Annotated in this window: 114 protein-coding genes and 3 tRNA genes (2 of these 117 only partly in view); 74 read left to right on the plus strand and 43 right to left on the minus strand. The window is 33.0% G+C overall.

All coding sequences use genetic code 11. From position 1 onward, the window contains the following. Window positions 1-197, minus strand: partial view of a GyrI-like domain-containing protein gene (locus tag ASJ80_RS01075; RefSeq protein WP_069583453.1) — the beginning only. Its footprint begins 340 nt before the window's first position; the window shows 197 of its 537 coding nt (coding positions 1-197); the start codon lies at window positions 195-197; its stop codon lies off the left edge, out of view. A gap of 78 nt (window positions 198-275) precedes the next feature. Next, window positions 276-1220 carry a TrmO family methyltransferase domain-containing protein gene (locus tag ASJ80_RS17275; RefSeq protein WP_218105048.1) on the minus strand — a complete coding sequence of 315 codons (945 nt, stop codon included), beginning with the start codon at window positions 1218-1220 and terminating at the stop codon, window positions 276-278. Between the two features lie 173 nt (window positions 1221-1393). Here ASJ80_RS17275 and ASJ80_RS01085 point away from each other — a divergent pair, with 173 nt between their 5' ends. Beyond that, on the plus strand, window positions 1394-1780 hold the full coding sequence (locus ASJ80_RS01085) for an ArsR/SmtB family transcription factor (RefSeq protein WP_069583454.1): 387 nt from the start codon (window positions 1394-1396) through the stop codon (window positions 1778-1780). A gap of 60 nt (window positions 1781-1840) precedes the next feature. Beyond that, window positions 1841-2818 carry a DegT/DnrJ/EryC1/StrS family aminotransferase gene (locus tag ASJ80_RS01090; RefSeq protein ID WP_069583455.1) on the plus strand — a complete coding sequence of 326 codons (978 nt, stop codon included), beginning with the start codon at window positions 1841-1843 and terminating at the stop codon, window positions 2816-2818. 168 nt (window positions 2819-2986) lie between these two features. On the opposite strand, the gene cgi121 is transcribed toward ASJ80_RS01090, so the two are convergent. Then, window positions 2987-3481, minus strand: a complete 495-nt coding sequence (cgi121, locus tag ASJ80_RS01095) for a KEOPS complex subunit Cgi121 (RefSeq protein ID WP_069583456.1) — start codon at window positions 3479-3481, stop codon at window positions 2987-2989. Between the two features lie 158 nt (window positions 3482-3639). After that, window positions 3640-4056, minus strand: a complete 417-nt coding sequence (locus ASJ80_RS01100; RefSeq protein WP_141705174.1) for a hypothetical protein — start codon at window positions 4054-4056, stop codon at window positions 3640-3642. A gap of 311 nt (window positions 4057-4367) precedes the next feature. Between ASJ80_RS01100 and ASJ80_RS01105 the strand changes: the two genes are divergently transcribed. Beyond that, window positions 4368-4736 carry a hypothetical protein gene (locus tag ASJ80_RS01105; RefSeq protein ID WP_069583624.1) on the plus strand — a complete coding sequence of 123 codons (369 nt, stop codon included), beginning with the start codon at window positions 4368-4370 and terminating at the stop codon, window positions 4734-4736. 64 nt (window positions 4737-4800) lie between these two features. Here the strand turns inward: ASJ80_RS01105 and ASJ80_RS01110 are convergent, their stop codons facing one another. The 4 genes from ASJ80_RS01110 to ASJ80_RS01125 form a co-directional block, all read right to left on the minus strand. Beyond that, a complete protein-coding gene (locus ASJ80_RS01110) occupies window positions 4801-6306 on the minus strand; it encodes a (R)-citramalate synthase (protein ID WP_069583458.1) in 1506 nt (501 codons plus the stop codon). 34 nt (window positions 6307-6340) lie between these two features. Then, the gene (locus ASJ80_RS01115; protein WP_069583459.1) at window positions 6341-7471 is read right to left on the minus strand and encodes a DNA methyltransferase; all 1131 of its coding nucleotides are present in this window, start codon (window positions 7469-7471) and stop codon (window positions 6341-6343) included. A 173-nt stretch (window positions 7472-7644) separates the two neighbouring features. After that, window positions 7645-8811 (minus strand): geranylgeranyl reductase family protein, encoded by a 1167-nt coding sequence (locus tag ASJ80_RS01120; RefSeq protein WP_069583460.1) that lies wholly within the window; start codon window positions 8809-8811, stop codon window positions 7645-7647. 163 nt (window positions 8812-8974) lie between these two features. After that, complete coding sequence (locus tag ASJ80_RS01125; RefSeq protein ID WP_069583461.1) at window positions 8975-9577, minus strand: PH domain-containing protein; 603 nt, start codon at window positions 9575-9577, stop codon at window positions 8975-8977. A gap of 124 nt (window positions 9578-9701) precedes the next feature. Here ASJ80_RS01125 and ASJ80_RS01130 point away from each other — a divergent pair, with 124 nt between their 5' ends. Further along, window positions 9702-10430 (plus strand): UPF0280 family protein, encoded by a 729-nt coding sequence (locus ASJ80_RS01130; RefSeq protein ID WP_069583462.1) that lies wholly within the window; start codon window positions 9702-9704, stop codon window positions 10428-10430. A gap of 53 nt (window positions 10431-10483) precedes the next feature. Here the strand turns inward: ASJ80_RS01130 and ASJ80_RS01135 are convergent, their stop codons facing one another. Beyond that, window positions 10484-10942 carry a multiprotein bridging factor aMBF1 gene (locus ASJ80_RS01135; protein ID WP_069583463.1) on the minus strand — a complete coding sequence of 153 codons (459 nt, stop codon included), beginning with the start codon at window positions 10940-10942 and terminating at the stop codon, window positions 10484-10486. Window positions 10943-11311: 369 nt separating this feature from the next. Between ASJ80_RS01135 and ASJ80_RS01140 the strand changes: the two genes are divergently transcribed. The 3 genes from ASJ80_RS01140 to ASJ80_RS01150 all read left to right on the plus strand — a co-directional run bounded on the left by ASJ80_RS01140 (window position 11312) and on the right by ASJ80_RS01150 (window position 14501). Then, window positions 11312-12544 carry a proteasome-activating nucleotidase gene (locus ASJ80_RS01140; protein ID WP_069583464.1) on the plus strand — a complete coding sequence of 411 codons (1233 nt, stop codon included), beginning with the start codon at window positions 11312-11314 and terminating at the stop codon, window positions 12542-12544. 542 nt (window positions 12545-13086) lie between these two features. After that, window positions 13087-13752, plus strand: a complete 666-nt coding sequence (locus ASJ80_RS01145; RefSeq protein ID WP_069583465.1) for a TVP38/TMEM64 family protein — start codon at window positions 13087-13089, stop codon at window positions 13750-13752. An 86-nt stretch (window positions 13753-13838) separates the two neighbouring features. Then, window positions 13839-14501: a DUF5518 domain-containing protein gene (locus ASJ80_RS01150; protein WP_069583466.1), complete on the plus strand. Its 663-nt coding sequence runs from the start codon at window positions 13839-13841 to the stop codon at window positions 14499-14501. A 23-nt stretch (window positions 14502-14524) separates the two neighbouring features. Here the strand turns inward: ASJ80_RS01150 and ASJ80_RS01155 are convergent, their stop codons facing one another. Beyond that, window positions 14525-14887, minus strand: a complete 363-nt coding sequence (locus ASJ80_RS01155) for a DUF356 domain-containing protein (protein WP_069583467.1) — start codon at window positions 14885-14887, stop codon at window positions 14525-14527. A 738-nt stretch (window positions 14888-15625) separates the two neighbouring features. Between ASJ80_RS01155 and ASJ80_RS01160 the strand changes: the two genes are divergently transcribed. The 4 genes from ASJ80_RS01160 (at window position 15626) to ASJ80_RS16755 (ending at window position 17254) form a co-directional block, all read left to right on the plus strand. After that, window positions 15626-16150: a DUF308 domain-containing protein gene (locus tag ASJ80_RS01160; RefSeq protein ID WP_069583468.1), complete on the plus strand. Its 525-nt coding sequence runs from the start codon at window positions 15626-15628 to the stop codon at window positions 16148-16150. Window positions 16151-16212: 62 nt separating this feature from the next. Next, entirely contained in the window at window positions 16213-16419 is a 207-nt protein-coding gene (locus ASJ80_RS01165; RefSeq protein ID WP_069583469.1) for a hypothetical protein, read from the plus strand. A 68-nt stretch (window positions 16420-16487) separates the two neighbouring features. Further along, the gene (locus tag ASJ80_RS01170; protein ID WP_069583470.1) at window positions 16488-16862 is read left to right on the plus strand and encodes a hypothetical protein; all 375 of its coding nucleotides are present in this window, start codon (window positions 16488-16490) and stop codon (window positions 16860-16862) included. A gap of 182 nt (window positions 16863-17044) precedes the next feature. Then, window positions 17045-17254, plus strand: coding sequence for a hypothetical protein (locus ASJ80_RS16755; RefSeq protein ID WP_176720228.1), 210 nt, complete (start codon window positions 17045-17047; stop codon window positions 17252-17254). Window positions 17255-17539: 285 nt separating this feature from the next. Here the strand turns inward: ASJ80_RS16755 and ASJ80_RS01175 are convergent, their stop codons facing one another. From ASJ80_RS01175 to ASJ80_RS01205, 7 genes are all read right to left on the minus strand, one after another. Beyond that, the gene (locus tag ASJ80_RS01175; RefSeq protein ID WP_069583471.1) at window positions 17540-17749 is read right to left on the minus strand and encodes a hypothetical protein; all 210 of its coding nucleotides are present in this window, start codon (window positions 17747-17749) and stop codon (window positions 17540-17542) included. Between the two features lie 16 nt (window positions 17750-17765). Next, window positions 17766-19352: an MFS transporter gene (locus ASJ80_RS01180; protein WP_069583472.1), complete on the minus strand. Its 1587-nt coding sequence runs from the start codon at window positions 19350-19352 to the stop codon at window positions 17766-17768. Between the two features lie 537 nt (window positions 19353-19889). Beyond that, window positions 19890-21104 carry a hypothetical protein gene (locus tag ASJ80_RS01185; RefSeq protein ID WP_069583625.1) on the minus strand — a complete coding sequence of 405 codons (1215 nt, stop codon included), beginning with the start codon at window positions 21102-21104 and terminating at the stop codon, window positions 19890-19892. A gap of 73 nt (window positions 21105-21177) precedes the next feature. Beyond that, a complete protein-coding gene (locus ASJ80_RS01190) occupies window positions 21178-21636 on the minus strand; it encodes a hypothetical protein (protein ID WP_069583473.1) in 459 nt (152 codons plus the stop codon). A 76-nt stretch (window positions 21637-21712) separates the two neighbouring features. Next, entirely contained in the window at window positions 21713-23119 is a 1407-nt protein-coding gene (locus ASJ80_RS01195) for a Mur ligase family protein (protein ID WP_369802123.1), read from the minus strand. Window positions 23120-23315: 196 nt separating this feature from the next. After that, window positions 23316-24395 (minus strand): glycosyltransferase family 4 protein, encoded by a 1080-nt coding sequence (locus ASJ80_RS01200; RefSeq protein ID WP_069583475.1) that lies wholly within the window; start codon window positions 24393-24395, stop codon window positions 23316-23318. 177 nt (window positions 24396-24572) lie between these two features. Next, window positions 24573-25700, minus strand: a complete 1128-nt coding sequence (locus tag ASJ80_RS01205; protein ID WP_069583476.1) for an ATP-grasp domain-containing protein — start codon at window positions 25698-25700, stop codon at window positions 24573-24575. Window positions 25701-25922: 222 nt separating this feature from the next. Here ASJ80_RS01205 and ASJ80_RS01210 point away from each other — a divergent pair, with 222 nt between their 5' ends. Then, window positions 25923-26285, plus strand: coding sequence for a carboxymuconolactone decarboxylase family protein (locus tag ASJ80_RS01210; protein WP_069583477.1), 363 nt, complete (start codon window positions 25923-25925; stop codon window positions 26283-26285). Window positions 26286-26367: 82 nt separating this feature from the next. On the opposite strand, the gene hycI is transcribed toward ASJ80_RS01210, so the two are convergent. The 3 genes from hycI to nikR all read right to left on the minus strand — a co-directional run bounded on the left by hycI (window position 26368) and on the right by nikR (window position 28205). Next, window positions 26368-26844 carry a hydrogenase maturation peptidase HycI gene (gene hycI / locus ASJ80_RS01215; RefSeq protein ID WP_069583478.1) on the minus strand — a complete coding sequence of 159 codons (477 nt, stop codon included), beginning with the start codon at window positions 26842-26844 and terminating at the stop codon, window positions 26368-26370. Further along, window positions 26828-27649 carry a 50S ribosomal protein L11 methyltransferase gene (locus tag ASJ80_RS01220; protein ID WP_255360681.1) on the minus strand — a complete coding sequence of 274 codons (822 nt, stop codon included), beginning with the start codon at window positions 27647-27649 and terminating at the stop codon, window positions 26828-26830. The genes hycI and ASJ80_RS01220 overlap by 17 nt, the downstream gene beginning before the upstream one ends. 109 nt (window positions 27650-27758) lie before the next feature. Then, window positions 27759-28205: a nickel-responsive transcriptional regulator NikR gene (gene nikR / locus ASJ80_RS01225; RefSeq protein ID WP_176720239.1), complete on the minus strand. Its 447-nt coding sequence runs from the start codon at window positions 28203-28205 to the stop codon at window positions 27759-27761. A gap of 344 nt (window positions 28206-28549) precedes the next feature. Between nikR and ASJ80_RS01230 the strand changes: the two genes are divergently transcribed. After that, window positions 28550-28954 (plus strand): CBS domain-containing protein, encoded by a 405-nt coding sequence (locus tag ASJ80_RS01230; protein ID WP_069583480.1) that lies wholly within the window; start codon window positions 28550-28552, stop codon window positions 28952-28954. 237 nt (window positions 28955-29191) lie between these two features. Here the strand turns inward: ASJ80_RS01230 and ASJ80_RS01235 are convergent. From ASJ80_RS01235 to corA, 3 genes are all read right to left on the minus strand, one after another. Continuing rightward, window positions 29192-29265 (minus strand) — tRNA-Gly (locus ASJ80_RS01235). A 2-nt stretch (window positions 29266-29267) separates the two neighbouring features. Continuing rightward, window positions 29268-29341 (minus strand) — tRNA-Gly (locus tag ASJ80_RS01240). 125 nt (window positions 29342-29466) lie between these two features. Next, window positions 29467-30513, minus strand: coding sequence for a magnesium/cobalt transporter CorA (gene corA, locus ASJ80_RS01245; protein ID WP_069583481.1), 1047 nt, complete (start codon window positions 30511-30513; stop codon window positions 29467-29469). Between the two features lie 467 nt (window positions 30514-30980). Here corA and ASJ80_RS01250 point away from each other — a divergent pair, with 467 nt between their 5' ends. From ASJ80_RS01250 to ASJ80_RS01260, 3 genes are all read left to right on the plus strand, one after another. Then, a complete protein-coding gene (locus tag ASJ80_RS01250) occupies window positions 30981-31376 on the plus strand; it encodes a hypothetical protein (RefSeq protein ID WP_245837423.1) in 396 nt (131 codons plus the stop codon). Window positions 31377-31474: 98 nt separating this feature from the next. After that, window positions 31475-32473, plus strand: coding sequence for a calcium/sodium antiporter (locus tag ASJ80_RS01255; protein WP_069583483.1), 999 nt, complete (start codon window positions 31475-31477; stop codon window positions 32471-32473). Window positions 32474-32477: 4 nt separating this feature from the next. Continuing rightward, window positions 32478-32924: a universal stress protein gene (locus tag ASJ80_RS01260; RefSeq protein WP_069583484.1), complete on the plus strand. Its 447-nt coding sequence runs from the start codon at window positions 32478-32480 to the stop codon at window positions 32922-32924. Between the two features lie 37 nt (window positions 32925-32961). Here the strand turns inward: ASJ80_RS01260 and cobQ are convergent, their stop codons facing one another. Then, entirely contained in the window at window positions 32962-34464 is a 1503-nt protein-coding gene (gene cobQ / locus ASJ80_RS01265) for a cobyric acid synthase CobQ (RefSeq protein WP_069583627.1), read from the minus strand. 237 nt (window positions 34465-34701) lie between these two features. On the opposite strand from cobQ, the gene ASJ80_RS01270 reads away from it, so the two are divergent. The 3 genes from ASJ80_RS01270 (at window position 34702) to ASJ80_RS01280 (ending at window position 39138) form a co-directional block, all read left to right on the plus strand. After that, a complete protein-coding gene (locus ASJ80_RS01270) occupies window positions 34702-34956 on the plus strand; it encodes a hypothetical protein (RefSeq protein ID WP_069583485.1) in 255 nt (84 codons plus the stop codon). 507 nt (window positions 34957-35463) lie between these two features. After that, window positions 35464-37368, plus strand: a complete 1905-nt coding sequence (gene lonB, locus ASJ80_RS01275; RefSeq protein ID WP_069583486.1) for an ATP-dependent protease LonB — start codon at window positions 35464-35466, stop codon at window positions 37366-37368. Between the two features lie 189 nt (window positions 37369-37557). After that, window positions 37558-39138, plus strand: a complete 1581-nt coding sequence (locus ASJ80_RS01280; protein WP_069583487.1) for a DEAD/DEAH box helicase — start codon at window positions 37558-37560, stop codon at window positions 39136-39138. An 80-nt stretch (window positions 39139-39218) separates the two neighbouring features. On the opposite strand, the gene ASJ80_RS16760 is transcribed toward ASJ80_RS01280, so the two are convergent. Further along, window positions 39219-39938, minus strand: coding sequence for a DUF5518 domain-containing protein (locus ASJ80_RS16760; protein WP_176720229.1), 720 nt, complete (start codon window positions 39936-39938; stop codon window positions 39219-39221). Between the two features lie 238 nt (window positions 39939-40176). Here ASJ80_RS16760 and ASJ80_RS01290 point away from each other — a divergent pair, with 238 nt between their 5' ends. Beyond that, window positions 40177-40986: a hypothetical protein gene (locus ASJ80_RS01290; protein WP_069583488.1), complete on the plus strand. Its 810-nt coding sequence runs from the start codon at window positions 40177-40179 to the stop codon at window positions 40984-40986. A gap of 61 nt (window positions 40987-41047) precedes the next feature. Here the strand turns inward: ASJ80_RS01290 and ASJ80_RS01295 are convergent, their stop codons facing one another. Further along, complete coding sequence (locus ASJ80_RS01295) at window positions 41048-41905, minus strand: ribose-phosphate diphosphokinase (protein ID WP_069583489.1); 858 nt, start codon at window positions 41903-41905, stop codon at window positions 41048-41050. 704 nt (window positions 41906-42609) lie between these two features. On the opposite strand from ASJ80_RS01295, the gene hypA reads away from it, so the two are divergent. Genes hypA through ASJ80_RS01310 form a run of 3 tightly spaced genes read left to right on the plus strand, consistent with a single transcriptional unit; the run spans window position 42610 to window position 44689 of the window. Then, a complete protein-coding gene (gene hypA, locus ASJ80_RS01300; protein ID WP_069583490.1) occupies window positions 42610-42990 on the plus strand; it encodes a hydrogenase maturation nickel metallochaperone HypA in 381 nt (126 codons plus the stop codon). Further along, a complete protein-coding gene (hypB, locus tag ASJ80_RS01305) occupies window positions 42983-43639 on the plus strand; it encodes a hydrogenase nickel incorporation protein HypB (RefSeq protein WP_069583491.1) in 657 nt (218 codons plus the stop codon). The genes hypA and hypB overlap by 8 nt, the downstream gene beginning before the upstream one ends. A 24-nt stretch (window positions 43640-43663) precedes the next feature. Beyond that, on the plus strand, window positions 43664-44689 hold the full coding sequence (locus ASJ80_RS01310; protein WP_069583629.1) for a DUF354 domain-containing protein: 1026 nt from the start codon (window positions 43664-43666) through the stop codon (window positions 44687-44689). A 282-nt stretch (window positions 44690-44971) separates the two neighbouring features. Here the strand turns inward: ASJ80_RS01310 and ASJ80_RS01315 are convergent. After that, window positions 44972-45044: transfer RNA gene (locus tag ASJ80_RS01315), tRNA-Ala, on the minus strand. Window positions 45045-45286: 242 nt separating this feature from the next. On the opposite strand from ASJ80_RS01315, the gene ASJ80_RS01320 reads away from it, so the two are divergent. The 8 genes from ASJ80_RS01320 to ASJ80_RS01350 all read left to right on the plus strand — a co-directional run bounded on the left by ASJ80_RS01320 (window position 45287) and on the right by ASJ80_RS01350 (window position 51454). Then, window positions 45287-45778 carry a GNAT family N-acetyltransferase gene (locus ASJ80_RS01320; protein WP_176720230.1) on the plus strand — a complete coding sequence of 164 codons (492 nt, stop codon included), beginning with the start codon at window positions 45287-45289 and terminating at the stop codon, window positions 45776-45778. A gap of 165 nt (window positions 45779-45943) precedes the next feature. Further along, window positions 45944-47023 carry a hypothetical protein gene (locus ASJ80_RS01325; RefSeq protein WP_069583492.1) on the plus strand — a complete coding sequence of 360 codons (1080 nt, stop codon included), beginning with the start codon at window positions 45944-45946 and terminating at the stop codon, window positions 47021-47023. 482 nt (window positions 47024-47505) lie between these two features. Continuing rightward, window positions 47506-48588 carry a hypothetical protein gene (locus tag ASJ80_RS01330; protein ID WP_069583493.1) on the plus strand — a complete coding sequence of 361 codons (1083 nt, stop codon included), beginning with the start codon at window positions 47506-47508 and terminating at the stop codon, window positions 48586-48588. Window positions 48589-48616: 28 nt separating this feature from the next. Beyond that, window positions 48617-49090 (plus strand): DUF1890 domain-containing protein, encoded by a 474-nt coding sequence (locus tag ASJ80_RS01335; RefSeq protein WP_069583494.1) that lies wholly within the window; start codon window positions 48617-48619, stop codon window positions 49088-49090. A gap of 42 nt (window positions 49091-49132) precedes the next feature. Continuing rightward, entirely contained in the window at window positions 49133-49435 is a 303-nt protein-coding gene (locus ASJ80_RS01340) for a DUF1894 domain-containing protein (RefSeq protein ID WP_048080812.1), read from the plus strand. 364 nt (window positions 49436-49799) lie between these two features. Continuing rightward, window positions 49800-50297 carry an L-2-amino-thiazoline-4-carboxylic acid hydrolase gene (locus tag ASJ80_RS01345; RefSeq protein ID WP_069583495.1) on the plus strand — a complete coding sequence of 166 codons (498 nt, stop codon included), beginning with the start codon at window positions 49800-49802 and terminating at the stop codon, window positions 50295-50297. Between the two features lie 430 nt (window positions 50298-50727). After that, a complete protein-coding gene (locus tag ASJ80_RS16765; RefSeq protein ID WP_179288723.1) occupies window positions 50728-50895 on the plus strand; it encodes a hypothetical protein in 168 nt (55 codons plus the stop codon). Between the two features lie 67 nt (window positions 50896-50962). Further along, window positions 50963-51454, plus strand: coding sequence for a hypothetical protein (locus tag ASJ80_RS01350; protein WP_069583496.1), 492 nt, complete (start codon window positions 50963-50965; stop codon window positions 51452-51454). Window positions 51455-51459: 5 nt separating this feature from the next. Here ASJ80_RS01350 and ASJ80_RS01355 read toward each other — a convergent pair whose 3' ends face one another. Both ASJ80_RS01355 and ASJ80_RS01360 read right to left on the minus strand, forming a co-directional pair. After that, window positions 51460-51852 (minus strand): hypothetical protein, encoded by a 393-nt coding sequence (locus tag ASJ80_RS01355; RefSeq protein WP_069583497.1) that lies wholly within the window; start codon window positions 51850-51852, stop codon window positions 51460-51462. 12 nt (window positions 51853-51864) lie between these two features. Then, window positions 51865-52167 carry a carboxymuconolactone decarboxylase family protein gene (locus ASJ80_RS01360; RefSeq protein ID WP_069583498.1) on the minus strand — a complete coding sequence of 101 codons (303 nt, stop codon included), beginning with the start codon at window positions 52165-52167 and terminating at the stop codon, window positions 51865-51867. A gap of 339 nt (window positions 52168-52506) precedes the next feature. On the opposite strand from ASJ80_RS01360, the gene ASJ80_RS01365 reads away from it, so the two are divergent. The 12 genes from ASJ80_RS01365 to ASJ80_RS01420 all read left to right on the plus strand — a co-directional run bounded on the left by ASJ80_RS01365 (window position 52507) and on the right by ASJ80_RS01420 (window position 63545). After that, window positions 52507-52932, plus strand: coding sequence for a pyridoxamine 5'-phosphate oxidase family protein (locus tag ASJ80_RS01365; RefSeq protein ID WP_069583499.1), 426 nt, complete (start codon window positions 52507-52509; stop codon window positions 52930-52932). A 56-nt stretch (window positions 52933-52988) separates the two neighbouring features. Beyond that, window positions 52989-53627: a class I SAM-dependent methyltransferase gene (locus ASJ80_RS01370; RefSeq protein WP_069583500.1), complete on the plus strand. Its 639-nt coding sequence runs from the start codon at window positions 52989-52991 to the stop codon at window positions 53625-53627. Window positions 53628-53709: 82 nt separating this feature from the next. Beyond that, window positions 53710-54552 carry an MBL fold metallo-hydrolase gene (locus tag ASJ80_RS01375; RefSeq protein WP_069583501.1) on the plus strand — a complete coding sequence of 281 codons (843 nt, stop codon included), beginning with the start codon at window positions 53710-53712 and terminating at the stop codon, window positions 54550-54552. 45 nt (window positions 54553-54597) lie between these two features. After that, a complete protein-coding gene (locus ASJ80_RS01380; RefSeq protein ID WP_069583502.1) occupies window positions 54598-55392 on the plus strand; it encodes a TetR/AcrR family transcriptional regulator in 795 nt (264 codons plus the stop codon). 353 nt (window positions 55393-55745) lie between these two features. Then, entirely contained in the window at window positions 55746-56642 is an 897-nt protein-coding gene (locus tag ASJ80_RS01385; RefSeq protein ID WP_069583503.1) for a class I SAM-dependent methyltransferase, read from the plus strand. A 139-nt stretch (window positions 56643-56781) separates the two neighbouring features. Next, window positions 56782-57678: an SAM-dependent methyltransferase gene (locus ASJ80_RS01390; RefSeq protein WP_069583504.1), complete on the plus strand. Its 897-nt coding sequence runs from the start codon at window positions 56782-56784 to the stop codon at window positions 57676-57678. A 38-nt stretch (window positions 57679-57716) separates the two neighbouring features. After that, a complete protein-coding gene (locus ASJ80_RS01395; protein ID WP_069583505.1) occupies window positions 57717-58595 on the plus strand; it encodes an alpha/beta fold hydrolase in 879 nt (292 codons plus the stop codon). 257 nt (window positions 58596-58852) lie between these two features. After that, window positions 58853-59542 (plus strand): DUF1847 domain-containing protein, encoded by a 690-nt coding sequence (locus tag ASJ80_RS01400; RefSeq protein ID WP_069583506.1) that lies wholly within the window; start codon window positions 58853-58855, stop codon window positions 59540-59542. Window positions 59543-59784: 242 nt separating this feature from the next. Continuing rightward, window positions 59785-60483, plus strand: a complete 699-nt coding sequence (locus ASJ80_RS01405; RefSeq protein ID WP_069583507.1) for a TetR/AcrR family transcriptional regulator — start codon at window positions 59785-59787, stop codon at window positions 60481-60483. 177 nt (window positions 60484-60660) lie between these two features. Next, window positions 60661-61617 carry a methionine synthase gene (locus ASJ80_RS01410; RefSeq protein WP_069583508.1) on the plus strand — a complete coding sequence of 319 codons (957 nt, stop codon included), beginning with the start codon at window positions 60661-60663 and terminating at the stop codon, window positions 61615-61617. Window positions 61618-61883: 266 nt separating this feature from the next. Beyond that, window positions 61884-62570, plus strand: a complete 687-nt coding sequence (locus ASJ80_RS01415) for a thymidylate synthase (RefSeq protein ID WP_069583509.1) — start codon at window positions 61884-61886, stop codon at window positions 62568-62570. Window positions 62571-62615: 45 nt separating this feature from the next. Continuing rightward, window positions 62616-63545 carry a TDT family transporter gene (locus tag ASJ80_RS01420; protein WP_069583510.1) on the plus strand — a complete coding sequence of 310 codons (930 nt, stop codon included), beginning with the start codon at window positions 62616-62618 and terminating at the stop codon, window positions 63543-63545. 54 nt (window positions 63546-63599) lie between these two features. Here the strand turns inward: ASJ80_RS01420 and ASJ80_RS01425 are convergent, their stop codons facing one another. Both ASJ80_RS01425 and ASJ80_RS01430 read right to left on the minus strand, forming a co-directional pair. Continuing rightward, entirely contained in the window at window positions 63600-63815 is a 216-nt protein-coding gene (locus ASJ80_RS01425; protein WP_069583511.1) for a helix-turn-helix domain-containing protein, read from the minus strand. A 10-nt stretch (window positions 63816-63825) separates the two neighbouring features. Next, on the minus strand, window positions 63826-64308 hold the full coding sequence (locus ASJ80_RS01430; RefSeq protein ID WP_069583512.1) for a DUF2975 domain-containing protein: 483 nt from the start codon (window positions 64306-64308) through the stop codon (window positions 63826-63828). Between the two features lie 263 nt (window positions 64309-64571). Here ASJ80_RS01430 and mch point away from each other — a divergent pair, with 263 nt between their 5' ends. Next, window positions 64572-65534, plus strand: a complete 963-nt coding sequence (mch, locus tag ASJ80_RS01435) for a methenyltetrahydromethanopterin cyclohydrolase (RefSeq protein WP_069583513.1) — start codon at window positions 64572-64574, stop codon at window positions 65532-65534. 483 nt (window positions 65535-66017) lie between these two features. Further along, window positions 66018-66383 carry a DUF5518 domain-containing protein gene (locus tag ASJ80_RS01440; protein WP_176720231.1) on the plus strand — a complete coding sequence of 122 codons (366 nt, stop codon included), beginning with the start codon at window positions 66018-66020 and terminating at the stop codon, window positions 66381-66383. Window positions 66384-66664: 281 nt separating this feature from the next. Here ASJ80_RS01440 and ASJ80_RS01445 read toward each other — a convergent pair whose 3' ends face one another. After that, entirely contained in the window at window positions 66665-67051 is a 387-nt protein-coding gene (locus tag ASJ80_RS01445; protein WP_069583515.1) for an NIL domain-containing protein, read from the minus strand. Continuing rightward, entirely contained in the window at window positions 67048-68598 is a 1551-nt protein-coding gene (locus ASJ80_RS01450) for a homocysteine biosynthesis protein (protein WP_069583516.1), read from the minus strand. The genes ASJ80_RS01445 and ASJ80_RS01450 overlap by 4 nt, the downstream gene beginning before the upstream one ends. Before the next feature lie 542 nt (window positions 68599-69140). Between ASJ80_RS01450 and ASJ80_RS01455 the strand changes: the two genes are divergently transcribed. Next, entirely contained in the window at window positions 69141-70514 is a 1374-nt protein-coding gene (locus ASJ80_RS01455) for a TldD/PmbA family protein (protein ID WP_069583517.1), read from the plus strand. Window positions 70515-70560: 46 nt separating this feature from the next. After that, on the plus strand, window positions 70561-71121 hold the full coding sequence (locus ASJ80_RS01460; protein WP_069583518.1) for a TIGR00296 family protein: 561 nt from the start codon (window positions 70561-70563) through the stop codon (window positions 71119-71121). Window positions 71122-71483: 362 nt separating this feature from the next. Here ASJ80_RS01460 and ASJ80_RS01465 read toward each other — a convergent pair whose 3' ends face one another. Beyond that, window positions 71484-71912: a hemerythrin domain-containing protein gene (locus tag ASJ80_RS01465; protein WP_069583519.1), complete on the minus strand. Its 429-nt coding sequence runs from the start codon at window positions 71910-71912 to the stop codon at window positions 71484-71486. Window positions 71913-72444: 532 nt separating this feature from the next. Between ASJ80_RS01465 and ASJ80_RS01470 the strand changes: the two genes are divergently transcribed. The 3 genes from ASJ80_RS01470 (at window position 72445) to ASJ80_RS01480 (ending at window position 74602) form a co-directional block, all read left to right on the plus strand. Beyond that, a complete protein-coding gene (locus tag ASJ80_RS01470; protein WP_069583520.1) occupies window positions 72445-73446 on the plus strand; it encodes an NOG1 family protein in 1002 nt (333 codons plus the stop codon). Continuing rightward, window positions 73418-74038, plus strand: coding sequence for an Hsp20/alpha crystallin family protein (locus ASJ80_RS17415; RefSeq protein WP_245837424.1), 621 nt, complete (start codon window positions 73418-73420; stop codon window positions 74036-74038). Before ASJ80_RS01470 ends, ASJ80_RS17415 begins: the two co-directional genes overlap by 29 nt. A 129-nt stretch (window positions 74039-74167) precedes the next feature. Next, on the plus strand, window positions 74168-74602 hold the full coding sequence (locus ASJ80_RS01480) for an Hsp20/alpha crystallin family protein (RefSeq protein WP_069583521.1): 435 nt from the start codon (window positions 74168-74170) through the stop codon (window positions 74600-74602). A gap of 182 nt (window positions 74603-74784) precedes the next feature. Here the strand turns inward: ASJ80_RS01480 and ASJ80_RS01485 are convergent, their stop codons facing one another. Both ASJ80_RS01485 and ASJ80_RS01490 read right to left on the minus strand, forming a co-directional pair. After that, window positions 74785-75807 carry an SIS domain-containing protein gene (locus tag ASJ80_RS01485; protein WP_069583522.1) on the minus strand — a complete coding sequence of 341 codons (1023 nt, stop codon included), beginning with the start codon at window positions 75805-75807 and terminating at the stop codon, window positions 74785-74787. Window positions 75808-76043: 236 nt separating this feature from the next. Then, window positions 76044-77084: a thiamine-phosphate synthase family protein gene (locus tag ASJ80_RS01490; RefSeq protein ID WP_069583523.1), complete on the minus strand. Its 1041-nt coding sequence runs from the start codon at window positions 77082-77084 to the stop codon at window positions 76044-76046. Between the two features lie 402 nt (window positions 77085-77486). Here ASJ80_RS01490 and ASJ80_RS01495 point away from each other — a divergent pair, with 402 nt between their 5' ends. The 4 genes from ASJ80_RS01495 (at window position 77487) to ASJ80_RS01510 (ending at window position 86374) form a co-directional block, all read left to right on the plus strand. Continuing rightward, window positions 77487-78665 carry a glycoside hydrolase family 10 protein gene (locus ASJ80_RS01495; protein WP_141705175.1) on the plus strand — a complete coding sequence of 393 codons (1179 nt, stop codon included), beginning with the start codon at window positions 77487-77489 and terminating at the stop codon, window positions 78663-78665. A 417-nt stretch (window positions 78666-79082) separates the two neighbouring features. Next, window positions 79083-81302, plus strand: coding sequence for a transglutaminase domain-containing protein (locus tag ASJ80_RS01500; RefSeq protein ID WP_069583525.1), 2220 nt, complete (start codon window positions 79083-79085; stop codon window positions 81300-81302). A gap of 751 nt (window positions 81303-82053) precedes the next feature. Then, window positions 82054-82998 carry a transglutaminase-like domain-containing protein gene (locus ASJ80_RS01505; protein ID WP_141705176.1) on the plus strand — a complete coding sequence of 315 codons (945 nt, stop codon included), beginning with the start codon at window positions 82054-82056 and terminating at the stop codon, window positions 82996-82998. A gap of 757 nt (window positions 82999-83755) precedes the next feature. Continuing rightward, entirely contained in the window at window positions 83756-86374 is a 2619-nt protein-coding gene (locus tag ASJ80_RS01510) for a pseudomurein-binding repeat-containing protein (RefSeq protein ID WP_141705177.1), read from the plus strand. A gap of 247 nt (window positions 86375-86621) precedes the next feature. Here the strand turns inward: ASJ80_RS01510 and ASJ80_RS01515 are convergent, their stop codons facing one another. Continuing rightward, the gene (locus ASJ80_RS01515; RefSeq protein WP_176720232.1) at window positions 86622-87080 is read right to left on the minus strand and encodes an adenylyltransferase/cytidyltransferase family protein; all 459 of its coding nucleotides are present in this window, start codon (window positions 87078-87080) and stop codon (window positions 86622-86624) included. A 130-nt stretch (window positions 87081-87210) separates the two neighbouring features. Here ASJ80_RS01515 and ASJ80_RS01520 point away from each other — a divergent pair, with 130 nt between their 5' ends. Continuing rightward, entirely contained in the window at window positions 87211-88449 is a 1239-nt protein-coding gene (locus tag ASJ80_RS01520) for a putative PEP-binding protein (RefSeq protein ID WP_069583528.1), read from the plus strand. 405 nt (window positions 88450-88854) lie between these two features. On the opposite strand, the gene hisA is transcribed toward ASJ80_RS01520, so the two are convergent. Then, window positions 88855-89574, minus strand: coding sequence for a 1-(5-phosphoribosyl)-5-[(5-phosphoribosylamino)methylideneamino]imidazole-4-carboxamide isomerase (gene hisA / locus ASJ80_RS01525; protein ID WP_069583529.1), 720 nt, complete (start codon window positions 89572-89574; stop codon window positions 88855-88857). A 223-nt stretch (window positions 89575-89797) separates the two neighbouring features. Beyond that, window positions 89798-90028 (minus strand): hypothetical protein, encoded by a 231-nt coding sequence (locus tag ASJ80_RS01530; RefSeq protein ID WP_141705178.1) that lies wholly within the window; start codon window positions 90026-90028, stop codon window positions 89798-89800. A 465-nt stretch (window positions 90029-90493) separates the two neighbouring features. Here ASJ80_RS01530 and ASJ80_RS01535 point away from each other — a divergent pair, with 465 nt between their 5' ends. The 7 genes from ASJ80_RS01535 (at window position 90494) to ASJ80_RS01565 (ending at window position 98572) form a co-directional block, all read left to right on the plus strand. Beyond that, window positions 90494-90913, plus strand: a complete 420-nt coding sequence (locus ASJ80_RS01535; RefSeq protein ID WP_069583633.1) for a hypothetical protein — start codon at window positions 90494-90496, stop codon at window positions 90911-90913. Window positions 90914-91203: 290 nt separating this feature from the next. Next, window positions 91204-92010 carry a tRNA pseudouridine(38-40) synthase TruA gene (gene truA, locus ASJ80_RS01540; protein WP_069583531.1) on the plus strand — a complete coding sequence of 269 codons (807 nt, stop codon included), beginning with the start codon at window positions 91204-91206 and terminating at the stop codon, window positions 92008-92010. A gap of 317 nt (window positions 92011-92327) precedes the next feature. Further along, window positions 92328-93497, plus strand: coding sequence for a nucleotidyltransferase family protein (locus ASJ80_RS01545; protein ID WP_083240930.1), 1170 nt, complete (start codon window positions 92328-92330; stop codon window positions 93495-93497). Between the two features lie 128 nt (window positions 93498-93625). Then, window positions 93626-94921: a phosphomannomutase gene (locus ASJ80_RS01550; RefSeq protein WP_176720233.1), complete on the plus strand. Its 1296-nt coding sequence runs from the start codon at window positions 93626-93628 to the stop codon at window positions 94919-94921. Between the two features lie 41 nt (window positions 94922-94962). Then, a complete protein-coding gene (locus ASJ80_RS01555; protein ID WP_069583534.1) occupies window positions 94963-95292 on the plus strand; it encodes a Rieske (2Fe-2S) protein in 330 nt (109 codons plus the stop codon). Between the two features lie 188 nt (window positions 95293-95480). Next, entirely contained in the window at window positions 95481-96863 is a 1383-nt protein-coding gene (locus tag ASJ80_RS01560) for a hypothetical protein (RefSeq protein WP_069583535.1), read from the plus strand. A gap of 596 nt (window positions 96864-97459) precedes the next feature. Then, a complete protein-coding gene (locus tag ASJ80_RS01565) occupies window positions 97460-98572 on the plus strand; it encodes a M20/M25/M40 family metallo-hydrolase (RefSeq protein ID WP_083240933.1) in 1113 nt (370 codons plus the stop codon). Between the two features lie 238 nt (window positions 98573-98810). Here ASJ80_RS01565 and rsgA read toward each other — a convergent pair whose 3' ends face one another. Further along, on the minus strand, window positions 98811-99866 hold the full coding sequence (gene rsgA, locus ASJ80_RS01570) for a ribosome small subunit-dependent GTPase A (RefSeq protein ID WP_069583536.1): 1056 nt from the start codon (window positions 99864-99866) through the stop codon (window positions 98811-98813). Between the two features lie 531 nt (window positions 99867-100397). Here rsgA and ASJ80_RS01575 point away from each other — a divergent pair. The 8 genes from ASJ80_RS01575 to ASJ80_RS01610 all read left to right on the plus strand — a co-directional run bounded on the left by ASJ80_RS01575 (window position 100398) and on the right by ASJ80_RS01610 (window position 109710). Then, a complete protein-coding gene (locus ASJ80_RS01575) occupies window positions 100398-101762 on the plus strand; it encodes a DUF460 domain-containing protein (RefSeq protein ID WP_083240934.1) in 1365 nt (454 codons plus the stop codon). A gap of 278 nt (window positions 101763-102040) precedes the next feature. Further along, on the plus strand, window positions 102041-103351 hold the full coding sequence (gene wecB / locus ASJ80_RS01580) for a non-hydrolyzing UDP-N-acetylglucosamine 2-epimerase (protein ID WP_069583538.1): 1311 nt from the start codon (window positions 102041-102043) through the stop codon (window positions 103349-103351). Window positions 103352-103626: 275 nt separating this feature from the next. Further along, window positions 103627-104928 carry a nucleotide sugar dehydrogenase gene (locus tag ASJ80_RS01585; protein ID WP_069583539.1) on the plus strand — a complete coding sequence of 434 codons (1302 nt, stop codon included), beginning with the start codon at window positions 103627-103629 and terminating at the stop codon, window positions 104926-104928. Between the two features lie 21 nt (window positions 104929-104949). Next, a complete protein-coding gene (locus ASJ80_RS01590; RefSeq protein ID WP_069583540.1) occupies window positions 104950-105951 on the plus strand; it encodes an ATP-grasp domain-containing protein in 1002 nt (333 codons plus the stop codon). A gap of 143 nt (window positions 105952-106094) precedes the next feature. Continuing rightward, a complete protein-coding gene (locus tag ASJ80_RS01595; protein WP_069583541.1) occupies window positions 106095-107117 on the plus strand; it encodes a hydantoinase/oxoprolinase family protein in 1023 nt (340 codons plus the stop codon). Between the two features lie 125 nt (window positions 107118-107242). Continuing rightward, on the plus strand, window positions 107243-107923 hold the full coding sequence (locus ASJ80_RS01600) for a hypothetical protein (RefSeq protein ID WP_083240935.1): 681 nt from the start codon (window positions 107243-107245) through the stop codon (window positions 107921-107923). A gap of 61 nt (window positions 107924-107984) precedes the next feature. Continuing rightward, a complete protein-coding gene (locus ASJ80_RS01605) occupies window positions 107985-108671 on the plus strand; it encodes a hypothetical protein (protein WP_069583636.1) in 687 nt (228 codons plus the stop codon). A 310-nt stretch (window positions 108672-108981) separates the two neighbouring features. Continuing rightward, window positions 108982-109710 (plus strand): hypothetical protein, encoded by a 729-nt coding sequence (locus tag ASJ80_RS01610; RefSeq protein WP_083240936.1) that lies wholly within the window; start codon window positions 108982-108984, stop codon window positions 109708-109710. Between the two features lie 94 nt (window positions 109711-109804). Here ASJ80_RS01610 and ASJ80_RS01615 read toward each other — a convergent pair whose 3' ends face one another. After that, window positions 109805-110044 carry a hypothetical protein gene (locus ASJ80_RS01615; RefSeq protein WP_069583542.1) on the minus strand — a complete coding sequence of 80 codons (240 nt, stop codon included), beginning with the start codon at window positions 110042-110044 and terminating at the stop codon, window positions 109805-109807. 85 nt (window positions 110045-110129) lie between these two features. Here ASJ80_RS01615 and ASJ80_RS01620 point away from each other — a divergent pair, with 85 nt between their 5' ends. After that, window positions 110130-110639, plus strand: coding sequence for a CcdC protein domain-containing protein (locus tag ASJ80_RS01620; RefSeq protein WP_069583543.1), 510 nt, complete (start codon window positions 110130-110132; stop codon window positions 110637-110639). A gap of 15 nt (window positions 110640-110654) precedes the next feature. Here the strand turns inward: ASJ80_RS01620 and ASJ80_RS01625 are convergent, their stop codons facing one another. Next, complete coding sequence (locus ASJ80_RS01625; protein ID WP_069583544.1) at window positions 110655-111134, minus strand: response regulator; 480 nt, start codon at window positions 111132-111134, stop codon at window positions 110655-110657. Between the two features lie 310 nt (window positions 111135-111444). Then, window positions 111445-112026 (minus strand): CDP-2,3-bis-(O-geranylgeranyl)-sn-glycerol synthase, encoded by a 582-nt coding sequence (locus ASJ80_RS01630; protein ID WP_069583545.1) that lies wholly within the window; start codon window positions 112024-112026, stop codon window positions 111445-111447. Window positions 112027-112092: 66 nt separating this feature from the next. On the opposite strand from ASJ80_RS01630, the gene tes reads away from it, so the two are divergent. The 3 genes from tes to hacB all read left to right on the plus strand — a co-directional run. Further along, window positions 112093-113625 (plus strand): tetraether lipid synthase Tes, encoded by a 1533-nt coding sequence (gene tes, locus ASJ80_RS01635; protein ID WP_069583546.1) that lies wholly within the window; start codon window positions 112093-112095, stop codon window positions 113623-113625. A gap of 204 nt (window positions 113626-113829) precedes the next feature. Continuing rightward, window positions 113830-114828, plus strand: coding sequence for a beta-ribofuranosylaminobenzene 5'-phosphate synthase (locus tag ASJ80_RS01640; RefSeq protein WP_069583547.1), 999 nt, complete (start codon window positions 113830-113832; stop codon window positions 114826-114828). Between the two features lie 168 nt (window positions 114829-114996). Next, on the plus strand, window positions 114997-115343 hold the 5' portion of the coding sequence (hacB, locus tag ASJ80_RS01645; protein ID WP_069583548.1) for a homoaconitase small subunit. Its footprint extends 145 nt past the window's final position; the window shows 347 of its 492 coding nt (coding positions 1-347); its start codon is at window positions 114997-114999; the stop codon falls past the right edge of the window.

Consider the following 115343-nt stretch of genomic DNA (forward strand, 5'->3'; position numbering starts at 1 on the left):
ATTTTTTTTGGGAGTATATCTCCATACTTCTCACATAACTTATAGAAACGATTCCAGAGCAATCCTATTTCATTTTCTACACTCCATTCTTCATTAGAATGAAATGGATCACCATAATAAACGCACCCCATTAATTTAAGTATTTTTGAATCGATAATTTCTATTTTTAAAGGTTTTAAAGATTTATTTGAGGCCATATTGATACTTCCGGAAAAAATATTTAATAATATCTTTAGGATGACCTCCTATTAATTATTGATGTCTCGGCTGACTGTTTAATGCACCCATTCTGGCCACAGAAAAGAAAGCCACTTGGGAATTTCTGGTTCTTTAACCCGATCAAATGGGGGCATATATGGCTTCAAATCTATAATTGGAGTTCCATCAACCGCATCAAGGTTTGCTACCCTAATAATACCTTTTTCTTCATCAATATCCAGTATTTTACATGTAGTTACTGCTATGGGGTTTGGTCGATACTCTGCACGGGTTGCAAAAACTCCTGTAAGCGTATTCATTGAATAGGGGGGATACATTTGCAGCATATTTCTATTTTCTATTTTATCAGCTAACCAAAGTACCATCACGTGGCTGAAATTATCTAGTTCTTTTAATCCAGGGATATATTTGCCATCAATTTCCAAAAATGCATCTATACCCTCTCTTTTTGCATATCCTATTGGTGAAATTGTATATGAATTTGCTATTGTTATCTCTGGATTCTCTGCTATATTGGCATTTTCAGCAGGATTCTCGCAGTCTTCTAAATCTATGACAGGGAATATAACTTCGGTTAGAAGTTCATTTTCTGGAACTTCCTCTGGGTTGTTGAGATAAGCTTCCCTTGGGGCTCCAATCATTTCATATTTCCCTTCCATGATGTGTTGCATTATTTCAGCATAAACAGGGCCTATTTCTTGGTATGGACCTTTAAATATGGTGGAGATGGATTTGTGCTTTGGCATTATTTTTATTTTCACCTTTGCATCTCCATCTGTATTTCCTTTGAATGGTATTCCCACTTCATATTCCATTTTTTCAGGGGAAACTTCCATAGGGCTTGTATAGTAGACTACAAACGGTGGCTGTGTAATTTGAAGCCCTTTTTGCATTATCCATCCTGTTAGTTCACTTATTAACTCCCCCATTTCTTCTACTGGCCCTACATGTGAAATGCTGGCTACTTGATTTTCTTCTACGGTTTTTAATTCAATTTTCATTTTGAATTCTCCTTTAAATCTACAGTTGTGAATTGAATTTTCTTATATTAAAAGTTTACTATAATATGGAATATTACTCCACAATTTTGTGAACTTTAGTGGGGGGAATGGGTAAAATACAAAAGTTAATTTAAAGAAAAGATTTTTATCTAACTTCTAAAAAAAACTAGCATATGGATAAAAAAAGTAATTTAAACCCTTCACAAGAATTTCTTTTAAATTCATCTGATGAAATTGTTTCTATTTTAAAAACAATTGCTCATCCCAATAGATTTAAAATTCTTATCCTGCTTTTAGAAGGGCATTTAACCTTCCAGACACTGCTTGAAGAAACTGATTTGAAAAAATCTGCATTAGCTAACCATTTGAATGACTTAAAAGATAAATTTCTTGTGGAAAAAGTTCAGCATGGGACTTATATAATTACTGAAGATGGAAAAAATTATGTTAAATCAATTGAAACCACTTACAAAGAAAATATGGCCATGAAAAGAAAAGTTAAAGAAAGAAAGCAAAGAATGGAGCTTGCAAAATCATTTTTGGAAAGAAATAAAGATTGATATTATTTAATGTTATTGAAATTAACTATTTTTTTAAGTTAAGTTTATGGGATGATTTAAGTGGAACTACATTTTAAAAAACCTTCAAAAGAAACTAGAAACGCGATGTGTGAAACTGCGATGACGATTGATTATGCATCAAACAGGGGATTTGATGAAATCAAACTTGCACAGGATAAAATAAGCGAAATAACAGGACATAATCATGTAAAAACTGTAAATAGTGGAAATTCTGCAATTCTGGCAGCTATGAATTCATTTAAAGATAAAATATTGATTCCAGATCAGGGTGGATGGACTGGATTTAGAAACATGGCTGAGTTTAGGGGTATTGAAGTTGTCGAAGTACCTACCGACATTGGAATTATCAGCCCTGAAACTCTTGAAGAAACCATTAATAAACACAAACCTGAAGCTCTTTTTATAACAAGTTTTGCAGGGTATATTGCAGAACAGCCTGTAAAAGAGCTGTTTGAAATATGTGATGATAAAGGAGTAATGCTGGTTGAAGATGCTTCTGGAGGAGTAGGAGATAAAGAAAAAAAATTGGGGAACGGCGAACATGCACATGTAATTGTGGCTTCGACAGGCTCTCCTAAAATAGTAAACGTTGGAAACGGAGGATTTATCTCAACAAACTACAATGAACTCTTTAAAGAATCTAAAGTCCTTTTGAAAACATTAAAAGCAAGTCCTGTAACTTGTGCAGGAATATCTGCAGAAATTAAAAATGCTTCACAGATACTGTCAAAGACAACTGAAGCATGTGATATTCTTAAAAAAGAATTTGAATCTGCACTTCACCCTGATAAAAGAGGGATAAGCGTTGCTTTAAAGACAGATGATCCTAAAAAAACAGGGTATTTACTCAGACAAAAATTAAAAGCTGATGGAAGGGGTATAATAACTATCTGTCCTAGATATGAACGAGTGATGATGGATGCTGTATGTATTGAGGTTAAGAATCTTGATATGCAGTCTCTGGAAAATGGTAGTTTAAAAGAAGTAGTTCAATTTGTTAAAGGAATAATTGGTTAGGTTATTTCTAAGAATTTAATGTTTTAAAGGAATTGGATATAATCACAGCTTAAGTTTTTAGTATAATAGATTTAAGAAATTGTTCCAAGTTAAAAGTGTAATTGATTGAGTTAATTAAAATTCAAGTTAATATTTGAAAAGGAAATTGATGGAGCATAAAATTGTAGTTTAAGTTTCCAGTATCAGCAGTGTGGTTTTTTCAATCATCAAATTGGATATTCCTCCCGCAGTTTTTATTTCCCCTTCTGAAATATTGTAAATGCCTTTTAAAAGTGTTTTATCTGGATTTAAGATGTTATCATCTCTTTTATCCAGTACAGTTTCCAGTTCTTCCATAATATTTTTGCTACAGTCTACAACTACTGCACAGATATTCATTTTACCTTCTTTTAGCCCTAAAATTGAAAGTGCTTTGGATATTTGCCTTTGAGCAGATGCACGCACGCATATTTCAAGTCCAAGGTCTTTTGCAATGTTTTCATTCCTCTCAAATGCTTTAATTGCATGAACTGCTGCATGGAGGATATGCTCACGGCCGGCGATTCCATCAGCATTTAAAAGCTGAACAGTACAGTTTTTGCTTATTTTGTTAATATTACTCATTAATTTTCCGAAATCTTCGATATTTGAACTGAAACCAGCTATCTGGATATTGTATTCCATAGTGTACTCCTCAAAGATAATTTTAAACTTGTTATAGCTTTAATACGTGCTATTTATTCTATTAATCCATTTTATTATTTTGTATTGTAAAAATATGGGCTGTTTGACAGCCAACTATTAGTTAAGACAGCAGGTCTTTTAAATTTTTTTGTTGATGCTTATTTGGATTGGGGGTGGTGTTCAATGTAAATTTCAATATAGTCAAATAGCCCTATTAAAACCACAGCAAGTGTTCCAACCACATACCAGTGGTAATCTTTTGGTTCCTGATTTTCTAATGATTTTATTTCATTTCCCATTTCATTGACCACTTTTACAGCAGTTTTTAGACGTGAATTTATTTCGTTAACTTTTTCTTCACTGGCTTCAAACTCTAGATCTTGAAGTCTGTTGTCTAAAAATTCAGATATCCTTGTCAGTGATTCTCCTATTTTCTCTAGATTTCCTTCTTTTATAACCTGGGGATCTGTAACCCCTTTAATAAAAAGACCGCTGTAAGAGTCCTTAAAATCTTTAATAATTTCTAAAAATGATTCTTCAATATTAACTTGATATGATTCATTTTCGGTTTCCATATCATTTAATATATAAAAACTATTATTTAATTTTCTAAATATATAGATCATCTGGTAAAATTAAGCCTCATCACTGCTAATTAAAATATTTAAAAACTAAGTTAAAGACTTGATTATTTATACATACTTAAATGGAAAATATGGCCGATAAAAAGATTTTATTTAGTATTTGTGTGTATAATGCAGGTGTTGTGTTTATTTAATTAAGTTAAAGTATATTTTTTATTTTTTAAAGAGAATAAACACTGCCTGTAATTTAAGAAATGTTTATTAAGGTTCAATTTACTTTTAAAGCAATGGGGGATAATTTCTTGAGGAAAGGTAAGAAAGATGCAGTTAGTAATGAGAAAAAATTAGCAGCAGATCTTGAAAAAAAATTATCTCCAGCTAGAACAGTATTTAGAATTATTCTGGGGACTTTTGGTTTGTTACTATGGATTTTAATAGGTGTTAACCCCACAATTTTCTTTTCATCGACTATACAACAGTTTATGGGAGTTACATCATTTTTTTATAGAAATCCCATTGTTTTTTTAATGGTGGCATTGATCAATATCTTTTTAGGGATAATGGTTTATTTCATTGGAATTATCTGGTGGTCTGGATTTCACATTATATTGTCCATAAGATGGTTTTATGGTTATGCGAAATATCGCAATGTAAAGAGAGCTCCAAATTAGGTTGTTATAACCATAAAAAGAATCTAAATTAAAAAAAAAGTATTTTAAAAGAGAAAAACCTGTTTTAGAGGTCCCCTTCTTTTATTTTTTTGATATCTTTTTTATCGCTCAATATTTTATTAATTCCGCTTAAATAAGCCTCTACACTTGCATTTATGATATCTGGTTGTGTACTTCTTGCAGTCACAATCTGGTCTTCATGTTTGAGCTTGACAATTACATCAATCAGTGCGTCGGTACCTCCAGTTATAGCATCTACGTGGTACTGCTCAAGTTCTATATCTGCAAAATCAGCTATGCTCTTTTTAACCGCAACTATGGCTGCGTCTACTGGACCTATACCTATTCCAGCTTCAAGAACTTCATTGTTGTTAATATTAAGTCTTACTGATGCAGTTGGAGTAATTTTATTTCCTGAAACTATGGTAAGCTCTTCCAGCTCGACCACTTTTTCAGCCACTATTCCAAGTACATCTTCTGCTATCGCCTGTAAATCTACATCTGTAACGCATTTGCCTTTATCTCCAAGGGCTTTTACCCTTGTAAATATCTGGTTGAGTTTTTCATCATCTACACGCAGCCCCATTTCTTCAAGCCGTTTTTTAAGCAGGCCTGACCCTATATGTTTGCCCATCACAAATCTGCGCTTGTGTCCCACAAGTTCGGGGGTTATAGGTTCGTATGTTTCGGCTTTTTTAATTACACCGTCTGCATGTATTCCTGACTCGTGGGCAAATGCATTTTCCCCTACAATGGCTTTATTTGGTTGTAATGGCACATTGGTTAACCTTGAGGCCATTTTAGAGATTTCGTATAACATTCCTATTTTTATATTTGTCTTTACGCCGTAAAGTGAGTATAGTGAAACTACTAACTCTTCTAAAGAAGCATTTCCTGCCCTTTCGCCTATTCCATTTACTGTGACATGGGCTTGACTTGCGCCAGCTCTTAAACCTGAAAGTGAATTTGCAACTGCAAGTCCAAAGTCGTTATGGCAGTGAACACTTAAAGGTGCATCCAGTTTTGATAAATGCCCATAAAATTCGTAGGCTTTTTCAGGAGTGAGCATTCCAACGGTATCGCATGCACATATCCTTTTTGCACCAGCATCTATCCCTTCTTTGAATACCTGTGTGAGGTAATCAATGTCACTTCTTGTTGAGTCCTCTGCAGAAAGCTCTACCAGCAGCCCGTGGTCGACAGCATACTGCGTGCTTTCGATTGCAAGGTCTTTAACTGTTTCCCTTGTTTTTTTTAATTTATATTTTATATGAAGATCAGATGTTGGAATAACCAGATGAACACTATCCACGTCGCATTCCAATGCGGCGTCTACATCAACTTTAACAGCCCTTGCAAAACTGCATATTTCAGTAGAAAGCCCTTCACTGGTAATTTTTTTAATTCCTTCCCTTTCACCAATTGATGTAATGGCAGATCCTGCCTCAATAACATCTACACCAAGTTCGTCAAGTTTTAGGGCCATTCGCAGCTTCTCATCAGGAGTTAAAGAAACTCCAGGGGTCTGTTCGCCGTCTCTAAGTGTTGTATCTAATATTCTAGCGTTCAAAGGAATTCCTCTTTTTATTTTAACTTTATAAACTTTATTTTTTTGTAAGTACAGAGATAACTCTGGTTAAACTTTTATGCATTCTTATCTTGTATTGTTCTATTATTTTAAATTTAGTATGACTCACAAGTTCATGGATGTCCAGGTAGTGGGGAGTTGCCATACAGATATATCCGTCTTCTTTTAATAGTCCCTGCATGGATGCAAGGGATTCTTCATAAATCTTTTTACTGTCTATACCTGCTGTTGAAGCTGAAATACCATAGGGAGGATCAGTTACAATAGCATCGACTTTTTCCTCAAGTGTAATATACCTTGCATCTCCCTGAAAAATAGTATAATCCTTAATGTTGCAGTATTCAAGATTTTTTTTAGTTCCTTCAACCATTTTCTCGTCTATATCAGTTCCAATTACTCTAGCCCCTACTATTCCTGCTTCTATTAAAATACCACCTGTTCCACAGAATGGGTCTAGAACTGTGCTTCCTTTTTTGGCCCGTGCTAGATTAACCATTCCCCTTGCAAGTTTGGGGCTCATGGATCCTGGATAGAAGAATGGTCTTTTATGAGGTTTTAAGTCATTGTAGTGTTTTTTACTTCTTTTAATCAGTTGTTCACTGACTAAAACATTCGAAAGCTTTGCTTTCGATGTTTGCGGAGCACAGCTTCGCAACCGCGAAAATTTGATATTTTCGCATGTGCCGAATGTTTTATGTTCGGGGGCTGAGTTATCAAGTACGATTGTTCTTAAAAAAGTATCGGGATTCTCAAGATTTACTATGGCTTCATCTCCCAACTCTTTTTTAATAATACCTCCAAGCTCGATTTCCATGGCTTGGGAGTTAAAATCAGGGTCAATACCTACTCTTTTAACCCTTACTGCATAATCTTGACTAATAATATCTTTCCAGGGGTATTTTTGGATATCATCGTTTAAATGAGGAATACTGGTTTTAAACAGTAATTTACATATCTCATGGGTATAGGCAACTTTTTTACCTATTACCTCAATAACTGCAGAGTCTTCATCTGCAATTTCAATGATTAAAATTCCGTTTTGATGATATTTTATATTAAAGGAGACATTTTCAGTCTCTAAACTCGCTGTTACTTCTGCTTTTGGTAAAGTTTCGTTTTCACCGGATAAAATGAAGATTATTTCCATAGATTAGACACCTTTAAGAGTTGAGTGGTATTTATTTTTTTATATTTCATAGATTAACTGATAGTTGGGGTTTTCACCTTTAATAAATTACTTGATTACGATTCAAATTAAACAAAATAATTTTTCATTTGAACTAACTATTTTCAAAATAAGTAATGAAAAGTATGTTAATTTTATAAACCAAATATTTTACGTGACAGCAGTTTAGGAAGAACTGAGAAAATTACTCCGTTTTTTATTAATTTTATCATGAGCGGTGATTGGGAATCCAGATCTCCATATTCAGAAACTATTTTTCCTACTTCTTTTTCTTTAAGTTTTAAAATTACAGAGTCAAGATTTTCATCATCCAGGGATTTATAGGTATCCTGTACTTTGAGCTGCATTTTAAGTTCTGTATTATACATTTTTTTATATCTTTTTTGATATTTCTTTAAAATATCAATGTTTTGAGAACTAATTGCTTCATATACGACTTCTGAAGCGATTTTTGCGCAATTAAACCCTATTATAAGTCCGCCGCTTGTAGTTGGTTTAACCTGGGAAGCTGCGTCCCCTATAAGTATGGCCCTGTTTTTTACTATGTCTTTTTTAGGGTCATATATGGGAATTTTACCGTGATATTTTTTCAAAATTTTTGCATTTCTTAAAGTTTCATTGTTTTTTAAAAAATCATTTAAAATCTCACTTAAATCATTATAATCAAAATCACCAAATAGACCTACCCTTGCAGTGTATTCTGAAATTGGAATAACCCATAAAAACCCAGGGGATATTTTTGAATTAACATATACCTGAAAATAATCTTCTTTAAATGCATTTTCTCCAGCGTCGATTAAATACTGGCTTGCATGTACATATTTGGATGCGTTGTTAAAAGTTTCAGATACTATAGATGCATGGCCGTCAGCACCTACAATGATTTCAGCAGATATTTTTTTATCTTTGAAGTATATCTCTCCAGTTTCTATGTCTATTTTTTCTGCTCGATGGTTTAAAAAAAGTTCTACTCCTTTATCTACTGCTAATTGTGCTAGATATTTGTCATATGCAACTCTATCTAAAACATAGGCTAAAGGCTCTTCTTTTTTACGCATAGAAATCATAGTACTGGATGGGGAATGTAAACATGCCCCATATATTTCATTAAGTATAACTTCATCAGGTAGAACATTCACATCTTTTATTTTGTTACCTAGAAGTCCAGCACACTGCAGAGGTACTCCTATTTCTTTTTTTTTCTCGAATATTGCTACTTTAAGCCCTTTTTCTGCCGCGTATCTTGCAAATGTTGAGCCTACCGGTCCGGCTCCGACTATAGCCACATCATAATTTTTCATGTTATCTTATCCGTTTAACAATGCTATTTCATCTCATTCAATGTAAAACCACGAAAACATGTTTTCGGGGACTGTAAAAAACAGGAAATACCTGTGATATATGTTAAATTAGTATTAGAAGAGTACATTTGAAGTTTGTAACTACAACTATTTAAGATTTTAATTAATATTTCTTAAATTTTTTGTCATACCTGTCCATTACAGAATCTTTAATCTTTTTGGGGCCAGATGGTTTTTCAACTATGTAGTCTCCTTCAATCATCTGGTTTATTCTATCTTCTACTTTTTTAGGATCTGGAATATCATTGAGTATTATTCTGGTATTTTCATGACCTCCATATACAGATATATCTCCACTGGTGGTCAGGCGTTCTATTAATCCCTGCGAAACGTTAACGTCTTGAATTTTATCATAATGCATATATGATTTGTTTTTACGGATTATCCCTTTTTCCAGGATAACTCTGTAATTTGTAAGGGTATAGGTTGTGTATTCCCATGAAAGTATGTCCCATATGATCCAGAGAATCAAAATAAGCATTAAAAAGAACATGATTATGGTGGTAGCTTCTACAAGTGGAACCTGGATATATTTTATGATATAATTTTGTATTCTTGCAACTACAGATACTACGGGCTCAAAAATAAATATAATTACAAGTAATGCAATGAATTTAATTACAGCTGATTTTAAATACATAAAAAAGCGAGGCTTGGTCTCAAATAAAATTCTTTCTCCTGAACGAATATCTTTTGTGTGTCTCATAAAATCACCACTTTCCACTACTTTAATGGATAAACTAAATTTAATTATGATCCTTTCTGTGTTTTATCTATGCATAATTTAGAATTAGTAATCTAAATATTTTATGTAAGACAAACTAACCACGATGATCACAGAAAGAATTAGGCTTGATGAAACTAACATTTTACTTAAGACAGATTTAATAAATCATAAACTTTCTAATTTTATTTTAAGACAGCGTATGGAGCTTATAAATTATACTAGGGATAATAAAGAGTTTTTAATATCTTTTGAACCAGTAAATGCGGAAGATGCTCCTTTTATAGCAAAAGTAATGGTAAAAGCAGGTAAAATTGCAGAAGTAGGCCCGATGGCGGCTGTTGCAGGGACAATATCAGAACTCTCAATGAATTTCTTAATAAAAAACGGTGCAAAATATGCAATTGTAGAAAACGGTGGAGATATAGCCATTAAAACTAATAAAGACGTGGTAATGGGCCTTTATGCCGGAACTTCATCACTTTCGGGACAGATTGGTTTTAAAATAAAATACGGGAAAACTCCAATGGGAATATGCACCTCTTCTGGAACTGTTGGGCATTCTATAAGTTTGGGAAGGGCAGATTCTGTAACTGTATTTGCAGACCATGCCAGCATTGCCGACGCGCTTGCTACAAGCATTGCAAATGAAGCTAAAGGTGATTTAGAACAAGATGCTGTGCAGAACTGCCTGGCAAGAGCTGAAGATTTTAAACCTTATTTTAGGGGTGTTATGATCGTGGTCGGTGAATCTGCCGGAACAGTTGGAAAAATCCCTAAATTGATTAAAACTGATAAAAAAGTTGTTTTAGGAGATCTTTTTGATATTTATTAAAAAATAAAAAGAAGTTGAAAAAAATATATTTCTAATATTTTTTCAAATTGGATTTAGTTCCTCTTAATTCGAGCTATATCTCCTATTGTAGCTCCTCTTCTGGCTCGTGGGCCTAAATCTTCCTGTTTTCCATCGTCAGTTTTTTCAATGAGTGTTACGTCCAGTATTTTTTCTAATTTTTTTGCAAGTTTAATATCTGGAACCATCTTTCCAGATTCAACCCTGTTAACCACAGAGGCTTTTTCATATACTTTCTCAGCCAGTACTTCACGGGTCCATCCTTTTCTTTCCCTGCCTTTTCGTATAATATCTTTGAAATCTTCGATAACTTCTTCTGAAGGCTCCCTGAATTTAGGACTTCTTCTTACTGGCCTTGGTTTCCTTGCTTTTGGTGGTTCTCTCTGTACTTTTCCGAATTTAGAACATTCATTACATGTAACCATAATTGAGCTTTCAATTTTTGTTTTCACTGGTTCTCCAACTATTTTCTTTCCACATATCTCGCATCTCATGCTGATCACTTTGTATTTTCATGTAAGTGTAATATATAATATTGATAATGCAATAAAACGAACAGTTGTTCTTGTTTAAGTATTTATACTTTTCTTATTCTTCTTTATAATATTTATGTCTGTTTTATACATCTTAAATTATGTTTTATAAAAAATATATGATTTTGTAAATTTTGAAAACATAATTTTTTAATTTTCAGTGGCCTCGAAAAACTTTAATTTGCATTGGCTTTTAAAAAAAACGTTAAATTATACTTTTCTATTATATTGTGTACCCTCAATATTTAAATATTATTAAAACAAAAATATGACTGAATTAATTAATAAATATTTTCAATTTAATAAAAATTTCAGGAGTGAATAAGGATCATGGAAGACATGTCCCGAAATATAATGAAAAAAACTGAAGATCTTAAGAAGGAAATTAAACTCCTAAAGGAGGAGAATACTAAAACTAAAAGGAATTTAATGTGGAAAGTTAGAAAGCTTGAAAAAGACAAAGTTTTAGTTGAAAATGAAAAGATGAGGCTCGACAGAGAAGTAAAATCTCTAAGAGGCGAAATTGAAAGGTTTAGGTCCCCTCCTCTTGTAGTGGCTACTATAACTGAAGTTTTAGAAGATGGAAAACTTGTAGTAAAAAGCAGCACAGGACCTCATTTCGTTATAAATTATTCACGTTTATTAGATAAGAAATCATTAGAACCCGGCTCAAGGGTTGCTTTAAATCAGCAAACATTTAGTATTGTAAATGTACTGCCATCTGAGAAAGATCCTTTAATCAGCGGTATGGAAGTAGAAGAAAAGCCAGAAGTAAGTTATGAGCAAATTGGTGGACTTGAAGAACAAGTCGTTGAAATTAAGGAAACAGTAGAATTACCACTTAAAAAACCAGAATTATTTGCAAATATTGGAATTGAACCTCCAAAAGGAGTACTTTTATACGGTCCTCCAGGAACAGGTAAGACCCTTCTTGCAAAAGCAGTTGCAAATGAGACCAATGCAACATTCATAAAAATTGTTGCATCTGAATTTGTAAAAAAATACATTGGTGAAGGTGCAAGATTAGTCAGAGGTGTATTCGAACTTGCAAAAGAGAAAGCACCAAGTATTATCTTCATTGATGAAATAGATGCAATTGCAGCTAAGAGGCTCAAAAGTTCAACAAGTGGTGACAGAGAAGTTCAAAGGACACTCATGCAGCTACTTGCAGAAATGGATGGATTCGAAGCAAGAGGAGATGTTGGAATCGTTGCAGCGACCAACAGGCCGGATATATTAGACCCTGCACTTTTACGTCCTGGAAGATTTGACAGGTTCATAGAAGTTCCAATTCCAAATGAAGACGGTAGAATGGAGATCTTGAAAATCCACACCAGAAATATGTCCTTAGAAGAAGAAGTGGATATAAGACTTGTTGCATCATTAACTGAAGGTGCTTCTGGTGCCGACCTTAAAGCTATCTGTACAGAAGCAGGTATGTTCGCAATAAGGGAAGAAAGATCCAGCGTTACAATGAACGATTTCATGGATGCAATTGATAAAATTGTAGGTCTTGAGAAAGAAGAAGAAGTTAGAAGAGAAGCAGGTGTAATGTACGGTTAACACTCAAACACAGGGTGTTTGGTGCATCACAATCTTTGATTGTGATAGCACTCGAAAATTCGTAGAATTTTCGGTGTTTACGGAGCACAGCTCCGTAACCGTAAAAACCGAAGCTTACAAAACCTACGGTTTTGTGCGTTCAAAATTCTACGAATTTTGAAAGGTTTTTACATGCCCCAAACACTTCGTGTTTGAGGGTTTTTCAATTCTTTTTTATTTTTGAGTGTCCACAAACTATTTATCTTATAATTTAAAATCTAATTTTAAGCCAGTGATGAACCCTATGAGCTCTGATACGTGATGAATGATGGGCGATCTGAGGCTTATTATTACTATTATTAAATTCGACTTTTAATTCAATTTTTTTTAATTTAATTCAGTATTCTACAGGTTTGAACTAGTATTCTAATTGAATTTAAATTAATTAAGCAGTGAATTTACAATGTTTTGTAGAATTTCAATAAAATTATTTATTTTAGATTACATATATTAATAATACTTTTTATATGGAATATATTATTGATAATTGCGGAAGTTAAATCTTGCAAAATAAAATAAATTTAGAAACTCCTATTGGAATTAAATGGATATTATTAACAGCTGCAATTTTTATTCTTCTTTTAATTCCTTTTGTCTTATTTGGAGATTCTTTAGATAACTGGACTAATAGTTTTTTTCAATCTGAACCTTCTAAACTAATTACAAGCTTAGTTATTGGATTTTTATTATCTATGGATATTATAGCTCCAGTTCCATCTAGTATATTAAGTACGGCAGGCGGATATTTTCTTGGATTTATAGGTGGAACTCTTATTTCTTTAGTGGGCATGACAATCAGCTGTTTAATAGGATACTGGATTGGAGCTAAATTCGGACGTCCCGCAGCTCTTCGATTCGTAGATACAAAAGAAATTTCTGGATTTGAATCTCTTCAAAAGAAGTATGGGGATTGGATAATTATTGTTTCACGTTCAGTCCCGATACTTGCTGAAACTTCAGTTCTATTTGCAGGAATTGGCCGTATGAAAATCAGCCGTTTTATTTCTATGATTACAATATCCAATTTGAGTATATCCATGGTTTATGCAGCTGTTGGTGCTTATTCTGCCCATATTAATTCATTTTTACTTGCTTTTGCAGCTGCTATAATATTCCCTGGTGTTATGATTGTCATTTTGAAAAATAAAAAGATACTTAATTCTGATTAAGGTCATTGTTTATTTTACAATATTAATAATTTATTAATCATGCAAAACAAATAATAATAGTAGATTATCTCAGTTGATGTGTTTAAATGTCTTATCTTATCTGCGAGAAATGTGGTGGCTATTACAAGCTTAAAGAAGGAGAAAAGCCGGATGAATTTGAGGCATGTGAGTGCGGAGGTTCCTTGAGATTTGTCCAAAATTTTAATGCACATTTCGACGAAGAATTAGATCCTATAAATGAATTTAATATTTGTCCTGACTGTGGAATTGAGAATTCTGCAGGTGAGAAATACTGTAAATCTTGTGGTAAAATGATAAAAGATACCAAAAATGAAGAAAATAGCTCTGCTGATGCTAATAAAAATGTGCTAAAATTTACATCTAATAAATGGATATTGAGGGTGCTGGCAATTATTGTAGGCGTTTTAATTGTAGTGATCCCTACTTTCATATTTGTAGATTCGAATTATGCTTTATTATTGCTTTTAATTGGAGGAATAGTTGCATCTTTAATTGCTGGAGGAAAAAGTGAAGATGGAGCTATAAATGGAATTATAGTTGGTGTAATAGCTGCACTCTTAATTTTAAGTTTTAGAGGTAATTTTTTATTTATTGATGATATCCTCTTTAATATAGAAATATTCATTTTTGAAATGAGCGGTGCCATATTAATCCTTACCCTTTTTGGCCTTATTGGAGGAGTAATAGGTACTTCAATACGTGAATTCTTAATTAAAGCTGAAAAATAAGATTAGTGCTTAACTAAAAAATTTTAATTTGAAGGAACTGATTTGTGTGAATAATAACCTTTAAGTACAGGTAATATATTAAACATCTTTTTTATTTCTTCAAATTCTTTATATTCCTCGCTTATAACAACAATATGTGCTGGCGGGTGTATTTTTTTAATATGCATTATGCTTTTTGTTGTGTCGTCTAAAACTTTTATGAGAGTTGCTATTTCACATTTTGATCTTAAATTCTGCTTAAGAATCCCTTTAGCCAGTTTGTCTGCAATTTGAGGTTCAATTATCTTTGGTTTTCCTGATATTTTTAAATTAGCATGCCTTTCAATGTCTGCAATGGCATTCAATAGTTTTCCTTGACTGTTTGCACGTATTAAAATTAGAGTCATTTTTTCACCGGTATAATTTTTTGATATGATTAATCAAATAGAACTTGATTTTTAAAAAATTATTTCTATGGATATACATTTCTATGGATATATGAGTATTGTAGATGATTTCTAATTAAATATTCTTTATTTTTTAAAAATATAAAATTAGTATTAAAGATTCAATTAATGGTATAAGGGTTATTATATCTAAAATTACTGTATTTAAATTTATCTTATGTAACTGTATAATTAATGGGACTGTATAAAAGGTAAAATATTTCTTTTCTATATTTTCAAATTTTTCTCCATTGATCACTCCAGAATCAAGCAATCCATTGTTTTTAAGTTTGTCTATTATCTACTAATTTTGAATTGATTAGCATGTTTTTGTACTGTTTTAAATTGATTATGAAAGCATCTTCTTGATTTTTAAGATATGAATATACATTTTCAGATAAAGACATCTGTTAAATTTTGTACTGGCTATTTGGTTCTTTTAATAAATTATTTCATGTTATTTTCTACTGATAGTTCTCATTTTTAAAGTTTAACACCTCTTCAATTTTTATTTAATTATATCTCATTTAGAGTATCCAGTAGCTGTAATTATCATGTTTTTAATTCTGTTGTTAATTTTCCTTAAATTAATTCAAGGTATATGAACTGCCAGATATTAGTAATAAATAATTATTTATATTTATTAATATAATAATTTATTAGGGCTTGCTTGAAAAAAAATAAAAGGGGGTATGTTATATGGCTGAAGGTAACAACATGTTGTTAGGTATTTTAGCTGTAATTTTAGGTATTTTGGTCATTGCTTTCCCATTGTTAAGTATTTTCACAGCCAGTGTCCTAGCAGGACTGGCTGTAGTGTTTTTAGGAATTTGGTTATTAGCACAGAGTTTTGGGACATGGGGAGCAAGCAAAGCTGCAAGTATTGCCTTTTTAATACTTGGACTCGTAGCAGTAATTTGTGGAATAGGTTTATTTGGACATATACTTGCATTTAGCTTCTTAGCAAGTATAGCTCTCTTCTTTGCAGGCTTTTTCCTGATAATTTCAGGTATAATGTCACTATTTGCTAAAGAAGGAACAGCAGCTAAAGGATCTGGAGTTATTGGTGTCATATTAGGTATATTATATATAATACTGGCTTCATTTGCATGGGATCCATATTATCTAGCTTTATTAATTGGAATTTGGCTGGTAATTGATGGAATAGCTTTATTCTTTGTTAGTCCATCTGATCTGGTGAATACTAAAAAATCAGAAATTTAAAATGATTTAAAATCGGCAAGCCTGTCTCATTAAAAAGATGTATTTAACTAAAAGGTGATATTATGCCGGAGTTAGGACCTTTAGGACGTGGTGGAGCTAGAAGAAGAACAAGAAGAAGAATGATGGCAATGAATGAAGCTAACAAGTCATCAGATCAATCAAATAACATGGAAGAGTCTGTTGATTTAGATACATTAAAGAAACTAGCTAAATTACTGCAAAATAAAGGAATAATAACAGAAGATGAGTATGATCTGTTATTTGAATAAATAAAATGTTGATTATCATGTATAAAATGGTTTCATGGTAAAATTATGGGCAAAAAGAGGAAATTATCATGAAAAAGATTGTGGGAATTATACTAGCCATATCTATACTGGTTGTTTTTGCTTCGGGATGCACAAGCAGTAACAATATGTCAAACAATAGCAGTAACGGTACCTCAAATCAAAATAACTCAAATGTAACACTTCAAATTACAGCTGATGGTCCATGGACTGGTGACTATGCATATACAAATGGAGATATGCAAATTAATGGAACAGGAAACGCTAATTATAACTTAGGTCTTAACCCGGGTCATGTCACAGTATCTATAGAGAATAAAGGCAATGGTACTTTAACTGTACAGCTGCTCAGGGGTGGAAATGTTGTACAAACTCAAAGTACATCTGAAAGTATGGGAATTGTTAATATAGATCAAAAATTCTAAAACTTTTTTATTTTCTTTTTTTGATTATTACTTAAATTTTAATAAGGAACAAAAAAAATGAGGGATAACTTTAAAATGCCCCCATTTCTCCGGTAGATTATTATAATTGTGGTTATTTATCTGCAGTAGTTGCATTAAAATTTACTGCACCTATAACTAGTCTCATACTGCTTTCTATATTCTTGAGCTTACTTATCTGCCCTTTTTTAAAATGGTTGGAAAAAGAGGTCTCTTACAACATTGGAATGTTGATAACTCTTCTGGGAATTTTTATTTTGGGTCTTGGAATATTAGCATTTCTGGTAGCAACATTGTCTCAATTAGTACAGGCACTCCCTAGTTTATTGATAAAATCATCTAATTTCTGCACAATACGGAAATCAAATAATTGAGTTTATTGTTTTTATATACCTATAACAGATATAAATGGACTTAAGCAGATGGTACTTTTATTATATTTGCTGTGATATTCCGGGTTTATGAGCTTCCTCAAATTAAAAAAAAAGACTGATCAAAGGACTAGGTGCAGATAATTTTACTTTGAATAAAACTTTTGTTCTTGTCGGCGATTTCATTAAATATTTTATTATCAGGGTAAATATAAATTTTATTCATGGTATAGTGTTGCAGGTGTTCTTTTCATATTTGACATTAACTTTGCAGTACTCTGGGGTTTATTAATATTTATACTTGGATTTATCTGCAATTAAAAAAATTATGGTTGAATATGGCGGCTTGGTAATGTCTACATATCCTGTAACAAGCCATCCGGTTAACATTCCTGCTACAATAAATATCATCTGGAAACTAACTGGAAGTTTGCCAATTAAACGGGAAAAAATCGCTACTACTAAGAGCATTATAAAAAAGAAAATGATTTCAAACATAAAATCACAAGTGGAATTATTTTTTTCTCACATTTTCTGTTTTTGTATCCTCTTCATAATAATGGGAAAGTAATTTTTTCTCTTCTTCCATATTTGGAAACTTGTAAAATACAAGTGCTGCCCCTACCAAAATAGCAATAATTCCAGCAAGGTATGCCCATCGATCTCCAACTAAAAAAGAAGATTTGGCTCCTGCTATGATCTGATCTGAATATTGAGGGTACTGCTGGGCAAGGGTAGAAGCACTGGCAAATGATTTTTGAAGTGTTGCTTCCACACCGGCCGAGATCTGCTGGGGGACATTATTGATTTTTGAAGCAAATGCAGAAGCATAACCTGCGGTAAGTAATGTACCAAAGATTGAGGTCATAATGGCACCGCCAAAATCACGCTGCAGGTCTGCTGTGCCTGATGCCATACCTACACGTTTAACAGGAACAGATCCTGTAAGAGAATGGGATGCCGGAGTTCCTGCTAACCCAACTCCAATTCCTATTAATGCATAAGCCAGCCCAACCTTCCAGTAGGGTATGCCTTCTTTCCATAACAGTAACATAGTCAAGAATCCTAATAAACAGAACAGGTAACCTGCAAGAAGCGTAAATCTGGATCCTCGTGACTCTACAAACTTGGCAGACTGTGGCGCCACTAGGATCATGAGAATTGCGGAGGGTATAATCGAAAGTCCTGCATCAAAGGTTGAATAACCCAGAACATTTTGTAAAAACTGCTGCCCAATGTACAGAGCACCCATCAACGATCCAAAAACAATTATTCCTGCGCTTGCCGCTACCCAGAAAATCCGCCTGCCTGCTACTTTTAGATCATAAAGAGGGTTAGGTATGCCCCGCTGGTGTTTTATAAATAAGAATCCAACGACAGCCGCTAAAATTATTAAAACAAGTACTAGAGTTCTTATACTGGGTACTGGGGCAAAGTTAATGGCCATAATTAATGTTCCTATGAGTATGAGGGACATTATGCCTCCCACATTATCAACTGGATTTTTGGTTTCATTTACATGGGATGGGATGAATTTAATGGCCATAACTAATGTTAATAATGCTAGGGGCAATGTAATTAAAAATACAGATCCCCATGGGCGAGATATGAGGAGGTATCCTGATAAAAGCGGACCTAAAGCCGCAATAGCGGCACCTATGCCTGACCAGAGAGCGATAGATCTCGTTCGTTTAGGACCTGACCACAATGCGGTGATTATTGCTAATGTTGTTGGAAATGCCATTCCCGCAGCTAAACCTCCAATTATACGGGCTAAAACCAGCATATTAACAGTTGGGGCAAAACCTGCCAGTAAGGATGCGGGTATAGATATAATAGTTCCCAGTATAAGCATCATTTTTCGTCCGTGATGATCACCAAGAGCCCCGAACCACAATACTGAGGAAGCCAGGCCAAGTGAGAAGCCCACAGCAACCATGTTAATCTGAACTTGCGAAGCATTAAAAGCCAAACCTATGGATGGAAGGGCTACATTGGCAACTGATAAGTTCAAGTTGGCCACCGCAGCCCCCAAAATAAGGGTGGCCAGAACTACCATTCCCGGTTCAGAATTTCTATTTTTTACCTTTTCTGCATTCATTTTATCACTCGTTATATTAAGCGCATAATATTTTATCTTTTTCTTAATTTAATTTAAAATTTATATGTAATTATCCAGAAAAGCTAATGAATTAAAGTTTACCATATTTATCCAGTTTAACTTAGATAATTTCAAATTAAAATCAGTGTAGAGTCTTAAAATCACTAAAATAAGCGTATTAATCATGATAAAAATTGACAATAATTCCTTGAAGATTAATTTTAAATTTCTCCCCATAATATCCTCATTTATTTTGATAATATTAATTAGTATCTTCAAATTATTTAAATATTAACTATCTATCAATTCTAGTGAAATACCATGTTTTGTATTGTTTTTTAGCACTGATTTAGTGAGGGCTATGATAAAATCAATGATAATTTTTAAAAACTTAAAAAATGGTAAATTAATTGAGAAGAATGTTTTGCTTAAAAAAATATAAAATGCGTTGGTAGAAAATCTTTATTTTGATATATGCTGTGAAATAATTACTTAAAATAAAATTAAAAAAGTTAAGGATTATAAAAATCCTTTTAATTATCTCATGAATGATTTGATTAGAGTACTTCTAAACAGAACCAGGAGTACCAGTATTAAACCTATAGCAGTTTGGATATTTCCAATTAAGTCTAAAAGTGAAGAACTTATTGGTAAATTCCATGGAGGGGAAGACCTGTCGTTACCAAGAGGTTTGTAATAAACACCTACTGCCCTTGAACTTGATTTGACGTTGATGTCTTTAGGTTCTACATGGTTAACGCCTACAATAGTTCCACTGTCTATTGCTGTATTGATTCTGTTTGCTATTTGAACGTTATCATAACCATATTTTTTTACAGTTGCAGATACAATTTCTTGTGTAGTTTCTGAAATACCTATATCCTCACTTCCATAAACAGAAACCTGTACTGTCTGCCCTGTAACTGTGATGGCATTTATAAGCGCTTCATAGGCGTACTCTATCTTGAGTGGCGAACCATCATATGGATCTGTCTGGTATTGCTCTGCTGCCGGATAACCTATACTCCACCCGTCGCTGGATGTACTTATTTTGGCATAGGGAGTGTTCATAGCATAACCGGTTGTGTTTAACTGAGCTGGAGTGAACATGTCTCCAGTTGTGATTCCTGAAACAAGGTTAACTCCACCACCACCGTACTTTTCACCAGAATCATTTGCTACTTCTCCAAATGCTTGTCCCAGTATGTAAGTTGCAGAATAACCGTCTCTTATCATTTTACCAATGTTAACTGCAGTTTCCTGACGTACTTCTGAAGCTGTTCCATATAGGGGGTTACCTTCTGTATTTCTTAAGTGGATAATAGCTCCTTTTGTTCCGGCAGGTAAAACTGCGGTTCCATCTGATGAGTGGGGTGTTACTGTAATGGTCCCATTATTTGACACTGTAATCACGTAAACGTCGTATGATCCTCCTACTGCAGCACCTTTAGTAGCAGTTCCAACTAGAACCCTAATCCCCTCGTATGAATTTGCGAGGTTTGCCGCTGATTGTGGGGTAGCGCCAGCTTCCATAGCTTTTACAGCTGCCACAATAGCCTGTAATCTGGGTGTGGATGAACCTTCACCCCCGGAAAGTATGGCAAAATGGCCGCTTGATGAGGATAAGAAAGTTGACTGAAACATGTTGTTTTGATAGGACATACTCCCTGCTGCTGCACCGTTTGGATCCTTTCCTGTAGGGTCTGTTATAACGATTATGTTACAGGTTGCTGCAGCAGGCCCAATAATCATTGCAACTGTGATTAGGAATATTAATATTCCTTTTACATATTTTCCTTGAAGTCTTTGTGGAATTTTCATGTGTTTACCCCGTTGTATATGAACTTGTAGTACTTGACGTTGTATTTACTACTACCTGTGACCAGTCTTCAACAACAGTTACTGTGACACTTCCTGTTGTGCTGTCTACTTTAACATCTGCAGCTACTATAGGTGTTAGTCTTGTACCGGGAATAGTTGTCAACGTTGCAAATTGTTGGGCATTACTTATTGCTTCATTTAAAGGTAATTCTCGTTTGTCTGTAATTAATGTGCTTCCGTTGATGTAACTTCCTGGCCTTAAACCTGATGCATATATATTGGCTCGAATAGAATCAGTTGGTACGAGATTATTTCCTTTTATCATGACTCCAGATATGGGTATTCCCTGATCTGTAGCAGGAGATTCGGCAAATGCCATATAACTCATAACCCTTCCTGATACTATTAATAAAAATGCAAGTGTTAAAATGATTATAGTATCTCTTCTTACTTTTATGAACATTTAATCACCAAGTGTGAATAATGAATTTGAATTATATAATATGAACTTCTGTTAACTTAAGACTTACTAAAAAATTTCATAGAATTTTTTCTAAAAGTTCACTTGCAGGATCCATGCCCTGCGCACCAATTAATAAAATTGTGTCTTTTTTATGTGATAATTTAAGTACATTTTTCAATGCATCATATAGTTTCTCATTAAAGATATATGTTATTTTTTCCTTTTCAAGTGCATCTATAAATACTTTTTTTTCATTATTTGTTACTGTGTTTAAATGATCCACAACATCAGTGCTGCTTGTTATAATCAGTTTATATGGGATGTTTTGAAGTCCCTTAGCAATGGCTTCTGCATTTGCCTGATTAATACTTTCTCCTCTTGATCCTCGGATCGCTGAAACCACAAAAAGAGTTCCATTCCCAATCAGAGCAGCATTTTGTATTGTAGCAAGAATTCCATCGGGATTATGTGCAAAGTCATCTATTATGCATGGATCATTGTGTACTATTGTAAATCTCCTTTTTAATGCTTTATATGATGAAATCGAGTTTTTAATGGTTTCGAGATCAATATTTAAAGCTATAACTGCGCCTGCAGCAGCCATGGTGTTCTGGACAAAATGGCGGCTTTTAAATGGTAAATCCTCAGTTTTAATTAAAATATTATCTTTATATACTATTCCAGTACTGTCAAATTTAATATCTGCATTATCTCCGAAAAATAAGATTTTTCTATAGTTTGAAGTTAAATTTTTCATTTTTAAAACAAGTGGATCATCATAGTTCAATATCAAAGTACCATTCTCTTTTATGCCTTTAACTGCACCTGAAGTTTCATTAAATGTTTCTTCAATAGAATTTACGAGACCTATATGATCCAGGGCTACATTGGTTACAATCACTACATCTGGATTGATTGCTGACGTCATTATGTATGCATGGTCTTTCATAATATCTCCGAGCCAGCCTTGAACCTCAGAGACTTCTATCACTGCAGCCTCGATGGGAGCATCGAATTCTGCAATTTGCTTTGCAACCATCGGATCTATAAGTGTATTGAATTCCGATTCAGAATCAGTGTTTGTATATGTGCTGTAACCAGATTCCTTTAAAATGTGATAAATCATATGGGTAGTGGTGGACTTTCCGTTAGTTCCGGTTACTACAACACGTAAAGAGTCTTTTGCAAATTTTTCCAGCGCCCAGTTAATGGCAAAAGCATTGGCCAGTTCTATTTTTTCTGTTACTATAAATGGTAATTCTAATTCTTCTGCAGTTTTTACTGCACTGCCCTTTGGATTTTGAGTTATTATACATGAAACACCTTTTTTAGATGCAATTTTTACTCCGGTTTCATCTATCCAGTGTCTTATTACTGCATCTCCCTTTTGAGCATCCTTTAAAATATTAAAAATACCGTCCATATCTTTGTTAGGGCCTGTGAGTGTTCCTTCTACTTTTTCTGCGATAATTGACGTTGTAATTTTTTTCATTTTTTCACAGTTTTCTTTAGTTTAATTAATGTGATCTTAACTAATTCTATAAGAAGTATTTTACTCAAAAAATCTGTCAAAATTGAAAATTTTTTTGAGGATTTTGAGGGATTTGCAAACACCCCAGACATTTATGTTTGAGGGTTTCCCTATTTTAACCCTATTTCAAAAAAATGTAAAAAAATATTTAAATTATAAATGCATGGTAGAAATAAAGTGCTAGAATACATATTATAAGGGTAATTCCCCAGTAAAGAAGCACTATTTTCTTTTCTGAAAGTCCTTTATAATTTAAAGTATGGTGTAATGGTTCTACTGGCAGGTTTATAATGTGAGCGCGGTGTAAAAGGCTTACTATTACTGAAATTATAGGAATAGCAAGTGCAATCAGTGCAAAGTATAATACATTGCCTAAAAATGCTGCTGTAATGTAACCAGCCCCTAGTGCGAAGGAACCAGTATCTCCCATGAATATACTGGCAGGGTACCTATTTAGAGCGAGGAAACCAAATGAAACTCCAGCAAGTGCTATGAATGGAAGTGCACCATCCACGTTGTTGGTTGTAATAGCAAAAATTGCACAGGCAGAGGATGCTATTGCAAGTATTCCTGCTGCAAGACCGTCCATACCGTCAATAAGGTTTACTGCATTTATAGCTCCAACTATACCAAATATTACAACTGGTATTATAAAATAGCCGATATCAATTCCGAGTACTGAGGAACTAACGGCTCCTGAGCCTAATAAAAATAATGAAATTATAATCTGGGCAATTATTTTTTCACTTTCTTCTACTTCACTTTTAATTGGGGCTTCACCAACTATTTCAACTTTCTTCTCGGCCAAATATTTCACTAAGTCTTTTTTGGCTTTTTCAGTTGCGACTCGTGCTTCTTCCCCTGGTTTAAGCATTAATCTTCCCATTTCTATTGGGGCAGAGTATATGTTTCGAACCTTTTTTTGAATTTCTTTGGTTTTAAGTCCAAGTAAATCATCTAAAAGTCCTATAATTCCTGCAGTTGCCATTATAATAGCAACTATCATTAGGTATCTATTTGTAAAATAGATTGAAGAAGTAAGGAGAATACCCAGTAAAATTGCAAGCCCTCCCATTGTAGGAGTCCCTGATTTATGGCTGTGTTCGGTTACAATAGGTTTATCTGTTACATTAGCTTCTATCAATACTCTTTTTATGACTATTGTAAAGAATATTGTTGATAATAATGCAATAATGAATATCAAAATGTCTATCTGGAAATTATTCAACTTACCACCTTATATTAAATTTGTTATATTAATACTAATCCTGACTTTTTTATATTTATTATATTTATTTATTAAAATTTAATTTTTTGTTTTTAACACTATTCGTTCAAAATCTCTCAAAATCGAAGATTTTGAGCACGAAAACAAGTTTTTCGTAAGCTTTGATTTTTGTATGTTTTAATTTTTGCCGGTTTGATAAAATTTGTTATAATCAACATTTAATCTTTTTGCGGTTTCATATGCTTTTTGTGCATTTTCAGCACGGATAGTTATACGCTGAAAATTTTGAGGGCCATGAATTACCCAGCAATTTTTATTTTCAAAATCTCTGAATTTATAGTTGTTCCTATCTGTTTTATAGTCACCTACAGGTATCTCAAGTGCGTGGTATTGCATGATTCTTTTTTGAACTTCTTTAGAATTCCATTTACCTGTAGCCATATCTACAAGTTCGTGCATGGGGCTTATGTTGGTCGAAGCTGCTGTTAAGTATCGTGTACCGCTGGGCCGTGTGTTTATTTCTATAAAATAATTGATCCCTGTTTCATCAATAATTATGTCAATATCAATTACTCCTTCTGATCCCAAACTATCAGCAATCTTTCCAGCTACCTGTCTTATATCTTCATTTCTTTGATTTTCTATATTTAAAGGAGCAGTTTTTAATTTATCAAGGGGATGAGTACCTTCAAGAGTTGTTTTTCCTTTATAAACTGGAACAAGAGGAACAGTTTCATTTTTCCATCTTAAAACTTCAATGGATACTTCTGTACCTTCAACAAACTCTTCTACAAATGCTCCCTCAAAATCATTGATGCAGCTTCTAAGATCATCTTCACTCACTGCAATTTTTACTCCACTACCTCCCTGGCCTTCTAACTGCTTTAATACAGCAGGTAATGAAATTTCGGAGATATTTTTAGAGATTTTACTAAATGAAGGAGTTTTGACGTGGTTTTTAATAAAGAATTCCTTTGTTTTAAGCTTATCTCTTGATATAGAAACAGCATCTAATGGGGATGCAATAACAGGTAATCCATAATTTTTTTCTAAATCTTCTTTTAATTTTGCAATTTCAAAAAGAGGTTTATCTATCCCTATAAGAGGTACAACTGCATCTACATCTTCTTTAAGTGCAATTTCTTTAGGTCCTTCCATTCCTCTTGGAACGATATAATGAGCATCAGGAAGATCTAGATTTTTAGAATCTGGATTAGATTCTGTTACTATGCTTTTAATTCCTTCTTTTTTTGTATATGCTGCAATATCATCAAAAAGTCTTGCCCCTATAAATAGTATCTTCATTTTATCACTGGAAATCACTTAACATTAATCTTTAGTAATACTGGCTTTATTTAACGTATTATTTCATAACATTAACAGTTTTGTTTTTTCTTACTTAAAAATATTTGATTTGCTTTTTAATTTTTAGATAGTTTAATTGGGATTAAATATAAAGATTAATAGTTATGAATAATTCCGCCAAATTTAATAAATTTGAATGTCATATACTAAACTGGTGATATTATGGTACATGAAGAAGGACATGAGGCTATTAAAAAAGCTAGAAAATTAATGGGCTTTTCTCCAGACATACTAGACATGTATGAAAAATTAAATCCCAAACTTCTGGATGTAATAAGTGAGTTCGATGATATAATTTTAAAAGATGGTGCACTTCCAACTAAAACAAAAAGATTGATAGCACTTGGAATTATTATTTCTGGTAAATGTGGTTACTGTGTTGAACAGCAGTTGCATGCTGCTATTAATGCAGGAGCAACAAAAGAAGAAATAGCAGATTTACTCGGAGTAGTTTTACTCACATCAGGAGCCCCTGCATTAGCTAATTGTAGAGATATTGTCTCAGATGTCATTAAAAAGCTTTAAATAATTAAAATTACGTATTAGATACTCCTTAAAACTAGATTATAAGCTTTAAAATCGTTAACCACTTAAAATTATTAAAAATTCAGTCAAAATTTTCTTTAATCACTTTATCAAATGTAACTAAAACTTCTCCAATACTTTTTTCAACTTCTTTTGAAATGGGCTCTGCAAAACCCATGCTTTTTGGTTGAATTCCTAACAGTATTATCTGTGCGTCTAATGTAGTTTCCATATATTTTATTAAAAAAGATATGGGCATGGCATGTGTTGAAATATTATAGTTTGCAATTTCTTCCTTCTCCACCACACGGATATATCCTGGTTCTTTTTTCATATCCACAGCATCAACTAAAATTATGTGAGTGGGGTTTTCTTTTCTTATTAATCCAGTATAATTTTCAGGGACAGTTCCTCCATCAAAAACAACAATATTTTCATTTTTATCAAATAATAATAATGATTTTTGAGCTATAATGACTCCAAGAGCATCATCACCTTTTATTTCATTACCAATGCCTAAAATTACTATTTTTTTATATTCTCTAAGAAACTTTTTCAATTCTGGTTTTAATACTATCTAATCCACCACCCATTTTATAGTTCAATTTAACTTTTATGATATCTCCTATATCTACCTTGATTTTTTCAGTTGGAATAAGCAGTGGTGGATTGAGCATTGGAGTTGGCCCGCAGATCAGGTGGTCAGTTAGTAAAGTAAAAGTGGTGATTTTAATCCCAGAAACAGATCCTTTTTTGGAAATTTTAAATTCCAAATCAGTTTCTACATCCTCTTTAATTTCTTTTTTAAAATCAATTTCACTGTATATCTTGAAATTACTCATAACGTCGTAGTTTGGATTTTCATTAGCCTCATTATCCTCGTAACAGATGTTTTCTCTTTCCATGTCAATGGCTTCAGCCCCGTTCAGGATTTTTTTGGGTATGATTTCACCATCTTTTTTCAGATATTTTAAAATAGAATTAAGAACAGGGGCCTGTTCCTCATCGATTAATGCAGTATCTAACATTTCACAGATAATTAAGTCTGCTTTTTGCGGAAAAATAACTTCTTTTGCATCTTTGTTTATCACTAAAACATTATCAAAAGACTCAAGATTTGATTTGGCATGTTTTGAGGCAGTATGATCTATTTCAACAGCATAAATAAAATCAGCATAAGGGGCTGCTAAAATCGAAAGTATTCCACATCCAGCACCTATATCATATATAGTACCTTCGGCCTTCTCTTTTATTGCTTCTTGAAAGGCTAATATTCTTTCTTTATCAGATATAAGGTTGAGATGATAGGGTGTTGTGTGCATTTTAGTTTCAAGTAGTACTTCAAATTCATTTTTAAGGTGCACATTTTCACCTGAAAATAAGTATAAATTAAAAATAAGTGGTTCCTATCGTGACTCGTTTAGACAAGTCACGATAAGCAATTGCGTTGTTAATTAAATAAAATTTATATAATTAAGGTGACATTGGGCTGCTTGCGCCTGCTTTTTCAAGGTCAAGTGCTTTTCCAACTGCTGTACTGGTAAGACGTACGTGTTCTACACCTTTGAGTCTCATTATTTTTTCTGAAAGTGTACGGATGTATTTAACGTCTCCTTTAACAACTATAACTTCGAGACAGTGTTTGTCTGTCATGTGTACGTGCATAACTGCGTTTATGAAATCTTTGTAATCATGCTGAATTTCGGTAAGGTCTTCCATTACTCCAGTGTAGTGGTGGTCGTATATTACAGCAATTATTCCTATACGTTCTCCTTCCATTTCATTCATCCACTGATACCTTACAATATAATCTTTAAGAGCATCTCTGATACCTTTTGACCTTGATTGGTATCCTCTGTCTTTTAATACTCCATCAAATTCATTTAACAATTTTTTTGGCAACGACATACTAATTCTCATCACAATTCTCCCTCCATTATTACGTTATTATTATCATAACATTTTATAGTATTTAAATGTTGTTATTGCACAACAATATTGTGCATGGCCAACAATATTCATGCATATTTTAAACACGAATTATATGATATAATACTATTTGATTACTATATTACTATTTAAACTTTGTCCTTGAAGAGCAATATTGCTCTAGGAGAACAATGATGTAATTACTTTTTTTGAAATTTGTAATATAAAATAGCTTATGTAATACAAAAATAAGTACTTATCTTCTTATTTTTTCAATACTCATATAACTTTAAAAGATCAATTAATAATTGTAATGGATAATCAGGAGGGATAGGATGGAAGTTAGGGAAGCGATGAATAAAGGCATAATATCAATTGACCCAAATACAAGGCCAATTGATGCATTTGAAAAGATGTATAAAGAAGGAGTAAGACGACTTTTTGTTATGGATGAAACTGAAAATCCCGTAGGTGTAATATCTTATCTTGATCTTGTAGGCATGCTTGGAGCTTTTAAGCCACGTACAATTGTATCTAATAATCTAAAGATTGAAGATATAATGTCAAAAGATATTATAACGATATCTGCAGAAGACAAAATTGAAGATGCTGCAAATTTGATGTTAAGGGCAGATGTATCTGGACTGCTGGTCCTGGAAAATAAAAAACCAGTCGGAGTAATTACAAAAACAGATATTTGCCGGTTGGTGGCAGCTGAAATTTTAGTGCCAGAATATTAAACTGCTCTAAAACTTTTTTAGTACATTAAATTGGCTGTCGCACTAAGACCGTCAATTAAATTTTTATTGAATTTTTTAATTTTGAAGATCTATTAAATCCTTTTTTATAGCTCTGAAATTACTGTAAAAGGAAATTTATTTTTATATTTTTAAAATAAGTTAATTTCAATAAAGTATTATAAATACAAAAAGAATTCGGCTTAAAATTTTAATTTTTATTCTTCAATATTAAAAAAGTGCATCTGCCGGGATTTGAACCCGGGTCGTAGGCTTGGAAGGCCCAAGTCCTAACCAGACTAGACTACAGATGCAATGCGGCGTCCGGGATTTGAACCCGGGTCACTGGCGTGGCAGGCCAGAGTCTTAACCAGACTGGACTAACGTCGCATACCAGCATACCATCCTTTTTGGGTTCATCCTATATAAACTTTTAGGTTTTTGATAAGGTCAAATGTCTAATTTTCTCAAAATCAGACGTGTTGAATAATTTCTTTGTTAATATTAATATGTTTTTATATCCATTTTTTCCGTCTAAAGTAAGCCAGCATAAATAATGCAACTATAACCATTATTACTAAAACCGCAGGATATCCTAATGGTTCCCTGAGTTCGGGCATATTATTAAAATTCATTCCATAAAGGCCTACAATAAATGTTAAAGGCACAAATACCGTAGATATCACTGTTAGGACTCTCACTATTTCATTCAATTTGTTACTTGTGCTTGACAGATAGATATCCAGTATTTCTGAAGTTCTATCTCTCAAAGATTCTAACATCTCATAGATCTGAAGCGAGTGATCATAGACATCTCTGAGATAATAATCTGTTGCTTCTTCAATTTGGAAATATTCTGATGATTCAAGGGTACTCAGCATTTCCCGGAGCGGCCGAATTGTTTTTCGAAGAGTTATAATGTCCATTTTAATACTGTGAATTCTCTTAAGAACATCGGGACTTGTATTTTCTATTAGATTGTATTCTATACGTTCTATATTATCTTCTACATTTTCCATATCTAAAAAATAACTATCAATAATTGTATCTATTATTGAATATAATAAATAGTCAGCACCTCTTATACTTATCTGATTCTCTTTTGTTTTTATTCTTTTAATGATTAAATCGAATATGGGCTCATCATCTTCCTGGAAAGAAATTACAAGATTCTTCCCGAGAATTAAACTAACCTGTTTTGTAACCATTTGATCATTTTCACTGACGTCAAATAACTTCAAAACTATATAAAGATAGTCACTGTAATCTTCTACTTTTGGACGCTGGTTTGTGTTTAATATGTCTTCAAGTACCAGCGGATGTAAATTAAAACATTTACCTATTTTTTTTAAAATTTCTACATTTCCAAACCCATTTATTTTTATCCACTTTATGGTATCTTTGTCTGTAAATTGGGGGCATTCTGCTATTGTTTTTTGGTTGAAAATATCTTTGTTATATTCAATAAAAGTTATTTTGGTGGGTATATTTTTTGCACCTGTGTAAACAAGTGATCCTGGGGGAAGTCCTGCTTTTTTTGACCGTGGTTTCAAATTTAACATATTTTCACGTTAAAATTTATTTAGTTTTATAATATTAATGCTAATTTTCATTTTATTATTTAAGTTTTGAAATATTATTTTAGACTTCAAGTGTATAATTTGAGGAATGGTTAATTTAAATTATTATTGGATGATGTCATTTCTTCGAAACATTTATATAAGGAAAAAGGCAATCTACTTCCGGCGTAGAGTATATCATATAAAAATTGTATATATGTTGACTTATTTAATCATGCAATGCTCAAAAAATTATAAAAATACTAAATGAAAAGTATTGTTAATTGTATGACTATAAACGGCAGCGTTAATTCTTGTTAAGAGCATCAAAACCGTTTAAATATAAGATGGGTCAATTTAAAACTAGTATAATAGATATATATGATTAAGATCCAAAAATATGAGGTTTTACGATTAGTGGTCAAGTTACACAAATAAAATATTGTAAGTGGTGCGGTAAACCATTTGAAGTGAAATCACCAAATCAGAAATACTGTCCAGCTGATATTAGTAATTGTAGTAGGGAAGCTAAGCGTGAAAGCTGGCGTAAAGCATCAGGAAAATACAGGAAGACTTATAAGGATATTTCAAACATTCCACAGGAGTATAAATTAGGATCTGGACTTTTAAGCTGTCACTCTCAGGTTGATTTTGATAAAGAATATCTTGCTATACAAAAAGAAAAGAAAAGATTAAGATTAAATGGAGTAGTGATAGGTTTAAGTATGGGAATTCAACTTACTTCCAGGTCTTTTATTGATGATATTTTACAGAGGGGGGTGGCTCCTTTTTTCGATAATCCTCAGTTGTTATTTTTAGTTATAGTACTTGCAGGAGTTCTTATTTTTGGAGTATACCATGAGTAATACATTAGCTCACTTTTTTATATAAACCTATGATGGTTAATTATGGTATAAAATAATTGTCCGTTTATTATTAAATTAATAAAAAAAATGGTGAGTTTATGGAAATATTTTTAGTAGAACTAATTGTTATTTTGATAATTTCATTACTTATAGTAATAAAATCAGCAGATATCTTTGTTGATAATTTGGTAGAAGTCGGTGCTTTGTTGGGGATATCTCAAATAATACTGGGAGTTACAGCTTCGGCTATTGGGACTTCTCTGCCTGAATTTGGTTCTGCTATGATAGCTACTTTAAGCGGCAGTGTGGATATAGGAGTTGGAACTGTAATTGGATCAAATATATGGAACATTGCAGGGATATTGGGTATAACTGCTGCTTTTACAGGAGTTATAAAATCAGATACTAAAGGGCTTAAAAGAGACGGAGCAGTTACACTTGCCACAGCGCTTATACTCATGTTTTTCATGTTATTTGGGGATATTGGAAAAATAGCAGCTATCGTAATGATAATTGTATATGCAATTTACCTGAGAAGCTTGATAAAAGCCCAAAAAAAGGATACTGAAGATAATAAGGTTAAAATTGAAGAAAAATCTGAACTTGAAAACATTAATGAAAAGTCTGGATCCAAACTTAAATCAATTCCTCCTAAGAGCATAGCATGGATATTAGTTGGATTTGCAGGACTGGTAATAGGATGCAGGCTATTAGTTTACAGTGGAACTGGGATTGGGGAGATTTTAGGTATCCCTGAGATGATAATGGGCCTATTTGTGCTTGCTATTGGAACAAGTATCCCTGAACTTGTGGTTACATTTTCATCTGCCATGAAAGGTTTGCATGATTTATCAATAGGAACCGTTCTTGGAAGTAACACATTCAACATACTTATAGGAATTGGAGTACCTGCCCTTATTTTGAACGTTCCTGTAGACCATACTTCACTTATCTTCGATGCTCCTGCGATGATTTTTGTTACAGTACTGCTGTTATTACTTATAAAAAAAGATATGAAACTTACAAGAAGCAATGGATTAATCTTGCTGGCAACATATATAGCTTATGCAGTAATAAGAATATTTGTATTAGGGTGATACTATGTATAAAAAAGTATTGATTACAAGTACTGGGGAATATTTAGATGAAATAGTTGAACATACTCTTGATTTAGTGGATGGAAGATCGATAGAAATTATTGGCCTTTATATTGCAGATACATCTGCACCTTTCCTGACTCCAAGTAAAGTTAAACAGATGATGGTTAACGAGTTGAAAAGCAAAGGAAAAGAAGTTTTAGAAAGCATGGGGCAGAAATTCGAAAATGCAGGTTTAAATTTCAAGCCGATGCTTATTGAGGGGGATCCTGCAGAAAAGATAGTTGAAACTGCAGAAGATGAAAATGTAGATGTAATAATAATGGGAACTGGAAAAAGCAAAATAGATAAGCACCTGCTTGGTAGCGTATCTGAAAAAGTTGTCCACTCCGCTCCATGTACCGTCCTTTTGATAAGGTCAAAACATAAACCTTTAGAGCAGATCCAGTAGATTTAATTAAAAAATAAATAAATTATATTTTTTATTTTTATACTCTTTTTTCAATAGATTCTTCAATTAATTTTAATTCCACGTTGTCTTCAACGATTTCAGCAAGCCTATCGATTGAATACTTCTTAAGGTTCTCAAAATTGTCTTCACTAAAACCGAGCATATCAAGACCATTTTGGGTTCTTAAATGATCTGTAAAGAACCTTCTAAAGGTGAAATTGTGGAATATTCCGTGAAGATATGTACCTGCAGTATAACCATTCACTGCACCGTCATATGGGGATGATGGGTGATTTCCACATCCTTCAATGACCTCAAATAGTGGTTTGGATTCTCCAAGAAGTGTAAGGCCTTCATGCAGTTCGTATCCCTTTACAGAATCTCCTTTTATTTCTTTAAATATTCCGTTTCCAAGTATGCTTGCTTTGCTTTGAGTTACAATTTTGTCAATTCTGTCAAATTTAGTTTTAGCATCTAAAATACCAATTCCTTCCACGCTGCCGTGTTTGGATTCTTTAAATGATTCATCAATTATCTTTTTTCCAAGCATTTGGTATCCGCCGCATATCCCAAAAACAGGTATTTCATGGGATAAATTGGCAATTTCATCGGTGAAACCAGCTTCATTTAAAGCTAACATATCGTTAACAGTGTTTCTTGTCCCTGGAAGTACCAGTGCATCTACATTCCCTATTTCATCTCCCATTTCTATTAATTTTATACCAACATCAGGTTCGTATTCAAGGGGATCTATATCTGTAAAGTTAGAGATCCTTGGGAGACGCATCACTCCAACGGTTACTTTTTCGTTTTTACTGTATTTTCGTTCTGATAATGATGCAGAATCTTCTTCCGGAAGTTTTAAGCTTTCATCATAGGGTAAAACTCCAAGTACTGGAGTTCCTACAATTTCTTCAATTTGACGTATTCCTGGAATTAATATGTCAAGATTACCCCTGAATTTGTTGATAATTATTCCTTTTATCCTTTTCCTGTCTTTTTCAGGAAGCAGGGCAAATGTTCCTGCAATTGATGCAAAAACCCCGCCTCTATCAATATCTGCAACTAATATAACATCGGCATCTGCAATTTCTGCTATTTTCATATTTGCAAGGTCTTTGTCCAGCATATTTATTTCTGCAGGAGAACCTGCACCTTCTATCACTATTATATCATACTTTTCCTTTAACGTATCTAAAGATGTTTTTATAGCTTTTAAAGCTTTTTCTCTAAATGAATTCTGGTAATCATAAAAATTCATATCATTAACAGGTTTTCCATGCACTATTACCTGGGATATGAAATCTTCCTTGGGTTTAAGGAGGATTGGGTTCATATGGTATGAAGGTTCAATGCCTGCGGCCTCAGCCTGCAGAACCTGCGCAATCGCTATTTCTGCATTTTCATGAGTTGTATATGAGTTAAGGGACATGTTTTGAGATTTAAACGGTGCAACATTGTACCCTCTCTTTGAAAATATTCTACAAAGTGCAGCTACAACAACACTTTTTCCAGCATTTGATGAAGTTCCCTGTACCATTATGCATTTGGTTTTATCAGAACGCAAAATTCAGCCTCCGTATATGTTAAATTAAAAATGATCTACCTTTAATTTTAAATATTTTAAAATTGTTTCAATATTGTTTTCAATTATATTAAAAGTAATTTTATTATGTTATAATTCCTAAAAATAGTAATACTGGTGATATGATATTATGGAAACTTCTGTATTTCAAAATAATTTACTGCGCCAAAAAATCAAGTTGAGGGGATAATTATGATGAGCAAAAAGATTGAAGTACCTAAAACTGTATCTAAGACTGAAAGTGCCTTTTTTAATGAGCTTAAAAATTTTAAAGGGGAAGAAGCCACTATTATACTTTTAAATGGCAGTTCAGTACACGCTAAAATAATTTCTATTGAATTCAAAAACTTAAATTTCATTGTAGAGTATGCTGATGGTATTAAAGAAATGATCAGCGGTGGAGCAATACAAAGTGTAAGATTGGGAAGTAAAATTGAAAAAGAGTAAGATTGTTTATTATTTAAATTGATACAACTTATTTTTAGATATTTTCAGTGTATTGCAAAGGGTTATATAATGTGAATTCTAATTGATTATTCCATTTATTAAATAAAATGAAAATGCATATTCAAATAAATAAGTAGGTAAATAAACTCATTTCTCAGTTTATCCTGCATTTATCCTAAAATGCATGGTTAATTTTTAGAAAAATTTTTGAATAATGAGTTTTATTCTAATTGATGTTAAAATTTGTTTTGCAGACATCGAGGAAATTATAGAAACGGATTTCAACAATTATAAATATGAAATCAGTCATAAAATTATCCTAAAAAGAATTTAAAATAATTAATTGGTTAAATTTAAAGTGAAATATTTTTATAATTCAAGAAACGAAAAGTAGATATTTATATATAACAATATTATATATCAATAAAGTTAATATTCCATAAAGTTATTATAAATAAAAATGTTGATTTTTAAATATAAAATGAAAATAGGAGGTTGTCATGAATCATGGCAAATCTAAATTCAGACTCAAGTTCAAGCTCAAATTCATTCAATTTAAGAACTTATAAAACATCAGAGGAAATTAAAGTCCCTGAAAAGATCATTGATCAAATCATAGGTCAAGAAGAAGCAGTTGAGACTATTAAGAAAGCTGCAAAACAGAGAAGGAATGTTCTTTTAATTGGAGAACCTGGAATTGGTAAATCCATGCTCGCAAAGGGAATGGCAGAACTGCTCCCTCCGGAGGAACTTCAAGATATCCTGGTTTATCCAAATATTGAAGATAATCATAACCCTCTAATTGGGACTATGCCTGCTGGGGAAGGTAAAAAAATAGTTGCAAACTACAAAGCCAAAGCAAAATCCCAGGAAGAAAGGAAGAACATGTTCACAATGATCATAATCTCATTTATATTAATCGTGGGATTTGTGGTGAACCAATTTTTCATGGCTTTAATAGCAGCAGCAATTGTTTTTGTTGCACTTCTACAAATAAAACCTAGAACTACAGTTATGATTCCTAAGCTTCTTGTAAGCAATGAAAACAACATTACTGCCCCTTTCATTGACGCAACAGGTGCACATGCAGGGGCTCTTTTAGGTGATGTAAGGCACGACCCATATCAATCAGGAGGATTAGGAACTCCTGCCCACGAACGTGTTGAAGCTGGAATGATTCACAAAGCCAGCAAAGGTGTTCTTTACGTGGACGAAATTGGGACCATGCATATGAAAACTCAACAAGAATTACTGACTGCTATGCAGGAAAAGAAATACTCAATAACTGGGCAGAGTGAAACAAGCAGTGGGGCAATGGTTAGATCCCAGGCAGTTCCATGTGATTTTGTACTTGTAGCATCTGGAAACCTTAAAGTACTTGAAGGAATGCACATAGCACTTAGGTCAAGAATACGTGGATACGGTTATGAAGTCTTTATGAAAGATTCAATGCCGGACACACCTGAAAATAGGGATAAATTGGTCCAATTTGTAGCTCAAGAAGTTGAAAAAGATGGTAGGATACCTCACTTTAGTAGAGAAGCAGTTGCTGAGATTATAAGGGAAGCTCAAAGAAGAGCTGGTAAAAAAGATACACTTACTTTAAGATTAAGAGATTTAGGCGGTCTTGTAAGGGCTGCAGGTGATATTGCAAAAGGAGAAGGTGTAGAGCATGTCACTTTGGAGCATGTATTAGGTGCTAAAAAACTTGCAAGGACACTTGAACAGCAAATTGCAGATCGTTACATTGGCCAGAAAAAACAATACGAAACTTTTGCATCTGAAGGTGGAAAAATAGGTACTGTAAATGGTCTTGCAATAATTGGAGATAGAAGTGGTATAATTCTCCCAATAGTTGCTGAAGCTGCTCCTGCCCAAAGTAAATCTGAAGGTAAGATCATTGCCACAGGTAAACTTGGTGAAATTGCCAAAGAAGCTGTTCAAAACGTCAGCGCTTTAATTAAAAAGCATACTGGAACAGATATATCAAGCTATGATATACACATACAGTTCCTGCAGTCTTATGAAGGTGTTGAAGGAGACAGTGCAAGTGTTTCAGTAGCTACAGCAGTAATTTCGTCACTGGAAAACATTCCAGTAGACCAGTCAGTTGCACTTACTGGTTCACTAAGTGTCAGGGGAGATGTTCTCCCTGTAGGTGGAGTGACTGGTAAAATTGAAGCTGCAGCAGAATCAGGAATTAAAAAGGTTTTAATACCTAAATCAAATATGAATGATGTTATGATTGAGGAAAGATACAGAAATAAAATTGAAATAATTCCTGTAGAAAACATGAGTGAAGTATTGGAACATGCATTACTTGGAAAAGATAAAAAAGGTCTTCTTGACAGAATGCAGAAAATCACCAATATGGTGCCTAACATAGGTTTACAAAATCCAACAACTCATTAAGTTGAATCTTGAAAGGAATTTTTTTCCTTTCATTTATTTTTATATTTAAAATAGCATTTTATTTTAAATGGATTGAATTATAAATATCATAAATATTTAGGATGAATTATTGTTATGCTAATTTTGATTACATGCATTTTAATATTTGCCTTAATTAATGATAAATAGAAAAATGAAGGAACGATAAAGATGGAAAAATTAAGATTTTTTGATTTAGATCTCTCTGATGAGATCAAACGAGCCATTGCAGATATGGGATTTGAAGAAGCAACTCCAATTCAGTCGCTTGCAATTCCCTACATATTAGATGGAAAAGATGTTATAGGACAGGCTCAAACTGGAACCGGAAAAACAGCAGCATTTGGAATTCCAACCTTGGAACGAGTAGATCCAGATAATAAAAGTCTACAAGCTGTAATTTTATGTCCTACAAGAGAGCTTGCAATTCAGGTAGCTGAAGAACTCAGAAAGCTTTCGAAACACATGAGAAAACTCAATGTTTTGCCAATTTACGGTGGTCAACCAATTGAAAGGCAGATTAAATCCCTTAAAAAAGGAGTACAGATTATTATAGGTACTCCTGGACGTGTAATGGATCATATGAGGCGTGGAACCTTAAAAATGAACAACGTTAAAATTATGGTCCTTGATGAAGCAGATGAAATGTTAGATATGGGATTCAGGGAAGATATAGAAACAGTTTTACAGGACATGCCTGAAGAAAGACAGACTCTACTTTTCTCTGCTACAATGTCTAAAGCAATTTTAAATTTAACTAAAAGATATCAAAACAATCCTGAATTTTTAAAGGTCATTCACCAGCAGATGACAGTTCCAGAAATTCAGCAGATATACTTTGAAGTTAAAGAGAAAATGAAATTAGAACTTTTGTCCCGTTTAATAGATATATATAACCCTCAGCTATCTCTGGTATTTTGTAATACCAAAAGAAGGGTTGATACTCTTGTAACTCACCTTCAGGTAAGGGGATATCTTGCAGATGGACTTCATGGAGATATGACTCAAGGACAAAGGGATAGAGTTATGTCCAAATTCAGATCAGGCCAGATTGAGATCCTTGTTGCAACAGACGTTGCAGCCCGTGGAATTGATGTAGGTGATGTGGAAGCTGTATTTAACTATGATGTGCCTAACGACGATGAATATTATGTACATAGGATAGGTAGAACAGGTCGTGCAGGTAAATCCGGCCGTGCATTCACATTTGCTTCAGGTAGAGAAATTTATCAGCTTAGGGATATACAAAAATTCACCAAAACAAAAATTGAACAGCACAGAATCCCATCTTTAAGTGATGTTAAAAAAATCAAGACAAATATGTTCTTAGATGATATAAAACACGTCATAAACACAGAAGATCTGGAAGATTACACTACAAAAATTGAAAGGCTAATTAAAGAAGATTACACATCTATCGAAATAGCTGCTGCTCTTCTAAAGATGATAATGACCAAGAAAGACCAGAAGGAGTCTGGAGATGAAGGCTTTGGAGATACTGGTGCAAGTCCTGGAATGGTAAGGTTCTTTATCAACGTCGGACGTAAACAGAGGGTAAAAGCGAAAGATATAGTTCGGGGCATTGCAGAAGAAACAGGACTTTCAAGCAAGATAATTGGAAAAATAGATGTTTTTGACAAGTTCTCATTTGTTGAAATTCCAGAGGAAAATGCAGGTGAAGTCTTATCTATAATGGGCAGATGTAAAATCAAAGGTAAGTCTGCAAATATGGAACCTGCAAATAAAAAGTGAAATTAAGTAAAAATTAATTTTACTTTTAATTAAATTCTATTTTTTTAACAGATATGTATTTTAGACCTATTTTTAAACGCTTATTTTACAGCCCCTTTTTGGCAGAAGTATCCATTGGGTTCTCCTTGTTCTAAGTTATTTTCTTTGAATACATCACAGTTAGGGCATTTACACATTTTACTGGGGTTAAGATCACTACATGTTGCTGTTCCTGTTGCACAGTACACTCCGGGAACATCTGAAGGTTCTGGACTCATACCCCTCATGGATTCTTGAAGCATTTTCATTTTTGTTTGCGCGCATTCGCTTTCAGCCTGAACTGGGCATTGTGGACATAAGCATTTTGTGATATTTTCCCTTGTAAATTCAATTTTTGGTTTCATTTTTTCAGGAGTGTCTGTCTTGGCTGTTCCGCCCATCATTCCCCTTGTGAAAACCGTTTGCCATAGTCTTTCGGTTATTATAGTACCTATAACTCCACCGATTGCTCCGAGAACTGTCCATAAAATGAGGGATAATATTAGTTCAGCAACTACATTTAATCCTAATAACATTCCACCTGCACCATAAGCTAAAACTACTATTATACTTAATACTGCAGAAACTATCCCCGTAATTAGTCCTGTAATAGCCCCATGTGTGGCACCATTTTTTATATTTACATCAACGATGTAACCAACGGCTATGCCTGCTATAAACATGCTTAAATAAAAACCAACTGTTCCTCCTGCAGCTCCAAAAATTATAGTTAATATTATCGCTAGAATAAACCCAATAATTATGGCTTTCCATTTAATCATTTTTTCTCTCACCTATTTAAATCATCTTTTGTATTAATATATTTTTTATTTTTATTATTAATTTTGATTTGAAAAAAGGTAATCTTTATTTTAAATCGTTCAGTTAATCAAATTGAAAATCTAAAAAGTGATTATTTGTCTTTTTTAAATAGTGGAATGTATAAAAAATCAATAATTAGAGTTATATTTTTCATATTAAATATAAAATAGATATGAACAAATAAACAAATATTATATTATGGAAAATCATAAAGTAATTTCTTCGAGGGACAACGGCGACTTTGTGATAACGGATTCATTTTTAAAACTATGTATAATATTGAAAGAGTTAAAATATGATAATGGCAGGGCTATTCTAGTTATAGGATCTCCAGGAACTGGTAAATCATCCAATATTTATAAGGCTTTGGAAAAACTTGATTTAAGTTATTATGAACCAGTTTTATTTTTAGACAACACAAAAAAAAGTTCATTAGATGTTTATAAAGAATTAATAAATGGAATAAAAGAAGATTTTGGCATTGAAAGAAAAGAAGAAATATTTAGTAGACTTTCAAACTATGATGTTGTACTGGTAGCAGATAAGATACTTGATTCTGAATCTTTAAATGAAAAAAAGATCGGGCTTGGTGAATGGATTAAAAATAAAGGTTTAAAATCAATTCCATTTTATTTGATCATATTGTTACAGTACTTGATAAATAAAAGAAAACTACTCCAAATAAATTTAGTCGTGCACATGACATGGGCCATTGAGATTAGAGGGTATAAATATGATTTAATCACGGATTTCAGTATTTTTTCTAAAATACTTTCTCTGTTTTTAAAGATATTTTTTGATGTGATTGAAATATCTTATTCAGAGGAAGAAACAATAAAAATAGTAAAAAATCATTTTTCATGCATTGATGATGAAAAAATTAAATTTTATATTGAAAAATATGGAAATAAGCCTCGTTATATATTGGATGCCTTAGAAAATAAAACCATGGGCCATGACGGCCAAAAGCATAAGTCGATGAAAACTAGTGGTAAACCTGGAAAATAATAAACAATTTCATTGGATTAATTAGATCTTACTTAAAAAATGAAATTTAAAAAAAATTTAATTATTTTATTGCATCAGCAACAATTTGAGCTACAGAAATGAGGCTCACATCTGATCGCAGGGTATCTGTGGCAATTACATCATCAACATCCGCTGCAAATATTTTAAGCAGTGCATCTTCAACCAGTACTGGGTGGACGCATGATACAATTACCTTTGTTGCGCCATGTTCTTTTAAAATTTTTGAAGCATTAACTATTGTACCACCAGTGCTTATAATATCGTCAATTATAACAGCTTCCTTCCCTTTAACATCAAGATTTTTTGGTTTTGTTTCTACAACTTCTGGGGATAACCTTGTTTTCTCAAGATAATCATATTCACAACCAAGAATTTCAGCAATTTCCCTGGCAAATCCGAGTGCACCTTTATCTGGTGCAACAATTACTGGGTCATTAATGGTTTCTTTAATATGATCTGCGATTGGTTTCATTGCAGATAAGTTATGTACTGGGATCTGGAAGAATTCCCGGATATTGTCTTCATGTAAATTTATACAGAATATTTCATCAGCACCTGCAGCTTCAAGTAAATTTGCAATTATAACAGCTGAAACGGCTTCTCCACTTTTAAAGCGCCTTTCTTGCCTTCCGTATCCAAAATAAGGAATTACAACTTTTATTTTTTTAACGCCCATGCTCTTTAAATTTTTAAGAATTAAAAAAAGTTCTATTAAATTTTCATCCTGAGGATAACCTGTTGATTGGACAACAGTTACTTCTTCATCCACTTTTCCTTTTATACGGACATACCGTTCTCCATCTGGGAATCTTTTGGTTTCTATTGGGATTAAGGAACATTCAAGTTCTTTCGCGATCTTTGCAGCTAATTTTTGTGAAGCGGATCCACCTATAATCATTAAAATCACCTATACTTTATAGATATAATCAATAATTTATTTAACTTTATATTTTAAGAGAATTACTTAATTATATGTTTACAATGAGTATTAAAACCAATCTATGAATTAACTTATAATTAAAATTGGCATATAATCTATTTAGATTATTCATTAAGAACTTATTTAATTACATTTGCATGGATGTAAAACTAAATTAATTTATAAATACAATTAAAATTTATTTGTATTTTTAGTATAATTGGTTAAACCAATCTCTAAATTAACTTGTTAAAATTACATATAATAACTTAAATAATTTGCATGAATCTAAACTAAATTAATTAGGAAATACAATTAAAATTCATCTTTATTTCATTATTATACTGATTAACTTATTTATATTTCTTTTTTAAAGATGAAATTATTTATTTATATGTTTATAGGGATGTAAAACTTTTAATATTATGAAATTAACCTATAATGTAATTAAAATCCTAATTTCAATTATTTAGTAAAGTTCATAATCATAATGAAGTTAACTATTCCATATTTTGCTAACTTTATTAATAAGTATTTTATACATATAGTTCTATAAGATAAGAAATTATATGTAAATTGAATTCAGTTCTATGAAATAATTGAATGGTAACATTTTAAATCATATAACGATTGATTAATAAATTTTTTATTAAATACTGTACTTTGAAGGATGGTGTATTAGAATGCATGAACTTTCAATGGCTGATGCCATAGTAAAGACTGCAATTGATGTTGCAGAAAAAAATGACGCTCAGGAGATCACTGAAGTAACTATAGAAGTTGGAAAACTTGCCATGCTTAATCCAGAACAGCTTAAGTTCATGATTGAAGTTTTAAGTGAAGATACTCTTCTTGAGAAAGCTGAAGTTATAGTTAACGAAATTCCGATTGAGATAAAATGCAGGTCCTGTGACTTTGAAGGACTGGCAGTTTCAGATGATTCAGATCATTATGTACCAATTGTTTCCTGTCCGGAATGTGAAGAACGAAATGTTGAAATAATTAAAGGAAGAGAATGTAACGTTAAAACTATTAAAATAGAGAAGGAGGATGAAGATGCATAAAATAGCAGAAGTAGAAATACAACACGATATCATGGTTGCAAATAAGAAACTTGCACAAAGAAATCAGAAAATATTCGATAAAGCAGGCGTATTTGCAGTTGATTTTTTAGGGGCAATAGGCTCTGGAAAGACATCACTTATAGAAGCACTCATAGAAAAAATGGATTACAAAATAGGTGTCATAGCAGGTGACGTAATAAGCAGATTCGACGCTGGAAGAATTGAAAAACACGATGTACCTGTTGTAGGACTTAACACTGGAAAAGAATGTCATTTAGACGCTCATCTTGTAGAACATGCTCTTCATGACCTTCCACTTGATGATATGGAATTACTTTTCATAGAAAATGTTGGAAACCTTATCTGCCCCGTTGATTTTGACCTCGGTTCACATATAAGGATGGTTGTAATAAGCGTGAGCGAAGGGGACGATACAGCCGAAAAGCATCCTCTGATCTTTAAGGATGCGGATATTGTGGTTATTAATAAAGTCGATATTGCAGAAGCGGTCGGTGCTGACGAAAACAAAATGGTTAATGATGTTTTAGAGCTTAATCCTGACGCAATAGTCATAAAAAGTAGCCTAAAGACTGGTGAAGGACTGGATGAGATTATACAAAGCATCCAGAAATTTATGGATGAAGCCTAATTGAGGCCAATAGCAGGTGATGTATTGAAAGTTTGGATTGATTTAGTAAATGCGCCGCATGTGAGATTTTTTAAGAGCATAATTGATTATTTGAAAAATGAAGGGGAAGAGGTGTTTATAACAACCCGTAAATTTGGAGATATACATAAACTCCTTGACCTTTTTGAAATAGAGTACACATCGGTTGGAAAACATGGAGTTACATTATCACAAAAACTTGAGGAAAGTACAAAAAGAGCATATGAACTTTCAAAACTAATTGCAAAAGAAAAACCCGATGTAGCAGTGTCAAAACACTCAATTGAGCTTCCAAGAGTTGCATTTGGTTTAGGAATACCAAGTGTTTTTGTTTTAGATAATGAACATGCTATCGCTGCAAATAAGCTTACTTTATCCCTTTGTGATAAAATAATAATCCCTAAAGCGATTGATGTGTGGGATGTTCTTAAAACAGGCGCTGATCCAAACAGTTTAATCAGGTATACTGGTACTTCTGAACTTACTCATTTTAAAGACTTTAAATATAATGAAGATATCTTCGATGATCTGGAATTAAATTTAAAGAAAGAAAAAACAATTTTAATGAGAACTGAACCTGCTCTTGCATCTTATTTGGATGCAGATTGTAAAACATCTGTTTTATCCCCAATTGTAGATGCATTAAAAGACCATGCAAATATACTGGTGATCCCGCGATTTAAAGAGCAGCAGCAGATATTTGAAAACGATCCTGACGTCACTTTAATAGAACCTCCTGTAGATACATTCAGCCTCATGAAAAAATGCGATCTTGTAATCGGCGCCGGGGGAACGATGAACAGGGAAGCTGTACTTTTAGGCACTCCGGTTATTTCATGTTATCCTGGAAAATTATTATCTGTGGATAAATATTATGTAGATAACGGCTTTATGAAGAGATCTACAAATGTAGATGAAATTATAGATATTGCATTTGAATTGTTATCGGACGGCGGGAACGTAAAAGAAATAAAAACAGAGGATTTATTTAATCTAGTTGTAGATCACATTTACAAGTCTGCAAATGGTTAGTAGTTTAAAATTTATTTTCTAGGAAAGAAATAACATTCAAATTTTTTATTTTTGAACGAGGATTTTTTTTTGATCAATCCTTTTTTCTCTGAAAAAAGGTTGAAATGGTTGTAGATCACATTTACAAGTCTGCAAATGGTTAGTAGTTTAAAACTTACTTTTTTTATAAATAAAAATCTTTAAATTTCTTCTTTTAGTATAATGCGTTTGTAAAAAATGATATTATAAAATTCAATAAAAAATCAGTTTGCATTTCAAAATTAGATTTTTAATTTAAAATGATGGACTGGCCGGGATTTGAACCCGGGGCCTCCGCCATGCCAAGGCGACACTCTACCACCTGAGCTACCAGCCCTTATTTAAACTTGATATTATAAAATATAATATCGAGTATATTAACACTTTGACATCATGATATTTAAACCTAATGTTGCATGTGTGTTCATTTTGAGGTTATCTTTATGATTTCATGGGACTACTATAACATTCTAAGAAATAAGGTTTATTAATGGATTTAATATCCTTGATAATTACTATTTGTAATGCTTTCTGGTTATAGATGTCTAATTACTATTTTAATATAGTGGAGATTAAAATATGGAAGATATTAAAATAAGAAGTACATTGGAAGAAGATTTTGTTGAAATAGCTGATCTGGCAGAAAACTGCAGCCCTATGGAGACTGAAAGGAACTCTATTTATCATATATTTACTAAATTTTTTAGAAGCACATCTTTTGTGGCGGAATTACCTTCAGGGGAACTGGGTGGATTTATTTTAGGGTTTATATCTCAAGAAAATCCTGAAGAAGCATATATTCATCTCCTATGTGTTGACCCGAAAATGAGGGGTAAACATGTTGGAAGGAAACTGGTAGAAAGATTCGCTGATGAAGCGGTTTTAAAAGAATGTAAAAAGATTTATTTAATTACAAAGCCTGTAAACTGGAATTCTATATCTTTTTATAAAAAACTGGGATTTCTGGAAGACAAGAGCAGGGAAACCATAAATATTTTGGGTACAAACGCTGTTAAAAATTATAATGGTATGGGACAGCATATGGTTGTTTTTTATAAGTTAATAGGTTGAATTCCGCAAACTTTTTAAGTAAATTTACTCTAATTAATTTAATAATAATAATGTTTAATATTGGATAACTTAAAATTCACATTTAAGTTTTTCACAGGTTATAACTGATTTTTATTAATTAACCAGTTATATTACTAAAATAACAAATTTTTAGAAGGAATAAAATTGGTTTTAATTGCTCAAAATCATTTACAATTTATAATAGAAGTAGGGCTTATGACGTTAGTTGGAGTAATGTTATTGCTTAATATTGTTCCAATATCATTGAGTATGGTGCTTTTTGTAATGCTTATTTTAGCAGTGGGAATCACGTTGTTATTTGGTTTTGATGCTGTATCTCTTTTACTTTTACATAATGCATATGAATTTACTCATTTTTTTGGTCCGATTGCTATATTTGCAGTTGTGACCTTATTGGCTGCTCTACCAATGATGAAAGAAGTAGGTATAAGAGTGGCTAACTTAAGAATATTTGTATTTCTTCTTATAGGTTTAATTGCAATTACTGGGAGTATAGTACATAGAATTTTCTTTCCAGTGTTGATTATAGGGATTTTGATTGGTTTATTTATCATATCAAAGTCGTTCCGTCAAAAATCTATTTTTACAGTTAAAAGAGTAATTGCAGTGATAGGGGTAATGATTATAGGTTTTGGAGCTTCTGAATTATTATCTGAAATCTTGCATATGTCTGTTTTGAGCCCGCTTTTAAGGGTAACAAGGCTTGAAGAACAAGCACTTCCAAGTCTTACATTAGTTTTAAAGAATGCGGCACTTATCGGCCATGTTCAGGGTTCAAGTTATTGGGGCATACTGGATACTGGATTTGCCAGCGGTTACATAAGTTTACCCTACCAATTAATTACATCACTCACTCTGCCATTTCCAATATTTTATGGGGTTTTATCAAATAAAAAAGATGTAATAGATTATTTCCTGCCAGGAATATTTGGGTACACATATGATTTTGGATACATTGCATTGATATGCCTTTTACTGGGGTGTATTGCGGTTATTTTCATAGGATTTAAAATACTTGCTGTCTACCGTGAGAAAAGGGAAATTGGTAATAGAAATTACCTTGGAAGGGAAGCTTTACTTATAGGGGCACTCGCTGCATTTTCAATTCAAGCGGTAGAAGGTCTGTTTTTCTCAAATAGGGATATAAATGGAAAAGCACTTGTAACTTTCATGTTTTTAGGTTCAATGGTTTTGGGTCATATTCTGATGGTAAAAAAAAGATAAAACATTATAGATTTTTAGATAAGACTCAATAAATTAAGTTTTATTAAACATGAAACTGTAACTCCAGATACAAAAGTCAGGATATCACAAATATCAAATGTTTAATACCATTAATAAGTTATAGTAATATGAACAAATTATAGTTTATTTTTAATAAATTAATAAGGGTGAACTCTCCAAAAAACTTTTAAATGAGTTTATGTATAGATGAGTCCGTATATATAAAAGTAAAATTTGAGATTAAGAATGTTTAAATGTTAAATTTTTTCTATCACATGGAAATAATTTCATCAAATTAAATTATATCATACTCAGAATAATCGAATAATAAGTCTCTCATGAGAGACCGTACAAAATTGAAATTTAGTGGGCCTCTTAAAATATTACATGTTCAAGGGCTGACAAATTTTCAATTTGTCGCGTCAAAATCGTAGATTTTTGATGCCCCAAACATAAATGTTTGAGGGCTTGGAGGAATAGAATTGGTTTTAATCGCTCAAAATCATTTACAATTCATAATAGAAGTAGGACTTATAATACAAATAGGGATCATATTACTGCTTAATATAGTTCCAATATCTTTGAGTCTCGTGCTTTTTGCAACGCTTATTTTGGCAGTAGGACTTGCTTTGCTGTTTGGTGTTGATGCTGGGCTTTTATTCGTGTCATATGCCCATGAATTCAGTATTCCCTATGGTCCAATAGCCTTATTTGCTGTTGTAACTTTACTCGCTGCTTTGCCAATGATGAAAGAAGTAGGTATAAGAGTGGCTAATTTGAGAATATTCATATTCCTGATTATAGGTGCAATTGCAATTGCTGGGGGAATAGTACACAGGGTTTTCCTGATCCTGTGGCTTTTAGGGCTTTTGATTGGATTCTTTATTATATCAAAATCCTTCCGCCAGAAATCATTCCTTACAGTTAAAAGAGTAGTTACAATTATCGGATTGGTGGTTGTAAGTTTTGGAGCTCTTCAAATATTAGCTGATGCTTTAAATATGTCTGTATTAAGCCCTATTTTAAGGTTCAGCCGGCTTGAAGAAAATGCTCTCCCAAGTATTACCATGGTTTTAAAGAATTCAGCCCTTTTAGGCCATATTCAGGGTTCAAGTTACTGGGCTTCAGCTGACACTGGATTTGCCAGTGGTTATGTGAGTTTACCTTTAACATTGATCACGATGCTTACTTTGCCGTTCCCAGTATTTTATGGAGTTTTAGTAAGTAAAAAAGACGTAATAGATTATTTCTTGCCGGGAATATTTGGATGGGCATTTGACTTTGGGTACCTTACATTGATCTGCCTTTTAATATACTGTGCTGGCGTGATTTTTGTAGGGTTTAAAATACTGCTGGCATACCGTGAGAAGAGGGAAAGCGGTAACAGGAATTATCTTGGAAGGGAAGCTTTGCTTATAGGGGCGCTCACTGCATTTTCAACCCAGGCAATAATGGGGCTGTTCTTCTCTAACAGGGATATAAATGGAATGGCTCTTTTAACATTCATGCTTCTGGGTGCACTGGTTTTAGGCCATGTTGTAATGGTAAAAAGAAGTACGCGTTAAAATTGAAATATGATTGGAGGAAAAAAAAATGAAAAAAGCATTGATATTATTGGGATGCCCTGAATCGCCTTCTCAGACTCCAATGGCTGTTTATGTTACATATAAACTTAAAAAAATGGGGTATGAAGTTACAACGGCAAGTACTCCTTCTGCAATGAAACTGCTGGAAGTGGGAGATCCTGCGGAGTTATATATTCAAAATAAAGTAGATATCGATTCATGTATTGAAAAACTGGACAAAGGTACTTTTGATCTTTTAGTAGGGTTTATTCATAAAGATGCAGCTGTTTCATACTTTGTAACTTTTTATAGTATATTGGATACAAAGTCTATAGCTATAGTTTTTGAAAAAGATGCGGATAAGCTTGCTGAATTTATAGATACCGTTTCAGAAAGTACAGATGCAGAAATTGTATCTGCAAGGGCTTATCACAATCCGACTCCACTCAGAGTGAAATTTGATAAAACCATCAAAAAGCTTGAAGAATCCAATGTTCTTTGAATTTAAAATTTAATAGGAATTAATCAATCTTAGGGGGATTTTATGTTCTGCCTTGAAACATATTTGCAAGAATCTGAAGATTATAAAGTATTAATAGCCAGAACAGGTTTTAAAGAAGCTATCGAAGTTATTAAAGAAAATGCTCTTGAAATAATCTACGTTAATCCGGGAGATAAGGTTTTAGGTGCTAGAATTATTGGAATACCTCCAATATCTGTAGGTATCAATGAAAAAAAAGGTACTGTACTGTTTCCTTATACAAAACCTTGCCATGGAACTGCAGTAGTTGAAATACCTGTTGGTCAAGAAGAAATAGACAATGTAAAGAAGTTAAATATTAAATAATGCTTCTTTAGCATTAACATTTATTTAATTGATACTACGTTATTAAATGTTTTAGTTTGAACTGATTTTATAGATACCAGTAATGTAATAATGCTTCTTTAGCATTAACATTTTATTTTAGGTTTTTTGGATATTCTTGTTTTAATTTTAAAATAATTAGAGAGTGAATTAAACAAACTTTAATGATGTCTTTTAAGCATTAAATTTTTAATTTAAATCAATGAACTCTTTTTTTAAATTATTTAGATTTATTAACACATCAATTTTTTAATTATCATCTTATTGTACTATTTATAAGTATACCACATAATTTATGATGTATTATTAATAAATATCATTATAAATAAAAGATTGAGGTGATAGTATGGAATTAGAGAATATTCCTGCTGAAGTACGGTGGGAAATTTCAACAAAAGCGACCATGGCATCAGCTGTAGGTTATGGGATGGCTCTCAGGCAAATATTGGATGAAGATACAGTTCGGCAGATTGAATTGGCTATCATGTCTGAGGCGGGAAAAGGAATAAAGAGTATGGCTGAATCTTTGGGTTTGCCTGCAGGAAATGCTAAGGAGGTGGATGATGCATTTGGAGTTATAGGGATGATTTTATGGGGAAAAATGGACTATAAAATCATTGAATCCAGCAGTGATAAGGTAGTTCAACGTATAACCCGCTGCCCAAATCTAAATTACCATGAGGAGATGAATGTTCCAATTATAACCATGCCTGATCTTTGTCAGACCTTTTCAACCAGTGCTGTAGAAGAACTAAATCCCAAATATACGCAGAGTTACAGTAAAAGAATGTGTGAAGGCGATAAATACTGTGAATACGTTGTTGAATTAAAAAAAATAAAATGATTCATTGTCTAATCTATAGTTAGTACAATTGCAAGGGCAGTTTTAAAACCAGAGATTATGCCCTAGGTTTAAAAGTATTGAATGACACGTAATAGCTGAAGGTTTCTAGCAGCTTCAAAAAGAAAAAAAGTTTTTAATATGAATTTACCAAGCTGTTTGCATGTTTTCATGAGGTATGTAACACAACAAAAAGCCATATATTTTATGACATATTATCAACAAAAGTATTATCATTGTGTAATCATGTTGAAGAAAATACATTAGTATTTGAAAATCTATGATTTTCGAAGCCGTAGGAAACTATGTTTCCTCGGACACAAATCAAAGATTTGTAGGGCCCGAAAACTGTCAAAATTTATAATTTTTGATGTTTGAGGAACGTAGTTCCTCAACCGCAAAAAACAAAGTTTTTTGCTGTTGAAGGAAATCCATGATTTTTTGGCAGTTTTTGAGGGCTATGTGTTCGACGGCCCAAAAATCCTACGGATTTTTGGAGGTTGAAGGAAAATCTCTTGAAATCTTCGATTTTGGAGCACGAAAAATTAAGTTTTTCGTAAGTTCTAATTTTCCGAAACATTCAAAAATCGAAGATTTTTGATGCATACAAAACTTAGGGTTTTGAGAATCCCAAAATTTTTGTTAACAAAAATTTTGGAGGTGCTATTATGGAATTGGATAATATACCTGCTGAATTAAAGTGGAAAATCGCCATAAAGACATTTCAAAGCTTTTTTTTAGGTTATGGCACATCATTTAGGCAAATTATGGATGAAAAAGCTGTTAGGAACGTAGAAGAGATAGTATGGGCTGAAGGTGGTAGAGAAGTAAAAAAAATTGCAGATATTTTGAAATTACCTTCTGAAAATGCAATAGATGTCAATAATACGTTGAAAATTGTTGGAATGATAACTATGGGAAAATCAGAACATGAAACTCAAGATGAAGCCAGTGAACTTGTTATAGATCGTTGTACTAGTTGTCCTAACTTTAATGTTAATGCAGAGATGTATATCCCCGTTATCAGCATGCCCGATCTTTGTCAGGCTTACTGTACCAGTGCTGTTGAGTCCCTTAACCCAAAATACACTCAAATGTTTACTAAAAGAATGTGCACTGGTGATGATTACTGTGAAAGCATTATAGGATTGAAAAAATAGAGAAATCATTGATCCTGGTTGGACCATAGAGTGATATAAACAATATCATCCTCTTTTTTACCTTTCAACAACTTGGACTGTCTTAAGAAAGCAAAATTATTTTCCAACTCATTTTCTGATAATTTAAACTGTTTGAGGAGTTCAGGTCTCGTTACTTTACCTTTTGACTGGGTGTAATGGTATATTTCTCTTTGAAGATCTGTTAAACCATCAGTTCCTCCGAGTCCATGGCTTTTTCTGAAAGCTGTCTTGGCTCTTTCTCCCATGGGGTTGCATACCCTAATTTTGTGTGTTGCATCGATGTAACAGTCTTCACAGAGGGTATTACCTCGGGATATAAAAGTTTCATTTTCAGGGATTTCCCTGTTACATTTATGGCATTTTATGTTGTTGGTCATTATTTCACCATTTTAATCATCAAGAAGGAAAGATGCGAAAGTGAAACCTGATCCAAGGCGAACTTGTCCTGCTACTGCTGCAGCTTCCAGCATTTCTTCTTTACTTGCACCAGCCATTAAAGCCTGTTTTTTGTGTGCTTTCACGCATTGTTCACATTTAACGGCTACTGCACAGGCCAGTGCTATTAATGACTTTTCTTTTGGGGATAATGCTCCTTCTTTCATTATTTCTGAAGCTAGATTATTGAACGCAGTACTTAAGTCTTCACTTATTGCTTCTGTAAATCTGTATGGTCTTGGTTTTTGTTCTGCCATTTTATTTGCTCCTAAAGTTTAACTTTTGATTTGTATACCTCTTTGAAATAATAATCTGAATAGTTACTCAATTTTATAAAGGGTTATTTCCACGTTTTATGGATTATTACGAAACCTAATTTTGAAGGGTAAAATATATTAATCATTTAATGGGTTTTAAACCCTTTAATTTCATTAATGTGGATTTGAATTCATATCAGATAAATGTTTTCATTAGTATTAATGATGCGCATTTTTTGTAATTGAAATTAATAAAAAAATATGGAATACTACTAATATTTAAAAAAAACAATAAAATTAAAGTTAAGTAGCAGATAAATAAAATAGGAGGAATTAAAAATGGATTTTAAAGACTGTATAAATTTTGCAAATGAAACACCAGTTTGCTATCTAGCAACAGTAGAAGGGGATCAACCTAGAGTAAGGGCATTGGGTTTCTGGTTTGCAGATGAAAATGGATTTTACTTCCAGATTGGGGGTATGAAAGACATGTACGGACAGCTTCAAGCAAATCCTAAAGTAGAGGCATGTTTCTGGCAGCCAGATGAAGCGACAGGAAAAATGATGAGGGTAGCTGGTGAAATAGAATTTGTTGATGACCCCGATCTTAAAAAAAAGGTTTTAGAAGATAGGCCATTCCTTAAGGAATTTGGTATGACATTTGATAGTCCAGGCCTTATAATTTTCCGCATTGCCAAAGGTAAAGCCTACTTCTGGACAATGACAACCAACTTTGAGCCTAAAAAGTTCATTAATTTTGGCTGAATACAATTTATATTCTTTTTTTATCTGGAGCATGCTTTGTAATAAGAGGGGTTTCTTTGGCGGAAGAATTCATTAAATTTTGGGCAGAATTATCAAATAGATACGATTCAGCTATAGATAATATCATGGGAGAAAAAATAAGGCCAAAAATACAGGAAAAGTTAAATGAAGAAGACAATTTAGGAAACCTTCTTGAACTTGGCTGCGGCACTGGTTATTTCACAGAAACACTCGCAAATAAGTCAGAAAGTATTATTTCAACTGATATTTCAGAGGAAATGCTGTCTATTGCCATGGAAAAACTAAAAGAATTTGAATTTCAGGTTATGGATTGTCAGGACCTTAAGTTTGATGAAGAAACATTTGATACTGTGTTTATGGGTTTGGTTCTTCTTTTTACTCAACCAGAGAAGGCTCTCAAAGAAAGCTGCCGGGTTTTAAAACCTGGAGGTTTACTCATAATAGTAGATCCAGATATTTCTTTTCTATCGTTTTATGGGGACTTAAAATTCAGGTTTAGAGCGCTTGTAAATTATCGTAAGATCCCCACTACAAGTCATTTTTTAAATCAAGAAAAGATAGTAGATATGCTGGATAAGACTGGATTTGAGGTATTCCGTAAAGAAATTATTTGTGACGAAACGAACCCTAACTATGTTACAGCTAATTATATTAAAGCAGTAACTCGGAAATAGCTTTTAATTTGTTATATATGTCAGTTTGGGATTATAGATGGGCGATATTTATAATTTATATCAATTGAAATCTGGAGATAAAATGAAAATAACTGTTTTGACTGAAAATACCAAGCTAAAAAATTCTGATTTAATTGCAGAACATGGGATCTCACTATTTATTGAAAAAAATGGCTATAAAATCCTTTTTGATACTGGAGGCCCTCAGGAAAGTGCAATAAAAAATGCGTCAAGATTAGGCATTGATCTACGGAAAGTGGATGCTGTAATCATTTCTCATGGACATGACGATCATACTGGAGGACTTCTAAAATTTTTCCAGATTAACGATAAAGCACCAGTTTACCTTAAAAAGGAAGCTTTAGGTTCTTATTATTCTAAACGCCCTGAAGGGGAAAAATACATAGGTATTGACAGTGAGATACCTGAAAAACATATGGAAAGGTTACATTTTGTTGATGAAACCGCAGAAATTGCTCAGGATGTATTTTTAGTTCCAAATATCAAGAAAGATTTCCCAATCTCTTGTAGTAATCATGTTTTATTTAAAGAAATAAATGGAAAATTAGTAATGGATAATTTTAAACATGAGTTATTTATGGTAATAGAAAATGATAAGGATTTAACTGTTTTAACTGGTTGTGGGCACAGTGGAACAAAAAATATCGTAAACACAGCTAAAGAAGTTTTTCCTGATAAAAAGATAGGTACTGTGATTGGAGGGTTTCATCTCCAGGCGGGAGCCCGTACATTTGAGGTGGCCAAAAAAGAAGAAATTGAAGAAATAGCGGAGTGGTTAAAATTGGAAGCTACAGGACAAATTTACACGGGTCATTGTACTGGAGAACGTGGATTTAATATAATGAAACCAATTTTAAGCGATAAGTTAAAAAGCATTTATACTGGGATGGAAATTACTTTATAAATTAAATGTAAACTAATATTGATACATTTTACAGGTGAAAAGATAATGTCACTCATAGCCAGGAAAGAATTAGAAAAGGAACAGCGAAGAAATGATATATTAAACGCAGCAGAGAAATTATTCTTTTCTAAAGGTTATGAAAACGTTTCTTTAAAGGATATAGCTAAAGAAGTGAAATTAGGTAGATCTACGCTTTATTTATATTTTGAGAATAAAGAAGAATTATTTTTTGCAATTGTCCTTCGTGGAACCAGAATATTATATAAAATGATTAATGATGAAGTGAAGAAAGGAAAAAGCAGTTTTTCAAAACTTGCAGGATTTAGAAATGCTTATTATAACTTTGCTAAAGAACATCAGGATTATCTTAAAGCATATAATTATTTGCTGTCTGGAAGGTTTGATTTAGCGGGCATTGAGCCTTCAGAATATAAACTATTTCCTTCTTCTGAAGGTAAACTCTATTCTGAATATAAAAAGAAATTTGAAGAAATATATATAAGAAATTTAGAGAAAGGTATTATACCTAATTTTCCAATACCAAAATTCACAACCAGCGAATATTTAAATGAAATACTTATTTTGCGCCGGGAGATGTTGAATATTTTTAGTAGTGCAGTAGAACAAGGTAAAAAAGAAGGGATAGTTAGGCCTGATGTCAATTCTGTTGAAGTGACTGTTCTGCAAACTTTAATTGCAAATAGTATTGATAATTTACCTCCAGACCTTAAAGATTTACTTGAAAGCCAGAATATCAGTCAGAAAGAATTTTTAAAGGATGTTGGAGAGTTAATGGGTAATATGATTAGTAACAGAAAGAATATAAGGAAAACTAAATAATTTATTTGATTATGTATGTATTGATTGTATATTTTGTATAATTTAATGTTAGATGGGTGAATTTTGATTTTACTTTATTATAATGATTATTTTTTTTAGTTAACATGCTGATTTTATACAAATAATAGTTAATAGTCAGTTTATATAGTTTTAATTTGAATTTTATGCTATTTTTAATTTTAGTTCAGAATTAATGATGGACTCTTTTATCAAAAACTTTAAATATATAATGACACAATGTCATTAAATGACATTATGTCAGTGACATGGTGTCATTGAATAAATAAACAGATTATCAAAAATTGTTATTAAGCATTTTTTTTTGAAAATAGCTTGTAATATGGAGTGAAAAAATGCCCGAAAATAAAATTGAGGTAAATAGAAAAAACCCCAGTAAAACGGCTGAGACAATAGCTGTGGTAAGGATGAGTGAATCGAGAAAAACTGAAGATGAGCGTATTTGTCATGATCAGTATGCTGTTCACTTTGTCAGCCAGGCGGTGCTGGATTTTGCGGCTCATAACCCTGAGAAGTATAAAGCGTTCGTAGCTCAAAATGAAAGCTTAGTTCCAGGGGCCAGTAACTCAATTGTGGCTAGAGTTAGATTTTTTGATGATATTGTAAAGTCATCCATTAATGAAGGCCTTGAACAGCTTGTCATACTTGGAGCTGGATATGATACCCGAGCATACCGGATTGAAGGGTTGGATAATGTTAAAGTGTTCGAGGTAGACTATCCTGCCACCCAGAGTATAAAAATCGAGAAGATCACTGAGATTTTTGGTTCACTTCCTGATCATGTAACATATGTTCCAATGGACCTTGAATTGGATAAGTTCGGCCGGCAGCTTCTGAAAAGTGGCTATAACAAGTCTCTGAAAACTCTTTTTATTATGGAAGGGCTTTTAATGTATCTCTCTCCTGAAATCGTGGACGAGATACTATCTTTCATAGTACATAATTCCGGCAAAGGCAGTGCCATAATTTTTGATTACATCCCACTATCTGTGGTTGGTGGTACATGTAAACTTGAAGCAGGACAGAACTGGCGAAATGGAGTTATGGCAGTTGGAGAGCCTTTTCTTTTTGGTATCAAAGATGGAGAAATTCAATCATTTCTAGTTCAAAGAGGATTCAAGAATATCAAGAATATGGCCAGCGAAGACTATAAAAAAGCCTATTTCCATGGGAAAAACAAGAATAGAGAGGTCAATAGTTTATCATCATTCGCCTATGCAGTGGTTGAATAGAATGACGCTTAAATTTTAAAAAAGAGGTAGAAGGAAATGCATGCATTTCCTGAACATTCGAAAAAATGAAATTTTTTTCGATGTCTCGAACACAAAGTGTTCGAGGACCACAAAAATAAAAAATTTTTGAGGTTTTTAAATGTCTGAAAATAAAGTTGAAGTTAATAGGGAAAACCCAAGTAAAATGGCTGAAGGAATTGCAATGCAAAGATTTGGTGAATCAGCTAAGCCTGAAGGTGAAAGAATCTGTTATGATCCTTATGCTGTACATTTTATCAGTCCTGAGATAATAAAATTTGGGATGAAACATCCGAAAGAAGCCAAAGAAAAAGTAGAACAAATGGAAAAGCTCTTTCCAGGGCTTAGCAGCTCAATAATGGCTAGAGTTAGATATTTTGATGATTTTACTAAAAAATCAATTGTTGAAGGAATTGAGCAGTTAGTTGTGCTTGGTGCAGGATATGATACTAGAGCATATAGAATTGAGGAATTAAAGGATATAAAAGTGTTTGAAGTTGATCATCCTAACACTCAGAGTTTTAAAATTCAAAAGATTGGAGATATTTTTGGTTCTCGTCCTGATCATGTTGTTTATGTGCCTGTTGATTTTGAAAAGGATACTCTAGGTCAAAAATTATTTGATAATGGCTATGATCCTTTAAAAAAGACTTTATTTATTATGGAAGGGCTTATAATGTACATTCCTCCTAAGGCCGTAGCCAAAACTCTCCTATTTATTGTAGAAAATTCTGGTAAGGGTAGTAAGGTTATTTTTGATTATTATCCTGAATCTGTAGTTGATGGGACCTGTAAATTAGAAATAGGGACAAATATCCGAAATCATGTGGCAGAACAGGGAGAACCGCTCCAATTTGGAATTGAAGAAGAAAAGATCCAAGACTTTCTTATAGAATTTGGATTTTCAGGAATTCAAAATGTAACCAGTGAAAATTACAAAGACATGTATTTCCGCGGTAAAAATGAAAACAGAGAGGTGTGTGAGCTTTTATACTTTGCACATGCTGTTGTTGAATAAAATTGTTAACCCTAAAAAATTAAGATGGAGATTGACTTATGGAAAATTATCATCCCTTTAAATCCCAAGATGCAAAAGAAGCGTATCTGAAATTATACGATGATACTGCAAAGCTTTGGCCACTTCCTTCTGAAGTTAAAATGATAGATACATCTTATGGTAAAACATTTGTGCGCATTAGTGGGCCAGCAGATGCTCCTCCATTGGTTCTTTTACATGGAATGGGTAGTAATTCACTTATGTGGCTGCGAAACATTGAAAGTTTATCTGAAGATTATAGAACCTATGCCATAGATGATATTTATGGAAACGGGCGAAGTATATATACTAAAACCATCAAGGACTCAAACGACTTTGTAAACTGGCTTGATGAGTTATTTGATGTCCTTGAGTTAGGTAATAATATTAATCTTATGGGAATGTCGTATGGTGGCTGGCAGGCAGGTCTATATGCACTCAGATTCCCAGATAGACTCAATAAAGTTACATTATTAGCACCAGCTGCTACCGTATTGCCAGTAAGTTCTGCTTTTGGTATAAGGGCTATTTTTAGCATGCTGCCTGTCCGCTATTTTACTAAAAGATTAATGTACTGGGTTATGGAAGATGCAGTGAAGAAAGATGAGGAAGCAATGAGTGAATTAGTGGATGCTATGTTTCTGGCGTCAAAATCTTTTAAAACAAGACGTCCTCCGGAACCAACAGTTTTCGATGATGATGAATGGAAAAGCATAGGAGTACCAATGCTTTATGTAGTAGGTGAAAATGAGAAGATTTATTCTGCCGAAAAAGCAGTTCAACATCTTAATACTGTGGCCCCTCAAATAAAAACAGATATTATTCCAGGTGCAGGCCATGATTTGGTGTCAGTACAGGCCGAAATGGTGGATGAAATGGTTCTAAAGTTTCTGAAGTGATCTTAATATATTTATACTCAATGTAATTGTATAAAATCCTTTAGAACTTAAAACATTTCATTTGTGGACTACTGGATTGTGGTTAATTAATAAAATTGCGATTTTATTCCTTTTTACTTTTCTTCTTATTTTTAATCAATATTATTCAAATGACAATCTTTATATAAAATGAACTATCATCTAATATTGAACATAGTTCATAAATGAATATAATTCAATAATTAAAATTGAGTTTAAAAAACTATAGGGGTGATTCTATGTCTGATGAATCTGTAAAATGCAGTAAGTGTGGAGTATTTGCATGCCTAGAAAATAAACCTTTAAATACGCCCAAATTTTGCCCGATGAATACACGAGAAGATGTACTGGATGCAGCTTTAAAACAATATTTCAATCTAGATGATCAAAAGATGATGTCAGCCGCTGCTTGTACTGTAATTAAAGGTATTGCAAACTCATGGACACGTATAGAAGATGTAATAAATTTTGCAAGAGAAATGGGGTATAAAAAGCTTGGTATAGCAACATGCATAGCCCTAATTTCTGAATCAAGAATCTTAACTGAAATACTTGAGACAAAAGGATTTGAAGTTAAATCAGTATGCTGCAAATCTGGTAATAATTTTGAAGGAGATATTGGATTACATGATATTGATTTAAAACTGGATTTTGAGTCAGCAAACAACTTAAATGTAAATTCAGGTGGGCAAAAAGATATTCCATTGTGTAATCCTATAGGGCAGGCATTTTTATTGAATAATGAGAAAACGGACCTTAATGTCCTTTTGGGTCTATGTACTGGCCATGATGCACTGTTTATCAAACACTCTGAAGCACCTGTCACTCCACTAATTGTCAAAGACCGACGAACATTACATAACCCTGCTGCAGCACTCTATGGATCTAGTCATTTCTTTAAAAGATTAATGAAACCGGAAATGGAGTAAAACAAAGTATATTTATGTAAAATATGATGGAAATAGTTATCTATTATTTATTAAATTTCTTTTTGCACCTTATTTTATATTATAATGAATATTTTTTATCTTTTTTGTATATGGGCTCTAAAATAGCGTAGATTAAGATATAATGGCATATTATCACTTAAATCTTGAAAATATTAAACATACAGAATCATAGATTTTTGAGAAAGAATAACATAAATATTAGAATAAATAAAGGTTGATTCATGAGCGAGAGAATGGCGCGCAGAAAAAAAGAGCGTAGAAATGAAATCATGGATGTGGCTGAGAAAATGATTGCCCAAAAAGGAGTTCAGGGCATGACTATGAAAGAAGTGGCAGAGAAAGCAGATGTAGCCACAGGCACTCTTTATGTGTACTTTAAAAATAAAAATTCGCTTTGTGCAGCAGTTAATGCTAGAATTAATAGGCAAATGAGAGTAATAATGGAAGAGGAAAGTGCGAGTTGTTTGAATGCATGTAAAAAAATAAAAGCTACGATTGATGTTGTACTTAAATTTAAAGAAAAACATCCGGATAAGTGGAGTGCATTTAAAGAATTACTTTTAGTTCATTATGATACTGGGAATATAAATGTTACCTGCAGTGATAATGGGTGTAATATCAATGATTTTCAAGATATTTCAGATGAGAATATAAGAGATCTTTTGATAGAGGATAAAAAAATGTCACAGTTAATGGAAGATATCTACAAGCGGGGCATTCAAGAGGGCTGCATAAATTCTGAATTAGATCTTTTGCCAACAATACTATTTATGAGGATGTCACTTTTTACGGCACTTGAACCAATTCCTTATGCACAGCGAATTTTAAAAGCAGAGAATATAGATCCAGAACATTTCTTAGAAGTGGTTTTGGATTTAATGCGTCGTGCTGTGCGTCCACAATCAGCTGAAGAAAAATAATTCATTTTCTTTTTAATTACAGGTTCTATTTAAATCAATTTAAAGTCAATACTTAAAAAATAATTAAGACAAAAATATCTGGAACTAAGAGCATATTTTTTTATAGATCCAAAATCATATGAAGTATAGAAGTTTAGAGTAAAAAATTAACAATTAAAATATTATTTGAGGCCAATCATGTTAACTACAGTCGTTGGAAGTTACCCTCCCTTACTGAAAAACCCATCATCATTTTCAGATAAAATTTCTAATATTTTCGGAACTTATGATAAGTATAAACCTGCTATAGAGCTTGCAGTGAAGGATCAAATCGATGCAGGTATTGATATAATATCTGATGGACAGGTAAGGGATGGGATGGTGGAAATTTTTGCCAGTTCTATTTATGGGATGACTGTTGAAGATAACACTCCCAAAATTGTGGGAAAGATAATGCCTTCACCTAAATCAGTATGTGCAAATGATCTTAAATTTGCTATAAAGATAGCAAAGGGAATCTCAAATGAATACGGCCAAAAACCTAAGAAGACCCTTGAAGGCAGTGTTAAAGGAGTTAAGGGGATAATAACAGGCCCTTCTACACTTGTTTTTTCATCAAGAATTGAAGGATACTATGATAAAAAAGAAGATGCAGTCCTAGATTTAGCTTATGCTTTAAAGAAAGAAGCGGAACATCTTGAAAATGCAGGGGCTGCAGTGGTACAAATAGACGAACCTTTTATTTCTACTGGAGTTGTAGATATTAACGTTGCAAAGAAAGCTGTAGGGATCATAGCAGATGGTTTGTCCGTGCCAGTATCCATGCATGTATGTGGTGAAGTGGTGGATATATTTGACCATCTTTTAAAATTTCCGGTAGACATCGCGGACTTTGAATTTGCAGGTATCCCGGCCAATATCAACGCGCTTGAAAATGTGAATCTCCGCGGAAAAAAAATAGGGTTCGGGTGTCTGGATAACAAAACTGATAAAATTGAAAGCAGGGACGAAGTGGAAAACCTGATAAAAAGAGGTAGAGACCTTATCGGTGCTGAAAACATGATTGCCGACCCTGATTGTGGAATGAGGCTGAGGTCAAGGGAGGCAGCTCTTTCAAAGCTTAAAGTAATGGTAGACGTTGCTAAAGGTTTCTAATTTTTGGCACGTTAAAATTAAAATTTTGGCAGTTGCCACAAATTGATAAAAAATCTACAATTTCTAACTTATTATTGGAAACCACAATTTTTTATAGCTTCGAATTTTGAGAGGTTTTGATAGTTGCTAAGGTTTGATTTTGATATTGCCTGCGGTTTTAGAATTTACTTAATTTTATAAATTGTAATACAGACGTGGGTTAAATATTCAAAAAACATTACATTTATAACAGTTTAATAAAGATTTAATTTAACGGAGAATATAACATGTCATTTCAAATTGAAGTCAACCAAATAGCAGACGGCTGGGAAACACTTGTAAAAAAGATCATGGAAGAAGGTAAGGAAATAAATGATGAGAGGGGTTCATTAACAAAAGAAGTTTTGAACACTCTTGTTACAATAAGAGACCCCCTTGGAAAACAGAGGTCTAAAAACAAAGATGAAAATGACATGTTTGAGGATATAAAAATACCAACTGGTTATTTCTGGAGAGGGGAAAAGCTTAAAATTTATTCTGAGCAGTTTATAAGTGATGATAAACAGGGATTTGTTTATACATACGGAAACCGCCTGAGAGCACACTTTGAGGGCATTGATCAGATTCAGGTAGCTATTGATAGGCTTAAAAACTGTACTGAATCAAGAAGATCCATTTCTGTAACATGGGACCCGACTACTGATACAAAAGTCGATGAAGTACCTTGTATGATCCTCGTAGATCTCAAAATAAGGGATGGAAAACTTTATACAACTGGTTTATGGAGGTCACATGACATATACGGTGCATGGTTCCCTAATGCAGTTGGTTTAACTTATTTAACCAAATATGCTGCTGATCAGCTTGGTGTAGAAGTAGGAGAAGTTACAATTCATTCTATAAGTGCCCACATATATGAAGTTAATTTTGATGACGCTAAGAAAACTTTAAGCATGCAGTTATTTGGTTTATAGTGAATGTAATTATCAATTATTTTTATTTTAAGTAAGGACTAGAGTATGAAAGACATTTTAAACAAAATTTCTGTACCAATATCTGGTTTAATGCTGGGTCTGGCGGAAGCAGGAAATCTGGTATCTTCTCAAGAAGTTATACTTAAAATTATATTTGGGTCTATATCTGCGCTAATTTTAGCGTTGATTTTAATAAAAATAGCATCTAATCCTAAACATCTTAAGGCGGATTTAAATAATCCTGCTGTTGCAGGGGTTGCTTCAACATTTCCAATGGGAATCATTGTCTTATCGACGTATGTTAATTCTTTTTTCCCATCTGAGGCTTATGCCATGTGGATTGCCGGGATTTTAATGCAAATTATTATTGTAATCATTTTTACCCGGAAATTTGTCTTTAATTTTGATATAAACAAAGTATTCCCATGTTATTTTGTAGTGTATGTTGGAGTTGCAGTGGGAAGCATTGTGGCGCCGATATTTAACGCTGCAGACATCGGTAGAGTGTTATTCTACTTCGGATTTGTATCTTATTTGATTTTATTGCCTTTAATGCTTTATAGGGTATTTGTAATTAAATCTTTTCCAGAACCTGCCATCCCTACGTTAACCATTTTTGCAGCGCCTTCAAGCATCTGCCTGGCAGGATATTTAAGTTCATTTGATGTGATAAACATGGATATTTTCTGGGGACTGGTTATTTCAGCAATAGTCATGTTTTTTGCAGTGCTTCTGTACATGCCTAAAATGCTTAAATTAAAGTTTTATCCGAGTTATTCTGCATTTGCATTTCCACTGGTAATCAGCGCCATTGCAATGCAGTATGCAAATAGTTTTCTGGCAAATATGAATCTTAAAATGCCAATAATGCAATATATTGGGTATTTTGAGGAGTTATTGGCGGTTTTATTTGTTGTTTATGTACTGGTTCATTATACGAACTTTTTATTTGGTGACTATAGGAAAACAAGTTAAATTTAATATTTTTAGATGAAAATAAGAAATTATAAAATTAATGAATTTTGCTATTTAAACGGTCTCATCATTTTTATATTCTAAAATATCTCCTGGCTGACAGTCTAAAGCTTTACAGATCTTTGCTAAAGTTGAAAATCGAATTGCCTTTGCCTTTCCATTTTTCAATATAGAAATATTGGCCATGGTTATTCCAACTTTCTGTGAAAGTTCAGTGACGCTCATTTTCCGTTTAGCTAACATCACATCAATATTAATTATAATTCCCACGTTATCTACCTCAGACCGTTAAATCATTTTCTTTTTTTATGTCTACGGCACTTTGTAAAAGTCTTTCAAATACGGCTGTGGCAGCAGCGATTACAACCGAAATAAAAGTAGTCACAATACACAGAGCAATAAAACCTGCTGGATCATCGCCTTTAGCATGGAATATCCTTATATATAGCGCGGCCATCACAATTAAAATGTTCAATATGATTGCACAGTATTTTATAGTTTGTAAAGCTCTCACGGAGTCTAGCGAGAATACCTTATTTTGCCCGATGTATCCGAGCAATTGAAATGCATGATATAACGCAACAAAAAATGGAATAGATGCTGTATACACATATGCTAAAAACGGGTCCTGAAAGTAAATATTAAACAGGTCGGCGTTTATATTTCTACCTTCAAGCTGGGGAAATATAATTATACCTGCAAGTGCACCGATTCCGATGAGTAGAATTACTGCTTTTAGAAATAATGTTGATCCTCGTTTCAAGTAAAAACACCTCACTCAACTATTGTATATTGATTATAGTAAATTATTTATCGTTTTACAATATATTTTTATTGATATTACACTGACATCATATAAATAGTTTTTCTAGATCATCAAACTTTAGAAAGTATGTAATCATTAACGGCACATTTTTCAAAATCCAAAAAATAAAATAGTAAATTAATTAAAGGACAACAGCTTAAACTCCATTGATAAACAAATTTTGTATTCATTTAATATATCACACTATTAGAGGTGAAATTATGGTAAGTGTCAATCTTGAAGCAAAAAAGACAGTAGACTTAATGATAAAAAACGCAGATGAATTAAATATAAGCGTAGAAAAGCTTGAAAACGGTTCCACAGTTATCGACGCTGGTGTAAACGTTTCTGGAAGCCTTAAAGCAGGGGAACTTTACACAAAAGTGTGTCTTGGAGGACTTGCAGAAGTGGGAATTTCAATTCCAGGAGACCTCTCCGAAAGCTTTGCGTTACCTTCTGTGAAGATCAAAACCAATTCTCCAGCAATATCAACCCTTGGAGCACAAAAAGCAGGATGGTCTGTAAGCGTAGGTGACTTCTTCGCCCTCGGTTCAGGACCTGCAAGGGCATTAGCTAAAAAACCAGCCCACACCTATGAAGTAATCGGCTACGAAGACGATGCAGATATTGCAATTCTCACCCTTGAAGCTGACAAATTACCTGGCGCTGATGTAACCGACGCAATTGCAAAAGACTGCGGTGTTTCACCAGAAAACGTAACAGTACTCGTTGCACCAACATCATCAATCGTAGGTTCAATACAAATAGCAGGAAGAGTTGTAGAAAACGGTACATACAAAATGATGGAAGCTTTAGACTTTGACGTTACAAAAGTTAAATTTGCTGCAGGAATTGCACCAATAGCACCTGTTGACCCAGATGGGCTTAAAGCAATGGGTAAAACAAATGACGCTGTTTTATTCGGTGGTAGGACTTACTACTACATCCAGTCTGAAGAAGGAGACGACTTAAAAGCTTTAGCTGAAAATCTCCCATCATCCGCATCTGAAGGATACGGAAAACCATTCTACGATGTATTTAAAGAAGCTGAATACGACTTCTACAAAATTGACAAAGGAATGTTTGCACCTGCTGAAGTGGTCATAAACGATTTAAGAACAGGTGAACTCTTCAGAGCAGGATACGTAAATGTAGATCTCCTTAAAAAATCATTCGGTTTATAATAATCGAAATTATTTATTTTTTTTATTTTGTTTCTTATTAAGCTGTATAAAAATGCATTTTTCAACTTCATTTCAATAAAATATCCTATTTTTAAGTTTAAGTTAAATTTTGCACTGTTTCATGGAATTGGGTAAAAATCATTGGGGAGAATGGTCAGTGACTTTATTATGGAGCTTTCAAAAAATGGCTTAATTTATGAGGTTTCCAGATTGGATAATGTTTACAATTAGAATTGTTATTTTAAACAAGATATGAAACTTATTTTTGCCTTTTTTTATTAAATGAATGTAAATAATTAATCAATTACTGATTTAATTATTTTGCCTGCTTTTGTTATAATGGATAATGTCCTAATTACTTGAGACTTCTTAAATAACTTTGATCTGGTATAAATTTGGGTGTAAATTTGGAAAAAGTTATTAAATAGGTCTTACTAATTTTCTATTATATAGATTAGGAAGTGAAAAAATATGGCTAATAATATGATTCAATGGAGACCTATAATTATTGGTACAATAATTGCCGTTATTTTAAGTGTGTTATCAATGCTTAGTTCAGGTTTATTAACCGCTGACTTTTTACTGGCTGGAATAGCAGTCGGGTTCATTGTTGGAGCAAAAATTAAGGATGGAGCAATTAATGGAACAATTATGGGTGTAATAGGTGCAGTTATATTCCTTATAATACTGGTAATTATATACGCTGCCCAGGGTTATGGATCTTTAATAACATCCATACTCAGTTATCTGGTAATTTACGTGGTTGCAGATATAATTTTAGCAATAGTTGGTGGAGTTCTTGGATCTGTAATAAGAGCAGAAATAAAAGAAACTCCAGTTCAAGAATAAGTAATTAACTTATTCTTCTACTTTTTTTAAGTTATAATTAAACTAAATAAATTGGAAATCAAATTTAAAAATAAATTAACTTTTTTATAAAAATTAAACCATTAAAATATAATTAAATAATTTAAAAAAAGAGTTTATAGATTTAAATAAAAATTTAATGCTAAAAAAGCATTATAAAAAAAAAAAAAAAAATATAATTAAATAATTTAAAAAAAGAGTTTATAGATTTAAATAAAAATTTAATGCTTAAAAAGCATTAAATTTAATTAATGCCTTGGATCCTATTCAGTGACTTTTATAGCTTTCATTGGGCAGGAACTGGTGCAGAATGCACATCCAATGCATAACTGGTCATCTACCAGTATGGTCCAGTCATCAGAGATAGATATGGCTTTTACGGGGCATAAAGAAATACATGCTCCGCAGTCCACGCATTTTTCTTCCTCTTTTTTCACCACTTTTTTAATAGGATCTACACTAATTCCCTGGCTTTCCATGTATTCAATACTCTCTGTAACTTGATTTCCTGATATTTCAACCAGCAGTTTACCTCCCTTAGGAGTTATATTTGCCCTTAAAATATTGAAATCTATATCATAAGATTTTATTGTGTCTGAAATTATTGATTTATTGGTTATATCCGGTGAAAATTTTAGCCAGGCCTTCATTTGCACACCTCGTCGTTATTTTTTTCCTTTCCAATTAATCTGGAGATATCTTCTGCAGTGATCATTCCCTTAACTTTGTTATCTTTATCAACAATTGGGAGCCCTGAAATCTCGTGTTTATCTATTCTTCTTGCTACTAAATCCACAGGTTCGTCTTCACGTGCTATTATGACTCTTTTTGTCATGACATCCATCAATTTGGTTTTACCTTTGGCAATAGCATTTGCTATGTCCCATGAAGTCACGATTCCCTTAAGCTTGCCACTTTCATCTACAACTGGTAAGTGGTTTATGTTGTTATCAACAAGCTTCTTGGCAACATCGCTTATCCTCTCTGTTGGATATGCCCTTATTACAGGTTTGCTTTCTAAATTCTTTACAAGAGTAGTAGGCTTTGTAATTTCAAGTGGATTTACAGTGTACCCTTCCGATGGTAATTTTATGATGGGTTCTGTAAGGAAGAAGTTGCCTTTAGTTATCCATGCTTTAAGTTCATTTGCAATTTCTTCAGCTTTTTTATAGGATGATAATGGTGATGCGTTAACTTCCACGCCGTTAATTTCAATTTTACCTGTTTTAAGTTCTTTATAATTTGTTTCTTTTATAACTGGACGGCTGCGCTTTGGAACTCCATAGTCTACAACCTGGCAGACGATGTCTTCATCGCTTATAGCTGTTCTTCTAGCTATGTCTTCGTTTAAAACAGGAATAGGAATTCCAGCACCAACATATAATGTAGGGCCGTATTTCTGCATGGTCGCGCCCCTGACGAAATCGCTGCTCATCTTTTTCATATCTCCCATGAGCATTAATGTCCCGGAACCGCTGATAGGAACTCCATTTCGACGTTCAGCATCAGTAGAGTGCTGTGTTCCTTCGCTGATTATGTATCCTTCTCCTCCACACAGGAATATTCGAGTTCCCATGCCTATGGTTTCAAAGTAAGGATCATTGAGGAGCGGACTCAGCTGCCCTGCACTTGAATAGCTTGCATTCCCAAAATAAGGCAGGAGTGTTCCCATGTAAGTGTATAATGTTTCTTCAGTTGAATTTGTAGCAACGGCATAATTTTGATAGCAGTTTCGTGGATTTACCATCACTGCCTGATTTAATTTATCGAGGGTAATGGTGGTTTCTATCTCCTTCCGAGGATAACAGTCAGTACCATAAGCTTCTACAGCAAGATCTATTTCTTTGCCTCTGATTAAATCTTCAATTAAATGAGAGCCACCATAATCCATGCCTATTTGGGGATTTCTATTTAATTGAGTAGCTCCTATATATGCATCAACAGCAGCAAGCCCAGAATAGGCTTCAACATTATTTAAATATGTTTTGTTCATTTTAATAGGAGGATCAGAATGACCGAAATTTAAAAATGCTCCTGAAGAACACATAGCACCGAATGTACCTGTTGTAACAACATCTATTTCTTCTGCAGCTGCTTTTACACCGTTTTGTTCAACAAAAGTTGTCATCTCTGCAGCAGTTAAGACAACAGCGTCACCAGTTTCGATTTTTTGGTTAATCTCTTTAATTGTCTTCATTTCACCACGTCTAATATTATTATAATGATTTTATAAAAGCAATAGATTTTGAATCTATTTTAATTTAGTCGGCTTTGGTTTTAGAAATGTTTTAATGTACATTTTACCTCCGCATGCAATAGTAATAAAGTTTAATTAACATAACTGAATTTTTCGTCCCCTAAAATAAAGAGCTTTAGATCAAAAGTTGTCAATTATATTACCTTATCATAATTGCATTTTTTCTAAGATATATTTAACTCAAATGGTGGTCTTAAGAAACATCACTCATTTTAAATAATGAAATGTCAATTTTATCTCTTGGGTATGGTTATTAAATTCAACAACCAGCTTAAACATAATTAATATAAAGGCCTTATTACATAATATAAATAGCTCTATCTTTTAAAAAAAATCGCTGCCAGTGGTTATTAATTGATGGGGACATGATACTTCTTAATTGCCATATTTTATGGCTAAACTAACATTTATATTAATATCAATAATTTAAGTAGATTTATTTTGGATAAACAGAGAAAACTAACAATTAAAGGGAGATATGAATGACAAATCAACTAGATCTCGATTTATTTGAGAGAATACTCAATAAAATAGAAAATAAAGTGGATTATGCTGATATAAGAGTCAGTGATAGTCAAAATACAGCTATTACTATGAAAGATGGTAAAGTTCAGGAGATAAGATCCGGGTCTGATTTTGGAACTGTTATCAGGGTTTTGAAAAATGGGGCATGGGGTTCGGCATTTACAACCGAGCTTTCAAGGATGGATGAAGTCGTAGAAACTGCCCTTAAACTGGTAAAATCATTAAAAAGTGATGTGGAACTTGCTGATGTTAAGTCAAAAGTTGACAGTGTCAAATCAAAGGCCCAAATAAAACCTTCCCATGTATCAATCGAGGACAAAAAGGACCTCATGAATGAAGTCAACCAGGCTGCAACCATCGAAAAAATAGTCAGTACCACTGTAAGTTATGTTGATGCGGAAGGAAAAAGCTTATTTTTAAACACGGAAGGTACTTCAATTACAAATGAAGAATCTCGGGTGGCAGTATTTTTAAACGCTGTTGCAGCGGAAGAGGATATGATCCAGTTTGGGCATGGAAGTATTGGGGGGGCACGTGGATTTGAAGTGCTTCAAAAGGAAGATATAGAAAAATTCGGGAGAAAAGCAGCGGATAAGGCAGTAAGGCTTTTAAGTGCTAGTAAGCCACCTTCGGGGAAATTTCCAGTAATATTGGACCCTGAACTTACGGGTGTATTTATCCATGAAGCTGTAGGTCACGCTTCTGAAGCTGATTTAATTTTACAGAATGATTCAATTCTTAAAGGCAAGATGGGGACTCAAATTGGATCAGAATTGGTTACAATAATAGATGATGCCAGTATGGATGCATTTGGTTATTATCCATACGATGCAGAGGGTGTAAAAAGCAGTGAAAATGTGCTGGTTAAAAATGGAATGCTTGTATCTCTGTTAAGTTCCAGAGAGTCTGCGGCAAAACTTGGAATTTCATCTTCAGGAAATGCAAGATCTAGAGTCGGGGATCAGCCAATTGTTAGAATGAGTAATACATACCTTAAACCTGGAGATATGAAATTTGAAGAGTTAATTGAAGATATGGCTAATGGAATTTACCTTAAAGGTTCCAGAGGAGGGCAAGTAGATACTGGAAAAGGTATTTTCCAATTCAATGCTGCTGAGTCGTTCATGATAGAAAATGGAGAAGTAAAAGATCCTTTAAGGGATGTATCTTTATCTGGAAACATCCTGGAAATCCTTAATAAGGTGAACGGTGTTGGAAGCGACTTCAAATTAAGCATTGGATTCTGCGGAAAAGGAGGTCAAACTGCTCCTGTTGGGGATGGAGGACCTCATGTAAGGGTCAGCGAAGCGACCGTTGGAGGGGCAATGTAAATTAATTTTTTTTCATTTATTTTTCATTTTTTAGGGGGTAAATTTAATGGTATCTGAAGAAGAAGGAAAATTTCTGGTAAAACTTGCAAAGGAGTCTATAAAAAATTATATAGTCCGTAGAAAAATTATGGATGTACCTGAAGATGTTCCTGATACTTTAAAAGAAGATATGGGTGCATTTGTAACCTTAAATAAGAATGGAATGCTCAGGGGCTGCATAGGTTATTCAGAACCCGTTAAGCCACTTGTAAATGCTGTAATTGACGTTGCTATATCTGCTGCAGTAAATGATCCTCGTTTTCCACCGGTAAGCCTTGATGAAATAGATGACCTTGAAATTGAAGTAAGTGTACTTACAAAACCTGAGATTATTGAGGTTGAGAAATCTGAAGAATATCTGGATAAGATTGAAATAGGTAAAGATGGTCTTATTATAGAAAGAGGCCCATTCAAAGGGTTGTTACTTCCGCAAGTAGCTGTAGAATGGGGATGGAATGTAGAGGAGTTCTTATATAATACCTGTACAAAAGCAGGGCTTACTGCAGACTGCTGGCTCTACAATGATGTAAAGATATACAAATTCCACTCTGAAATTTTTCATGAATGAATATGAGATTGGAATTTTTTTTAATTACTTAAATTTGTTAATTGTATTTATCTAACGTTTTAAATTCCATTCCGTGAATGGATGGATATAAGATTTAATTCAGATGTTATGTATTAGGGTTAACTATCCTCAGTTTTAATTCCATTTTGAAATTTTTTAATCACTTATATTTGTATACGATGTGTCTGTCTAAGGAGATTTATAGCTCCCTTTGTAAATTCAATGGGTAATCTGAAAAGTAATCAAGATCTTTTATTTGATAGTTATTAATGCGCTATTTATAAGGCTGTTAATTTTTTTTAATATACTAAAAAATTCTTTTTAATCCCTTTAAACTAAAGTAAAGTTTTAATTCTTTTTAATTAAGGCGGAAGATTCTCTGACTTCAGCTCGTTGTATAAATGGAGTATATCCTCTTCTGCTTCCTCACTTAAAACCTTAGATGCTTTATCAAAAAGTCCATTTTCCTTTTCTTCGATCTCCATGTGATGAACCACAAGATCATTCAGCCGCCTTAAGCTGTCTGCCCATTCACGGTCTTCTTCATTCATATTTTTCATTCTTGCCATTGTTCTGAATGCTTCTTCATTTTCTCTTTTGGTTTCATTTACCAATTCTTCATCGATAAAGTCCATTGCAGGATAAAGAAACTGTTCTTCACCAAGCATGTTAGCTTCCAGTTCTTTCTGGGCTTCAGGATACTTTGAGGTATCTCTTAAGGTTTCATTAAACAATTTTTTAATATGGGCATGATCCTTCTTAAAAACTTTGTAAACATCTCCTTTTGACAATTGAATACCTCCTGTGTTTAATCATATTATGTTTTTGAAAGTTAATAAATTTATTCAAATAGTTAATAAAACTGGGTTGATTTCATATATAATCGAAACTCATGTTTGAGAAGAATTCAAGATTCAGTGAGTTCTAATAACTCCCTTTTAACGCTCATATCTATGATCATGTGTAGAAATAGTACTGTACATTAAATTGCAATATTGATTAATTAAGTTGAAATTGTTCAGACAAGTTTAATTCATTTAATCAAGAATTTTACATAAATTTAAATAGTCACATTTGCACAACATTCAATTCATGAGCGTTTGAAAATAAATAAAAACTTGTTTAAAGCTACAACTTTATATATCTCAAATATATATCTAAATTAGAAAAAAAGTGATTTATAAATAAATACTTGTTTTATGAAATTCAATATCATATTATGAAAATACTGGAGTCTTGAAAAAAGATTTCAAATCCCTTAAAATATTGATTTTTATCATACTTTTTGCTTAACAAGTTAATTAAAGGAATTAAAGTGATTATATGTTTATACCAACAGTACCAACGCCTGATGAAATCTTAGATAAAAGCTTTAGAAGGGCCAAAAAAGCAGCCGATAAGGTAAGGACATCCAAGGTCCCCCGTTATCAAATGGCGAAAAAAACAGAAGAGGCCAGAATAAAAACAGCCTGTCAAGTTACAAAAGATACATTAAATAATTTACTGGATAAGACACCGCAGGTGGAACAAATGCACATGTTTTACCAGGACTATATCGATGTTATGGTTGGTGTAGATGACCTTAAAAAGTCTCTTGGGGCTTTAAACTGGGCAGTAGGTATTGTATCCAAGATTGAAAATGAATATGTGTTTAAAGTAAGAAGGTCAAAGTCTGAAAATGCAGCAAATGTTAGACGGGCTGCATTCGGTAGAATTGCATCTGTGATGCGTCAAATAAAAGAGGAACTTGACTTCTTAGATTTTGTAAAAGGGAAACTTCGGAATATGCCTACCATAGATTTTGAAGCATTCACACTGGTTATAGCAGGGTTCCCAAATGTTGGAAAATCTACACTGCTTCGCCAGATCACTCCTGCCGAGCCAAAAGTTGCAAACTATCCTTTTACAACCCATGGGATTCAAATAGGGCACTTTGAGAAAAGATGGAAAAAATACCAGATAATAGATACACCCGGACTTCTTGACAGGCCTATAAGGGACATGAACAATATTGAACTCCGCGCTATGGTTGCACTGGAACATTTAGCTGACGTCATTTTATATATTTTCGACGCATCTGAAACATCTGGTTATCCACTCGATGCTCAGATGAGGTTATATGAAGAAATAAAACATGTTTTTGACACTCCAATAATAAGTGTTTTTAACAAAATGGATTTGGTAGAAAATAATAAGTATTTAGATGAATATATTAGTAAACTGAATGAACCTCTAATGATTTCAGCATCAGAAGGTTCTGGCGTGGATTTAATAATTGAAGAGCTGGAGGAATTTAATGGTGGAAAAAAAGGAAATAAAGACTAAAAAAGAATTAGAAATGGAAAAAGCTGAAAAAGATGTTCCAGTGTCAAAATCAACTGAACCTGAAGAAGTTAAAGTGGAAGAAGTAGAAAAACTTCCAGATGAACCTCAAGTAGAAACCGAACCTGAATCAGAAAGAAAATCAGAATGGGAAGCCAGGGCAGAAAGAGGAAGAGGAGCTGCACAGAAGTTTTTTGATGATATGATAGGTACATTCCGCGAAAGAGGGGGAGACTTTGAGAAAGCTCTATCTGAATATACGGCATCTGCTCCGAGTAAACTAGCGACTGATGTAATAGAAACTGATGGCAATATAATTGTTAAAGCAGATATTCCTGGTGTTAAAAAAGAAGATATAGTCATTGACTTAACAGATGACTCAATAGAAATCTTTGCAAAATTTGAAGAAGAAACAGAAGAGGAAGGTAAAAACTTCATCAAAAAAGAAAGAAGATATGGTGAAGCAAGAAGATCTTTAATACTGCCAGAAGCAGTTAAGGTCAAAGAAGCATCAGCTAAATTTGATAATGGTGTCTTAACAGTAACACTTCCTAAATTAGAAGAAAAAAAGAGATTCCAGGTAAAAGTTGACTAAATATACCTGTAATTTCATTTTAAAATTTTTACTTTATTTTAAATAGATCATGAATTCATGACCATTTATTCATTTTTAAACAGATATTTGATGAGTATGTCATAGTTTGAATTAAATGGAGGAAATATAATGAATGGAAGGCCTAAAAGGAGAACTTCGATTGATAAGATAATAGATGATGCTATGGATTATATCAATGATGTAAGCGACGAAATTGAAAGATCTATTAGCAGTTATACAAGCGCTCCAGAAACTGATTTAATTGAAACTCATGATAACATAATAGTCCGCACAAATCTTCCTGGAATTAAAAAAGAAGATATAAAAATAGATTTAACAGAAGAAAAACTTAAAATTAAAGTTTTAGGTTATGAAGAGACTCCACTGGAAAAAGGGGCTCAAGTAAAATCAAAAGGAAGAAGACACGGCAAAATAAAACGAGCTGTAAGGCTTCCAGAAAAAGTTATAGTAGAAGAAGCAGCTGCCAAACTTGAAGACGGTGTTTTAACTGTTACTATGCCTAAAGCAGAGAAAAAAGTAAGGCATGAAGTGCCTATTCACTAATTCTTTTCTCTTTTTAATAGGTACTGAACAGCTTATTTTTCACTTAATAAACTTAAACTGCTTTTGATATGGCTAGAATTTAAAAATATAAGAAGTTTACTTTATTAATGGTAAATAATTAAATATCCGAAATGTATTAAGTTTAAAAAGTTATTTTATTTACTATAAAAATAAGAAGAAGGTTAATATCTAACCTTCCCAATGTGCCTTGTAGCCCCTGGATCTTCGTTATTAATGTCTGCAAGATAGTAAATAAACCATTCAAGTGGAATTACAAGGGAAAAAGGCGACATTAAATGGTTCATATCTGAATAATCTTTCATATTGTAAACGAGTGATTTGGTTCCCAGTTTTTCACAAAATTCAATGGAACGCGTGGTCATGTCATCTCCAGGATAATCTGCATTTAAAAACACGATTGGAACATCTTTTTCAGCACGTTCAATTAATCCGTGTCTAAATTCTCCAGAATATAGGGGACACGCATGTTTTAAAGCTCCTTCCATGAACATGGTCATTGCAAGTTTGTATGCAAGCCCATAATTCGGCCCGCTTCCCATGCAGTAGAATATGTCTTCATCTTTAAATTTTAGAGCAATCTCTTTGCCTTCATTTTCTGTTTTTTTAATCAGGTCTTCAGTTGCAGATGGAAGTTTTTCGATATTTCCTAAAACTTCTTTTTTTATTTTATGGGCATCATCATCTTTGAAATCATTCATGCTGAATAGAATTTCATACAGGCTCATAAGTTGAGTTACATAAGTTTTAGTTCCAAGTATTGCACTCTCTCGCCCACCTCTTGTAATCACAGTGTCATCAGCTTCTTTAATCATTGTGCACTGGTTTTCATTGGTTATTGCTACTGTGTAAATGCCTTTTTGCTGTGACCTCCTAAGAGCAGCGACAGTATCTGCAGTTTCTCCTGATTGGGAAGTTAAAAGAGCTCCAGCATTCTCATTTTCAATTTTCTTATTGTAAAAGAATTCATATCCTGTGTAAACTTCTATATTTTTATCTGATATGAAATCAAGCGCGCTTTTTGCAGAATAGCATGTTGAAAGTGAACTACCGCATCCTAAAAGATATACTTTATCAAATTCTTCAAACTTTTCTGCAATCTCTTTCATATGTGATTTTTCTTCACTTAAAGTATCTTTCAGGGATCTCGGCTGTTCTATAATTTCATCATACATTTTATACTTCATTATTTTCCCTCAACCTTAATTTTCATGCCATAAATTCATTTTTAAGATTTTAATTTGGCGTAATATTGATCAATTCTTTGATTTTAAATATTCAGGGATTCACCTTAATACTTTCAGAATTTTATAGTATAATTACTTTACTTTATTCGTTCACATAAACTTTTTTTCTAAAATGCTTCATCGAAAACTCACTTTAATGGATATATGCAATTAAAGATTTACATTAACTGCATTGTTTAAACATTGGTTAATTTCTCAATTTTTTCCATGTATCGAGTATAGGTTTCATCCAGACTTTCTCTAATAACCCTAGTATTTGCAGTTGTCCCTATAAAACTGGACTCAAATTTAAACCGGGGTACAAGGTGGACATGGATATGTTGTATACGTTGTCCTGCCACTTCACCAAGGTTAATTCCTATATTTATCCCATCTGGATGTATAACCTCTTTTATAAGCGTTTCTGCTTTTTTTACAGTGTTAAATAAATTTTTAAGAGATTCTGGATTTAATTCATTCAAATCGGTGTAATGCTTTGTTGGAATAACAAGGAGATGTCCTGTTGTATAAGGAGCTATATTTAAAACTACCATATCTTCTCCATCATTGTAAAGCACATGTTTTGAAACTTCTGGATCACCTTTTGCCATTGCACAGAAGATACATGATATATCTGAACTTTTTGGATCTGATTTTTCGGCAGGAGGGGTAAAAATTACTTTATAACCTTCTTTAGTATTGAAAAGTCTCGCGATGCACGCTGCCATTTTGGCAACATCTACTGCACTGGTACCAATTAAAGTAATTGAAGGCTCTTTTCCCCAAGCACCTTTGTGATATATAATGTCTGGAATATCTCCAATTCTTTTAACGGCAGTCTCAACACCCCATGGGATGGTACCGCCTTCTACTTGCCTCACGTCTTCAGGTTCATCATTTCTATCATAAAATGAGACTTTAAGCCCTAATTTTTCACTTATTTCAATTATTTTGGGGCTATATTTAATATTCATGGCACTTCTCTTTGAAGAATCATGTTTCATCATGCTTAATACTAATCTGGCCATGTGTGAAGATACTCCGAATTCTGGTTCTACGAAAGCTTTTGGTTTACCATGTACTATTGTTATCCTTCCTGGAATTCCTGCCACGTCATTTACATCTTTTGCGTTCTCTTTTGCCATTACAATATTACTTCGTACCTCTGGAATAAATGCAGCTAATTCTTCAGAGTTTTGTATAATTTCAACGGCTTTTTTCAGATTCTCTATTTCCATAACTAATTACTATATCTGTAATCAGATATAAGGATTAGGATTAAAATAAGGAAGGGTACTATCTAGTCTAATAAACTACTTCAATAAAAATGGATTTTCATATTTTTTTTTATATGCGCTCCCGATTAAAGACTGATTTTGTTTTAAAGCACATAAATGATCTAATGCATAAATAAATGGCTGAAAGTATGTATATGGTGCTATTATTGAAATTTATACCTTATGACTTTATATAATTAGTCCTAATAGAGTTTTATATCTGTATATTGTTATTATAAACCTTTTTTTTATAAATTAAAAACATAATATTTATATATTTATGATTTAAATACATTATACATGCCTAAAATTTCCATAGGTTAAATTATCTTTGGATAGGGAGGGGATAAGATTAAGCAACACGTGTTGCTTGTAGTATTGATATTTGGCATTGTATTGATGGGTTTAGGTGCTGTTAGTGCTGTTGATTCTGCCACAATGAACGGCACGTCCAATGCAACATTGAATAAAACATTAAATAATTCTGTCCACGCTACATCATCTAATGTATCTAAAGTGACTAAACAGTCAACAAGTTCAATGAAGGGCTACTGGATGTTTTCGTCATCAGCTGCAAAGTTAAATTCAAATTCAGCAGCCGCTCTTAAAAAAAAGGGAATTACGGATGTATTTGTTTGTACAAGGGACACTAGTGGAAAATATCATTACAGTGAATTAAATAATGCTATAAGTCAGTTAAAGAAGTATGGAATAAAAGTCCATGCGTGGATAGTTTGTTTTAATTATAATGGTCATTTTGTAAACCCTTCAGGGTATTACAGTAAGAAAATGAAGGTTTACGTAAAAACAAAGAAGTATTGGGGCATTAAATCTAAATACAAAGTTAAAAAGAAGGTATGGTACAAATCAAGATATATATACCGGGGTAAATGGCACTATAAATGGAAATATACCTGGAAATATGTAACTAAATATAAAAAAGGTTGGATATATAAGCCGGTTTACAAATATGTGGCAAAAACAGGCTATGATACTTCTTACAATAAGAAATTAATAGCTGCAATTAAAAATATCAATGATAATTACGCTGTTTCTGGAATTCACCTGGACTATGTAAGATATTCTGGAGTTGCCAAATATGGTAATGCAGCATATCAACAGCATGGTGGGGTAAATGCAGCAGTAAATGCAGTAACATCATTCGTTAAAAGTGTCAGAAGTACGGTAACTAAAGAGCTTTCAGCAGCAGTAATGCCTGAAGGAACAAAAAATGCATATTATTATGGTCAGGACTACGGAAGATTTGCAGATTACGTTGATTTTCTAGTTCCAATGACTTATCAGGGGAATTATAATGCAAATAATGCATGGATAACTGATAAAATAAAATATATCGTAAGCAATGCAAAAGGAAAACCAGTATATGCAGGTTTGACAACATACTGTTCTGATTGTAATCTTAAATCGTTGAGTTTAAATGCATTACAACAGGATGTAAATTCTGCAAATGCTGGAGGAGCATCTGGTTTTGTACTGTTTAGATATGGTTTTGGATGCTCTTACGTACCTGCCTGGACTTGAAGCTACTTAAATTCAGAAAATAAAAAGGTTAATATAATAAATTAGTTAAAATCTCTTTAAATTCATTTTTTAGGATTTAAAGGGTATTTATTTTTTATTTAGACCTGCTGTTTTGGTATCTATTTTAAATAAATAATTATTAATTATATCAAAGTAATATTTTACTAATTCAATTGTTTTTAATTTAATTCTGCACAAATTTTTAGTTGTTACTTACAAAATCAAGTTATTATTAATATAAAATATGATTTTGATTCCTTTTTAGAGTGCTTTAAATTTAAAAATAAGTACTAGGAACATACCGCTTGAAATTTCAAATCAAAAGTTTTATATGTTCAAAGCAACAACTTTTTAATTGTCAATAACTCCAAATCGGTGTTGATCTGACATCTGGAAAAAACTGGGAGGCAATATAAAATGAAGCGACTTTTGTTGCTTACAGTGTTGCTCCTTTTTGTTGCAGCGCTGTTTAATGTAACTAATATATATGCCGCCACAGAATATTCGCAGATTACAGATAATTACCTAAACACCAGTTTAATTCAAGAAAATATAACAAATAATACTTCAAATAATTTTACTATTCAAAATACAACAGAATCTGTAAATAAAACAGCATCTGTTACTAACACAGTACAAAACCAAAGCTTACTAAAAAATGCATCGAATTCAAGCGATAGCAGAATGAAAACAAATAACAGTAATATAACAAACGTTCAAAATTCTACTGACGCCGCAGGAGCTGAATTATATAAAAATGTTCGCGGGATATGGCTAAAAGCCGAAGATGTGAACAAATTGAATATAAGTGAAATTAAAAAAGCAGGAATTACAGATATATTCATCAAATCGAACCTATTATCTGCTCCTTCGTATAAAAACGTGTTAACAGCTCTCTTAAAGAAGCTTAAAGGCACAAGTTTTAGGGTTCATGCATGGATAACATGTTTTAAGGATGCAAATGGTAATTGGATCGATCCTCAGGGAAAATACAGTTATACAGTAAAAGTTCCTGATAAAAAAATTAAATACAAGGTTTGGTACAAATCTTGGTACAAATACAATGGTAAATGGAAATATAAATGGAAATATTACTATAAGTACAAATACACGTACAAATATCAAACAAAATATGGATACAACACATCTAAAATAGATTCATTGATCTCTTCAATTTCAAAAATAGTTAAAAATTATAATATAGACGGAATCAATCTCGACTATATTAGATATCCAGGTAATGCCTATAAAAGTTCAGGTTCAACCGCAGCAGTAACATCTTTCGTTCAAAAAGTGTATAAAACTGTAAAATCGATTAAACCGAAAGTAGCAGTTTCGGCAGAGTTAATGCCTGAAGGAAAAATGAACGCATATTATTATGGGCAGAACTATACTCAACTTGCAAAATACCTTGATTTCATGGTTCCAATGCTTTATAAAGGCAACTATGGATACAACAGTTCAAAAGGTACTAGTAGTAATGGAAAAAGTGGTACAAACTGGATAGGCTCAACTGTGAAATATATAGTTAGCCAGGCTAACGGAACACCGGTTATAGCTGGCCTTCAGACGTACCGTTCAGATAAAAATGTAAAAGTAATACCAGCAAGCGAATTACAGAGTGACATTAAAGCAGCTGGGGATAATGGAGCATCAGGATACGCATTGTTTAGGTACGGGTTAATAGATAGTAAATTATATACAAGTCAAAACAGTACTGGCACTCAGATTAAGTTCACAATGGACCAAATTCAAGATGCTGCAGCCAGAGTCAAAGCATATATTGAAACCAATCATGTCCTTCCAAATTATGTGACAATTGGTACAACTCAGGTTAAAATGCCTGATATGTTAAGATTAATGACTGCAAGTCTTTTACAATTAAACAGCGGAATAAAGACACCCATAACACTGAAAAGTACTAGTTCACCAGTACAGTCTACTGGAGATACAATAGATGGGATAATAAATAAAGCAGGATATCTAAAGATTGCACAGAATATTAAGTCCTTTATTGAAACAAAGGGTATTGCACCAAATTATGCAACAAGTTCTTTGGGAAAGATACAGTATGAATCTGCCATTTACATGTATTCAAAGATATTGAACTTTTACAAGACAAACAAATATTTACCTGTATATGTAACAATGGCTCCAGGGATATGGAACGATTTACCATCCGAAATGCAGAAATACCTGCAACCAACCAATAATTGTCAATCAAACGACCCTAAAATTAAATCACTTGCATCGTCACTTACAAAAGGTATAACTTCGACCTATGATAAAGGCGAAAAGATCTTTAACTGGGTAAGGGATAACTTGGGCTATTCCTTTTACTACAATACCAGATACGGGGCAGTAGGCACATTAAATGCAAAGACAGGAAATTGTGTCGACACTTCGCATCTTATGATAGCACTGGCAAGAGCAGCGGGAATTCCAGCAAGATACGTACACGGTTATTGTAAGTTTTCAAGTGGTACTGTATATGGGCACGTCTGGGCACAGTTATATATAAATGGTAAATGGTATAGTGCAGATGGAATAAGCATCAGAAATTCACTTGGTGAAATAAATAACTGGGACAAAAATAAATCAACAATAGAAGGTACCTATGCAGAGCTGCCTTTCTAAATCTACTCAAAAACTTTCAGATCATAGATTTGAAAGTTTTTGGGCATTTTTGTTTTAGTAGTGTTTATTTTTGAACATAAAAAAATTTTTAATGCTATAAATCTTAAAATACAAACTTAACATAGGTTAAAATTTGCTTGAATATTAATACTAAATAATACTTTTTTTATTATTAATAAGTTATATTAATGGTTTAAAACCATATTGGGTATATCTTATTAATTTTTCTTAAATTATGTCATATTTCCAATTGTATTTAAGTAAAGTGTTAAATTTCTATAAACTTTGATTTTGATATCTATGCAAATAATTAAGTTTTTAATATAATTAGTTATTACATATAAAAAATCTAAAATATTCTGATAATAAATTGTGGCGATTAAATGGTAATTTGAGGGATATGTTCTCGTCTTATAATGATTCAATTACTTAAGATAATGGTCATAATGGTGTGTTCTAAATAATATAATTAATTTATTCTATTTGGTACATATCTACCATTTACATGGCATTAATATTTCATTAGTTTAATTTTCTTTCTAATTTCACTTAGGGTGTATTTTGAATATGATCCAGCTTGAACTTCAATGCATGATCTTTCATTGATTTTATGAAAACCATTTAGAATGGTTTAAATTAAAATTAGGCTTATAGGAATGCTTTGTTTAAACTTTTTTACCGAAACCTTTATAAGGTATGATGTTAAACTAGTGGCAACCGCGAGAAAAACTCAAATGGATTTTTTCAATGATTGGCAATTGGAGGCGGTATAATTACGAGGAAACTGTTATTTGCAGTCTTATTAGTGGCAAGTATGTCACTGATTGGTATTGCTGGCGTAAGCGCAGCAAATGTTGGGACTGCTACAACACAGACTGGTAATCACCATAATGTGCAAAAAGATATAAATTTACATGATAAATATATAAATACTCTAAAAAAACCGATCAAAACACAAAAAAGGGTCGTTAAAAAGTCTAAAACAGTTGAAAAGACTGTTAACACTACAAACAATATTACACAATTTGTGAACAAAAATAAAACAGCAACTTCATCCAGTAAAAATTCAGTGAAGGCAAAAAATAATACAGTAACAAAATCAGTTCCTAAATATGCGTATGGGGAGAAACCTAAGTATGCATATGGGCATAAAAAGAAAGTAAAACGTGCTCACAAATGGTACAGATACCATGGTAAATGGTACAGATACCACGGTAAAGTTCACAAATATAAAAAATCTCATACCTACAGGCATTCCAGTAAAGCTCATAGATATCACAGATCAAGTGCAAACAGTGCAAGCATAAAATCATTAGCTCATTCACTTTCAAGAGGTACACATTCACAGTACCAGAAAGGAGCTAGAATATTTAAATGGGTAAGGAATAATTTGAGGTATTCCTTTTACTACAATACTAAACTTGGTGCAGCGGGTGCATTGAAATACAGAAAAGGAAACTGTGCGGATACATCACACCTTGTGGTGGCATTAGCAAGATCTGCAGGTTTACAGGCAAAATATGGCCATGGAAAAGTTAGATTTTCTAGTGGTAAAGTCTATGGACATGTATGGGCTGTAATAAAAGCCAATGGTAGATGGTACACTGCAGATGCATCAAGCAACAGAAACACCTTTGGTGGAATGAGGGGAAAAGTAGTAAGATTCCAAGGTTATCACAATAGTCTATCATTTTAAGTACATGGCTATTGAAAACCACCTTAAATACATTGAAACTCAAACATTTGTGTTTGAGCTTTTTTTTTATTTTTATTTAGTTACCTTATTTTTAAATTAATTAACAGATTTTTAATATTTTATAATATGTTTACTAGTTTTATTGTCCTTATATTCATATAAAATTAGCAGAAATTATGCTAAAAGTAATATGAGACAAATAAGAACTTTTATTTTATTATTATATCTAAATATGGCAATTAATGTAAATTATACTTTTAATAGGATTGTAATATCATTGTTTGCTTAGTATTATGATTAGGGCTATGCATTGATTAAATTAGTATTCCTTTTACTGTGTACTAATGGTTTAAGACACCTGAGTTATGATAGTAGTAAATTAGATATACACGTGCTGTGCTGATTAATTAAATTTGTTTTTAAGAAACATTGCACACTTAAAATATCTGTTTACACTATTTAGTTAGATGTACATAATTAAAAAGCTTGATAATCCTTTAAAAATGGTAATAGAACTTTATGAATTTGTTTAAAATGATTTTTAACTTTAAATATATACCAATGAGCTTTTAATTTATAAAAGTATAAACCCACTATGGTCTCTTCTGATCTGCATTTCAAATAAGCTCTTAAAATGTTTTAAACTCTAAAAAGAGCGTTTTAAATGTCTTTTTTTCAATTTAAAATCCAAAGCTTTAAATATTATATTTCCCTATCTCCCTTTGTAAATAAATAACCTCAATGGTTTATTTACAATTTGGAAACAATAGGAGGCGGTATTATCAAGCGACACTCGTTGCTTGTAATGTTAATTATCTGCATCATGGCTATGTCTACCCTTGGTAGTTCATATGCCGCAGCAGATAATCAGCAATCAGCGGAAACTACTGCAGATTCTGCTCTAAATAATAACACAACAGTTAATCAAAACCCAGTTGAAACTGTTAAAAATAACCAAACAGGGATCCAAAATAGGGTTCAAAATACTTCATTAACAGGAACTACAGGAAACAGAACAACACAAGATCTACAGGCTCAAAACACTGCAAATTCTACATTGAATATAAGTTCAAACAGCCAAAATTCAATAAATACATTAACAAATACACAAAACGCATTACAAACTGCAGGGACTAACAATCAAAATTCAGCAAATGCATCTCTAACAAATTCAGCAAACAATACGACTATTCAACCCGCAGCAGGAACCACTTACACCAATGTTCATGGCATCTGGCTTAGGGCCGAAGATGCAGGAAACATTACTGTAAGTGAACTAAAAAAAGCAAATATTACAGATATATTCGTAAAAGCAAATTTAATCTCAGCACCAACTTATTCCAGCGTGTTATCGGGTATTATAACAAAATTCAAGAATTCTGGAATAAGAATTCATGCATGGATCACCTGTTTCCAGGATGCAAATGGTAAATGGATTAATCCAGCAAATACTACTCAGCAAACAACCTTGTTGAATGCAATTAAAAAGATCGTAACCAATTACAGCGTAGATGGTATCTTTCTGGATTACGTAAGGTATTCTGGAGCAGGAAGCAATACCGCAGGTACAAGTGGAACCAAAACAATAACATCATTCGTTCAAAAAGTCTATAACGCCGTTAAATCGATAAAACCTAAAGTTGCTGTTTCAGCAACAGTAATGCCTGAAGGAGCAACAAATGCAAACACTTATGGACAGAACTATACACAACTTTCCAAATATCTTGATTTCATTGTTCCAATGATCTATAAAGGAAATTACGGTCAAAACACTACCTGGATTGGAACGACAACAAAATACATAGTTAATAATGCAGGTGGAAAGCCAGTAATTGTGGGACTTCAGTCTTATATTTCAGACTACGATACAACACCATTAAGCGCTGGTGAATTGAATGCAGACATTAAATCAGCATTAAGTAATGGGGCATCTGGATATGCACTTTACAGATATGGATTAATCAGTAAAGATTTCATAGCTCCACCGAGCTTCAATACAAGTGACATTCAAAGTGCTGCAGCGAAAGTAAAGGCATACATTGAAACTAATCACAAACTGCCGAATTATGTAACAATTGGTACCACCCAGGTTACAATGTCTGCATTTTTGAAACTAATGGTTAAAGGGTTACTCCAGATAAACAGCAAAATAACAACACCAATAACACTTAAGACAGTAAATAATCCTCAAAATTCAACAGGATCATTTACTAAAGGAAATATAAACAAAACAAGCTACATTGATATTGCACAGAGAATCAATTCTTTCATAGATTCAAACGGTCTTGCACCAAACTATGCAACAACTGGCCTCGGAAAAGTCCAGTATGAACAGCTAGTGTACATGTTCTCTAAAATATTGAACTACTACAACACAAACAAGGCTTTACCAAACTATGTTTCAATGGATCCTGGTGTTAAAGTTTCACCACCATCAGATAGTGATATCCAAACCACACAGGTATTTACATTAAGCCAGATCAAAAGTGCGGCAACAAGCGTCAAATCTTATATAGAATCTAATCATGATCTGCCGAATTATGTAACAATTGGTTTAGTACAGGTTAAAATGACAGATTTCTTACGTTTGTTAATTATAGGTACAATCGAGGTAAATGATGGATCAAATGCACAGATATCACTTAAAACAGTAAATGCAGCAGCAAAACCAAGTGAAAGCATTAAAGGTGGAAACATAACTAAAGCCAATTATGTGGATCTTGCAAATAGGGTCAAAGCATTCATAGATGCAAATGGAGCTTTACCAAACCATGCAACAACTACTCTTGGTGAAATTGGATATCCATCCTTGATTTACATGTATTCAAAGATACTTGCATATGACAGTACAAACAAGGCTTTACCAAATTATGTTTCAGTAAGTCCTTGGAGTGCAGTTTCAACAGTGCCTATACCATCAGAGTTACAGCAGTATCTCAAGGAAACAAAGAACTGTCAGGTAACCAATTCACAGATTCAAGCACTGGCAAAATCAATAACAAGCGGTAAATCTTCTACCTACGATAAGGCGGTAGCAATTTTCAACTGGGTAAGGGATAATATAGGTTATTCCTTCTATTATAACACTAAATATGGGGCGGTAGGTACATTGAATGCCAAAACCGGAAATTGTGTGGATACCGCACACTTGTTAATAGCTCTTGAAAGAGCTGCAGGAATTCCTGCACGATATGAGCATGTTAAAGCTCAATTTACAAGTGGTACCTGGTACGGACACGTCATCGCTCAAGTATGGGTGAACGGTAAATGGTACAATGCAGATGGAACCAGTTCCAAGAACACTTTCGGTGTTATCAATAATTGGAATACTGCAACAGCAACATATTATGGTACATATGCGGAATTGCCTTTCTAGGCAAAGCATATGTTTTTTTTTGATCATGTCCTGATCCTGTGCATGAGTTATACTATTATGTTAAATTGTAATTTTAATTGATTATATGGGATTTATCTTAAAAAATACGATTTACTTAACCAGACACACGAGTGAAGCGATATTATTTACACAACATTCTGCGCATGAGCAATTTTTAAAATAATTCTAATTACTACTGTTTAATGAATTTAAAATTAAAATAATCAGTTAATCAATATTAATCGATTTACGGCCCATTTTTAAAAATTTTTTCGTCAAATTCCATTTCTTTGATCTTTTTAATTATTTTACAGGAACTGTCGAGTGGAGATTTTTTATAGCTTGTAACTTTTACGACGTCTACATTGATATTCCTTTCTTTGAGCTGTTCTTTAAGTTTTCGAAGATCAAAATCCTGATCAGGACCTATAACAATTATATCTGGCTTTATTTCTTCAACAATTTTAAACATGTCGCTAGTATGACCTAAATAAGCTTCATCAACAGGTTTTAACATTTTAACAACTTCTAACCTTTGATTTTCACCCACAACAGGTACTCTTTTCCTTGCCCTTACAGTAGAATCCCTTGCAATAACTACTACAAGCTTTGCATCATCCCCTCCTAGTTTTTTTGCCTCTTCAAGATAATATCCGTGTCCTGGATGAATTATATCAAATGTCCCTGTTGCCATCACTGTTTTCATTTCTTCACCTTGTTTTTCTTTAAATAAATTATGATATGAATTAACATTAAATAAATTATGCTTCCTATATTGGTTCCTAATTCTTTATATAATGTAAATATATTTGTGTAATAAAGATATATCTTTTAATATGAAACTATTGAAAGGAATAGGTACAAGTTCCTATGTTGGAGTTGGGAAAGTACGAAAAATTGAAACTGACCGTGATATTTTACAGATCAAAGAAGGTGAAATTGTAGTGGTTTCAAAAGCTTCAAGAGACATGCTCCAACATCTCCAAAAGGCTGGTGGAGTTATAACAGATTATGGGGGAATTACCAGCCACGTTGCGATTGTACTTAGGGAAATGAGAGTTCCATGTATAGTTGGAACTGGAAATGCAACGGAAATTCTTGAAAATGGGATGATAGTAACTGTTGATGGTAAAACTGGAAATGTTTATGGGGGTTTTATGGAAATTGAAGGTGAAGAAGAACTTTTTGATATTTATAATCCTGCAACAAAAATTAAAGTTAATTTAAATGTCCCTGAGATTGCAGAAAGTGCTGCACTTTATTCAGATGGTGTCGGTTCTATAAGGATTGAAAATATGATGGTGCGGACACTAAAACACCCATATAAACTTTTGGAGGATGGGGAATTAATAGATGTTATTGTCAGTGGAGTGAGAAAAATTGCAGATGCATTCTATCCAAAACCGGTATGGTTTAGAACATTTGACATACCAACTGATGAATTGAAACGTTTAAGAGGGGGAGATGTAGAACCTTATGAAAAAAACCCTCTTTTAGGACTTAGGGGCATACAAAAAGATTTAAATAGGATGGATGTGTTAATGGCCGAATTTCAGGCAATTAAATATCTTTTAGATGATGGTTATGATAATATTGGGCTTAAAATTCCATTTGTGAGAGATATTAGTGAGTATATTTTGTCAAAGAAAATTTTAAAAGACGTTAAATTAATGCCGCATAAAGATATTGATGTGGGTGTCTCTGTTGAAACACCATCAGTGGTTTTTACATTTGATGAATTTTTAAAGGAAGGAATTGATTTTATGTCTTTGGGTATGAGTGATCTGGCTATGTGCTCACTGGCTGTTGATAGAAGAAGTGTTAAAGTTGCCAAACTCTTCAATATCATGCATCCTGCTGTTTTGAAAATGGTAAAAATGGTAATTGCAAAATGTAATAGATATGGTATAGAAAGCAGTGTGTCTGGACATGCGGGGGGAGACCCTGAAATTGTTGAAAAACTCATTAAGTTTGGAATAAGCAGCATTTCTACAAATCCAGATCAGGTGCTTAAAATACGAAAAACTGTTTATAATGTTGAAAATGAGATTATAAAGCGTGGATTTACTTCATAGAAATTAATTTATTTAAATTCAGTATTTGGTTAATGTTATACTGCATCTTACATAAACGCTCTGTTAACTTAATTGATAATTTTTGAATATATTGTACTTAGATTGATCAGTATTTTAAGTTAATACATGATATAATCTGTGTTATATTTTTGTACACATTCTATATTGGTCAAATAAAAAACAGTTAATTATTTTGGCAATTCAAAGAATTTAAAAAATCAGAGATTTGATGGCCTTCAAAAAATTTCATTTTTAACGCCACGAAAATTCAATTTCATGGAATTTTTAAGTCCTTTGAAATCTACGATTTCGAGGCCCCGAGACGACAGTCTCGAGGACTGTAAAAACTAAAGTTTTAACGCCACGATATTCTATTTTTTATAGAATATCAATGGCCTTTTAAATTCATGATTTTGAGGTCAATAGAGCTTCTTCAAAGTCAATTTTACCTTTATACAATGCAGAACCTATTACCGCACCATATACGTCTGTAAGGCTCAGTTTTTTAATATCATCTATTGAAGTAACTCCGCCTGAGTAAATAATGGGTATATTCACCTCATCTAACAATTCGATTAATGGCGCAGTGTCAAATCCATTAAGAAGACCTTCATAGTCCACATTAGTGAATAGAATACCTCCAGCTCCCTTTTTTTCAAATATTTTTCCAAATTCAGGTGCGCTTTTTTCGGTTTTTTCGGTCCAGCCTTTTACCACAACTTTGGAATCTTTACTGTCTAGAGCAATTATTATTCTTTCACTACCAAATTCACCAGAAAGTTCTGCAACGTTTTCGGGATTTTCTATTGCCATAGTACCTAAAATGACTTTATCCACACCCATTTTAAGTAATTCCGCAGCATCTTCTTTTGTCCTTATACCTCCTCCGAGCTGAACTGGAATTGAGACTGCATTTATGATCTCTTTTATTACATCGACATTCTTTTCTTTATCTCCGAAGGCGCCATCTAAATTAATAATGTGCAAAATACTGGCGCCTTTTTTTTCCCATTCCTTCGCAACTTCGGCAGGGTTTTCAATGATTACCTGTTCAGTTCCAGGCTTCCCTTGAACTAATTGAACACATTTTCCATCTTTAATATCCACAGCAGGAATTATTAACATATTACTCCTCTTTACATGTTTAAATAAAAATATGATATATTGTAGTTTATAATTTTTTTTTTGAAGTTTTTAGAAGATAATAATAATGATCTAATATATACTTTTAAAATAGCCTTGATATCTAAATAAACAAGATATAAATTATGATTGAATTTATTATTGAAAATTTGCCTCTTAAGAGGCCAAGGGAGTTAATTTTACCCTTGTTTACAAAAATTACAATTTATTTTGAACTATTTCTGACTGCAATTCTACTTGTTACCATAGTTTTTGCAGATAAAAGCTTTTTATCTTTTTTATCGCTTTTTTCAATTTCAGACTCTATTTTTTGAAGTAGAGTCTCTAAATCATCAGCTTTGCAATGATTAACTTCTTCTATGATGTCTTTATATCTATTTTCATCTTTTTTATTTTTATGAGTACTTTGGTTTTTAAATAGTCCCATTTCGTTCATACCTCTATATTTTTTACAATGACTCTGTTTGTTTCATTAAGTATTTAGATTTTTTTGTACGGGGACATAAGATGTAGTGGTAAAAATAAATTGGTATTTATCCATGTAAATATTGACATTAAAGTAATATCAGTTATTTAATTTAATTTTTTTATTATGCAGATTTATATTATTTATAGTGAATAAACAAATATTTTTGATAACTCTTTATAAGAAATTTGTTTATGTACTTTAAACCTCAAAAAATCAGAGATTTTTGGGTTTTGAAATTTTTTTTTTAAATTTTCGAATGTTCAGAAAATCTCGATTAACTATCCAAAATTTATAAGTTTAGAAAGTTAATTTATTCACTATAAATTTGTAGTAAATTTTATAAATTTATTATCACAAATAATAAGCAGAGATATTACATTTTAATAATTGATGATTATGTGGGGGTATGGAATTAACTTAAATGGGATTAATATGAAATCTGTGGAAATAACTGGAAATATGGATTCTAAAAGGAAATTATTAATGGGTTTGTTCTGGACTAACCGTAAGGGTGTAAGAAGTGAAGGCTGTGCTCCATTTTTAATTGAAAAGATCGAAACGGAAAATAATACATATATTCCTGATGAGGGTAAATTTCTTAAATTATCTGATGATATTTTAAATGATATTTTAGAAAATATAGACGATAAAAAAGAAGTTAAATTTGATATTAAGCTTGGGAAAGAAGATATTAAAGCTTCATTTAAAGATAATGTGTTTTCTGTAGATACAACTAAGACTAAAGACCTTGAAGCTGAAATAATCGAAAAAATAGGGCAAGAAGAAAAAAGAAAGTATCCAAATATCTGTTTTTCATTCCCACCACGTGTTGGAATTCGTAAATATCCTTAATTAATTTTTTTTTACTTATTTTAATAGTATTAAATTTTTAATGCTCTTAAATTGCTTTTTAAATTAAGTAATTCTCTATTTTATAGAATAGGTATATGGGATATCATAAGGTTTGTATTAATTATAATTAAATACAATTTTTAAATAAAGACAAAATCATGATCTATTCTTTTCAAAATTCTGTCTAATTACAAGATCAATTTATATTGAATATGATATAACTGAGAATAATTTTTTGTTGTATCTTGATGCATATATTAAATTAAATAGAACGTTATCTAGGTGAAACAATGAGGAAAGTAGCTTTAAAAGTAGCGTATATAGGAACTGAATTTCATGGATTTCAAAGACAGCCCGATTTTAAAACAGTAGAGGGCGAACTTATAGATGCTTTAAAGAATGCTAATTTAATAGATAATCTAAAAGATTCAGGATATGCAATAGCTGGTAGAACTGATAGGGGAGTCCACGCCCTGGGTAATGTAGTTTCATTTAGAACTGAGGAAGATGTCATAATAAACCAGATCAATGATTTTTTACCTAAAGACATACGAATTTTAGCCAAAGCAGGAGTACGTTTTGGATTTAAGCCAAGGTTTGCAAAATACAGGCATTACAGGTATACTATTGTAAATAATGATGATCTTAACTTAGATAAAATTAGAGAGGCATCTAAAATTTTCCAAGGCAGCCATGATTTTTCTAATTTCTCAAAAAGAAGTGAAAGAAATCCTGTAAGGAAAGTAGATAATGTGGAAATAAATGTAAATGATAACCTTTTAATAATTGATGTAATTGGGGAAAGTTTTCTATGGAATATGGTTCGAAAAATAGCAACTACCCTTTTTTTGGTTGGAACTAGCGAATTGAGCATAGAAAAGCTTCAAACATTTTTTGATCCATCAACTACTGCTGCTATTACACCCATGCCTCCAGAAGGGCTTATTCTTATGGATACAATTTATGAAGGAGTGGCCTTCAAATATGATGAATATGCAAAAAGCAAGTTCTTATCTGCACTTATGGATGAATATACATATAATCAGACTATTGCTGCTGCAGAAAAGATCATGATGGATGAATTAATTGGCCATTAATCAGTTAAGTTATTACTCTTAATTATAATTTATCCAGAAATTATTGCTTATTAAAAACTGTTATAAATCATTTTAATTTTAATATTATGCTTATTTTAAGCTTAAAAGTAAATAATAGTATTTAACATATTTTTTTTATCTAAATGTGCATTATTATGCTCTTAATATTGTTAATTCAATAAAATATGTGGATTTATAATGATCAAACTTGCTTAACAAAAAACGAGATTATAAAAGCTATTATTGTACAATAAACTATATTTTCCTTTTATTTTGAAATACGATAATTATTTAAGTGTTTAATTAGAATAATAATAATGGGTGATATTATAAGAACAATAATGATGGCTGGCGGAAAAGGGACAAGATTACGACCCCTAACATTAGTAAGGCCTAAACCAATGATACCGTTGGTAAATAAGCCTATTATAGAATATACTGTTAATAAGTTGAAAAAATCTGGATTTAATGATATTATAATGACTTTGAATTATATGTCAACAAATATTAAAAAATATTTTAAAGACGGTTCTGAGTTTGGTATGGATATAAGATATTCGGTTGAAAAATGGCCTCTTGGAACTGGAGGAAGTGTTAAAAAGGCAGAAAAGTATATAGATGATACTTTCATGGTTGTAAGTGGGGATGTGCTCACTGATGTTGATTTTAAAGATGTTGTAAGGTACCATAAAGAAAAAGGGGCAGTTGCAACAATGGTACTAACTGAAGTTGAAGATCCCACCCATTTTGGAATAGCAGTAATGGATAAGGACCATAAAATAACTGAATACCTTGAAAAACCATCTCCAGAAGAGGCATTCAGTAACGTTGCAAATACTGGAATTTACATTTTTGAGCCTGAAATATTCGACTTTTTCGATGATAAAGAAAAAGAAGTTGATTTCTCAAAGGATATTTTCCCTGAAGTAATAAAACAGGATGCAGGAATATATGGGTACGTATTTGATGGTTACTGGAACGATATTGGCAGGCCTGAAACATATCTTGAAGCTACCTATGATATTTTAGACCAAAAAACACATCAGAACTTCTATAAAACAAAAATGGAAGAGAGTATTGGAAAAATAGGAAATATTTGGGTTGGAGAAAATGTTTTTATAGATGAAAAAGCCAGGATAGAGGGCCCTGTAGTAATTGGAAACAACTGTACAATTGAGGAAGGATGTAAAATATCCAGGGGAAGCGTAATAGGAGATAATGTCTCAATTGGAAAGGATGTAAACATCGACGGGGCAGTTCTTTTCCCAAACAGTATAATTGAAGATAATTCTTTCTTAAATGGATGTATAATAGATACAAAATGTTTGATTGATAAAAACACCGTTGTAGAAAATGGAGTTGTAACTGGAAGTCTTGTTGAAATTGGAAGAAACAGTATCGTGCGCTCTTCACGTTCTATAACTAATAATATGAAAATTGTACCAAATTCCATAATTGATTCAGATTATGTGCTGGAGGCCAAATAATCTACTATATAATTTGCATAAAACAAAAAAACTCTTTTAAAATTAGAGGGTTCTTTATTTAAGGAAATAACTCCCTCATTCAAATTATCTAAATGAATTATATGGATAAAATTTCTTTGGAGATTAAAATGTCATTATATATAAACGAAATTAGGGGAGTTGTAAATTCTGAGATAACCAACGAGTTTGCATCAAATTTGGGTAATATAATTGGAAATTTTGTTAGATCTGGAAAAAAAGTGATAGTGGGACGTGATATAAACGATCCATCTCAAATGATCAAGCGGTCCATAACTGCAGGTATACTGGCAGCAGGGATCGATGTAATTGATTTTGGTGTTGCACCTATACCTACTGTTCACTATGGTGCAGATCTATATAATACAGACGTTTTTGTTACTGTAACTGCTTCCCATATGAACCCTGAAGAAATAGATATTAAAGTCTTCAGCAATCATGAAATACCATTAACTCAAAGGCATGCTGAGAAGGTATCATGGGATAAGGTGGGCCAGCTTTCATATGTGCATGATTATGTTGATAAATATTTAAATGCAGTGTTAAAAAATACAGAAAAGAAGGTTATAAGCAGCAGGGCACCTAAAGTGGTTATAGACTGTGCAAATGGTTCAGCGGTACAGTTTTTACCCGAGATTTTAAGCAGATTAGGCTGTGATGTCATACTATTCGGATGCCAGCCCACCAATGTAAGTACTAAAAAATTTGCAGAACCAACTCCTGAAAGCGTCTCTCTGGTTTCAAACCTTGTAAATGCCGTAGGCGCAGATATGGGAATTGCAATGGATAACGACGGAGATAGAGTAATTTTCATTGATGAAAAAGGAAATGTAATAAGGGACCAAACTGTACTTGCAATACTTGCAAGGGAAGCTTTAATTGAAAATCCAGAAGGAACAATCGTATCATCAGTTACAGCCTCAATGTCTCTGGATGAAATAGTATCAGATCACGGCAGTAAACTCATAAAAGCACCAATTGATTGTGTTTTAGATGAAATAATAAAAAATAAGGCAGTATTCGGTGGAGATGATTCTGGAATGTATGTATTTCCGCAGTTCCAGGAATGCTTTGATGCAATTTTTGCTGCTGTCAAAATGTTAGAAATAGTTTGCAAGCATAATAAAACATTTTCTACTCTGGTTAATGAAATACCAGAGTATCCCAGAACTGTTTTTTCTGTAGACTGCGAACATGATGAAAAACAGAAGGTTTTAGAGAATTTAGAAGAAAATTTAAAAGGCACTGGTGAGATTGATACCACTGAAGGAATTAAAATGCAGGAAGAAGATTCTTTTGTTCTTGTACGTCCTTCCCGGTTTGAACCGCTGCTTCGAGTTTATGTTGAGGCTAAATCTTCAGGTAAACTGCAGAAGTTGAGCCATGACATAAATAAAATGATGTAATGGTTGATTTAATATTTTTTAGTTTAAATCAGGTGACTTTAATGGAAAAAGTATGTAGTGTTTCGGATGTTCCAGAAGGGACTATGAGGGGTTTTACTGTTAAGTTAAGGTATCTTCTTCTGGTGAATTTAGGTGGAAAATTTTATGCTATGGATGCTGTGTGTCCTCATATGGGAGGATATCTTCCTATTGGCAAGTTTGAAAACGGCATTGTAACCTGTCCAGTGCACGGCTCCCAGTACGATGTTAAAACTGGAAAACTCGTTAAAGACGTTCCTGGCTTTTTGAAGATTCTTACCGGCGGCGGGTCACGTGATTTGAACAGTTATAACGTTGAAGTAGAGGACGGGTCTGTTTTTGTTAAGTTTTAAATTGTAGAATGAATTATAAAACGTATACCAAGTCTAATGATGGATTTAAATTTGTTTGACGTTTAAAAATAATAGATTTTGAGGGATTTTTCGGAGCCCTCGAAACTCCTTGAATTATTCACATTATGCCATAAAACATGGCAAGCCCCAGATATTGAAAAAGCGTTACAAATGCTATATGTGGGAAAATGAAAAGAGAGGAAGTTAAAAATTTAATGTACGAACGGTTTATTGAACCTACAAAACTAAAAAAAGATGTTTTTGTGGGAGTAGAACTTGAATTACCCATTATCAACTTAAATAAAATGGCAGTGGATTTAAAACTGGTCCATGAATTAACTGTAAAATTTAAAAACTACTTCGACTTCAAAGTAAAAGCCAGAGATGAAAATGATGTAATCTGTGCCCTTGAAGATCATGTGACTGGTGACATTTATACTTTTGATTGTTCGTATAACAACCTTGAAATCTCATTTGGAAAAGAAGAAAATTTATACCCTGTTAAAGAACGGTTTGAAGAATATTACAAATTTATTCAGGACGTATTGAATAAAGAAAACCATACTTTAACTGGATTAGGTATTAATCCTTATAGAAAATACAACAAACGTCTTCCTGTGCCTAATGGAAGATACAGAATGCTGTATCATCATCTATGTTTATATAAAAAGTATGGGGATGAAATAAGCTTTCATGATATGCCCGAATTTGGTATGTTTACGAGCGCATCACAGACCCATGTAGACGTTAATTTTGATAATTTAATACCTGCCCTAAACGCATTTTCCAAGCTTGAGCCAGTAAAAGCTATTCTTTTTTCTAACTCCGTGTTAAACGGAGAAAACATGGAACTGGCCTGTAGCCGCGATATGCTGTGGGAAGACAGTATGCACGGGTATAATAAGAAAAACATTGGAATGTTCGATACCCTACCGCAAAGTACTGGAGAACTTCTTGAATATTTGCTCAGTACAAGCATATACTGTACTGAACAGGAAGGGAAGTACATTAACTTCAAGCCTACCGTAGTAACTGAATTTTTCAAAAAAGAGAAAGTAAATGGAGAATACTTTGAAGATGGAAAATATCATGAAATAACCTTTAAACCAAAAAAAGAAGACTTTAGTTACTTTAGGCCTTTTAAATTTGTAGATTTAACTTTTAGGGGCACAATAGAATTTAGATCGGTTTGCTGCCAGCCGGTTAATGAAACAATGACTGCTCATGCATTTCACATGGGACTTATAAATCAGGTAGACGAAATAAATCAAATTTTAGATGAGGATACAGTCCTATTTAATAAGCCCTATTCTCTAACTGAGCTGCGGAAAATCTTTGCAAAATCTTATTTTCCAGAATTTGTAGAAAAAAGTGAACTTAAAAAGCTTTTAATTAAAATTCTGGATTTGGCATCAGAAAGTCTAAAAGAAAGGGGAAACAAAGAGGAAAAACTATTAAATCCATTGTATAAGCGGGCAAAATCCTTAGAAAACCCTGCTCAAAGACTGATAAAACACCTGAATTCTGGAGGGAAAATAGAAGATTTAATCTATGAATATGGAAGGCTCTAGTTCATATAATTTAATTTTATTAACTTGTTTTCAATAACATATCGCCTGTATTCTGCCGGATATTATATGATAATTTAGTTGATAGGGGGCTTAATTAACTTTTTTTTCATTTAAACCATAATGTATATAGGCCGATATTTGATTTGTGGTACTTTGATTCATGTTGGAACTTTATTAAAGCAGTTTAACTTGTTTTTATTTAAATAGCATATGTATTTTTGGTTGATATTTATGAGGTATCCTGGTTGATATTGATAGCTTAATTAAAATGATTTAGCTTGCTTTTTTTTACTTAAATGACATATTATATGCACTTCAGTTGACATTTAATGTATGCCGGTGCTCTAGTTGATATTGGTAGCTTAATTAAAACGGTTTAATTTATTTTTACTTAAGTGAAACATGTGTTCTGGAGATTAGTATATGTTATGGTGCTCTATTATAATTTCTACAAGCCTAAAATAGGTATATAGTTGTTTAAACTGCTAAAAGTACTTACTAATTTTGATTTTCAAATACCAACAAAAAAGTTTAAATTCACTGCAGTAACATTTTACTTAAAAACTTAAACATTTTTTAAGTAACAGGTGAAAATTTTGGATAAACAGCGATTACTGGATACATTTTCAGATTTAGTTTCAATTTACAGCCCTTCCCTTTCAGAAAGACTTGTTTGCGATTATTTAAGTTCTAAGCTTAGTGAATTAGGATTTACTCTTCATGAAGATTTGGTAGGTGAAAAAATTGGGGGAAACAGCGGTAACTTATATGGATTTTTACCGGGGGACGAATCTTTAGAGCCGCTGCTTTTCTGCGCGCACATGGATACAGTAGAACCTGCCAAAGGAAAAAAAGCAGTATTCCACGACGACGGGTCAATTACATCAAATGGGGACACTATCTTGGGGTGCGACGCATTATCTGGAGTATCTGCAATTATAGAAGCGGTTACAGCAATAAAAGAAGAAAATGTAAATCACAGGCCCATAGAAGTGTTGTTCTGCGTTGCAGAAGAGATATATGGTCTTGGATCGAAGTATTTTGACTATTCCATGGTAAAATCAAAGGAATCATACACCCTTGATTTATCTGGAGAAATTGGGGAAGCTGCTTATAAAGCGCCTTCACTACTCACTTTTGATATAATTGTAAAAGGAAAGTCAGCCCATTCAAATTTTAAGTGTAAAGAAAGTGTTAACGCTGTAATCATCGCTGCAAAAGCACTTGCCCAGATAAAAACGGGCAGGATTAATGAAAACTCTACCTGCAACATAGGGCTTATTCAAGGGGGACGTGCCCCAAATATTGTGCCTGATTTATGTGCTGTTAAAGGGGAGATAAGAAGTTACTCTCATGATGAGACTTTTAGATTATTAGATAAAGTCGTAGAAATATTTTCCAAAGTAACTGAAGAACACGGGGCCAAAATGGAATTTGCACATGAAATCCGCATAAGCGCATATGAAACGCCGTTAGACCATCCTGTTATAAAAAGGTTTCAAAATGTATGTAAAAAATTAGATATTCACTGCAGGCTGTGTTCTACACTCGGCGGCAGCGATAACAACAACATAGAGCAGCACGGTATAAACGGGCTTGTGCTGGCGGCGGCTATGAACGGCTGCCATTCATGTGAAGAGTGCACTTCGGTTGGGGAACTTGAGAAAATAACAGAAATTACAATGGAATTGATGAAAGGCGAAATTTGAAATGCATTTAGGTTGTAAAGTTAATTGGAGATCGGAGTCATCTCTAAGATTATGGTTTTAAAGAAAAAAAGGGAAATTGAAGAAGCTTTAATTTTTAATTAAATTTTCTTCCTTAATTTTACTATTTTTAGTTATATGATCATTAAACGTTGATATGTTTAGCCACATGGCCGCTATATCTGATTTGTAGTGACATGGCCAATCTGAAATGAGCAGAAAGATAGGATATCCAATACAATCATTTTATTTTCCTGGTTTTTTTAATCTCTTTGGCCATTTTTTTTATATCTTTCCATTTCTTTTTTTCTGCAAGTTTAGGGTTCTTTTTCCTTTCAACACCTTGCATTTCCCTTTGTAATTTCCTGTAACTTTCCAGTCTTTTATTTGATAGTGTTCCGTCTTTTATTGCTTTTTTGACGGCACATCCCGGTTCGGTTTCATGCAGGCAATCAAAAAATTTACACTGCATCTCAAGTTCTACAATATCACTGAAAAGATCAATCAATCCTTCTCCAGCATCCCATAACTGCAGTTCCCTCATTCCTGGATTGTCTATAATTAAACCGCCGTTTTCTAAAAGGATTATTTCTCTTTCAGTTGTGACATGCCTCCCCCTGCTGTCTTTTTTCCTGATTGCACCGACGTTTTGTCTTTCATAACCTTCAAGAATATTGATAAGTGTAGATTTGCCCACGCCGGAGGATCCTAAAAGGGTCGCTGTTTTACCGTCTTTAAGATAAGGTGATAGTTGATCTATGCCTTTATTTTCTATAGAACTAATAGCAACCACATTTGTATTGGGTGCAATCTCTTGAACGTCTCTTATTTTTTGACTAACATCTTTGCAAAGATCTGATTTACTTAGAACCACTACTGGTTCTATTTTGCTTTCATTGGCAATAGCAAGGTATCGTTCGATCCTTCTTAAGTTAAAATCTTTGTTTAATGAGGTAACTATGAAAACAGTGTCAATATTTGTGGCAATTATCTGTTCTTCAGTAACATTCCCTGCTCCTTTCCTGGAAAATTTGTTTTTTCGAGGTAGAATTGCATGTATAACAGCAGAACCTATGTCATCTTTTGATATGGCTACCCAATCACCTACTGCGGGAAGTTCTCCATTTTGGCGTAAATTACCTGAAACTCTTGCACGCACCTCTCCAGTTTTAGTATACACTTTATAACCGTTTTTATATACAGTTGAGACCCTTGCTGGTTCATATAATTCTGCATACTCCCTAAAATGTTTACCAAAAAAGGCATTCCATCCTAATTTCTTTAATAAATTATTCAATTTAATATCTCCATTTCATTAATATGGCAGTGTTCAGCTTTTTAAATCCTGGTTCTGATACTTAATTTTTCACTGAATTAGGAATTGTTCATAAGTATATAAGTATCATGCGTTTTTTAGTAAATAGAAAAAGTTAGATAATATTATGTGGGGTTTCAGGATATTTTAGGGGCTGCATCGATTTATATTCCGTTAAATTGGACCATATTTAGCTATATATTACCTTATTTGTGGTTTAACGAACTTATATATGGATAAGAATATAGTTTCTGGAAGTATGGTAGAAATATTTCTGTTAAAAATTTATCTAAGATTGATATGATCGTTTCACGTTGTTTTTCAGTTCTAATAAATGACTTTTCATTTTTCTAAATTTTAATAAATAAATATAAATTGTATTAACCCCTATTATTAATCAAACATAACAATATTTAAAATATTATATTTATCTTATAATCCCTATTTAAAGCATGAAACAGGTGTTTAGGAGGAAATTCCCTGGTTTATAAGAACATAGATAAAACTGAAGAAATTGAAAACTCGAACTTATTTTTAAATTCTAAATCATCACAGGAAAGACAAAAGTGGCTTATTGTAGGTTTTGATCCAGGATTAACCGTGGGAATAGCTATTTTAGATCTGTCTGGAAATGTGGTTGCAACCAAAAGCTGCAAGGAAATGGCAAGGGCTGAGGTGATAAGATACATCATAGACCATGGAAAAACTGTTTTAATTGCTACTGATGTTTATCCTGTCCCTAAAAATGTTAGAAAGCTTGCATCAACACTTAACTCTAAAATTTATTCGCCATCTAAAACATTCACCGTCAGCTCAAAGACGGAACTTGTAGACAGCTACCTTAATGAGATATCGTCTGATAACTACCCTGCAAATGCCCATGAAAGGGATGCCCTGGCTGCTGCAATTAAAACATACAAGCATTATCAAAAAAAGCTCCAGCAGATTGAAAGGCGTACTGAAAAATTGGGTTTAACCCCTGACGAAGTGGATGAAGTTAAAAGCATGGTCATCCGCGACCGCCCAATTACTTCTGCAATAGGCGATGTTTTAAAGATTCCTGAAGGTAAGGATGATCTGGAAGTTCAGATCGGGGAAATGGAAAATGATCTGGAGTCAATAGATGAAGAAAAGCTCAGGGCTATTGAAGAAGCTGCCAAAAAACTTAAACAAAAAATAAAGTCTCAAGAAAGACAGATGGCTTATTTAAAGAAGAAAAATAAGCTCCTTAAAAAGGATGTCAGGCACTACAAGAAGAAGACTTCCAGACTTGAAGATAAAATAGAAAAACTGCATTATGAATATTCAAAGGATATACTGCGTAAAAAAGAGATATCTTCCAAAGTATCTATTATAAAAGGGCTTCAGGAGAAGTATACTCAAGAAAAGGTGCTTAGAGAAAAACTTGAAGAGAACCTGCGCTCCATGAAAGAAATAAGGGTTATGGAGCTCTCTGAAAAGGCTGTCCCTGTCAAGATCATTGAATCGTTCACCCGTGAAAAAATCAAAGAGGCTATGGACTACTGGACCATTAAAAAGGGAGATGTGGTTCTTTTATCAAGCTCGGAAGGTGGGGGATCTCAAACCGCTTCAATGCTGATTAACATGGGTATAAAGGCGGCAATATTTGTGGATAAAATGTCGCACCCTGCAGAAGAAGAATTTGAAAAAAATATGGTACCGGTGCTGGATGCAAATAAGATTGATCTTGAGATGATTGACGAATTTGCAGTTATAGACAAGGATGTTTTAGATAATGAGATTGAAAACTGGAAGACCCGTGTGGAGAACAGGCGGAATAAAGAAGAGAAAAGGCAGCTCTTAAAAATGATTGATGAGTACCGGGCCCAAAGGAGAAGGCCTTCAAGTGGTGATTAAGACAGATACTCTCTGCTTTTTTTCATCTGTTTTTATTTGTAAGTAAACTATTTCTTTCTAAATAGGTACCATAGTAGGCCTAAGATGCTTGCAGTACAAACCCGAAGAAAATATCAATAATGTAAGTTTTGAAAATAAGTAGGTAAAGTATATTCACGGCATAAAATCAACATATATGCTTTAGTTCATATGATAAAGATTATTAAGATAGAAATTTTGTATAGCCTTAAAAATTTCAAAGAATTAACTTTATTAAGCTTAAAATATTAAATTGTATTATGAAAATTGCAGTTATTATTGGGACAAGGCCGGAGATAATCAAAATGGCCCCGGTAATCGATGAAATAGAAAAACGAAGCATCGATTACATATTGATCCATACTGGACAGCACTACGACCATGAGATGTCTGACCAGTTTTTTATAGATTTAGAATTAAAAAAACCTGATTTTAATATAGGGGTAGGCTCTGGATCCCATGGGAAACAAACAGCGACCATGATGAATGGTATTGAAGATGTTTTAGTTGCAGAAAAACCGGATATAGTCCTTGTTCAGGGAGATACCAATGCAGTGCTTGCAGGGGCACTTGTGGCATCGAAGCTCCATATCCCTGTAGGGCATGTTGAAGCAGGTTTAAGGTCTTACGATAAATCCATGCCTGAAGAAATAAACAGGGAAATTGCAGATGTATGTTCCAAGCTTTATTTTGTACCAACTGAAGAATCAGCAGTTAACCTGCTTTTTGAGGGAATCAGCCCCAAAGATATTTTTATAACAGGAAACACCATTGTTGATACATGTATCAGAAACCTTAAAATAGCGCAAAAGTCAGAGGAAAAACCTAAATTTGATTTTGAGGGAGATATTCTCACCCTCACCATGCACAGGGCAGAGAACGTTGATAACAGAGAAAGGCTTCAAAATATCATAGATGCACTGCTTGAATTAGATGATGTAACAGTTGTCTTTCCAGTACATCCAAGAACAGTTAAAACCCTTAAAGAATTTGATATGTTTGATAAATTAGAAAATGCAGACCATATTGAACTTATAAAGCCTGTAGGTTATCTTGATTTTTTACTTCTCATGTCAAAGTCTAAATTTATCATGACTGATTCAGGGGGATTGCAGGAAGAGGCCATTACCTTAAACGTGCCGTGCATGACTTTAAGGTATAACACCGAACGTCCTGAAACAGTTGAAGCAGGGGGAAATATCCTTGTTGGGGCAGAAAAAGATAAAATAACAGGCACTGTTAAAGAAATTTTAAACAACAGTGATCTTTACGATAAAATGAGCAGGGCTGAAAATCCTTACGGTTCTGGTGACTCCTCAAAAGAAATTCTTGACGCAATACTGGATTTATACCATCAGGGTGAACTTAAAATAACGGTACCCGAAGATATAATGAAAAACAGAACCCGTAAACTGATTGAAATTAAAGAGGATATACTGGTACAGGAATTTGAAAATAATGAGGATTCAATAGTGAAAATAGTCTTTGAAGACGGTAATGCCAGATTTCCCTATGAAAATCTCAACTTAAATGGTAAGACTGCATTAATTGATAGTTTTAAAGAGGATTAACCCTGAAAATAGATAAGCAGTATGGATAATAACTATTTATCAATACTTAAAATTATTTGAAGCAGCTTGATTTATTATAATTATTTTTTTTAAAAGGGGATAAGTTTTAATTGATGGAAGCAGTTATTAATATTGAATAATTAAATTTTTTAAATTAATTAAAATTATTTGTTATATAATTTCATATTTAACTAAAATGGATAGAAACAATAAATTTTGAATATTAATTAAATATTTGTTATATAATTTTATAATTAACTTAAAGGGATAAAACAATGATTCTCGAAAATTCAAAGATTACAGTTTTTGGTCTTGGCCATATTGGGCTTCCAACTGCGGCCCTTTTTGCAAACAGCGGTTTGCAGGTTACAGGAGTTGACATAAATAAAAGAACTATCGAGTATGTAAATAAAGGTAAAACTCCAATTAGGGAGCCCGGACTTGATGAACTAGTGAAAAAAGCAGTTGAAAGCGGTAAACTAACTGCGACTGATGATGGAATTACCGCTTCTAAAGATTCAAGGATCAAAATAGTAATTGTTCCAACACCTGTGGATGAATTTAAAAAATCAGATTTATCGGCTGTAGAATCCGCTTGTAGAAGCATTTCAAAAGCTTTAAATAAAGGGGATCTTGTTATAATAGAAAGTACTACACCTCCAAAAACCTGTAAAAACGTTGTAATTCCAATACTTGAAGAAAGTGGATTAAAAGCAGGGATAGACTTTGGAGTAGCATATACTCCTGAGAGAGCGCTTCCAAATAACACTATTTATGAGATGACTCATAATGCAAGGGTAATTGGTGGAATCAACGAAAAAAGCGCAGATACGGCTGTTTCCCTTTATGAACACATTACAAAGGGTAAAATAATAAAGGTCAATGATTTGATAACTGCAGAGATGGTCAAACTAATGGAAAATACATACAGGGATACTAATATCGCGCTGTCTAATGAACTTGCAAAGGTCTGTGAAAAACTCGACATTGATGCGATAGAAGCTATAGCTGCTGCGAACCATCACCCACGAGTCAATATTCATACTCCTGGTCCTGGTGTCGGTGGGCATTGTTTATCTATTGATCCATATTTCATTGTAGAGATAGCTGAACAAGAAGGGATAGGATCTCCTTTAATAAAGAATGCCCGGGCTATAAATGATGGAATGCCGGGACATGTTGCTGAAATTGTGGTTAACACGTTAAATGATGCCGGAAAACAGATTGAAGGCTCTAAAGTAGGTATATTGGGTGTTGCGTACAAGGGAAATGTAGCGGATGCTAGAGAAACACCAGCAAAACCATTGATTGAACTTCTGCTTGAGGAAGGCTTTGATGTGTATGCCCACGACCCGCATACTTCTGATGATTTGATAGAGTTTTTCGGTGCCAGACCTGTAAGCATGGAGGAGGTTCTGGAGTGCGATTGTGTTGTGCTCATAACTGACCATGATGAATATAAATCAATCACACCTGGAATGATCAAAAACAAAATATTCGTTTGTACAAGACCAGTTTTGAATCCTGATGATTTTAAAAGGGAAGGCGTTGTTTTTAAAGGAATTGGACGGCTTTAAACTTTTTTTGGAGTTGATTATTTGAAAATACTTGTTCTTGAATATATCACAGCCATGGGAATTGATGATCCATCTTTATGGTCTGAAGGACAGGCGATGCTTGATGGATTTTTAGAAGATTTTAAAGATATGGATGTAGATTATCTCATATCTTTAGACCAATCTATTTCCCGTAATAATTATTGTAACCCCGTTAAACTTGAAGGAGAATTAATGGAGTGGTTAGATCAAAATATATCAAATTATGACTCATGTCTTGTAATAGCTCCTGAAGAAGATTTTATTTTATATGATATAGTAAATTTCATAGAAAAAAAAGGCGTTGGGATTATAGGATCAAGTTCAGATGCTGTAATGATATGTTCTGACAAATTCAGGATGTATGAGTCTCTCAAGGAGAATGTTCCCATAATTAAAACTGAAAAAGTATTTTTCAAAGATATGGATAGTTATGAACCCTTTAATCATAAACGGATTTTAAAACCTGCTGATGGAGTTTCATGCTCGGGTGTACATGTTGTAAACTCAAAGGGTGAAATGAAAAAAGCAGCTTCTTTAATTGAAACCAATCTTCCCTATTTTATAATTCAAAACTTTATAGAGGGAACTTCAGCCAGTGTGAGTTTGATAAGCAACGGCAGTGAAGCAGTTCCGTTAAGCTTGAACCTTCAAGATATTCATTTTTCAGACGAGGGGATAAATTATAATGGGGGGAAGGTGCCTTTAACTCATGAACTTGAAGAAGAAGCAAAAAAAGTGGCAAAAAGGGCTGTAGAATCAATAGATGGTCTTAATGGTTATGTTGGTGTTGACATGATTCTGGGAGAGGAAGTGCATCTGGTTGAGATAAATTCAAGGATTACAACTCCTTATGTAGCATTAAGGCGTCTTTTAAATTTTAACCTTGGTGATGCTATTTTGGATTCTATCTATGGTGGTAAATTACCTAAAAAAATTAATTTAAGCGGAACAATATCATTTTGTAAAAAATATGATGTTTTAAAGCTTGAAAAGATAGCATGAAATACTGATTAAAGATGTCATAAATTTAATAGAAATGCATTAGATTTTGAAAAATTAAAGAAAATAAATCATTGATAAAAAATCTTTAAAATTCAGAAAATTGGGTACACTGTAAATAATTGAAAATAAACAGAGTGATCTTTATGAAAATTGCAGGATTTGACATAGGCGGAGCAAATACAGACCTGGCAGTGGTTGACTTTGACGATCAGGGCAATATAACTGGAATTAAAACAGATTTTGAGTATTTTCCAATGTGGTTAAAAAAGGATGAACTGGGCGATGCTCTTATACGTTTACTTGGAGATGATTTAAAAGATGTAGATGCTGTAGGTATATGTATGACCGCAGAACTTGTGGACGCCTATAAGACAAAAAGAGAAGGGGTAATTGACATTGCAAAGAAATCTAAAGAAGCATTTCCTGTTCCTGTAGGTTTCATAGGCGTAAATGGTGTTTTAAATTTTGAAGAGCTTGTTGAAAGGCCTGATGAAGTTGCTGCTGCAAACTGGATTGCAACGTCTAAAATAGCAGCAGAAATAGAAGAAAATTGTGTAATGATAGATACTGGAAGCACAACCACAGATATCATCCCAATTAAAAATGGATCTGAATGTGCTAAAGGTAGATCTGACCTTGAAAGATTAAAAACAGGGGAACTGGTATACAGTGCAACTCTCAGGACAAATTTGGCTGCAATAGTAGATAAAGTACCTTTAGGAGATGATTGGGTGAGGGTATCTTCAGAACTTTTCGCAGCTACTGCCGATATTCACACAGTACTTGGAAACATAACTGAAGAAGATTACAGCTGCAGTACTTCTGATGGGGCAGGAAAATCAAAAGAAGAGTGTATGAGAAGGATTTCAAGGGTTATTTGTGGGGATATGGATATGCTGAGCGAATCGGATATAGAAAAGATTGCAGCATACATCTACAAAAGACAGGCTGAAAAAGTAGCTGAAGCTCTTTTAGAAGTTTGCGAAAGGGAAAATCTTACAAAAGTTGTAACTACGGGGCTTGGCATGGATATAGTCGGTGCAAAAGCAGCAGAAGTAGCCGGACTTGAATCAAAGGGTATGGATACAATACTTAAAAAGGAAGAATGTGTTGTTGCCCCTGCAGTTGGAACAGCATTGATGATAAGGGATAGTTTAAAAGACTAAATTAAATTCAACTTTTTTATTAAATTAAGATTATCTCTGAATCTAATAACAACAAATTATAATAAGTTTTAAACTAAAATCAAACCTTTTGAATACGGAACATAAACCGAGAGCGTAGTGATTTAATGATTAAGAAGATGTTTATAATACTCATTTTATTTGTGGGTATAGCGGCTGCAGCAGCATTTATGTTGTATAATTCCAGTGACCATTCTACTTTAGGTTCAAATAGTCAGGGATATGTTACTAAAGATGTATATGCTCATTATGGTGCGTCTGGACCTAAAATAGCAGTTATAACTGGAATGCACCCTCGGGAAATTTCTGCTAAAACAGTTGTACCAGAGGTCATTAAATTATACGCGCTTACACACAATGTTGAAATTGTAAATTATAAGGTAACTGTTACTGACAGCCCGCAGGATTTTACAGCCGGCCGTTACAATGGTCAATGTCTGGTTGCTAAATATATAATTCCAGATATTGCAAAATCGAATTACAGCTTGGTAATAATAGTCCATGACCATGAAAAAGGCTATGGTAGCGGATATTATATTGCTACTCCCACAATGGATTCACAATCGGTAACTCTTGCAGAAAAAGTGCACAATCTTTTACCTGATTTTAATTATTACCAGAGAAACACGGATTCAAAAGCTCAAAGTTCATCAATTACTCAGGTTGACACTCCAATTGTAAATACAGGAACTCCAGTATTTGTTTATGAAATTCCAGAATGGTTAAGTAATTCCAGTGTATTTACTAACTCCAATAGGTTAATTGATGCCTGTTTTAATTCAATTTAAAGAATTAACTACATTTACTTTTTATTTTGAACGAATGTTAAAACTCGTAGGAAATATAATTATGAAAAAAACTTTAGTTATAATTGGTATAGTTGTTATTATCATTGCAGTTATGGCCGGATCTTTAAATACGGCCAGTTCAATTAAACATTTTACTTTGGGATCCAATAACAAAGGATTTGTCACTAAAACAGTATATGATCCGTCTGGAGCATCGACTAAAAATATAGCAATTGTGACCGGGATGCATCCTCGAGAGATTTCAGCTAAAGTAGTCGTGCCTGAGGTTATAAAAGATTATGCTAAATCCAATAACGTTAAAATTGTAAATTACCAGGTAACCGTTACTGATGATCCAACTGTATTTTCAACCGGCAGACATAATGGTGAAAGTCTCGTTGCTAAATATGTAATTCCGGATATTAAAAAGTCGAATTATGATCTGGTGATCATCTGTCATGATCATAAGAAGGGTTACGGTAATGATAGCTATTACATTGCTACACCTTCCATGGATGCAAAATCCATAGCTCTGGCAGAAGAGGTCCATAATATCCTGCCTGATTTTAATTATTATCAAAGGGATGCAGATTCAAAAACTCAAAGTACCTCTATTACCGGGGTTGATGACCCGATCGTAGCTACTGGGACTCCTGTTTTTGTTTATGAGATTCCAGAATGGTTAAATGATTCTGATGTTTATAGCAACACTAATAGGTTAATTGATGCTTGTTTTAAGTCCATTTAAGCGGCTTGGACATATTTACTTTTTAGTAATAAAAATTTTTATAAAAGTTTTTATAGGGGTAGATCAAATCTTTCTCTAGTCGAAAATCAAGGATTTTCGAGGCTTTAAAAAAAAAAATTATGTTTTTTTGAAAACTGTTGACAGATTCTACAATTTGTCACTATATGAAAACTATCAAAAACTTCGATACTCAAATTCTGTGAATTTGTATCTTATCCAAAATTTTGATCTGTAATAAAAGATATGTAAAATCTCTAAATATTCAAAAATCAGAGCTGACAAGAATTTCCGAGATTTCTAGGTGGATTCAATGATTAAAAAAAAATTAGTTATAATTGCTTTGTGTGCAATTGTTATCATGTTAATAGCTGCATCTTTAAATACAGCTAGTTCAACCAAACATACTACTTTGGGTTCAGACAGCAGAGGATATGTTATAAAAGACGTATATATGCCAAATGAAACTTTAAATTCTAAATTAGCAAATATCACAGGTACATCTTCTCAAAAAAAGGTTAAAGTGGCAGTTGTTACAGGTATACATATGCGAGAAACACTCTCAATAAATGCTTCCAATGCAGTGGTAAAAGACTATGCCAAATCCCACAATGTGGAAATCGTACAGTATACCATTGTAGTGCACGAGAACTTTGATTATTATACTGCAGGTAGAAAGAAAGGAGAAGGCCTTGCTGCAGATTATATCATTCAAGATGTTGCTAAATCTGATTATGATGTTATAATAATATGTCATGATCATAAAAAAGGTTATGGTGAAGGGTTTTACATTGCAACTCCTTCAATGGATAATAAGTCGGTAACACTTGCAGAAAAAGTCGATAAAGCTATGTCTGGGTTAAGATTCCTTCCGTCAGATGAAAATCCTAAAAAGAAAGGTTCATCAACCGAAGTTTTCACAAAACCTTTAGCAGCTACTGGACACGCTACATTTGTTTATGAGATCCCTGAATGGGTGAGTTACAGCGAAGCCTATAATGTGACCTATAATTTAGTTGACACGGCTTATAATTCGATATAATTAATGAAAAATCAACATTTTTCATATCAATTATTGTTTAACTTTTTTAAATTTTGCATTTTAAAATCAATGAATTTCAAAACTAAAAAATAATCTATCCATAAATTAGAGTATAGATAAATATTCCTAGTGCTATAAAAGGTAGTGATACATTTATAATTATTAAAATTTCTCTATCTCCAATTTTTCGAGGAGTATATGCCTCTAAAAGTAGTGCTGCACTTAGTATAAGCCATCCGAGGGCATATAAGTAACTTTTAATATATAATGTATATATAAAAACAATTAAAAATATGCATCCAGCTACAATGCTGAATCTGTCATTTGGTGACACATAATGCCTCTTTTTTTATTATTCATTATTCTGTAGTATGTAATTTATATACTTTGAAATAGATTCAATAATGAGTTGATATTCAATGACAGTGATAGTACCAGATAGCAATTTTATGGCCAGTCCTTCTTTTCTTATCATAATTATGCTGATTATTATACTGCAGTTACGCGAAAGGAAAATTAAATTAAGAAAATTAATAATTATGCCTGTAATTTTGTCTATAATTACAATTCCTATGATTTATGTTGAAATGTACAGTGTTTTCAACGCTGCAGTTATATTTGTTAGCATTTTAATAGGGGTATTAATGGGTTTTTTAATATCCAGGTTTATGGAAGTTAAGATGGATGAAAATGGCTCTATGATAATGAAGGGTTCGGTTATTGCAGTGTTTCTATGGGCTGCAATTATTCTAGTCAGGATATATGGAAGAAATGAAATTAGCAGCATGGGACTTATAGACTTAAACCTTTTAACAGCCATGTTTCTTATTATGGCAGTGGGAGCAATGATTTCCCGTCGTATATTCATTTACTGGAAATATGTAAACTTTAAAAAGAATGCTGCTTTAAAACAGGATTTAATTAACTGAAAAATTATGAATTCATTAAACGGGGTAATGTTTAAACCTAAAAATATCGCATGCCTGGCATTTAGATATGTCAAGCATGGATGGTACTGTAAGCCCGAATTTTCCAGTATGCTGTATAATTTTCATTAATCCTCTAAAGTCAAGAGGTTTTGAGATATAACAATCTACATGGTTTTTATAAGCAATTTTAACATCTTCAGGGGAATTTGAAGCTGTAAGAATTATGGCAGGTATTGAATTTAAATTTTTATCATTTTTAATTCTTTTAAGTATCTCGTGTCCATTTATAAGAGGTAAATACAGGTCTAATATTATTATATCTGGATTAAAATTATCTTTACATTTCCCTTTTCTGTATAAAAAATTTAATGCTTCAGCGCCGTCTTTAACAGTGCGTATTTCAGTGGGTATATGGTACTCTTTAAAAATTTCTACTGTCCATCTAATGTCTGCAGGGTTGTCTTCAACCAGTAGTACTTTAACAGGTTTTTTCATTGTATGCCTCAAGATCCTTGTACAAACTGAATTTTAATTCATGTTTTAAGCGATTGAATCAATTTGGATATTCCTATTGTTGAATAGACATCGTATGTTATATTATATTGTCATTAATCCTTAATAAATTTAATTTTTGGAATTGTGGCTATGATATGACCATATTAGTAATACTCGAAAATTTATTCTAGTTCATAAAAAAAATAGTGAAATTAAAATTTTCAAATTATTTCTTTGTAAAAATTGTAAAAAAAAAGAAATTTAATGTGTAATTTGATCAATCTACACGATTAAGATTTTGAGTTTGGTTTTAGTACCAAACATCTTTCATACCAATTAAATATGCAATCATGTTAGTTAGAAGATGTAGAACGATACTTATAATAAGTATAATTATAATCATGTTTAATGGTATAAAAACTATAAGCGAAGCAAATATTAATGCACCAATTACAAAATCAAGTTGATCTAGAAATGGGGCAGCTTTTCCTCTTTCGATTCCAATTCTTCTTTTTATAAAGCTTCCGACTGCATCACCAATTAAAGCACCACCTCCTAGGAAAAGTCCTACAATGGCACCTTGAAGTATGCTTGTCGGTATTGGTCCTTGGATTATCGTAATTCCAGGTATTAAGCTAAAAATATTTCCATAATACGCAGATACAGATCCCTGAAGGATCCCTATAAAAGTTCCAATTAAAGTTCCAATAATAGTTCCTTTCCAAGTTACTCCATTACCTATGATACGACGACCGTCACGAAAATTACGGCCGAAATCCAGTGGTTTACCGCCTCCAAAGACTAATGCTGAAACATTTGCAAGGTATGCCGGTAACATAAAGTATATTACATATGCTGATAAAACTAAAACACTGATAACACTTGCATCCATGGTTTACCTCCTGTTTTAAAGCAAGATAATAATTATGTTATTTATAAATATATCTATGGTGAGATGATGGTTATAAAGAAAACCAAAAGTCTATGTCCTCAATGTCTTTCAGTGGTAGATGCTGAAGTTTATGAAGACAACGACAAAATTATGATAAAAAAAGAATGCAAAGAGCATGGTATTTTTGATAGTACTTATTGGGGTAGTGATGAACTCTACCTAAAAGCTTCAGAGAGTGATCACAAGGGTAATGGAATAGTTAACCCTCAAACTTCATCTGAAAAAGAATGTCCTATGAATTGTGGAATTTGTAAGGATCATGAAAGTCAAACTATTTTAGGTCTTATTGATGTGACAAACCGGTGTAATTTAAAATGTCCTATATGTTTTGCAAATGCCGCAGTTTCAAACCGTTTATATGAACCGACTTATGAAGAAATAAGGGGCATGCTTCAAACGTTAAGATCTAATAAACCAGTTCCGGCGCCTGCAATTCAATACGCGGGTGGAGAACCAACTGTAAGAAAAGATCTGGTTGAACTGATTAAGCTTGCAAAAGAAGAAGGATTTAGACATACTCAGATAGCTACAAATGGATTAAGGCTTGCGAGAAATCCCAAACTTGCAAAGGAACTCAAAGAAGCTGGTTTAAACACTGTTTATCTTCAATTTGATGGAGTTACAGAAGAACCATATCTTAAGACAAGGAACAAGGACTTACTTGCAACCAAACTTAAGGCAATAGAAAACTGTAGATCAGTAGATTTAGGTATAGTGTTGGTTCCTACAATTGTAAAAGGAATAAATGACCACCAGATTGGTGATATAATAAAATTTGCAGTTGAAAACATCGATATAATAAGGGGAGTAAACTTCCAGCCTGTATCATTTGCAGGTAGAACTCCGGCAGATGAAGTGGAAGAGCAGCGTGTAACAATCCCTGATTTTGAAAAATTGGTGGAAAAACAGACTGATTCCAAGATTAAAGTTGAAGATTTCCATCCTGCATCATGCGTTACTCCAATTTCAGAATTTATAGAAGCTATTGAAGGCGAAGAGCAGGTTATATTTACCTGTCACCCTCACTGCGGTGCTGCTACCTATGTTTTTATTGATGATGGCGAAATTATCCCAATTACACAATTTGTAGATGTGGATAAATTCTTTAAATTACTTTCAAAAAGTGCCGAAGACATAAAAGACGGCGGATTAACTGGAAAAGCAAAAACAGTAGCTAGGGCTACACTTGAACTTCCAAGAACAGTAGATATGTCAAAATCACCAAGTACAGTTGACATCCGATCTATACTGACTTCAGTATTTAAAGAGAGATCTTACAGCGCTCTTGGGGATTTCCACCATAAAACACTTCTTATTGGATGCATGCACTTCATGGACCCATGGAACTTCGATCAGGATAGGGTAAAAAGGTGTGTAATACACTATGCAGTTCCAGATGGAAGAATAATACCGTTCTGTTCTATGAACGCTGTTCACAGAGAGGAAATAGAGAAGAAGTTTGCGATTCCATTTGAGAAAGGGAATATAACTGGTGAGAGATTAGAAGGAAAATCTGATTTACCTTCAAATAAAACCTAAATTGAGTTAAATTGTTACTCGGAATTAAAATAACTATTTCTAATTCTCTTTTGTAGACTTATTTTCTGGAAGTTCAGAAAACTATTAATATGCAGAATTAAACAAGAGATCAACTATTAATAATTTAACAAAAAATATAACAAAAACAGTACAAAGTACCATTTCTTTGAAAGTCTGGAATAAACCAAATAGCAGGTCGTTTAAATGATTATAGAAACTCCATCAAGGCTACACATGACTTTAATAGACCTTAATGGAACTATTGGAAGAGTTGATGGCGGTGTAGGACTTACCATCAAAAAACCTAAACTTGTTCTTGAAGCAAAATATCAAGATGAGGGTATCGATATATTTTTTAAGGAATCCCATAAATTGAATGAAAAAATAATGGCAGATTATGGGAGAAAAATCGAAAATACAGTTAAGAAAATAACTGATTTCCTGAAAATTGACTCTGGATTTAAATTTGAGGTTAAAACAGCTTATCCTACACATTCTGGACTGGGCTCAGGTACTCAACTATCCCTTGCAGTTGCAAAGCTTATATTAAATCTTAATGATCGTGATATGGATGCTTGGCAAATAGCAAAAATCGTTGGAAGAGGTGGGACTTCAGGTATTGGAGTCAGGGCCTTCGATCATGGCGGATTTATTATTGATGGCGGGCATAAGGTGGATGAAAAACCTGATTTTTTACCATCATCAGCATCTAATGCACGCCCTGCACCTTTAATAGCAAGATATGATTTTCCAAAGGATTGGAAAGTAGTACTTGCAATTCCAAATGTCCCTGCAGGTGCATCAGGTCAAAATGAGGTAAATATTTTCCAGGGGTACTGTCCAATTAAGCTGGACGAAGTACAGAAATTATCTCATTTGATATTAATGAAAATGATGCCTTCTTTAGTGGAAGAAGATTTAGACTCTTTTGGCTCTGCAGTTAATGAAATCCAGAATACTGGATTTAAAAAAATAGAAGTTGGGTTTCAAGATTCTGTAATTAATGAAATAGCTCAAAATCTCAGAAATGCAGGTGCAGCGGGGGTTGGAATGAGTTCATTTGGCCCTACTATTTATGCGGTAACTGATACAAACACAAAAGATATATCAAAAGTAGCTCAGAGTACTATGAATGAGATTGGCGGAAAAGTTATTGTTACTGAAGCTAAAAATAGCGGTGCTACGCTGAAAAAAGAATTTTGATGATGTTCAAAATTCAAGGAATAATCAAAGTGAAAATTTTAACATAGCCTGTTTATACAATACTATTGTGTTGAACTATTAGTTAACAATCATTTATATAAAAACTAAATGATAATATTGACATCGCTAAATTAATCAAAATTCTTTAAAAACTCATCACTGATTCATATGAATGAAAAAATAGAAGGAAAAGTCTGGAAATTTGGAGATAATGTAGATACTGATGTGATAATTCCTGGAAGATATCTGAGAACTTTCAGCCTGGATGATCTGGCAGCACACGTAATGGAAGGTGTAGACCCTGATTTTTCAGGAAATGTCCAAAAGGGCGATATCATAGTTGCTGACTGGAACTTTGGATGTGGCTCATCAAGAGAACAAGCTCCAGTAGCTATAAAACACGCAGGTGTTTCAGCAATAGTTGCAAAATCATTTGCAAGAATTTTTTACAGGAATGCAATAAATATTGGATTACCTGTTATTGTGGCCGATATAAATGCCGAAAAAGGAGATAT

Origin of the sequence: Methanobacterium bryantii (assembly GCF_002287175.1) — an archaeon.
GTDB lineage: Archaea > Methanobacteriota > Methanobacteria > Methanobacteriales > Methanobacteriaceae > Methanobacterium_D > Methanobacterium_D bryantii.

What these genes read in the sequence shown, in the direction of transcription:
- tes (WP_069583546.1), top strand. Translation starts at nt 112,093, where the DNA reads ATGGTTATAAAGAAAACCAAAAGTCTATGTCCTCAATGTCTTTCAGTG.
- ASJ80_RS01535 (WP_069583633.1), top strand. Translation starts at nt 90,494, where the DNA reads ATGAAATCTGTGGAAATAACTGGAAATATGGATTCTAAAAGGAAATTA.
- ASJ80_RS01400 (WP_069583506.1), top strand. Translation starts at nt 58,853, where the DNA reads ATGTCTGATGAATCTGTAAAATGCAGTAAGTGTGGAGTATTTGCATGC.
- ASJ80_RS01135 (WP_069583463.1), bottom strand. Translation starts at nt 10,942, where the DNA reads ATGAGATGCGAGATATGTGGAAAGAAAATAGTTGGAGAACCAGTGAAA.
- ASJ80_RS01490 (WP_069583523.1), bottom strand. Translation starts at nt 77,084, where the DNA reads ATGGAAATAGAGAATCTGAAAAAAGCCGTTGAAATTATACAAAACTCT.
- ASJ80_RS01610 (WP_083240936.1), top strand. Translation starts at nt 108,982, where the DNA reads ATGATTAAAAAAAAATTAGTTATAATTGCTTTGTGTGCAATTGTTATC.
- ASJ80_RS01280 (WP_069583487.1), top strand. Translation starts at nt 37,558, where the DNA reads ATGGAAAAATTAAGATTTTTTGATTTAGATCTCTCTGATGAGATCAAA.
- ASJ80_RS01160 (WP_069583468.1), top strand. Translation starts at nt 15,626, where the DNA reads ATGGCTGAAGGTAACAACATGTTGTTAGGTATTTTAGCTGTAATTTTA.
- ASJ80_RS01255 (WP_069583483.1), top strand. Translation starts at nt 31,475, where the DNA reads ATGGAAATATTTTTAGTAGAACTAATTGTTATTTTGATAATTTCATTA.
- ASJ80_RS01455 (WP_069583517.1), top strand. Translation starts at nt 69,141, where the DNA reads ATGACAAATCAACTAGATCTCGATTTATTTGAGAGAATACTCAATAAA.
- ASJ80_RS01210 (WP_069583477.1), top strand. Translation starts at nt 25,923, where the DNA reads ATGGTACATGAAGAAGGACATGAGGCTATTAAAAAAGCTAGAAAATTA.
- ASJ80_RS01445 (WP_069583515.1), bottom strand. Translation starts at nt 67,051, where the DNA reads ATGAAGGCCTGGCTAAAATTTTCACCGGATATAACCAATAAATCAATA.
- ASJ80_RS01130 (WP_069583462.1), top strand. Translation starts at nt 9,702, where the DNA reads ATGATCACAGAAAGAATTAGGCTTGATGAAACTAACATTTTACTTAAG.
- ASJ80_RS01320 (WP_176720230.1), top strand. Translation starts at nt 45,287, where the DNA reads ATGGAAGATATTAAAATAAGAAGTACATTGGAAGAAGATTTTGTTGAA.
- ASJ80_RS01600 (WP_083240935.1), top strand. Translation starts at nt 107,243, where the DNA reads ATGATTAAGAAGATGTTTATAATACTCATTTTATTTGTGGGTATAGCG.
- hypB (WP_069583491.1), top strand. Translation starts at nt 42,983, where the DNA reads ATGCATAAAATAGCAGAAGTAGAAATACAACACGATATCATGGTTGCA.
- ASJ80_RS01470 (WP_069583520.1), top strand. Translation starts at nt 72,445, where the DNA reads ATGTTTATACCAACAGTACCAACGCCTGATGAAATCTTAGATAAAAGC.
- hisA (WP_069583529.1), bottom strand. Translation starts at nt 89,574, where the DNA reads ATGTTAATAATTCCTGCTGTGGATATTAAAGATGGAAAATGTGTTCAA.
- ASJ80_RS01150 (WP_069583466.1), top strand. Translation starts at nt 13,839, where the DNA reads ATGTCTTATCTTATCTGCGAGAAATGTGGTGGCTATTACAAGCTTAAA.
- corA (WP_069583481.1), bottom strand. Translation starts at nt 30,513, where the DNA reads ATGTTAAATTTGAAACCACGGTCAAAAAAAGCAGGACTTCCCCCAGGA.
- ASJ80_RS01545 (WP_083240930.1), top strand. Translation starts at nt 92,328, where the DNA reads ATGGGTGATATTATAAGAACAATAATGATGGCTGGCGGAAAAGGGACA.
- ASJ80_RS01335 (WP_069583494.1), top strand. Translation starts at nt 48,617, where the DNA reads ATGAAAAAAGCATTGATATTATTGGGATGCCCTGAATCGCCTTCTCAG.
- wecB (WP_069583538.1), top strand. Translation starts at nt 102,041, where the DNA reads ATGAAAATTGCAGTTATTATTGGGACAAGGCCGGAGATAATCAAAATG.
- ASJ80_RS01340 (WP_048080812.1), top strand. Translation starts at nt 49,133, where the DNA reads ATGTTCTGCCTTGAAACATATTTGCAAGAATCTGAAGATTATAAAGTA.
- cobQ (WP_069583627.1), bottom strand. Translation starts at nt 34,464, where the DNA reads ATGGTACAGGGAACTTCATCAAATGCTGGAAAAAGTGTTGTTGTAGCT.
- ASJ80_RS01155 (WP_069583467.1), bottom strand. Translation starts at nt 14,887, where the DNA reads ATGACTCTAATTTTAATACGTGCAAACAGTCAAGGAAAACTATTGAAT.
- ASJ80_RS01170 (WP_069583470.1), top strand. Translation starts at nt 16,488, where the DNA reads ATGAAAAAGATTGTGGGAATTATACTAGCCATATCTATACTGGTTGTT.
- ASJ80_RS01640 (WP_069583547.1), top strand. Translation starts at nt 113,830, where the DNA reads ATGATTATAGAAACTCCATCAAGGCTACACATGACTTTAATAGACCTT.
- ASJ80_RS01520 (WP_069583528.1), top strand. Translation starts at nt 87,211, where the DNA reads ATGAAACTATTGAAAGGAATAGGTACAAGTTCCTATGTTGGAGTTGGG.
- ASJ80_RS01550 (WP_176720233.1), top strand. Translation starts at nt 93,626, where the DNA reads ATGTCATTATATATAAACGAAATTAGGGGAGTTGTAAATTCTGAGATA.
- ASJ80_RS01385 (WP_069583503.1), top strand. Translation starts at nt 55,746, where the DNA reads ATGCCCGAAAATAAAATTGAGGTAAATAGAAAAAACCCCAGTAAAACG.
- ASJ80_RS01485 (WP_069583522.1), bottom strand. Translation starts at nt 75,807, where the DNA reads ATGAAGTATAAAATGTATGATGAAATTATAGAACAGCCGAGATCCCTG.
- ASJ80_RS01085 (WP_069583454.1), top strand. Translation starts at nt 1,394, where the DNA reads ATGGATAAAAAAAGTAATTTAAACCCTTCACAAGAATTTCTTTTAAAT.
- ASJ80_RS01560 (WP_069583535.1), top strand. Translation starts at nt 95,481, where the DNA reads ATGAAAAGAGAGGAAGTTAAAAATTTAATGTACGAACGGTTTATTGAA.
- ASJ80_RS17275 (WP_218105048.1), bottom strand. Translation starts at nt 1,220, where the DNA reads ATGAAAATTGAATTAAAAACCGTAGAAGAAAATCAAGTAGCCAGCATT.
- ASJ80_RS01375 (WP_069583501.1), top strand. Translation starts at nt 53,710, where the DNA reads ATGAAAATAACTGTTTTGACTGAAAATACCAAGCTAAAAAATTCTGAT.
- ASJ80_RS01355 (WP_069583497.1), bottom strand. Translation starts at nt 51,852, where the DNA reads ATGACCAACAACATAAAATGCCATAAATGTAACAGGGAAATCCCTGAA.
- ASJ80_RS01175 (WP_069583471.1), bottom strand. Translation starts at nt 17,749, where the DNA reads ATGTTTGAAATCATTTTCTTTTTTATAATGCTCTTAGTAGTAGCGATT.
- ASJ80_RS01180 (WP_069583472.1), bottom strand. Translation starts at nt 19,352, where the DNA reads ATGAATGCAGAAAAGGTAAAAAATAGAAATTCTGAACCGGGAATGGTA.
- ASJ80_RS01605 (WP_069583636.1), top strand. Translation starts at nt 107,985, where the DNA reads ATGAAAAAAACTTTAGTTATAATTGGTATAGTTGTTATTATCATTGCA.
- ASJ80_RS01450 (WP_069583516.1), bottom strand. Translation starts at nt 68,598, where the DNA reads ATGAAGACAATTAAAGAGATTAACCAAAAAATCGAAACTGGTGACGCT.
- ASJ80_RS16760 (WP_176720229.1), bottom strand. Translation starts at nt 39,938, where the DNA reads ATGATTAAATGGAAAGCCATAATTATTGGGTTTATTCTAGCGATAATA.
- ASJ80_RS17415 (WP_245837424.1), top strand. Translation starts at nt 73,418, where the DNA reads ATGGTGGAAAAAAAGGAAATAAAGACTAAAAAAGAATTAGAAATGGAA.
- mch (WP_069583513.1), top strand. Translation starts at nt 64,572, where the DNA reads ATGGTAAGTGTCAATCTTGAAGCAAAAAAGACAGTAGACTTAATGATA.
- ASJ80_RS01625 (WP_069583544.1), bottom strand. Translation starts at nt 111,134, where the DNA reads ATGAAAAAACCTGTTAAAGTACTACTGGTTGAAGACAACCCTGCAGAC.
- ASJ80_RS01290 (WP_069583488.1), top strand. Translation starts at nt 40,177, where the DNA reads ATGGAAAATCATAAAGTAATTTCTTCGAGGGACAACGGCGACTTTGTG.
- ASJ80_RS01500 (WP_069583525.1), top strand. Translation starts at nt 79,083, where the DNA reads ATGAAGCGACTTTTGTTGCTTACAGTGTTGCTCCTTTTTGTTGCAGCG.
- cgi121 (WP_069583456.1), bottom strand. Translation starts at nt 3,481, where the DNA reads ATGGAATACAATATCCAGATAGCTGGTTTCAGTTCAAATATCGAAGAT.
- ASJ80_RS01530 (WP_141705178.1), bottom strand. Translation starts at nt 90,028, where the DNA reads ATGAACGAAATGGGACTATTTAAAAACCAAAGTACTCATAAAAATAAA.
- ASJ80_RS16765 (WP_179288723.1), top strand. Translation starts at nt 50,728, where the DNA reads ATGATTTTTTGGCAGTTTTTGAGGGCTATGTGTTCGACGGCCCAAAAA.
- ASJ80_RS01480 (WP_069583521.1), top strand. Translation starts at nt 74,168, where the DNA reads ATGAATGGAAGGCCTAAAAGGAGAACTTCGATTGATAAGATAATAGAT.
- ASJ80_RS01345 (WP_069583495.1), top strand. Translation starts at nt 49,800, where the DNA reads ATGGAATTAGAGAATATTCCTGCTGAAGTACGGTGGGAAATTTCAACA.
- ASJ80_RS01185 (WP_069583625.1), bottom strand. Translation starts at nt 21,104, where the DNA reads ATGATTATTGGGCCTGCTGCAGCAACCTGTAACATAATCGTTATAACA.
- ASJ80_RS01205 (WP_069583476.1), bottom strand. Translation starts at nt 25,700, where the DNA reads ATGAAGATACTATTTATAGGGGCAAGACTTTTTGATGATATTGCAGCA.
- lonB (WP_069583486.1), top strand. Translation starts at nt 35,464, where the DNA reads ATGGCAAATCTAAATTCAGACTCAAGTTCAAGCTCAAATTCATTCAAT.
- ASJ80_RS01125 (WP_069583461.1), bottom strand. Translation starts at nt 9,577, where the DNA reads ATGAGACACACAAAAGATATTCGTTCAGGAGAAAGAATTTTATTTGAG.
- ASJ80_RS01100 (WP_141705174.1), bottom strand. Translation starts at nt 4,056, where the DNA reads ATGGAAACCGAAAATGAATCATATCAAGTTAATATTGAAGAATCATTT.
- ASJ80_RS01360 (WP_069583498.1), bottom strand. Translation starts at nt 52,167, where the DNA reads ATGGCAGAACAAAAACCAAGACCATACAGATTTACAGAAGCAATAAGT.
- ASJ80_RS01190 (WP_069583473.1), bottom strand. Translation starts at nt 21,636, where the DNA reads ATGTTCATAAAAGTAAGAAGAGATACTATAATCATTTTAACACTTGCA.
- ASJ80_RS01515 (WP_176720232.1), bottom strand. Translation starts at nt 87,080, where the DNA reads ATGAAAACAGTGATGGCAACAGGGACATTTGATATAATTCATCCAGGA.
- nikR (WP_176720239.1), bottom strand. Translation starts at nt 28,205, where the DNA reads ATGAGAATTAGTATGTCGTTGCCAAAAAAATTGTTAAATGAATTTGAT.
- ASJ80_RS01115 (WP_069583459.1), bottom strand. Translation starts at nt 7,471, where the DNA reads ATGGAAATAATCTTCATTTTATCCGGTGAAAACGAAACTTTACCAAAA.
- ASJ80_RS01410 (WP_069583508.1), top strand. Translation starts at nt 60,661, where the DNA reads ATGTTAACTACAGTCGTTGGAAGTTACCCTCCCTTACTGAAAAACCCA.
- ASJ80_RS01230 (WP_069583480.1), top strand. Translation starts at nt 28,550, where the DNA reads ATGGAAGTTAGGGAAGCGATGAATAAAGGCATAATATCAATTGACCCA.
- ASJ80_RS01380 (WP_069583502.1), top strand. Translation starts at nt 54,598, where the DNA reads ATGTCACTCATAGCCAGGAAAGAATTAGAAAAGGAACAGCGAAGAAAT.
- truA (WP_069583531.1), top strand. Translation starts at nt 91,204, where the DNA reads ATGAGGAAAGTAGCTTTAAAAGTAGCGTATATAGGAACTGAATTTCAT.
- ASJ80_RS01585 (WP_069583539.1), top strand. Translation starts at nt 103,627, where the DNA reads ATGATTCTCGAAAATTCAAAGATTACAGTTTTTGGTCTTGGCCATATT.
- ASJ80_RS01140 (WP_069583464.1), top strand. Translation starts at nt 11,312, where the DNA reads ATGGAAGACATGTCCCGAAATATAATGAAAAAAACTGAAGATCTTAAG.
- ASJ80_RS01295 (WP_069583489.1), bottom strand. Translation starts at nt 41,905, where the DNA reads ATGATTATAGGTGGATCCGCTTCACAAAAATTAGCTGCAAAGATCGCG.
- ASJ80_RS01420 (WP_069583510.1), top strand. Translation starts at nt 62,616, where the DNA reads ATGAAAGACATTTTAAACAAAATTTCTGTACCAATATCTGGTTTAATG.
- ASJ80_RS01395 (WP_069583505.1), top strand. Translation starts at nt 57,717, where the DNA reads ATGGAAAATTATCATCCCTTTAAATCCCAAGATGCAAAAGAAGCGTAT.
- ASJ80_RS01390 (WP_069583504.1), top strand. Translation starts at nt 56,782, where the DNA reads ATGTCTGAAAATAAAGTTGAAGTTAATAGGGAAAACCCAAGTAAAATG.
- ASJ80_RS01270 (WP_069583485.1), top strand. Translation starts at nt 34,702, where the DNA reads ATGATGAGCAAAAAGATTGAAGTACCTAAAACTGTATCTAAGACTGAA.
- ASJ80_RS01350 (WP_069583496.1), top strand. Translation starts at nt 50,963, where the DNA reads ATGGAATTGGATAATATACCTGCTGAATTAAAGTGGAAAATCGCCATA.
- ASJ80_RS01165 (WP_069583469.1), top strand. Translation starts at nt 16,213, where the DNA reads ATGCCGGAGTTAGGACCTTTAGGACGTGGTGGAGCTAGAAGAAGAACA.
- ASJ80_RS01620 (WP_069583543.1), top strand. Translation starts at nt 110,130, where the DNA reads ATGACAGTGATAGTACCAGATAGCAATTTTATGGCCAGTCCTTCTTTT.
- ASJ80_RS01415 (WP_069583509.1), top strand. Translation starts at nt 61,884, where the DNA reads ATGTCATTTCAAATTGAAGTCAACCAAATAGCAGACGGCTGGGAAACA.
- ASJ80_RS01440 (WP_176720231.1), top strand. Translation starts at nt 66,018, where the DNA reads ATGATTCAATGGAGACCTATAATTATTGGTACAATAATTGCCGTTATT.
- hypA (WP_069583490.1), top strand. Translation starts at nt 42,610, where the DNA reads ATGCATGAACTTTCAATGGCTGATGCCATAGTAAAGACTGCAATTGAT.
- ASJ80_RS01405 (WP_069583507.1), top strand. Translation starts at nt 59,785, where the DNA reads ATGAGCGAGAGAATGGCGCGCAGAAAAAAAGAGCGTAGAAATGAAATC.
- ASJ80_RS01365 (WP_069583499.1), top strand. Translation starts at nt 52,507, where the DNA reads ATGGATTTTAAAGACTGTATAAATTTTGCAAATGAAACACCAGTTTGC.
- ASJ80_RS01555 (WP_069583534.1), top strand. Translation starts at nt 94,963, where the DNA reads ATGGAAAAAGTATGTAGTGTTTCGGATGTTCCAGAAGGGACTATGAGG.
- ASJ80_RS01595 (WP_069583541.1), top strand. Translation starts at nt 106,095, where the DNA reads ATGAAAATTGCAGGATTTGACATAGGCGGAGCAAATACAGACCTGGCA.
- ASJ80_RS01120 (WP_069583460.1), bottom strand. Translation starts at nt 8,811, where the DNA reads ATGAAAAATTATGATGTGGCTATAGTCGGAGCCGGACCGGTAGGCTCA.
- ASJ80_RS01260 (WP_069583484.1), top strand. Translation starts at nt 32,478, where the DNA reads ATGTATAAAAAAGTATTGATTACAAGTACTGGGGAATATTTAGATGAA.
- ASJ80_RS01630 (WP_069583545.1), bottom strand. Translation starts at nt 112,026, where the DNA reads ATGGATGCAAGTGTTATCAGTGTTTTAGTTTTATCAGCATATGTAATA.
- ASJ80_RS01460 (WP_069583518.1), top strand. Translation starts at nt 70,561, where the DNA reads ATGGTATCTGAAGAAGAAGGAAAATTTCTGGTAAAACTTGCAAAGGAG.